104 protein-coding genes (2 of these 104 cut by a window edge) are annotated in these 115343 nt (G+C 50.4%); 58 read left to right on the top strand and 46 right to left on the bottom strand.

The window, feature by feature from the left end:
• The 16 genes from F5I99_RS17485 to F5I99_RS17410 all read left to right on the top strand — a co-directional run.
• Positions 1–901, top strand: the 3' portion of a protein-coding gene (locus tag F5I99_RS17485; RefSeq protein WP_151058264.1) for a FecCD family ABC transporter permease. 140 nt of this gene lie to the left of the window's left edge; 901 of the gene's 1041 nt are visible here — the last part of the coding sequence; its start codon lies off the left edge, out of view; the stop codon is at positions 899–901.
• A gap of 4 nt (positions 902–905) precedes the next feature.
• On the top strand, positions 906–1700 hold the full coding sequence (locus F5I99_RS17480) for an ABC transporter ATP-binding protein (protein WP_151058262.1): 795 nt from the start codon (positions 906–908) through the stop codon (positions 1698–1700).
• A gap of 2 nt (positions 1701–1702) precedes the next feature.
• The gene (locus F5I99_RS17475; RefSeq protein WP_151059323.1) at positions 1703–2152 is read left to right on the top strand and encodes a pseudoazurin; all 450 of its coding nucleotides are present in this window, start codon (positions 1703–1705) and stop codon (positions 2150–2152) included.
• Positions 2152–3012, top strand: a complete 861-nt coding sequence (locus F5I99_RS17470; RefSeq protein WP_151058260.1) for an ATP-grasp domain-containing protein — start codon at positions 2152–2154, stop codon at positions 3010–3012. Before F5I99_RS17475 ends, F5I99_RS17470 begins: the two co-directional genes overlap by 1 nt.
• 261 nt (positions 3013–3273) lie before the next feature.
• Positions 3274–3900, top strand: coding sequence for a histidine phosphatase family protein (locus F5I99_RS17465; RefSeq protein ID WP_191905890.1), 627 nt, complete (start codon positions 3274–3276; stop codon positions 3898–3900).
• A 5-nt stretch (positions 3901–3905) separates the two neighbouring features.
• Positions 3906–6047: a putative bifunctional diguanylate cyclase/phosphodiesterase gene (locus tag F5I99_RS17460; RefSeq protein ID WP_151058256.1), complete on the top strand. Its 2142-nt coding sequence runs from the start codon at positions 3906–3908 to the stop codon at positions 6045–6047.
• A gap of 150 nt (positions 6048–6197) precedes the next feature.
• Positions 6198–8543, top strand: a complete 2346-nt coding sequence (locus F5I99_RS17455) for a diguanylate cyclase (protein ID WP_151058254.1) — start codon at positions 6198–6200, stop codon at positions 8541–8543.
• Positions 8544–8674: 131 nt separating this feature from the next.
• On the top strand, positions 8675–10693 hold the full coding sequence (locus F5I99_RS17450) for a methyl-accepting chemotaxis protein (RefSeq protein ID WP_225307462.1): 2019 nt from the start codon (positions 8675–8677) through the stop codon (positions 10691–10693).
• Between the two features lie 14 nt (positions 10694–10707).
• Complete coding sequence (locus tag F5I99_RS17445) at positions 10708–12657, top strand: methyl-accepting chemotaxis protein (protein WP_151058253.1); 1950 nt, start codon at positions 10708–10710, stop codon at positions 12655–12657.
• An 11-nt stretch (positions 12658–12668) separates the two neighbouring features.
• Positions 12669–13751, top strand: a complete 1083-nt coding sequence (cheB, locus tag F5I99_RS17440; protein WP_151058251.1) for a chemotaxis-specific protein-glutamate methyltransferase CheB — start codon at positions 12669–12671, stop codon at positions 13749–13751.
• Complete coding sequence (locus F5I99_RS17435; RefSeq protein ID WP_151058249.1) at positions 13748–15238, top strand: CheR family methyltransferase; 1491 nt, start codon at positions 13748–13750, stop codon at positions 15236–15238. The genes cheB and F5I99_RS17435 overlap by 4 nt, the downstream gene beginning before the upstream one ends.
• A 3-nt stretch (positions 15239–15241) precedes the next feature.
• Complete coding sequence (locus F5I99_RS17430; RefSeq protein WP_151058247.1) at positions 15242–17413, top strand: hybrid sensor histidine kinase/response regulator; 2172 nt, start codon at positions 15242–15244, stop codon at positions 17411–17413.
• A gap of 25 nt (positions 17414–17438) precedes the next feature.
• Complete coding sequence (locus F5I99_RS17425; protein ID WP_151058245.1) at positions 17439–17795, top strand: response regulator; 357 nt, start codon at positions 17439–17441, stop codon at positions 17793–17795.
• 34 nt (positions 17796–17829) lie between these two features.
• Positions 17830–19530: a diguanylate cyclase gene (locus F5I99_RS17420; RefSeq protein ID WP_151058243.1), complete on the top strand. Its 1701-nt coding sequence runs from the start codon at positions 17830–17832 to the stop codon at positions 19528–19530.
• Complete coding sequence (locus F5I99_RS17415; RefSeq protein ID WP_191905889.1) at positions 19523–20038, top strand: chemotaxis protein CheW; 516 nt, start codon at positions 19523–19525, stop codon at positions 20036–20038. The genes F5I99_RS17420 and F5I99_RS17415 overlap by 8 nt, the downstream gene beginning before the upstream one ends.
• Positions 20035–20436 (top strand): hypothetical protein, encoded by a 402-nt coding sequence (locus tag F5I99_RS17410; protein WP_151058241.1) that lies wholly within the window; start codon positions 20035–20037, stop codon positions 20434–20436. Before F5I99_RS17415 ends, F5I99_RS17410 begins: the two co-directional genes overlap by 4 nt.
• Here F5I99_RS17410 and F5I99_RS17405 read toward each other — a convergent pair.
• From F5I99_RS17405 to prmB, 16 genes are all read right to left on the bottom strand, one after another.
• A complete protein-coding gene (locus F5I99_RS17405) occupies positions 20412–24737 on the bottom strand; it encodes a DUF6701 domain-containing protein (RefSeq protein WP_151058240.1) in 4326 nt (1441 codons plus the stop codon). The two genes, F5I99_RS17410 and F5I99_RS17405, sit on opposite strands and share 25 nt — an antisense overlap.
• Positions 24738–24766: 29 nt before the next feature.
• Complete coding sequence (locus tag F5I99_RS17400) at positions 24767–25189, bottom strand: hypothetical protein (RefSeq protein WP_151058239.1); 423 nt, start codon at positions 25187–25189, stop codon at positions 24767–24769.
• A complete protein-coding gene (locus F5I99_RS17395) occupies positions 25186–26010 on the bottom strand; it encodes a prepilin-type N-terminal cleavage/methylation domain-containing protein (protein WP_151058237.1) in 825 nt (274 codons plus the stop codon). The genes F5I99_RS17400 and F5I99_RS17395 overlap by 4 nt, the downstream gene beginning before the upstream one ends.
• A complete protein-coding gene (locus tag F5I99_RS17390; protein WP_151058234.1) occupies positions 26007–26486 on the bottom strand; it encodes a prepilin-type N-terminal cleavage/methylation domain-containing protein in 480 nt (159 codons plus the stop codon). Before F5I99_RS17390 ends, F5I99_RS17395 begins: the two co-directional genes overlap by 4 nt.
• On the bottom strand, positions 26476–26991 hold the full coding sequence (locus F5I99_RS17385; protein ID WP_151058232.1) for a GspH/FimT family protein: 516 nt from the start codon (positions 26989–26991) through the stop codon (positions 26476–26478). Before F5I99_RS17385 ends, F5I99_RS17390 begins: the two co-directional genes overlap by 11 nt.
• A 55-nt stretch (positions 26992–27046) precedes the next feature.
• Positions 27047–27496, bottom strand: coding sequence for a prepilin-type N-terminal cleavage/methylation domain-containing protein (locus tag F5I99_RS19925; RefSeq protein ID WP_151058230.1), 450 nt, complete (start codon positions 27494–27496; stop codon positions 27047–27049).
• 34 nt (positions 27497–27530) lie between these two features.
• On the bottom strand, positions 27531–27923 hold the full coding sequence (locus F5I99_RS19920; protein ID WP_151058228.1) for a prepilin-type N-terminal cleavage/methylation domain-containing protein: 393 nt from the start codon (positions 27921–27923) through the stop codon (positions 27531–27533).
• Between the two features lie 44 nt (positions 27924–27967).
• Complete coding sequence (locus F5I99_RS19915) at positions 27968–28480, bottom strand: prepilin-type N-terminal cleavage/methylation domain-containing protein (protein WP_151058226.1); 513 nt, start codon at positions 28478–28480, stop codon at positions 27968–27970.
• Positions 28481–28565: 85 nt separating this feature from the next.
• Complete coding sequence (locus F5I99_RS17365) at positions 28566–29036, bottom strand: hypothetical protein (protein ID WP_151058224.1); 471 nt, start codon at positions 29034–29036, stop codon at positions 28566–28568.
• 3 nt (positions 29037–29039) lie between these two features.
• The gene (locus tag F5I99_RS17360) at positions 29040–30269 is read right to left on the bottom strand and encodes a type II secretion system F family protein (RefSeq protein ID WP_151058222.1); all 1230 of its coding nucleotides are present in this window, start codon (positions 30267–30269) and stop codon (positions 29040–29042) included.
• Between the two features lie 3 nt (positions 30270–30272).
• On the bottom strand, positions 30273–32033 hold the full coding sequence (locus tag F5I99_RS17355; RefSeq protein WP_151058220.1) for a GspE/PulE family protein: 1761 nt from the start codon (positions 32031–32033) through the stop codon (positions 30273–30275).
• Positions 32030–32407 (bottom strand): hypothetical protein, encoded by a 378-nt coding sequence (locus F5I99_RS17350; RefSeq protein WP_151058218.1) that lies wholly within the window; start codon positions 32405–32407, stop codon positions 32030–32032. The genes F5I99_RS17355 and F5I99_RS17350 overlap by 4 nt, the downstream gene beginning before the upstream one ends.
• Positions 32400–33104, bottom strand: a complete 705-nt coding sequence (locus F5I99_RS17345) for a type II secretion system protein GspM (protein ID WP_191905888.1) — start codon at positions 33102–33104, stop codon at positions 32400–32402. Before F5I99_RS17345 ends, F5I99_RS17350 begins: the two co-directional genes overlap by 8 nt.
• Positions 33101–33748, bottom strand: a complete 648-nt coding sequence (locus F5I99_RS17340; RefSeq protein ID WP_151058214.1) for a hypothetical protein — start codon at positions 33746–33748, stop codon at positions 33101–33103. The genes F5I99_RS17345 and F5I99_RS17340 overlap by 4 nt, the downstream gene beginning before the upstream one ends.
• Complete coding sequence (pilM, locus tag F5I99_RS17335) at positions 33745–34683, bottom strand: pilus assembly protein PilM (protein WP_191905887.1); 939 nt, start codon at positions 34681–34683, stop codon at positions 33745–33747. The genes F5I99_RS17340 and pilM overlap by 4 nt, the downstream gene beginning before the upstream one ends.
• 210 nt (positions 34684–34893) lie before the next feature.
• A complete protein-coding gene (prmB, locus tag F5I99_RS17330; RefSeq protein WP_151058210.1) occupies positions 34894–35811 on the bottom strand; it encodes a 50S ribosomal protein L3 N(5)-glutamine methyltransferase in 918 nt (305 codons plus the stop codon).
• Between the two features lie 139 nt (positions 35812–35950).
• Between prmB and F5I99_RS17325 the strand changes: the two genes are divergently transcribed.
• On the top strand, positions 35951–37228 hold the full coding sequence (locus F5I99_RS17325; RefSeq protein WP_151058208.1) for a mechanosensitive ion channel family protein: 1278 nt from the start codon (positions 35951–35953) through the stop codon (positions 37226–37228).
• A 70-nt stretch (positions 37229–37298) separates the two neighbouring features.
• The gene (locus F5I99_RS17320) at positions 37299–38531 is read left to right on the top strand and encodes an EAL and HDOD domain-containing protein (protein WP_225307461.1); all 1233 of its coding nucleotides are present in this window, start codon (positions 37299–37301) and stop codon (positions 38529–38531) included.
• 48 nt (positions 38532–38579) lie between these two features.
• Here the strand turns inward: F5I99_RS17320 and ilvD are convergent, their stop codons facing one another.
• The gene (gene ilvD / locus F5I99_RS17315; protein WP_151059317.1) at positions 38580–40415 is read right to left on the bottom strand and encodes a dihydroxy-acid dehydratase; all 1836 of its coding nucleotides are present in this window, start codon (positions 40413–40415) and stop codon (positions 38580–38582) included.
• 155 nt (positions 40416–40570) lie between these two features.
• Here ilvD and F5I99_RS17310 point away from each other — a divergent pair, with 155 nt between their 5' ends.
• The 4 genes from F5I99_RS17310 (at position 40571) to F5I99_RS17295 (ending at position 43269) form a co-directional block, all read left to right on the top strand.
• Positions 40571–40831, top strand: a complete 261-nt coding sequence (locus tag F5I99_RS17310) for a hypothetical protein (RefSeq protein WP_151058206.1) — start codon at positions 40571–40573, stop codon at positions 40829–40831.
• Positions 40832–40939: 108 nt separating this feature from the next.
• The gene (locus tag F5I99_RS17305; RefSeq protein WP_151058204.1) at positions 40940–41209 is read left to right on the top strand and encodes a PepSY domain-containing protein; all 270 of its coding nucleotides are present in this window, start codon (positions 40940–40942) and stop codon (positions 41207–41209) included.
• Positions 41210–41221: 12 nt separating this feature from the next.
• Complete coding sequence (locus F5I99_RS17300; RefSeq protein ID WP_151058202.1) at positions 41222–41905, top strand: response regulator transcription factor; 684 nt, start codon at positions 41222–41224, stop codon at positions 41903–41905.
• Entirely contained in the window at positions 41905–43269 is a 1365-nt protein-coding gene (locus F5I99_RS17295) for an ATP-binding protein (RefSeq protein ID WP_151058200.1), read from the top strand. Before F5I99_RS17300 ends, F5I99_RS17295 begins: the two co-directional genes overlap by 1 nt.
• Before the next feature lies 1 nt (position 43270).
• Here the strand turns inward: F5I99_RS17295 and argA are convergent, their stop codons facing one another.
• The 3 genes from argA to F5I99_RS17280 form a co-directional block, all read right to left on the bottom strand.
• The gene (gene argA, locus F5I99_RS17290; protein ID WP_151058197.1) at positions 43271–44611 is read right to left on the bottom strand and encodes an amino-acid N-acetyltransferase; all 1341 of its coding nucleotides are present in this window, start codon (positions 44609–44611) and stop codon (positions 43271–43273) included.
• 102 nt (positions 44612–44713) lie between these two features.
• The gene (locus F5I99_RS17285) at positions 44714–45979 is read right to left on the bottom strand and encodes an inorganic phosphate transporter (RefSeq protein ID WP_151058195.1); all 1266 of its coding nucleotides are present in this window, start codon (positions 45977–45979) and stop codon (positions 44714–44716) included.
• A 21-nt stretch (positions 45980–46000) separates the two neighbouring features.
• Entirely contained in the window at positions 46001–46681 is a 681-nt protein-coding gene (locus F5I99_RS17280) for a TIGR00153 family protein (RefSeq protein ID WP_151058193.1), read from the bottom strand.
• Between the two features lie 188 nt (positions 46682–46869).
• Between F5I99_RS17280 and glnE the strand changes: the two genes are divergently transcribed.
• Positions 46870–49764, top strand: a complete 2895-nt coding sequence (glnE, locus tag F5I99_RS17275) for a bifunctional [glutamate--ammonia ligase]-adenylyl-L-tyrosine phosphorylase/[glutamate--ammonia-ligase] adenylyltransferase (RefSeq protein WP_151058191.1) — start codon at positions 46870–46872, stop codon at positions 49762–49764.
• A gap of 55 nt (positions 49765–49819) precedes the next feature.
• Here glnE and F5I99_RS17270 read toward each other — a convergent pair whose 3' ends face one another.
• Complete coding sequence (locus F5I99_RS17270) at positions 49820–50818, bottom strand: branched-chain amino acid aminotransferase (protein ID WP_151058189.1); 999 nt, start codon at positions 50816–50818, stop codon at positions 49820–49822.
• A 190-nt stretch (positions 50819–51008) separates the two neighbouring features.
• Between F5I99_RS17270 and F5I99_RS17265 the strand changes: the two genes are divergently transcribed.
• Genes F5I99_RS17265 through F5I99_RS17250 form a run of 4 tightly spaced genes read left to right on the top strand, consistent with a single transcriptional unit; the run spans position 51009 to position 55304 of the window.
• Entirely contained in the window at positions 51009–51917 is a 909-nt protein-coding gene (locus F5I99_RS17265; RefSeq protein ID WP_191905886.1) for a mitochondrial fission ELM1 family protein, read from the top strand.
• A complete protein-coding gene (locus F5I99_RS17260) occupies positions 51914–53014 on the top strand; it encodes a glycosyltransferase family 4 protein (RefSeq protein ID WP_151058185.1) in 1101 nt (366 codons plus the stop codon). The genes F5I99_RS17265 and F5I99_RS17260 overlap by 4 nt, the downstream gene beginning before the upstream one ends.
• Positions 53011–54255 carry an O-antigen ligase family protein gene (locus F5I99_RS17255; protein ID WP_151058183.1) on the top strand — a complete coding sequence of 415 codons (1245 nt, stop codon included), beginning with the start codon at positions 53011–53013 and terminating at the stop codon, positions 54253–54255. Before F5I99_RS17260 ends, F5I99_RS17255 begins: the two co-directional genes overlap by 4 nt.
• Positions 54252–55304, top strand: coding sequence for a glycosyltransferase (locus F5I99_RS17250; protein WP_151058181.1), 1053 nt, complete (start codon positions 54252–54254; stop codon positions 55302–55304). The genes F5I99_RS17255 and F5I99_RS17250 overlap by 4 nt, the downstream gene beginning before the upstream one ends.
• Positions 55305–55334: 30 nt before the next feature.
• On the opposite strand, the gene F5I99_RS17245 is transcribed toward F5I99_RS17250, so the two are convergent.
• Genes F5I99_RS17245 through lpxL form a run of 3 tightly spaced genes read right to left on the bottom strand, consistent with a single transcriptional unit; the run spans position 55335 to position 58067 of the window.
• Positions 55335–56120 carry a glycosyltransferase family 2 protein gene (locus F5I99_RS17245; protein WP_151058179.1) on the bottom strand — a complete coding sequence of 262 codons (786 nt, stop codon included), beginning with the start codon at positions 56118–56120 and terminating at the stop codon, positions 55335–55337.
• Position 56121: 1 nt separating this feature from the next.
• Positions 56122–57144, bottom strand: coding sequence for a glycosyltransferase family 4 protein (locus F5I99_RS17240; protein WP_151058177.1), 1023 nt, complete (start codon positions 57142–57144; stop codon positions 56122–56124).
• On the bottom strand, positions 57141–58067 hold the full coding sequence (lpxL, locus tag F5I99_RS17235; protein WP_225307460.1) for an LpxL/LpxP family Kdo(2)-lipid IV(A) lauroyl/palmitoleoyl acyltransferase: 927 nt from the start codon (positions 58065–58067) through the stop codon (positions 57141–57143). The genes F5I99_RS17240 and lpxL overlap by 4 nt, the downstream gene beginning before the upstream one ends.
• A gap of 105 nt (positions 58068–58172) precedes the next feature.
• Between lpxL and msbA the strand changes: the two genes are divergently transcribed.
• Complete coding sequence (gene msbA, locus F5I99_RS17230) at positions 58173–59927, top strand: lipid A export permease/ATP-binding protein MsbA (RefSeq protein WP_151058175.1); 1755 nt, start codon at positions 58173–58175, stop codon at positions 59925–59927.
• Positions 59928–59942: 15 nt separating this feature from the next.
• A complete protein-coding gene (locus tag F5I99_RS17225) occupies positions 59943–61418 on the top strand; it encodes a glycosyltransferase family 39 protein (protein WP_191905885.1) in 1476 nt (491 codons plus the stop codon).
• Here the strand turns inward: F5I99_RS17225 and waaA are convergent.
• Entirely contained in the window at positions 61412–62698 is a 1287-nt protein-coding gene (gene waaA / locus F5I99_RS17220) for a lipid IV(A) 3-deoxy-D-manno-octulosonic acid transferase (RefSeq protein WP_225307459.1), read from the bottom strand. The genes F5I99_RS17225 and waaA overlap by 7 nt on opposite strands.
• 88 nt (positions 62699–62786) lie before the next feature.
• Here waaA and F5I99_RS17215 point away from each other — a divergent pair, with 88 nt between their 5' ends.
• The 3 genes from F5I99_RS17215 to F5I99_RS17205 are packed head-to-tail and all read left to right on the top strand — an operon-like array spanning position 62787 to position 64974.
• A complete protein-coding gene (locus tag F5I99_RS17215; protein ID WP_225307458.1) occupies positions 62787–63821 on the top strand; it encodes a glycosyltransferase family 2 protein in 1035 nt (344 codons plus the stop codon).
• Positions 63821–64192: a GtrA family protein gene (locus tag F5I99_RS17210; RefSeq protein WP_151058171.1), complete on the top strand. Its 372-nt coding sequence runs from the start codon at positions 63821–63823 to the stop codon at positions 64190–64192. Before F5I99_RS17215 ends, F5I99_RS17210 begins: the two co-directional genes overlap by 1 nt.
• Positions 64189–64974, top strand: coding sequence for a ChbG/HpnK family deacetylase (locus F5I99_RS17205; protein ID WP_151058169.1), 786 nt, complete (start codon positions 64189–64191; stop codon positions 64972–64974). Before F5I99_RS17210 ends, F5I99_RS17205 begins: the two co-directional genes overlap by 4 nt.
• 50 nt (positions 64975–65024) lie before the next feature.
• Here F5I99_RS17205 and F5I99_RS17200 read toward each other — a convergent pair whose 3' ends face one another.
• Entirely contained in the window at positions 65025–66938 is a 1914-nt protein-coding gene (locus F5I99_RS17200; protein WP_191905884.1) for a methyl-accepting chemotaxis protein, read from the bottom strand.
• A gap of 215 nt (positions 66939–67153) precedes the next feature.
• Between F5I99_RS17200 and lptM the strand changes: the two genes are divergently transcribed.
• The 6 genes from lptM to F5I99_RS17170 are packed head-to-tail and all read left to right on the top strand — an operon-like array spanning position 67154 to position 71734.
• On the top strand, positions 67154–67270 hold the full coding sequence (gene lptM, locus F5I99_RS17195) for an LPS translocon maturation chaperone LptM (RefSeq protein ID WP_151058165.1): 117 nt from the start codon (positions 67154–67156) through the stop codon (positions 67268–67270).
• Between the two features lie 8 nt (positions 67271–67278).
• Positions 67279–68535, top strand: coding sequence for a diaminopimelate decarboxylase (gene lysA, locus F5I99_RS17190; protein WP_151058162.1), 1257 nt, complete (start codon positions 67279–67281; stop codon positions 68533–68535).
• A gap of 12 nt (positions 68536–68547) precedes the next feature.
• Positions 68548–69378: a diaminopimelate epimerase gene (gene dapF, locus F5I99_RS17185; RefSeq protein ID WP_151058160.1), complete on the top strand. Its 831-nt coding sequence runs from the start codon at positions 68548–68550 to the stop codon at positions 69376–69378.
• Complete coding sequence (locus tag F5I99_RS17180) at positions 69375–70091, top strand: DUF484 family protein (RefSeq protein ID WP_151058158.1); 717 nt, start codon at positions 69375–69377, stop codon at positions 70089–70091. Before dapF ends, F5I99_RS17180 begins: the two co-directional genes overlap by 4 nt.
• Positions 70057–71007, top strand: coding sequence for a tyrosine recombinase XerC (gene xerC / locus F5I99_RS17175; protein WP_225307457.1), 951 nt, complete (start codon positions 70057–70059; stop codon positions 71005–71007). The genes F5I99_RS17180 and xerC overlap by 35 nt, the downstream gene beginning before the upstream one ends.
• Positions 71000–71734 (top strand): HAD family hydrolase, encoded by a 735-nt coding sequence (locus tag F5I99_RS17170; protein ID WP_151058156.1) that lies wholly within the window; start codon positions 71000–71002, stop codon positions 71732–71734. Before xerC ends, F5I99_RS17170 begins: the two co-directional genes overlap by 8 nt.
• An 8-nt stretch (positions 71735–71742) precedes the next feature.
• Here F5I99_RS17170 and hemW read toward each other — a convergent pair whose 3' ends face one another.
• From hemW to F5I99_RS17130, 8 genes are all read right to left on the bottom strand, one after another.
• Positions 71743–72897, bottom strand: a complete 1155-nt coding sequence (gene hemW / locus F5I99_RS17165; RefSeq protein WP_151058154.1) for a radical SAM family heme chaperone HemW — start codon at positions 72895–72897, stop codon at positions 71743–71745.
• A complete protein-coding gene (rdgB, locus tag F5I99_RS17160) occupies positions 72894–73502 on the bottom strand; it encodes an RdgB/HAM1 family non-canonical purine NTP pyrophosphatase (RefSeq protein ID WP_151058152.1) in 609 nt (202 codons plus the stop codon). The genes hemW and rdgB overlap by 4 nt, the downstream gene beginning before the upstream one ends.
• A 3-nt stretch (positions 73503–73505) precedes the next feature.
• Positions 73506–73955 carry a DUF4426 domain-containing protein gene (locus F5I99_RS17155; protein WP_151058150.1) on the bottom strand — a complete coding sequence of 150 codons (450 nt, stop codon included), beginning with the start codon at positions 73953–73955 and terminating at the stop codon, positions 73506–73508.
• A gap of 26 nt (positions 73956–73981) precedes the next feature.
• Complete coding sequence (metW, locus tag F5I99_RS17150) at positions 73982–74572, bottom strand: methionine biosynthesis protein MetW (RefSeq protein WP_151058148.1); 591 nt, start codon at positions 74570–74572, stop codon at positions 73982–73984.
• Positions 74562–75719, bottom strand: coding sequence for a homoserine O-succinyltransferase MetX (gene metX, locus F5I99_RS17145; RefSeq protein ID WP_151058146.1), 1158 nt, complete (start codon positions 75717–75719; stop codon positions 74562–74564). The genes metW and metX overlap by 11 nt, the downstream gene beginning before the upstream one ends.
• Positions 75720–75775: 56 nt before the next feature.
• Positions 75776–76309 (bottom strand): YggT family protein, encoded by a 534-nt coding sequence (locus F5I99_RS17140; RefSeq protein WP_151058144.1) that lies wholly within the window; start codon positions 76307–76309, stop codon positions 75776–75778.
• Positions 76310–76726: 417 nt separating this feature from the next.
• Entirely contained in the window at positions 76727–77173 is a 447-nt protein-coding gene (locus F5I99_RS17135; RefSeq protein WP_151058142.1) for a hypothetical protein, read from the bottom strand.
• Positions 77174–77535: 362 nt separating this feature from the next.
• A complete protein-coding gene (locus F5I99_RS17130; protein ID WP_151058140.1) occupies positions 77536–78228 on the bottom strand; it encodes a YggS family pyridoxal phosphate-dependent enzyme in 693 nt (230 codons plus the stop codon).
• 90 nt (positions 78229–78318) lie between these two features.
• On the opposite strand from F5I99_RS17130, the gene F5I99_RS17125 reads away from it, so the two are divergent.
• Both F5I99_RS17125 and F5I99_RS17120 read left to right on the top strand, forming a co-directional pair.
• Positions 78319–79353, top strand: coding sequence for a type IV pilus twitching motility protein PilT (locus tag F5I99_RS17125; RefSeq protein ID WP_151058138.1), 1035 nt, complete (start codon positions 78319–78321; stop codon positions 79351–79353).
• 26 nt (positions 79354–79379) lie between these two features.
• The gene (locus F5I99_RS17120; RefSeq protein WP_151058136.1) at positions 79380–80558 is read left to right on the top strand and encodes a PilT/PilU family type 4a pilus ATPase; all 1179 of its coding nucleotides are present in this window, start codon (positions 79380–79382) and stop codon (positions 80556–80558) included.
• Between the two features lie 7 nt (positions 80559–80565).
• Here the strand turns inward: F5I99_RS17120 and F5I99_RS17115 are convergent, their stop codons facing one another.
• From F5I99_RS17115 to metK, 9 genes are read right to left on the bottom strand one after another with little or no spacing between them, the layout of a single operon-like run.
• Positions 80566–81843: a dihydroorotase gene (locus F5I99_RS17115; protein WP_151058134.1), complete on the bottom strand. Its 1278-nt coding sequence runs from the start codon at positions 81841–81843 to the stop codon at positions 80566–80568.
• Positions 81844–81856: 13 nt separating this feature from the next.
• A complete protein-coding gene (locus tag F5I99_RS17110) occupies positions 81857–82855 on the bottom strand; it encodes an aspartate carbamoyltransferase catalytic subunit (RefSeq protein WP_151058132.1) in 999 nt (332 codons plus the stop codon).
• Between the two features lie 24 nt (positions 82856–82879).
• Positions 82880–83392, bottom strand: a complete 513-nt coding sequence (gene pyrR, locus F5I99_RS17105; protein ID WP_151058130.1) for a bifunctional pyr operon transcriptional regulator/uracil phosphoribosyltransferase PyrR — start codon at positions 83390–83392, stop codon at positions 82880–82882.
• Positions 83367–83849: a Holliday junction resolvase RuvX gene (gene ruvX / locus F5I99_RS17100; protein WP_151058128.1), complete on the bottom strand. Its 483-nt coding sequence runs from the start codon at positions 83847–83849 to the stop codon at positions 83367–83369. The genes pyrR and ruvX overlap by 26 nt, the downstream gene beginning before the upstream one ends.
• 11 nt (positions 83850–83860) lie before the next feature.
• A complete protein-coding gene (locus F5I99_RS17095; RefSeq protein ID WP_151058126.1) occupies positions 83861–84427 on the bottom strand; it encodes a YqgE/AlgH family protein in 567 nt (188 codons plus the stop codon).
• A gap of 60 nt (positions 84428–84487) precedes the next feature.
• Entirely contained in the window at positions 84488–85447 is a 960-nt protein-coding gene (locus tag F5I99_RS17090; RefSeq protein ID WP_225307456.1) for an energy transducer TonB, read from the bottom strand.
• Positions 85448–85449: 2 nt separating this feature from the next.
• On the bottom strand, positions 85450–86403 hold the full coding sequence (gene gshB / locus F5I99_RS17085) for a glutathione synthase (protein WP_151058122.1): 954 nt from the start codon (positions 86401–86403) through the stop codon (positions 85450–85452).
• A gap of 38 nt (positions 86404–86441) precedes the next feature.
• A complete protein-coding gene (locus F5I99_RS17080) occupies positions 86442–87173 on the bottom strand; it encodes a 16S rRNA (uracil(1498)-N(3))-methyltransferase (RefSeq protein ID WP_325062999.1) in 732 nt (243 codons plus the stop codon).
• Positions 87174–87185: 12 nt separating this feature from the next.
• A complete protein-coding gene (gene metK / locus F5I99_RS17075; protein ID WP_151058120.1) occupies positions 87186–88406 on the bottom strand; it encodes a methionine adenosyltransferase in 1221 nt (406 codons plus the stop codon).
• Between the two features lie 247 nt (positions 88407–88653).
• On the opposite strand from metK, the gene tkt reads away from it, so the two are divergent.
• The 10 genes from tkt to F5I99_RS17025 all read left to right on the top strand — a co-directional run bounded on the left by tkt (position 88654) and on the right by F5I99_RS17025 (position 103047).
• Positions 88654–90648 carry a transketolase gene (gene tkt / locus F5I99_RS17070; RefSeq protein WP_151058118.1) on the top strand — a complete coding sequence of 665 codons (1995 nt, stop codon included), beginning with the start codon at positions 88654–88656 and terminating at the stop codon, positions 90646–90648.
• A gap of 39 nt (positions 90649–90687) precedes the next feature.
• On the top strand, positions 90688–91719 hold the full coding sequence (locus F5I99_RS17065) for a type I glyceraldehyde-3-phosphate dehydrogenase (RefSeq protein WP_151058116.1): 1032 nt from the start codon (positions 90688–90690) through the stop codon (positions 91717–91719).
• A gap of 22 nt (positions 91720–91741) precedes the next feature.
• On the top strand, positions 91742–92911 hold the full coding sequence (locus F5I99_RS17060; RefSeq protein WP_151058114.1) for a phosphoglycerate kinase: 1170 nt from the start codon (positions 91742–91744) through the stop codon (positions 92909–92911).
• Positions 92912–92935: 24 nt separating this feature from the next.
• Positions 92936–94000 (top strand): class II fructose-bisphosphate aldolase, encoded by a 1065-nt coding sequence (gene fba, locus F5I99_RS17055; RefSeq protein WP_151058112.1) that lies wholly within the window; start codon positions 92936–92938, stop codon positions 93998–94000.
• A gap of 478 nt (positions 94001–94478) precedes the next feature.
• Positions 94479–95492, top strand: a complete 1014-nt coding sequence (locus F5I99_RS17050; RefSeq protein ID WP_151058110.1) for an amino acid ABC transporter substrate-binding protein — start codon at positions 94479–94481, stop codon at positions 95490–95492.
• 112 nt (positions 95493–95604) lie between these two features.
• Positions 95605–96783, top strand: a complete 1179-nt coding sequence (locus F5I99_RS17045; RefSeq protein WP_151058108.1) for an amino acid ABC transporter permease — start codon at positions 95605–95607, stop codon at positions 96781–96783.
• A gap of 1 nt (position 96784) precedes the next feature.
• The gene (locus F5I99_RS17040; protein ID WP_151058106.1) at positions 96785–97879 is read left to right on the top strand and encodes an amino acid ABC transporter permease; all 1095 of its coding nucleotides are present in this window, start codon (positions 96785–96787) and stop codon (positions 97877–97879) included.
• 15 nt (positions 97880–97894) lie between these two features.
• Positions 97895–98644, top strand: coding sequence for an amino acid ABC transporter ATP-binding protein (locus tag F5I99_RS17035; RefSeq protein WP_151058104.1), 750 nt, complete (start codon positions 97895–97897; stop codon positions 98642–98644).
• Positions 98645–98842: 198 nt separating this feature from the next.
• Entirely contained in the window at positions 98843–99898 is a 1056-nt protein-coding gene (locus F5I99_RS17030; RefSeq protein WP_191905883.1) for an efflux RND transporter periplasmic adaptor subunit, read from the top strand.
• A complete protein-coding gene (locus F5I99_RS17025; RefSeq protein ID WP_151058100.1) occupies positions 99898–103047 on the top strand; it encodes an efflux RND transporter permease subunit in 3150 nt (1049 codons plus the stop codon). Before F5I99_RS17030 ends, F5I99_RS17025 begins: the two co-directional genes overlap by 1 nt.
• On the opposite strand, the gene F5I99_RS17020 is transcribed toward F5I99_RS17025, so the two are convergent.
• Positions 103044–103724, bottom strand: a complete 681-nt coding sequence (locus F5I99_RS17020) for a cytochrome b/b6 domain-containing protein (RefSeq protein ID WP_151058098.1) — start codon at positions 103722–103724, stop codon at positions 103044–103046. The genes F5I99_RS17025 and F5I99_RS17020 overlap by 4 nt on opposite strands.
• Positions 103725–103869: 145 nt before the next feature.
• On the opposite strand from F5I99_RS17020, the gene F5I99_RS17015 reads away from it, so the two are divergent.
• The 8 genes from F5I99_RS17015 (at position 103870) to F5I99_RS16980 (ending at position 114040) form a co-directional block, all read left to right on the top strand.
• Positions 103870–105957 (top strand): ATP-binding protein, encoded by a 2088-nt coding sequence (locus F5I99_RS17015; protein ID WP_151058096.1) that lies wholly within the window; start codon positions 103870–103872, stop codon positions 105955–105957.
• Positions 105950–107248: a diguanylate cyclase gene (locus F5I99_RS17010; protein WP_191905882.1), complete on the top strand. Its 1299-nt coding sequence runs from the start codon at positions 105950–105952 to the stop codon at positions 107246–107248. Before F5I99_RS17015 ends, F5I99_RS17010 begins: the two co-directional genes overlap by 8 nt.
• A 236-nt stretch (positions 107249–107484) precedes the next feature.
• Positions 107485–108534 carry an ABC transporter substrate-binding protein gene (locus F5I99_RS17005; RefSeq protein WP_151058092.1) on the top strand — a complete coding sequence of 350 codons (1050 nt, stop codon included), beginning with the start codon at positions 107485–107487 and terminating at the stop codon, positions 108532–108534.
• Positions 108535–108595: 61 nt separating this feature from the next.
• Positions 108596–109375, top strand: a complete 780-nt coding sequence (locus F5I99_RS17000; RefSeq protein WP_151058090.1) for an ABC transporter ATP-binding protein — start codon at positions 108596–108598, stop codon at positions 109373–109375.
• 14 nt (positions 109376–109389) lie between these two features.
• Positions 109390–110172, top strand: coding sequence for an ABC transporter permease (locus F5I99_RS16995; protein ID WP_151058088.1), 783 nt, complete (start codon positions 109390–109392; stop codon positions 110170–110172).
• Between the two features lie 369 nt (positions 110173–110541).
• Positions 110542–111927 carry a uracil-xanthine permease family protein gene (locus F5I99_RS16990; protein WP_151058086.1) on the top strand — a complete coding sequence of 462 codons (1386 nt, stop codon included), beginning with the start codon at positions 110542–110544 and terminating at the stop codon, positions 111925–111927.
• Positions 111924–113288, top strand: a complete 1365-nt coding sequence (locus F5I99_RS16985) for an 8-oxoguanine deaminase (RefSeq protein ID WP_151058084.1) — start codon at positions 111924–111926, stop codon at positions 113286–113288. The genes F5I99_RS16990 and F5I99_RS16985 overlap by 4 nt, the downstream gene beginning before the upstream one ends.
• A 104-nt stretch (positions 113289–113392) precedes the next feature.
• On the top strand, positions 113393–114040 hold the full coding sequence (locus tag F5I99_RS16980) for a TetR/AcrR family transcriptional regulator (RefSeq protein WP_151058082.1): 648 nt from the start codon (positions 113393–113395) through the stop codon (positions 114038–114040).
• Positions 114041–114063: 23 nt separating this feature from the next.
• On the opposite strand, the gene F5I99_RS16975 is transcribed toward F5I99_RS16980, so the two are convergent.
• Together F5I99_RS16975 and guaD are read right to left on the bottom strand one after the other, a co-directional pair.
• Positions 114064–115254 (bottom strand): urate hydroxylase PuuD, encoded by a 1191-nt coding sequence (locus F5I99_RS16975; RefSeq protein WP_151058080.1) that lies wholly within the window; start codon positions 115252–115254, stop codon positions 114064–114066.
• Positions 115255–115257: 3 nt separating this feature from the next.
• On the bottom strand, positions 115258–115343 hold the end of the coding sequence (guaD, locus tag F5I99_RS16970) for a guanine deaminase (protein ID WP_151058078.1). 1216 nt of this gene lie beyond the right edge of the window; only the last 86 of its 1302 coding nucleotides appear in the window; the start codon falls outside the window, past its right edge — the gene reads right to left on this strand; the stop codon is at positions 115258–115260.

Genomic DNA, 115343 nt, shown 5'->3' with positions numbered 1-115343 from the left:
CTCACCTAAAGCGGTGTTTATGGCCTTGATAGGCTCAGACCAGATCGCAACCATGACCAAGGTGATTGTCTATGACATCCGCTTACCAACAGCATTGATGGCACTGGTTGTCGGGGCGGCATTAGGGGTTGGTGGAGCGGAAATCCAGACGCTATTGAACAATCCCATGGCCAGCCCCTACACCCTTGGACTGGCCGCTGCTGCAGGTTTAGGGGCTTCGTTGGTGATTGCCTTTGGCAGCTTTGGCTTGCCGTTGATGTTTGCCGTGCCGATAGGTGCTTTTCTGATGACCATGCTGGCATCTGCTGTGTTGTTTCTGTTTGCCTCCATGTCCAGGGTGTCTTCAGCCATGTTGGTGTTGGCCGGTATCGCCTTGCTGTTTTTGTTCCAGTCCTTGCTGTCGTTGGTTCAGTATCTGTCGGCACCCGAAGTCAGCCAGCAGATACTTTTCTGGCTGTTTGGCAATCTGAGTAAAACAACCTGGACAAATCTGCTGATTACAGCTGTGGTTGCTGGCATCTGTATCACGCTGTTGTTACGCGATGCCTGGAAATTGACGGCTTTGCGACTGGGCGAAACCCGTGCGGCCACTTTGGGTGTGAATACACAGAAACTACGCCTCACGGTGCTGTTTCTAGTGGCGGTGATGACCTCGGTTGCAATAAGTTTTGTTGGAATCATTGGCTTTATCGGGTTGGTGGCTCCACATGTTGCGCGACTGCTAGTCGGTGAAGATCAGCGTTATTTTGTGCCTTTATCGATGGTCACTGGAGCTGCATTTCTGTCAGTTTCTTCGGTGCTTTCCAAAACCATTATCCCAGGGGCGTTGTTTCCGGTCGGTATAGTGACAGCGTTAGTCGGCGTGCCTTTCTTTTTCTGGATTATGCTGAGCAGGAAGTAAACGGATGTGTCTTGAGATAGAGAATGTGACCATTATTCGGGGCGATCAATGCACCGCTAAAGGGATCAGTGCAAGGTTTCATCCTGGCAAGCTGTACGCCATTCTGGGTCCCAATGGAACGGGTAAATCATCACTTCTAAAAGCCTTGTTTGGTGAGGTCCCCATCGCGTCTGGCCGTATTCTTCAAGATGGGCAGCCGTTGATGTCCAGGCGACTGGGGCACTGGCGGCATTCCATAGGCTATATGCCGCAAGGCACAGAACTCGATGCATCCTTGACGGTATTGGAGGTGGTTTTACTCGGACAGATGGATGCTTTGCATATGCATGTCAGTGATGAGCAGATGTATAAAGCCTTGAGGTTGATGCAGCGCGTGGGCATAGCTGACCTTGCACATCGTGACATTCAGAGCCTCAGTGGCGGGCAACGTCAGCTGGCGCTGTTCTGTCAGGTGTTGCTTAGAGATCCGCAGGTGCTTTTATTAGACGAACCCGTCAGTGCCCTGGATATGCACCATCAGTTATCACTTCTGAACCAGGTCTATCGGGAAACTCGCGACAGAAACCTGATTACCATTGCCGTACTGCATGATTTGAGTCTGGCTGCGCAGTTCGCCGATGAGGTGCTGTTGTTGGGTGATGGCGTGATTCAGGCATCGGGGATTCCAAAAGCGGTCTTTGATCCGGAGGTCATAGGACGCTTGTACGATGTTCAGGTTGAATTATTACATGATAAAGCGGGTGCGCCGGTAATCCGTCCGGTGCGTCCGCACTACGTTGATCAAGGAGTATTATTGTGAACATGAGGATCGGTGTTTTATTGATCGCATTGGGGTTCTGCTTACAGGCCAATGCCGAAGAGCATCATGTGAAGATGCTTAATTTTGGAACCGATGGTGGGATGGTGTTTGAGCCAGGGTTTATTCAGATTAATCCGGGTGACAGTATAACGTTTGTGCCTGAAAACACGGGACATCATGTCAAATCTCATAGCGTGCCAACTGGTGCTTCGCCGTGGCAGAGTGAGCTGGATGAACCCTTTACTGTGACGCTCGATCAGGAAGGGGTGTATGTATACTATTGCCCACCTCACCTGATGATGAACATGGTGGGGGTGATTCAGGTAGGTGAGCAGGTCGATGCAGTCAGTCGGGATGAGGTTACTGAGCAGGCTGAGCAATTAGGCCGCCGTGCATTTCAGAACTCAGCACGTCTTGGCAATTTGATGCAGCAAATCACTTGGTCTGAATAGTGATCACCTTTACCACTTGTAAGCACTGGCCTTTGCCAGGGAAGGCGCTACAGCTTGTCTGCCAGGCGCTTGAGGCAAAAGGTCTGGCGGCGGACTGCGTGCCCTGGCAGGAAATGGATCACCAGCATCTTGCGCAGTCTAAGGTAATATTACCCTTGGCGGCCTGGGACTATAGTGAGTCTCCCGAGGCTTTTGCGCAGTGGCTGAATGAGTCGGTAGAGCGGGGTGTGGGTGTGCTTAATGCGCCTGAACTCATGCAATGGAATATGAACAAACGCTATTTGCTGGAGCTTGCTAAGCAGGGTGTTACAACCATTCCAACCCGATTTATTAAGACGGCTGATCCAACTGAACTGAAGGCGGTTTTATCTGACTGTGGCTGGGATGAAGTGGTGCTTAAGCCAGCCTGTGGTCAAAGTGGTAATGGCGTACAGCGTTACTCGGTGACAGCCTTGTCGCTACCTATGTTGCCTGAGCAGAGTTTTAATCAGGGCTGGATAATTCAGCCGTTCATGCCGGAAATACAGCAGGTCGGTGAGGTTTCGCTGTGCTTCTTATGGGGTGAATATTCGCATGCTGTTAGGCGTATGCCAGCCACCGGCGAGTGGCGGGCTAATTCTCAGTATAATGTGGCTGTTAGCCTGTTTACGCCGGATGCCGATACGATCACTACGGCCAGTAATATTTTACAGCAGCTACCCAGCTCAACAGCCTATGCCAGAGTTGATGGTTTGCTAACCAATGAAGGTTTTGTGCTCAGCGAGTTGGAGTTGATTGAACCAGCATTATTTCTGGATATTGTTCCTGAAGCAGTGGAAAAATTCTGTGCCGGCCTGGAATATTTTGTGGCTCAGATTTAAGCATTTCTTGACGGTAATATTTCTCCGAGACTCTCGCCTTTGTTGCTCTGATAATTCCTCATCAGAGCAACAGCTCTGGCAATATGACTCATGCGGCTAGTATCAAGCATTCACCTATATATAGTCTTTATGATTGTGTTGGCTGCAAATGACTAATGGATAATACGCAGATCACTTCTACAGATTTATCATAGATACTTTGATTTTAAAGCAACTTTTGGTCTATTCTGCAATGACCACAAAATGTAGATGGGTTTTGGTATGCATAGACTGCTATTGTTTCTGGTATTTGCCTGTTCAGGTGTGTTTGCTAATGCAGCGGATGAGTTTACCCTGAATCCAGCTACTTCAGAACAGTTGAATAAACTGCGTGAGGGCGGTTATGTGCTGTTTATACGCCATGGACCCACTGACTCAGCCTATCCTGATCATGTACCTGTGGATCTCCAGGATTGTACTACCCAACGTCCACTGACAGATGCCGGGCGTCAGTTAATGCTGCAGGTGGGTGAGTATATGCGCCAGGCGGGAATACCTATTGGAACGGTGTACAGCAGTCCGTTATGCCGAGCTAAAGAAACAGCCGATCTGTTATTTGGTCAGGGGCACTATGTGGTGGATAATGAGTTGATGTATGTAGCCGCGCTGACGGATGCCGAAAAACAGCCCATCATTGCCAGAACCCATTACCTTTTATCTTCTGCTGTGACTCCTGGTCATAATCGTATACTGGTGGCACATGGCCCCAATATGGTGGAGGTGATGGAGTATTTCCCTGTTGAAGGCACTCTGGTCATTATTGAAGCGGATGAAGATCGACAGCAATTTTCCTATATTGCCAGTATCGAGCCGGATCACTGGCCAAGGCTGTTGGCTGAACAGGAGTAGTGGCGATGAGAGCCGGCAAAACGGTACTGCTGATGTTTCTGTTACCGGCTGTTCTAATGCTTGTATTATCGTTACTGATAGGGCTCTTTTCACTTAACAGCTTGAAGTCCCAGTATATCGAAAGCAGTGATGTACAGGCGGATGATCTGCAGACACTACATAAGGAGTCTACCTTCAAGCGGGATATATCCGAATTGCACAGCCGGGTTGTGGCTGTTCTGGATGGTGCGCGTAAACACCAATTCACCGATATTCAGTTGTATCGAGAACATTCTCAAGTAGTAAATGATCTGGCTGCCATTGAGCTCTTGGTTAAGAGTCTGGCTGAATCAAACCTGTTGAGAGAGGTTAATCATAACTCTGTTCAAGGGCTCCAACAGTCCTTTTCGGCCTATCGCAGCCTGGTGATAATGGCCACGGAAATCGCCGCTATTGACCCCGATACAGCTGATAGTTTTTTTCTACAGGCTCAGGCTAGCTTTAATGAGTTTTCGGTTTTTACCGGTCGTATATCGATGCTGTTGACTGATCGGACTATGCTGCGTGAACATCAAGCACGAATACGGCACGAACGCGCATTCTTGCAAATTTTTATTTTCAGTTTGGCTGGCGCTGTTGTGGTGTTGTTGATGGTGTTTGTCATCGCATTTCGAATCAGTGGCCATGTACGTGATATTGCCGATGCGCTCAGTAAGCTGTCATATAACACTCAGACAGAACTGCGTTTGCCTGCTATTGAGCATCTAAAAAATTCTTCACGGGGAGAGTTTGGTCGCATAGCCAGGGTATTACTGGGCTTTAGGGATGATATGGTGCGGCGAATCCAGGCTGAGCAGGAAAACCATCGGCTGATATTTTACGATGCCCTCACCGGGCTCCCTAACCGGCGTTTGTTACAGGAACAACTGCAGTATTCCGCTGGTGCAAGTTCGCGGGTCAGTAACTACCATGCACTGCTGTGGCTGGACATAGATCGCTTCAAAACCATCAATGATATACGAGGTCATCAGGCGGGTGATCAGTTGCTGGTTATGATTGCCGGCAGTATGCGTTTGCTGCTTAAAGAGGGTGACTTACTGGCGCGAGTCGGGGGTGATGAATTTGCTATTTTGCTGGAACTTCCTCAAAGACTGAAATCAGAAGCCGCCATGGAGGCTGAACGGGTTGCACTGGATATTTGTGCGAGTGTAGCAAAAACCTATGAGGTGGAAGGGCATTCCCATTATTTGACTGCCAGCATTGGTATCGTGCTGTTTTCTGATAAAACGCTGAGTAGTGATGACCTGCTGAACCAGGCTGAAGTTGCTAAGTATCAGGCCAAAGATGCAGGACGCAACACAGTCTGTTTCTATGATCCGAACATTCAAGCAGAGATCAACCGGCGTGCTGAGCTGGAAGGTGAATTGCGTACAGCCATCGAACACCAGGAGCTGCGGCTATTTTATCAGTTGCAGTATGATCAAGAAGCCCGGCCAGTCGGAGCAGAGGCTTTGTTGCGCTGGCAGCACCCCCAGAGAGGGCTGGTGTCGCCAGCTGATTTCATTCCATTGGCCGAAGAGACGGGCTTGATTATCACCATGGGTGAGTGGGTTTTAGTCACGGCTTGTGAGCTTCTGGCTCAGTGGCAAGAGGATGAGCAGACACGAGATCTGCAATTGGCGGTCAATGTCAGCGCAAAACAATTTCGGCAGCCGAAATTTGTGGAAATGGTATTGCAGATTTTGCAGCAGACGGGAGCCAGGGCCGACCAGTTAAAACTGGAACTAACTGAATCAGCCGTGCTGGAAGATATAGAACAAGCTATTCAGAAAATGCAACAGCTTCGTGGTCAGGGCGTAACGTTTGCCATGGATGACTTTGGTACAGGCTACTCGTCATTACAATATTTAAAGCGCCTACCGCTGGACCAGATCAAGATTGATCAGTCTTTTGTACGAGATATTGTTGCAGACCCGGATGATGCGGTGATAATCCGAACTATTATTGCCATGGGTCAGGCACTTAGCATTGAAGTTATCGCTGAGGGTGTTGAAACTGCTGAACAGCGTGACCTGTTGCTATCCTACGGTTGTCTTAGGTATCAGGGGTATTTGTTTGCCCGACCCAGGCCTATAAGCGAATGCATGATGTTGCTTAAAACAGAGTGATAAATGACTGATCCAGATCAGCTATCAGTTTTTGTCCATCTGAAGTTTATAGAATAGACTGTATACTTAAGGCAGGAATCAGGTCTGCTTACTCTGTCTGTGTGAATTTCAGAGTAGACATTACGCAGGATTACACTGAGGAATTATACCATGCAGTACTGGCCTAATTTTTGCCCTCGTCGCTTGACGGTGCTGCTGGTTTTTGCGTTGCTTGGCCTGCTTGCTTTTCCTGCGCTTGCAAATGAAACCCTGCCAGTACAGCCATCCAAAAACATACTTCACTTTGGCGTATTTTCTTACCTGGGCAATGAACGAACAGAGGCTAAATATGCGCCGCTGATCGCTTATCTGAATACTGTGCTGGTTACAGATGAGGTGGTTCTACATGTGCTGCCACAGGATGAGCTTAACCGACGTATCCGTGATGGTGAAATCGACCTGGTTACCACTAATCCGACGCATTTTTTGCTGGCACGTACCCATTATCCGCTCACCGGCGTTATCGCTACATTGGTTGAATCAGATGATGGACGGCCGGTTTATCGATTAGGTGGCGCCATCGTTGCGGCAGCAGACCGGCAGGATATCAATACACTGCAAGATATTAAAAATAAAAGGGTTGCAGCTCCCAGCCGAGAAAATCTGGGGGGCTATCGATCGCAGGCCTATGAGCTTTTTTTAGCCGGCATCCGTTTGCCCGATGATATTCAAGAACTGCAAGAACTGGGCACACATCATGAAGCCGTTCGTGCGGTTATGGATGGCCGTGCCGATGTGGCGTTCGTTCGTGACGGTATACTGGAACAGATGCAGCGTAACGGGCAGTTACAGGAGCAGGCTGTCAAATTGATCAACCCACAGTTTAATTCTGACTTCACCCATCAGGTATCTACCCGCCTTTATCCGGAGTGGCCGGTATTTGCACTGCCGCATGTGAATGACCGTACTATTCGTCATGTGGCCGCTGCGCTTTTTTCATTGGATCCGGAGCACCCAGCGGCACAGCAGGCGGGTATTTATGGCTTTACCGTACCTGCAGATTATTTGCCGGTTGAAGCTATGGCGCGTGCATTGCGCCTGCCTCCTTTCGAAAATATCCCTGATTTTACTTTGATGGATGCCTGGGAGCGCTGGAGGGGGTTGTTATTGATCGTTATGCTCGCCACGCTAGTTATCCTGACACTAAGTTTGTCTCTGGCATGGCATTGGGGTAAAGCACATATTGAGCGGGTGCGTTTTAAAACCCTGTTACAAGGACTGGGTGAAGGCGTGTATGGTGTTAATCGCCAAGGGGAGTGTACGTTTATCAACCAGGCGGCGTTAAGAATGCTGCAAGTAACGTCATCGCAAGCTCTGGGTCAGGATCAGCACAGGTTGTTTCATCATCACTATCAGAACGGCAAGGTTTATCCACATGCAGATTGCCCGATTGTTAAGACGCTGGAGGATGGACGGCAGCGCCAGCAGCGCGATTGGTTTATCCGCTATAATGGCGGCAGTTTTCCGGTCGAAATGACTGTAACACCCTTGTTTTCCAAGGATCGAATCAATGGCGCTGTAGTGGCATTTTCTGATATTACCCAACGGGTTCGGGCCGAGCAGGAAAATAAACGTCTGACAGAGTACAACCGTATGTTACTTGAGTCCGCGGGTGATGGTATCTATGGATGTGATATGCACGGCCTGTGCACCTTTATCAATCCGGCGGCCCTGACGATGCTGGGCTTTGAATATCAAGATGTGATAGGTAAGGATCAGCACAGGGTTTTCCATTACTGCTATCCAGATGGTAGCGCCTATCATAACAAGGACTGCCCGGTTCACCAGACCTTGGCTCAGGGTAAGTTGCAAGAGTGTGAAGATCACTTTGTTCGCAGTAGTGGCGATACCTTTCCGGTGCACATGAAAGTAAGCCCGGTGTTTGAAGAGCGTGAACAGGTGGGTGCTGTAGTGGTATTCCAGGATATTACCAAGCAAAAAGCCATGGAGCAGCAGCTTATTGCTTTGACAACAACTGATGATCTGACCGGATTGCATAACCGGCGATATTTTCAGATGCAGCTCAAAAAAGAGTTTTTGCGTTATCAGCGCTCTTTTGCCGACAATGCTGTATTAATGATCGATCTGGATCATTTTAAGCGCATTAACGACAATTTCGGACATGCGGCCGGTGATAAGGTGCTCAGAGAGTTTGGCGCGTTGCTGATGCAGCAGCGTAGCAGCGATCTGTCAGCACGTGTTGGGGGAGAGGAGTTTGCCTTGTTGCTACCAGACACCTCTCTCAAGGATGCGATTACTTTTGCCAACCGCTTCAGAGAGCAAGTGGCAGTCAACGTATTCCAGTATGAACAGCAGAGCATTCCACTGACTGTCAGTATCGGCTGTACTTTGATGTCGCCGGATGACACCCGACCGGATATGTCGCTGGCTAGAGCAGACCGAGCCCTGTACCAGGCCAAGGAAAGTGGTCGTAATCGGGTGGTTGCTTTTAGCTGATCGTAGAGAAAACCTAAATCTCCTTGCATTTTAAATGCATACGTTGTTAATTAAGCTGTATAGAGTGGCTCTTAAGTTGTAGTAGTGTCCATTTGAGCCATACGTTTCGTTTGAGCATCTATGGGTGAGCCATGTACATACTGTGGAACCGGTTATCTTTACGCTTACGCCTTTTTATCGCCTTTGGTGTCTTGTTTTCCTTGGTGATGATTATTTCTTTACTGCTGCAATCCCGGTTTTATAGCCAGAGTCGGGTAGACAGCCTGATTACACAGGAGTTACCGGCGCAGTTGCAAAAGCTTGGCAGTGAAGTGGCCTTGCAGTTAGCGCCCAGCCTCGAGGTTTCCCGCAGTCTGGCAGCCAATTCCTATATTGAACGTTGGATTCGTAAGGGTATGCCGGAGTCCGAATTGTGGATGGTAGAATCTGAAATGGCTCGCGTTAACAGCCAATTGGAAGCCGGAATCGTGTTTATTGCGGCGAATGATGGCCAGAACATTTTTTATCATCACTACCAGGATGGACAGCTGAATCGCCGCCAGATGCAGCGTAATAATGTGGATGACAGTTGGTACTTTAGCTACCTGGGTTCAGGGGCTCCTTATGAACTGAATCTTGATTCCAATGAGTTCAGTGGCGAACAACTACAGATGTTCGTCAATTACAGCAGTAACACCCTGAATAACGTGGGTGAACCGATCAGTGTTGCCGGTGTTGGACTGAATATGCTTCACCTGGCTAAAAAAGTGAGTGCTTACCGACTTGGCGAAGGCGGGCGGGCCTCACTGGCTAACCAAGATGGCATTGTCGAAGTAAAGGCAGATGGGGCCTTGATTCAGGATCTGAATAGCTCTGCTGCATTACAAGGTTTGCAGGGGCATCAGAATGTTGCTGTTGCACAGGTAGTCCAGGATGGCGAGGCGCTGTTTGTAGGTACTATCTGGATTGAGGATCTACAGCGCTATCTGGTGGTTGAAGTACCCAGAGCTGAGTTTATGGATCCGATCAGCCAGCAGCTTTACCGCTCAATGCTGATTAGTTTTGTACTCTTACTGATCAGCTTGGCGCTGCTCTATCCGCTGGCAACTTCTCTTAGTCGACCCTTGGTGCATTTTCAGCAGCAACTGTTGGGTATTTCACAAACACTGGATCTGTCGCGACGGGTTGAGGTTTCTGACCAGGCGGAACTGGGCGACCTGGCTAAACAAACCAATCACTTGTTGGAACGGCTATCCCACATTATTCAGGCGATTTTCCGTAATGCTGACAACCTCAGTGAATCTGCTGGTCGCTTGGCGCATACGGCTGGTTTAGTGAATCAGAACAGTGCATTGCAACAGGAAGTCAGTCAGTCCATGGCGACAGCGGTGGAGCAGATGTCGTCATCCGTTGCGGAAATCACCTCGACTATGGAAGAGTTATCTGCCTCCTCGACGCAGATTGCCGATCACTCCCAGTCTGTTGTGGATGTGGCAAACCTAACCTTGGATAGCAGTAAAAAAGGGGCGAAGGCGATGCAGCAGCTAATGCAACACATGGCTGAGATCCAGCAGGATAATGCCCGAAGTCTGGATGAAATTATGCAGTTGGGTGCTAAATCCAAACAGATCAGCAAGGTAATGGATCTGATCAACACCCTGGCCGATCAAACCAAATTGATTGCATTCAACGCGGCGCTGGAAGCCTCCAGTGCCGGCGATTCAGGTAAGCGTTTTTCAGTCGTAGCGAGTGAGATCCGTCGCTTGGCTGATAGTGTCACCGACTCGACGTTGGAGATTGAAGAGCGCATACAGGAGATACAGGATTCGATCAGTCGTCTGGTGATTACCTCAGAAAAAGGCTCCAGCTCTATTCATAATGGAATGGACGTGAGTGCTGCTACCTCGGATGACCTGAGTGCCCTGGTACTGGCGGCAACCAAAACCAGCAATGCGGCCCAGCAGATTTCTCTGTCCACCAAACAGCAGAAAACAGCCAGCAGCCAGGTAGTGATTGCCCTGCGTGATATTGCCAATGCCAGTACGCATAATGCCCAGTCAGTGCGCAGTATTACTGAAATTAGTGAAGAGATGGTCAATATGTCATCAGAGCTCAACTCATTGGTGCAAGAATTTAAGTTGAATCAATCTTCAGCCCATAGTGAATCGTGAAAGGAGCTCGAAAAATGCAAAACCTGTCATTCCAGAAAAAACTATTATTTTCTATGGCGGGATTATTGCTGGTTGCATTATTTTTGTTGAGTTTGTTGGCTGGTAACTTGATGCAACGAGAGGTCAGCCAAGCGATGACCAGTGAAATGTACAGTAGCCTGGAGCAAACCCGAACAACTGCCAGCCAATGGGTTAGCGCAAAAGTTAATGTAATGCGCGCTCTGGCCACCCAATTACCAGCTTATCCGAATGGCTGGGAAGCCTGGGAAGAGCGCCTGACACTGGGGTTGGATGCGGGTGATTTTGACTTGGCTTATGTTGGCACCCCTCGTGGAGATATGGTGCAGTCTCAGCCTCCCGGTGAATTACCTGCGGGTTATGATCCACGAACCCGTCCCTGGTATCAGGCTGCAAGAGCACAGCAGGACCTGGTTATTACGCCGCCTTATGTCGATGCCGTTACTGGTGATCTGGTGATTACTATGGCACTGCCTCTGGCAGGAGAGCCAGATAGTATTCTGGGTGCTGACCTGTTGATTTCCGGTATTGTTAAGGACCTGCTGGCAACACAGACGCGTTGGACAACACAAACCTGGATGCTGGATCAATCTGGTCAGGTGCTGGCGCATCCTAATCAGGACAGATTGCAACAAAACCTTAGTGACCTGTTGCCCGGTGTGACGCTGCAATCGGGTATTCAGACTGTTGAGTTTGAGGGTAGCAGTTGGCTGCTTTCCAGTATTGAAGTCCCTGAGGCTGGTTGGACCTTCCTGCTGTTGATTGATGCAACTGAAGTCAATGCTGGATTAGTTGGCTTAACATGGCAATTGTTATCCTTGTCGTTGCTGGTGATTCTAGTCAGTTGTCTAGTGCTTTATCAACTGACTCACTCACTGAGCAAACCCTTGGTGAGCTTTCAGTTACAGCTTAAGCAGATTAGTCAGACTCTGGATTTATCACAGCGGATAGATGTGCGTGATCAGGCCGAGTTGGGTGATCTGGCCAAGCAGACCAATCACTTGCTGGAACGCCTTTCTCACATCATTCAGGCGATTTTCCGTAATGCTGACAACCTGAGTGAATCCGCTGGTCGTTTAGCGCATACGGCTGGCTTGGTGAATCAAAATAATAACCTGCAACAGCAAGTCAGCCAGTCCATGGCGGCGGCTGTGGAGCAAATGTCGTCATCCGTGGCAGAAATTACCTCGACCATGGAAGAGTTATCGGCTTCCTCGACGCAGATTGCCGATCATTCACAATCTGTTGTGGATGTGGCGAATCTGACCTTGGATAGCAGTAAAAAAGGGGCACAGGCGATGCAGCAATTGCTGCATCGCATGACCGAAATCCAGCAGGACAATGCCCAAAGTCTGGATGAAATTATGCAGTTGGGTGCCAAGTCGAAGCAGATCAGCAAAGTGATGGATTTGATCAATACTCTGGCAGACCAAACCAAGTTGATTGCATTTAACGCCGCTTTGGAAGCCTCCAGTGCCGGTGATTCAGGTAAGCGCTTTTCAGTTGTGGCGAGCGAGATCCGTCGGTTAGCCGATAGTGTCACCGATTCCACGCTGGAGATTGAAGATCGCATACAAGAGATTCAGGACTCGATCAGTCGTCTGGTGATTACCTCGGAAAAAGGCTCCGGCTCGATTCAGAGCGGCATGGATGTTAGCGCCATCACCGCCGAAGATCTGAATGCACTGGTACAGGCAGCTACTAAAACCAGTAATGCGGCCCAGCAAATATCCCTGTCGACAAAGCAGCAGAAAACAGCCAGCAGCCAGGTAGTAATTGCTCTGCGTGATATTGCCAATGCCAGTACCCACAATGCTCAATCTGTACGCAGCATCACCGAGATCAGTGAGGAGATGGTGAGCATGTCAGCTGAGTTGAATCAATTGGTGCATGAGTTTCGGCTAGCAAACCATGACACCAAGATTTCTGACAGACAGGATCAGTAAGGCTGATGATAATGCACAAGCTCATCCGGGTTTTGATTGCTGATGACAGTAGTCTGGCACGTGGATTGCTGCGCGCCATTCTTGAAGATCAAACCGATATTGAGATAGTCGGAGAGGCGCGTCACGGACGTGAAGCGGTTGAAATGACTCAGTTATTACGCCCGGATATTGTCACTATGGATCTGAATATGCCGGTGATGGATGGCATGCAGGCGATTTCGGAGATTATGCATCATAAAGCGGTTCCGATTCTGGTGGTCAGTAATGAATCAGATGCAGAGAAAGCTTATGAGGCCTTGCAACTGGGTGCGTTGGAAGTGATTCCCAAGCCTGACTATACGCCAGAGCAGGCCGCTGATTTTGTAGACAAAGTGCGTCTCCTGGCGGGTGTGCCAGTCATAACCTATATCCGACGTCGTATGGTGGCAGAGCCTGCCCCAGTGTTTGCAAAACCAGCCAAAACCTTGCCTTCTCCCTTGTTGCGCGGTTACCGCAGGGTGGTGGCCATAGCTTCTTCTACCGGTGGCCCTCAGGCACTGGCGAGTCTGTTACCCAAGCTTCCGTCAGGCTTTCCTGCGCCTGTCCTTATTGCCCAGCATATCAGCGATGGTTTTGCCGAGGGTATGGCTCAATGGCTGAACAGCCTATGTCAGTTGCCGGTAAAAGTGGCTGAGGAGGGTGAGATGTTGCAGCCAGGGCATATTTACGTATCACCGTCTGAAAGCCACCTGACGTTGACCGCTGCGCACAGACTTGCGTTGATACCCCGCAAGGCGGCTGATATTTATCGACCCAGCTGTGATCAGTTACTCAGTTCGGTTGCCAGACACTGTGGTGCTGATGCGATTGGCATGATACTGACAGGGATGGGTCGTGATGGAGCCGCAGGGATGCTGTCCATCCGTAACGTCGGTGGCATTACCCTGGCGCAGGATGAAGCCAGTTCGGTCATATATGGCATGAATCAGGAGGCGGTGCATGCAGGTGGTGTGCTGAAGCTCTTACCGCTCGATCAGCTCGCATCTGAAATAGTGGATATCCTAAGTCTGAATGCGGCTGATTACTGCCACGCAATCAGCCAGGGGGTACGATGAGTCTGGATCTGGCACCATTTAAGGCACTGATTTACAACCACTGTGGATTGGTGCTGGAGGGCATTGCTGAAGATCGTCTTAATAAGGCGCTGAACCAGGCTGTGATTCGATTGGGCTGCCGGGACCTTAACGACTACTTTCGACTGTTGGAAAACACCCCCGAGCAGTTTGAGCAACTGATCAGCGCACTTACCGTCAACGAAACCTATTTTTTCCGTGAACCCGATCAGATAGCTCTATTCACAAATCAGTTGATTCCGCGTTTGTTGGCCCGACAGTCACGACGACCGCTGCGAATTCTGAGTGCTGGATGTTCGTCAGGTGAAGAGCCCTATAGTTTGGCGATGGCATTGGATACGGTATATGGTGAACAGCGGCGGCAGTTATTTAAGATAGATGCGGGTGATGTGGACCGGCAGGTATTGTCTAAGGCGCGCCAAGGCATCTATTCTGCTTTCTCATTTCGCAGCATGGATCCTGTGTTGCAGCAACGCTATTTTCGTCCGATACAGCGCAACTACCAACTGGTAGACGAGATACGCCAGAGTATTAATTTTCTGCCGTTAAACCTTAAAGCGCCTCTGCCGCCGCAAGGACTTGAAGGCTATGATCTGATTTTCTGCCGCAATGTTTCTATCTATTTTGATCCGGAAACACGCCAGATGATTCATCGGCGCTTCCATGATGTCTTAAATGAAAATGGTATTCTGTTACTTGGCAGTTCTGAAACATTGGGAAATGACCTGGGGGTGTTTGAGCTGGTGGAAGAGCATGGGCATTACTATTTTATCAAGGGTGAAGCCTACCGTCCTCCTTCCAGTCAGGCGGTGAGTTGGTCATCTTTGCATTCGGCAAGTACAGCCGTTCAGCTTGGAAAAGAGTCGCTTTGCGATCCTGAGCCATCGGCACGAGTGGCTCCTGATGCGGTAACACCCGCCTTGCTCAATCTGCCACCTCTGGATTCTATACGTCAGCTGGTACAAGAAGGTGAGCGTGAAAAAGCTTCCGAATTGCTGGATAGGCACCTGCGTGTTCAGAATCAACCCGTGGCGATGGGTGTGCTACTGTTAAAAAGTTGGTTATTACTCAACCAGAGAGCATTCCATGATGCGGACGGCTTGCTGGATCAGGTGCTGCATGAAGATCCCTGGTCTGTGGATGGGTTGTTACTTAAAGGTTTGAATGCTAAATGGCAAAATCGGCTTCAGGAAGCCTGTGACTGGTTCAGGAAGGTCACTTATACCTGTCCGGAGTGTTGGCCTGCTCATTATTATCTGGCCGAAACTTACCGTATACAAGGACACGATGCGGCGGCCATCAAAGCCTACCAGGTAATCAGGCGTATTCTGTCAAATGATAAGCACGCGGCTGATGGGATGCTGTGGGTACCGTTACCGTTACCGCGTGGTGATATTCTGTTTCTCAGCGAACGGCATTTATTGAAATTAAAGCAGAACACACAGCTTTCGGATAAGGGAGAAGGCTGATATATGGCACTGGATATTAAAAAATTTCTGCTGCGTTTTATTGAAGAGGGCCAGGATCACCTGAGTCAGATGGCTGAAGGACTGGCAGATCTGGAGCAGGGAGAAACGAGAGCAGAACTGATTAACAGTCTGTTCCGTTCTGCACATACACTGAAGGGCTCTTCACGTATGCTGAAGCTCTTCCCGATTACAGAAACGGCTCACAGTCTGGAAGATTTGCTCAGTGCTCTGCGTGAAGAGCAGGTGAAAGCCGATTCGCACAATCTGGCCTTGCTGTATCAAGGCGTTGATCAGTTATCCGATTATCTCACCATTCTTGCAGATACGCTGGATGCCAGCCGCCTGAGTCCAGCTGATCCGGTGCTTTGTGCCGCTCTGAGCGCAGCCGCTCAAGGAGCAACTGAAACACCCGCTACTGTAACAGAGACTACGAATAGTGAGCTGGCTGCGTCATCTCTACCACCTACACTGGCTGATACGTCAGACACCCAGTCAACGGCGGTGCTGAGAACATCTGAAACCGTACGTATTAGACTGAGCAAGCTGGATGAGCTGATTAAACTTATGGGCGAAGTGGTGTCTAGCCATGCCGGTTTGCGTGAAATGACTCGTATCGCCCAGCAGTTGGAACTGCAAGTACAAAAACAAGGGGTTACGGAGCTGGTCTCCGGATTGCAGCATTTTTCAAGGGCCTTAAAGGACAGAGTTCAGTCGCAGGAGTTGTTAATGCAGGATCTGCATGACATCGGCTTACAGATGCGCATGTTGCCTTTGTCGATTGTCTTTGAGCCTGCCACGCGTCTGGTCAGAGACCTGGCTCGCTCTCTTGGCAAACAGGTTGAGTGTCGGGTGCAAGGCGCGGATATTGAACTGGACCGCCAGATGATCGATCAACTGGCCGACCCGGTGATTCATTTGCTGCGCAATTCCCTTGATCATGGCATAGAAACAACACAAGTTAGGCAGGCAGCCGGTAAACCTGAGCAAGGTGTGTTGCAGCTTAAAGCCTCTCAGGATGGTGGCTGGGTAGTGATTGAGATTATCGATGATGGTGCCGGAATGAATATGGATGCCATTCGCAATAAAGCGCTGAGCAAACAGTTGCTGACAGCTGAAGCGTTAGAAAATCTGACAGAACAGGAAGTGATGGATCTGATTTTCCTGCCGGGCTTTTCTACCAGCGCGATGATTACAGATCTGTCTGGTCGTGGCGTGGGAATGGATGTAGTCAAGCGCACCGTCATCGATAAGCTCCAGGGCGTTATCAGTCTTGAAAGTCGGGCTGGAGAGGGGGCGCGATTTACGCTACGCTTACCTTTATCCTTAGCAATGATGCGTGTTCTTCTGGTTCGGGTTTCCGGTCAGTTATTGGGTTTTACCGCACAGTATGTGGCTGAGCTGGTCAGTATTCCACGCAGCAAAATGGTTGAAGTGGCAGATCGCAATGCAGTGATCGTGCGTAATGAATTCGTCCCGGTGATGAAGTTATCAGAACTGATAAATTTACTTCCCATGCCGGTGACGCCAAAGCATCCTGCTCGCTCTGAACCGGATGTGCTGTTGTTGATCATTCGCCTGCACCACGAAAAACTGGCACTGGAAATTGATGAGTTGGTTGACGAGCGCGATCTGGTGATTAAACAGCTGCCACCGCATTTACGTGGTAATGCACTGATTTCCGGTATGGTCACTACGGGGCATAATCACCTGGTCAGCCTGTTACATGTCCCCTATTTAATGTCTTTGTCCCGGCGTACACGAAGCCCCGTGTCGGATCGAAGTAAACCAGAATCCAGGCAGACGCCTGTACGCCAGCGTATTCTGGTTGTTGATGACTCGTTGAATACCCGTGAAATTGAACGGGATGTACTGGAAGCCTGGGGGTATCAGGTGACGCTGGCTGAGCATGGACAAGATGGTTTGGACAAAGCTCTTGCAGAGGATTTCGATGCGGTATTGACCGATGTTGAAATGCCGGTGATGGATGGCTTTACTCTGACAGCCAAGCTACGTCAGGAAGAACGCTACCAGCATAAGCCGATTATTATCATTACCTCCAGAGAGAAAGAGAGTGATCGGCGCCGGGGTATCCAGGTAGGTGCTGATGCCTATATCGTCAAGGGCAGTTTCGATCAGAGCAGTCTGGTAGATACCCTGAGAGTATTATTGGATTAAAAATAGACTATACAGGATTAATAGCATGCAAATACTGGTAGTGGATGATGATGCCCTGGCAGGTGAAATGACCGCTGCGGTGCTTGAGGACCAAGGGTTTGAGGTGGTGCAGGCGGCTGATGCAGTGGAAGCTGTTGAGCAACTGAATACTCACCCGCAGATCGTTTTGATTGTCAGTGATATGAATATGCCTTTGATCAGTGGTATCGATCTGTATCGCGATTTGAAGGAGCAGGGGCAGACGTTGCCGTTTATCCTGCTGACCGGCGATGACCCCGCCACGCTGAGCGCCAAGGAGCCGGGTCTGGATGGTTGTATACAGAAAGATTTTAATCTGGAACAAAGCTTACCTATCGCCGTGACACAGGCTTTGGCCAGATAAAGTTAAACCGCTTAAGTTGATGGAGTAAATCCTGATGGATGTCAAAAAGCCAACGTTGCAGGAAAAAATTACCCGGTTGAGAATGAGTTTTCTCAGCCAGATGCCTGCGCGTCTGGACAAAGCACAGCAACAGTACCGATTACTGTCATCGGACTGGCAGGCTCACGCAAAGTTGGCAGTCGAGCTGCACCGTTTTTTTCACAGCATCAAGGGTACAGCCAGTTCCTTCGGCTTTACCGGGTTAGCGGACATCGCCGACACCGGTGAAACCTTGCTGCTGACGTTAATCGAACTACCGGAAACCGAGGTTCCCGGCAATAAGCTCTTGCCGCTGGGCGAGCTGTTGAGTGAAATGAAACAACAGCTTCAGCAGTTGCAGCAAAGCCGAGGGGATGTGGCTGATGATACTCAGCATGCCCCATTCTTTGAGATGGAGCAGGATGACTCCAATCGAGCTGAAAGCAACCGCAAGGCCTTGATCTATATTTGTGATGATGAGCCTGAACAGGTTACCCAGTTGGGCTATCAATTACATTGTTTTGGCTACGAAATTGAATATTTTCTGGATACCCAGAGCTTCCACAATGCCGTGCTGAAACGTCGGCCAGACGCCGTGATCATGGACGTTTATTTTCCTAACGGCAGTACAGCCGGCACTGATGAGCTGGCACGCTTGTCAGTTATTATTGGCGAAGCTTTGCCGTCGATTGTTTTGTCAGGTTACGGTGACTTTGAGGCGCGGCTGGGTGCAGTACAGGCAGGCTGTCTTGCCTACTTTACCAAGCCGGCGCAGGCGCTGGATCTGGCCGCTAAGCTGGATGAACTGCTGTTGGGCGAACGCCGTGAAGAGCAACTACGTATCCTGGTTGTTGATGATGAGCCAGAAGTCGCCGCTTATCATAGCCTGATTCTTCAGGAAGCTGGCATGAGTGTGAAGCAGTTGCACGATCCGTCTGGAATTTTGGACGTATTACGACAGTTCAATCCGGATTTGGTGTTGGCCGATATGTACATGCCGCGTTGTACCGGTGTGGAGCTTGCTGCGATTATTCGTCAGTTGCCGGAGTACATCAGTTTACCCATCGTCTACCTGTCTAATGAAACCAACCGTAAAAAACAGTTTTCGGCTATGCAGGTAGGGGTCGAAGGCTTCATCACCAAACCGGTCATTCCGGAAGAGCTTGTCGCGGCAGTTGTGTTGCGGGCGGAACGTATGCGAACTCTGCGCGCATTAATGTCACGTGATAGTCTGACCAGTCTGTACAATCACACTACCACCACTGAAATGCTGCATACCAGTCTGGCACAGGCGATTCGACAGCAGGAAAACCTGATTTTGGTGATGCTCGATCTGGATAACTTCAAAGAGGTTAACGATCTTCATGGTCATATGGCTGGAGATCAGGTGCTGGTTGCCTTGTCACGTATACTGAAACATCGGCTTAGAGGGTCGGATATTATTGGACGTTACGGGGGTGAAGAGTTTGCCTTATTACTGAAAGATGTCACCTTGGTATATGCCGAAAAATTGGTGAATCAGCTGCGCGAAGATTTCTCCAATATAGCCTTTACCGCCGGAAAAGCGCGATTCAATTGTACCTTCAGCGCCGGGCTGAGTTGCTACCCGGATTATACCCATGTTGATGCGCTGCGCATGGCAGCAGACCGGGCGCTGTATCAGGCCAAGCACCAGGGGCGCAATCAGGTTGTCGTGGGCAGGTACCGTCATGACTGAAACGCTGGAGGGCATTTTGGCCGCTCGACAGGCATCGGCTGAGGAAATCGTTGATGTTGATGAGCCGGTCATAAAACTGGTGATATTCAGCCTTGGAGAGCGTGATTTTGCGTTTCCGGGAGAGGCTGTTGGTGAAGTATTGCCTGGTACTGAGCCGGTTTATTTTGTACCCGGTATGCCGCCAGCCGTCGAGGGTGTCATGAATGTACGGGGAGATATCGAATCGGTTATACGTCTGCATAACCTGTTGCAACTTAACGATCCCGGTGACATAACCAGGCATAGTGCTATTTTGCTGGCAAAAGGTAAGAAAATGCACAGTGGTCTGCGTATAGACCGGCTACTGGATGTGGTGGATATTCCGGCAAGCCAGATACAGCCACCACCCGAAAGCCTGCCGGAGCATCTTCATCAATATGTGACGGGTCTATTGCAGTTTAAACAGCACGCGATAGCGGTGCTGGATCTGGATAGTGTATTTTCAGCCTGGCAAGGAGAATCGGGGTGAGTTCGCCACTTCCGGTTGTCGTCTTCAGCCATGAGGGCTCGCTATTTGGATTGGAGGCCATTCGGGTTGCCGGACGGGGCATGATAGATGCCCAGATATCTTCAATTGTGCCTTTCTCCGTGCTCTACTCGGATGTCGCCAATGAAACACTACTGACTGATCCCGTTAGCCAATGGCTAAAATTGCGTGGGAAAACAGCTGATTGGCTGCTGGGTTTAAGTGCCGATGCGGATTTAATCGAACTGCAACCCGCTGATATTCACCCTCTACCCGAAATAATGGCGCAGCGCTCACATTTCAAGCCGTTAAAAGCGCTGGGCTTCTACCAGCAGCGTGTTATTGCCCTGCTGGATGCTGATGCGCTGGAAGGCTATTATCGCCAAACTTCCCGCATATAAATGACATTCGGATTGCCCCGGTACAAGCCCCAGGCGGCACGTCCGGATGGGTTGTCGGTGTATTGACCATTGCCTGTCCAGTCATGACGTAACCAGGGCTGATCATTCAATAGCGGAGTCAGGTTGGTGAAGCCACTATTCCCTTCACCTGGCGCACTTAGCGTTAAGCTGTGCTGTCCTGCATCGAATGCATCATAAGGGTTTGGAAGCAGGCTGGTTGCTCCGGCACCGATCTGAATATTGCTGGATTGATTTTCCTCCTGATCGTTATCCATTCGAAAAGCGCTGACACTGGTGCAACGATCGGCTGAATGCGTGGTCCAGCGGCTGCCATCATACATTTGTGCATCCAGTGTCAGGTTGATCGGGTCAGTTTCAAGGAAGGCATGGCCTGATTCTATCACCATGCGCCCACTGATAAAGCGGCCTGCTGCTGCCGGGTCACTCTCCGAACCACTGACATCATCACTGTCTGTTGCAGCCAGATTCGGATAGATTAACAAGGGGGAATGCGGGCGCTGCTGGGCCAGATAATCTGTGTTGATGCTGAAATCTCCGCGCCCTTGGGTAAACGTCTCCAGGGTTGGGGACCAACTATTGAATATACCCTCAGCGATGCCATCGGGTGCCAGCAGGGCGGTGCCGGTAAGATCGGCGCTGGTGAGTTTGGCAAACGCCTGTCGGTAGTTGTAGGTAGGCTGCTCTTGCCGATTCAGTGCCAGGATGTGACCAGTTATCTGAAATGGCTGCCCTGAGTTTTGAACACTGGCGGCTGACTGGTAACCGCTATAGCTAAAGGCATCGCTGCTACCTGTGCTACAGGCCGCATCTAACTGATAATGCATACTGAAGTGGCTGGGAATAAAGCGTCCGATCGGAGTGGATAACCCTGCAGTGACGGTTCTGCCGAAATAGCTGTTGGCTTGGGGAACCGCCAGTAATTGAAAGACTCCCACTTCGGACAGATTGATGGCTTCTGTTTGCAGGCCATTTTCGGTGATATTGACCTGGCTGAGTGAAAGTTCAGCATTGCGGCCGTCGCTGGGTGCAATCAGCGATGAAGACAGGGTGATGTTACTCTGGCGGTAGTTGGGCGTGGTGGTATTGTCACATAACTGGGGATCATTATCGGCAGTCCAGACGACGCCACGTACCCGCATAGGAAAGTCTTCACCGGCTTGTGTGAATACAGAGCAATTGGCATCTTCGCTGTCACAAGCGGCATTATTTGCCGTGGATTCGATACACAGACCGGCAGGAGCACTGCTGAAACTATCACTTCCTGACAGAGATAACCCTTGCTCATCGCTACCGGCAGTGCCTGTGAATGCCGCTTCCAGCTGTTTTAAGCCAGCATCCGGGTAGCGTATATCGACTTGCGCATTGGCGTGTTCATCAAATGCCAGTAATAACGAAGTCCAACCCGCTGTGTTACTGATGGCCTGGCCATTCAGAGAAACTGATTGGTTGCCACTGTCCGGGTTTATATAACTGCTACGGAAATTAATACTACGTTCGCCTGTGAATGCGGGTGCACAGCTGTCAGGATTGTTTTCGTCAGCACGGCGAGCGCTAAGAGTAAAAGAGTCCGGCTTGTCAGCCAGCAGGTCAGGTAGATCAAAGATAAAACCACTTTCAGCAAAGCTAAGAGTACAGTCGCCCTCAATACCATTGCTGAAGCAACGTGTGACGTTGGATGCGCTGGGGGCGCTGGCCGCTATACCCAGGGTTACATTCCCTGGGGTATTACGACGCAGTTGAAAGGTGGCTTCTCCGTTTTCCAGGTATTGCTGATTTCCATCAATCCAGCGAACCGTACCGGATGAGGCGGGCGATAGGGTAACGGATGCAGTACCGGTAAAACGCGAACTACAATTGTCTGAAGCGCAGGCGATGACCTGTATGGGTTCGGCGGCACAGGTCAGGCCACTGCCGCTGTGAAGTAGGCGGTAATGATGGATGTCCGCTTCAAGCGGTTCCATGCGCAAGCCACAGACTTCCAGATTGTCTATTTCATGATTGTCATTGGAACCCCCGGTCGAACCGGTCAGGGTTAACAACAGATTTTCAGGCACTTGTGCCTGTCCGGCGCTGCTGAGTATATCCACAGGACCAATCAGGTTCTCGTACCCAGCGCCGGTGTCGCGTTCAATCGTCACCCAGGACTCATCGCCAGTACGGCTGTCTACAGTAATACGATAACGATGCCCGGATGTATTTCGCACCGTTGGAGATAGTGTGTCAGTACCCTGTATATAATGGTAACCACTGTTGGCTGCACCCGAACCGCGTAACGCAACGCTGTTCTGCCTACGCCCCGGACCGCCTTGACGACTTTCAGACGGGTTGGAAAAATTGCCGTAGCTGTCCAAGCCAATACCCAGCCACCCCCCGGCAAAGCCGTTGATACCGCCGCTACGCTGTGCATAGCCCAGCGATCCACCATAGCCACCGGGTGCTGGGGTGATGGCGGCATCTGAAAGTACTACGGCGATGCCATCGGCTCCGTTACCACCATAAGCATAGAAATCAAACTCAACAGTGATCAGGTTATTTGCAGAGGGAAACAAGCGTTGCAAGGTAGCCGCTGTGGCGACATTGCCGGATGCATCTGTCATACGTAAGCGTTGCTGCACAATGCGAGGGTTACCAAAACCCCCACTTTGATGAGTGACAGACCAGTCATTACCAAGCACCTCCCGGGCAAATTCATCGGTCATGCAGGTCAGAACCAGATCAGGGCAATCACTCGAGGGGGTGACAACCTCATCCCAATCCAGCCCGAGCGTGAGGCTATCAACAAGCAGCTCATCCGTTGAACTGAGATGGTATGTTCTAAAGCCTATTTCATCGAAGGCTGAAATATTGCTGTTTCTCAGATCAGTTACAACATCCGGCGAACCTGGTGCATCCAGGTTGTCAGGATCCACCCAGAGTTCGAAGCGATCATAGCGATTGCTACTACCCGGCGAAGATTTACTCAGTCGGCCCACCAAAAAGTAGGTCTGACCGGAAACCAGATCTGTGTGATAGGTTTCATTCTGATTCGTTGTGCGCACGAAGAAATCTTCCGGACCACTGCCTGTGCCCCGGTTCATCTTGATACCGATATTTGGGTGGTTTTGATAAGTGGGGTCCTGAAACCAAAGGGCAAAGAACTTGTTAACTGCTTGCGTGCCAGTGAAACGTACCAGCATGCTGACATAGACCACATCATCATCCACCGTTCGGCTGAGATTACGGCTGGCGGCATAATCAGTGGTGCCTCTGAGTTGCAGCGCCCGGCTGGCCCCGGCAATACATTGGCCTCCCTGGTGATACACCAGCGGGTTCTGACTGGTATCAATAACGGACTGACTGTTGCTGTGTGCACGCCAGGCACCGGTCCAGCCTTCACCGGCACTGCCACCTTGCAGGCTTCCAGGTGAATAACTATCAAAATTTTCTGACGCGATCAGAGATGAAATGGCTCCGCAGCGTGGATGACTCGGACTGCATAGGCCATTGACCCAACTGGTCATGTCGATGGCCAGACTGGAACTCCAGCCTCCCGCCGTGACATTACCGTAGACTGTGGTATCAGAAGATATATTGATCTGATTTGCACTTTGCAGATTGATAGGGCTAGCTGTGGAGCCTATCTGGCTGTTTGACAGTGTGATTGGAACGCTGGCGGTGGTAATGGCACCGGATTCCATGGTGGCATTCTCAACGATCACGCCACTACCGCCATTAGTGGAGAGATTGCCATTGATGACGCCGCCATTAATCCTGACGGTACTGCTTGAGCTGCTGACATCGCCTGTTATTTGAGTATTCGTCATGGTGACGGTACAGCAATTGGAATGGGTGTTACCCAGTACAGTGCCACCCGAAATGCTAATGCTGCCGCTGGGCAGGAATATATCGCCTTCAACCTCGGCATTGTTCAGATTAATAGTGCCTGAGTTAGACGTGATAGCACCATAAATAGCGTTGTTATCGCCTTGTACACTAATGCTTCCCCAGGAGGATTGGATGGGCATGGGATTACTGCTGCTACCGAGAATATTGTTACCCGGTAAATCAAACCCGGCATTGGCAACCAGCACCCTGCTTTGATTTGGAATGATGGTATCGCCAAGGCTAAGAGTAATCTTTCCGGAGCAGGTTATAGTGCCACTATTAGAAGACCAGGAACCGGAGCAGTCCGGATAGTTTGCTGAATTGGTATTGCCGTTAAGGCTGTAGTTCTTGGCCCAGCTGTTCAAGGGGGTGAGCAGTAGAGAAACACAGGTCAAAAGCAGCAATATAGTGCGCATTAGTAGACTCTGCAGGTTTAAACACTTCATCAGCTTGACCTCAACCAAACAGAAACACGGGTTTCACGACTGATCATACCAAAAGGTCCGGCCGACTTCTGAGCATGGCTGCCAAGATGGAAAATTTTCAGCGTGTCTGTATCCTCTGTTTCGACGACTTCTTCACAGGTCAATGTCAGATCGAAGCCGGAGATAACAACAGTGCTGACGGCGGGACATTCACCGTTTTCAAGAGTTTGATGCCGCAGCCATTCCAGCCCACTGCGTGCTGCATAGTAAGCCTGCTTTCCTTGTTGCGACAGCAGGTAGCCTGCATGCTGAGTGGCGCCCATCTGTGCCATTACCGCCGCCAGACCACCCAGTACGATCAGAATAAAGAGTACGGCGATCAGTGAAATTCCATGAACCCGGGGGGGATTTAGTCGGTGTTGATAGGCCGTTTGATTCATCATGGCGTATTCATTACCTGCGCCTGGTAGAGCATCTCTACGGTTTCATCGTCTTCGGTGATACTAAGCTGCAGGGTGACAACCCCGTTACGTATATGATCACCGGGAAGGTAGTTGAACTCACATTGCCCAATCCGGCTGGCCATGAGGTGTCCCGAGGTCAGTCCGGTGGGTTGGCTCGTCTGGAAGCCATAGCCGCTATAGCGTTGAAGCTGGCTCTCCAGGCAGGCGTAAGTGACCGGTCCTGTTTGCGGAACAATATCGAAGCGCTGGGCTTCCAATGAGGCAAACGGAAATTCCGCAGGCTGGATCTGTAAGGCATCATTACTGGAGCCAGCAGTCAGTGCGGCGCGGTTGTCACCACGGTAGGCGTTAGCACTGGAGTTCTGATCCGTGCTGGCATTAAAGACCACGACATAATCACCCGGACTGAATTCACCCAGTACACCGCCGAGAACTTCAAAACTGTTATCCATCGTGGTGAAATCCAACACATCGCCGACTGGATTATCAGGATCACTCAGATCAGCAAGTGCCCGGTAGCGTCCCCCGCCGATGGTAGGGATGAATTCCAGGTACTGGTTGCCATTGGATTCGGTGATACGCACACTGTTAGGCAGCGCCATACGAATTTCACGGGTCATGCGTGTGAGCACCTGATCGGCTTCCGCGACCAGGCTGGCACGGCGTGATTGATCCTGAAAAGCCTGAAAAGGCTGCAGGAGGATGCCGATAGTTACCGTGCCAAGCACACCCAACAGGACGATGACAATAATCAGCTCGATCAACGTAAAGCCGGAAATACGCTGCGGGTGCTGGCTCATGGCAAAGCCTCATCCGGCCAGGGAGCCATAAAGTTAGTCAGGCTGACATTAATATCGCTGACGCGTTGGTTGGAGACCAGCACATTGGCACTACAACCATTAATCTGCTGGCCGACGGGGCCAAACGCTGCTGCCGTCACACTAACCCTGACACGGTAATCGCTCAGTTGGTTCAGTGCCGTGCCATCGATCTGGGTGGGGGGCTGCTCAAGGCTGTTAAAGTCATCTGCAAACTGCCAGGCCCCACGTGGCGGGTTGCCACTAGATTGCCTGCCGGGTTGGCAGATTTTTCCTTGTATTTCCTCCATATAGCCTTCTGCAATGGCGAGTGCCTGCTGCTGTAGCAGTGGGTCCGCACTTCGCAATACTGTGTTGGTGTAAACCAGCAGCATGCCCGACAAACCGGCAGAGAGAACGACGATAGTAATAATCAGTTCAATCAGGGTAAAGCCCCGTTGCGCTTGTCTAATGGACATGGCCAGTTTCCGCTTCAAGCTGTAGACTGCGATCCCCTATCTGAATGCTGAGTCCCTGCGAAGGAACGCCTAATCCGTTAAAGGTAAGTGACGTGGCCGGTGACACTGTTACGCCACTAGGTGCCAGGCCGCGTCCAGAGGCGCTGCCATCCCAGGGGCGATTATTGCCTGGATTGTTTAAAAACGGGCCACTGGATGGGCAGGTCGTATCACGACAGATACGATAATGGTTGCTGGTCAACGTCAGCGTGATGGGTGTGTTCGCGGCCACCGCACTTTGCTGGGCAAAACGCAAAGCTGAAGCCAGTTCTTCCATGTAACCGTATTCAGCATAGCCATTGCTGGTAAAGCGAGGCAGCACAACCGCGGATAAAACCCCCAGCAGTACCAGCACCAGAATCAGCTCGACCAGAGTAAAGCCTCGGCAACTGCGTTTTCGCAGAGATGGAAGCAAGCATAAAAAGCCTGTTTCCTTTGCGATTCTGTCATCAAATTGTAACTGCATATGAGGCACTACCTTTAAGGCCAGACTTCAGCGAATTCTGGTTGATCCTGTGTGACTAGTTCTTGCCTGCAATAATGACATTATACTGCGCAACTACACCGTAGGGCGGTTTATGTGGTCGAATGATACTGCACCCGAGTGTCGTCCCATTAGGACGGTTCTGCGGAAAACTCAGCGATGAATCTATGCCAATCATATATCCTTCTGCCAGCTCAAGTGTGTTGCTCAGCACACTATTGGCGGTTACCAGAGTACATGCGTTCTGGTAAGTGTCTGGATCAACTCGAATGCAACGTGACGAGGTTGCATCATGCTGATCCAGAGCACAGGCAGCATAATTGATGGACATGGCCGAGCTGATGCTGGCTGCCGATTCCATGATTGCCGCGTTCTCTGCTTCAGTTGAAAAATCCATAAAACGAGGCAGAGCTACCGCACTGAGTATACCCAGTATGACGATCACAATAATTAACTCTATCAGTGTAAATCCCTGTTGTTTTTCCATAACATAGATTCCATGGGATGGGTCAATTTAAGTTTTACTGCCAGCGTATCACTGTGAACTCAGCAGTTTCCGTAACACCAGTGGCACTGAGTGTACAAATAGCTGAGTCACCGTTTGCCGCGGGTGCTGTTTCTCCGGTTTTAAGGGCGCCAGTATATTTTGTGGTATCCAGGTCTTGCGTCAGTACATTGTTTACTTCAGCAAGAGTACAGTCAGCTACATCTTCACACTCAGTTTTATCTAGAGTACAAGCTGCATAGTTGATTGACATGGCTGAAGAGATCGCCGCTGCATTGGCGGATAAAGCGGCCTCTTCGGCATCGCCGGAGAAATCAATAAACCGTGGTAGCGCGACAGCACTGAGGATGCCGAGGATCACGATGACAATGATCAGTTCAACAAGGGTAAAACCGGATTGTGCTTTCATGGTATAGCTCCTGTAAGGGACGTGCTTGGTAAGTTTGAAGTAAATTAACAATCGTCAGTGTTTTTACTGATATCGGGCCGACCACCGGCCGTATCCGGGGCGCTGTATTCAATCCGGCAGTTGGGTATGCCATCCAACTGAATTTGTACCGTTGCGCCTGGACCTGTGCCGCCTCCACTAAAGGAAAAACGCGGAGAAAAGTCGTCAAATAACGGTGTGATTTCTGAATCCTGTGCACGTGGGTAGCCCCAGCGGGTCAGGATAATATCATCGCCGGTGCACCCGGCTGTTGTATTGGCCGTATCGCCGGACTCCAGGCCCACACATCCGGCTGCAGCGGTATGCGTGCCGCCAGCCGCCGACTTGGCAAAGACGATGTTGGCACCTGAGCGCAGTGCACTGGTCGTGCCGTCAATCACAGCAACGCGTGCTTCGCGCTGTAATGAAATGAATTTGGGAATGGCAAATGCTGACAGTATCCCCAGAATCAGGATTACTATGACCAGCTCGATCAAAGTAAAGCCTGTTTGATTTTTTGTTGCTGGTACTGGGTTCATCCCATGACTCCTTGAGCGATTTTCGATTAGTTTACAGCATCAAATGAATGAATTTGCATGTCGTACATCATATATTTCAAAATTATCAGCACCCCTGTATTTGTTTAACAACTTGTGGTTGTTCTGTAGGTTGATGCGGTGGTCGATAGGCTACGGCACAGTCGGAAAGATTATCCACCCGTGCATTTAGCCACTCTCCATTAGTTGAGAAATGCCAACGCCCTGACAGCTGATCAAACAAGCGCATCAGATTGTCGGTATTTTCAATTGCAGGGTAGCCATAGCTCACCTGGATACTATCTCCCTGACCCAGCCCCTGGCTGACCAATTGATAATCCGGATTCCCTAATTCGCCAACAGCACTCGTCTGCATATAGGTCATTGTTCCGGCCAGTTGCAACGATTGAGCAAAATTTTCTACTAACAATTGACGTGCCTCTGTTTGCATGGCGCTGATTCGGTGGATTCCCAGTGTCGCCAGGATGCCTATCAGAATCACTATAATAACCAGCTCCAGCAAGCGGATGCCGTTGCTATAACGGTTTTCCTGCCGCATGTTTCAGCGTCCGGCCAACTGAGTCAGATCCCACATCGGCAGAAAGATCCCCAGTGCCAGTATCAATACAATAATGCCGACAGCGACTGTAAGAATGGGCTCGATAATGCTGGATAGATTATCAATGTCATACGCCACCTCACGATCATAAAAATCGGCCACTTCCAGCATCATCGCATCGAGTTGTCCGGTTTCTTCACCGACAGCCACCATCTGCAATACGACCGGTGTAAAAATTTGTGCGGATGCCGCTGTGCGTAAAATGGAATCGCCACGCTCAATACCACTTTGCATCGACAGAATTTTTTCGGTGATATAAGTATTGCCGGTGGTGGCAGCGACACCTGCCAGTGCCTGAGTAATCGGCACCCCGGATTGCAAGGCTACACCAAAGGCCCGCACAAAGCGTGCAATGGTGGCGCGCAGGAGAATATTGCCCACTTTAGGAAACTGTAGTTTGGTTCTGTCCCACAGGTAGCGTCCACGCTCTGTGTTACTCCAGTAGCGGAAGGCGACAATACCAAGGCCTATAGCCATCAGGATCTGCAGCCACCATTTTGTGGCAAAGCCTGATACGGCAAGAATGATGATAGTCGGGAGAGGCAAGTCCATTTTGACACTGTCAAATACCTGCGCAAATGCCGGGATAACTACTGTGGTGAGGACGCCGATGGCGATGGCGATGGCGATGATCACAAACATGGGGTAACGGGTAGCAGACTTGATCTTGTTAGCTGTGTCTCTATCGCGCGACAGGTAGTCATGCATAGTCAGGAACACCCGGTCCATCTGACCGGTCATTTCGCCTACCTGTAGCAAACTGATATACAAGGTGCCGAACACTTTGCGGTGTCGTCCAAAACTGCCAGCTACATCGCGACCACCTTCAAGGTCGCGGCTGATTTCACGCAGAATTTCGCCCAGCCGTGGGTTGGACATGGACTCAGACAGGCGACTTAGGCCCTGAATCAATGGCACACCGGCCTTGGTGATGCTATACATCTGGCGGCTGAACAGTATCAGTTCATCCAGTGTGATCTTGCGTGGTGGCATCAGCTTGTTCAACTGATCACTGAGGGATTCGCTTGAGTCTGTTGTTGCCAGGCGTATATCCAGCGGAATCAGGCCACTAGTCAGTAACTGACTGGCAGCGGCTTCAGCCGTATCGGCAGTGAGCCGACCTTCGGTCACCCGGTCCTGGCCACGCCTGGCACGATACTGGAAAACAGCCATGGTTTATTCTCCACCCCCGGGTTCCAGCATGACTGACTCGCCAGCTACACGTATCACTTCTTCCAGCGTACTGACCCCTTCAGCAGCCAAATCCAGAGCACTCTGACCCAGTGTTTTGAAATCTGGACGTGAATGTGCCAGATGGTGAAATTCACTGGTGTCACTGCGGCGCAAGGCGTCGGCCAGTTGTGTGTCAATTTCCAGAAACTCGAAAATACCCACTCGGCCCTTGTAACCAGTATTGTTACACTGCATGCAGCCTTTGCCCTTGATGTAGCCACTGCCTTTGAACTTCAACTGGGGATTACTCTTCAGCCAGGCTTGTTCATTGGCATCGGGCTCATAAGGCTGTGAACAATTGTCGCAGACTTTACGAATCAGTCGCTGTGCCAGTACCGCCTGTAAGGACGTAGCGACCAGATAACCCGCTGCCCCCATATCAATCAGGCGGTTGGCGGTACTGACGGCATCATTGGTGTGCAGGGTCGACAGCACAAGGTGACCGGTCATGGCAGCACGCAACCCGATTTCAGCGGTTTCCTGATCGCGCATCTCCCCGATCAGAATCACATCCGGGTCCTGGCGCAAGGCGGTGCGCAATACCCCGGCAAAGGTCAGACCTATTTTGAAATTAACCTGTACCTGATTGATCCGCTGCATACGGTATTCAACAGGGTCTTCAATGGTAATGATTTTGCGCTCAGCGCGGTTAAGCTCGGCAAGCGCGGCATACAGGGTGGTGGTTTTACCACTACCGGTCGGTCCGGTGACCAGTACCATGCCATGCGGTTTGTGGATAACGCGTTTGAAGCGGGTCACTAACTCGGCAGGCATGCCGGTGTGATCCAGATTGACCACGCCCTGAGACTGATCCAGTAAACGCATCACCACGGATTCGCCGTAAATCGTCGGCATGGTGGACAAGCGCACATCGATGGCGCGGTCTTTGACACGGATATTGAAGCGTCCATCCTGGGGCATGCGTTTTTCCGAGATATTCAGGCCGCCCATCAGCTTCAGACGGGAAACCAGCGCCGGTGCGATACGCTTCTCCTTCATGATCTGCTCTTGAAGCACACCATCGATACGCTGGCGCAGGCGTAGAACGTTTTCATCCGGTTCAATATGGATATCTGACGCTTTGACCTGAATGGCATCTTCAAACAATGACTGTAGCAGACGCACGACGGGCGCATCAGTAATATCGGCCCCGCGCGCCAGTTGTGCCAGGTCAAAATCACTTTCGGCCAGTTCCTCACCCAGTTCTTCAGCAATAGAGCTGATTTCATCGGTGCGTCGATACATGGAGTCGAAGGCGTTCAGTACATCTGTTTCCCGGACAATCGCCGTAGACACCGGGCGTTTCAGCAGTCGACTGATCTCGTCCTGAATGAAAATGTCGGTCGGATCAGACAGACCTACCAGCAGACCATCGGGCTTTTCTTCCAGCACTATGGCGCGAAAACGTCGTGCCAGGGTTTCCGGCAACAGTTTGACCGTAGCGGGACGTAGCTGAAAATGGCGCAGATCGACATAGGGGATTTTTAGCTGTTCTGCCAGAAAATCCATCAATCCCTGTTCATTGATAAAGCCCAAAGTGATCAGCATTCGCCCTAGCCGAGTGCCGGTTTTTTTCTGCTCTGCCAGGGCCTTATCCAGTTGTGCCGGAGTGATGACTTTCTTTTCTACCAGCAGATCACCCAAACGGATTTTCTGGCGGCGTGGTGCAGCGGGTTGTGTGCCGGTATGGGTCTGATCCGTCATGGTTCGCTCCGGCTGGGTTCAATATCGGAGGCAGGGTTAAATGTCAGCGTGTGTGGCTGCATCACCAGCCTTTGACCATTGTCCTTGCCCAGTAGTACGGTACCATCACTAATTTGTAATATGGTGTAACCATCCACTTCATCGCCTGCGGAAACAGGCTGGTTGTTGATGACAGCGTAAGCCCCGCGATTACCGGTCAGGATGGCTTGCAAGTGCAGGCGTGCCTGGGCCTCTTGTTCGGGTGTTAAGGTTTGTGCATGGCTGAATGGCCGCAAAGGGTCAGCAAAATTTAAATCACGGTCCTGTGCAGCCAACGGCGTGCCGAGAAAGACACACAACCCGAATAAATAAGTGGAAAATGCTTGTTTACACACGTAGCCAGCCCTCATCCAGAGTCAGCGTATAAAGCCGCAGGCGAAACAGTGTGTCTGGATAGTTGTCACTGAGAACTTGCACCTGTTCCCAGCTAATGACCCAGGGCAGTTCGCTGAGCATATCTAGGTAGCGCACTAAACCATGGTAGTTGCCGGTCAGTTCCAGTTCCACACCCCGCCGATAAACGCCGGAGGCAACCTCTGCCGGCATACTGGTTTGCTCTGTATCTGTATCGGCTTCTGCAGTACCGTCAGGATCTGTTTCAGGTGCTGAAAAAACGATTTCAGTGGGAAGGCTCCTTAGTGAGAGCAGGCTAACGCCTTCGGTAACGCCAACAAGCGCCCTGAGTGCACTGTTCATTTGGTCGGGTGAAATGAAACGGGCAAACTCCTGGTCAAGGGCTTCACGTGCATGCAGCACTTCCGCCTCCAGGTGTGTAGCTCGCTCACGCAGTGCAATGTTGGGATCAGCCGACAGGCTCTGAAGTAATTCAGCTTCCTGTACCTTTAGTGTAGCCAGTTCGGATTGTTGGCGACTAAGCTGCTGTGCTTGCTGCTGAATTTGGCGGCGGTCCGGGTCGGTAAGCAAGGTATCCGTCAGCAGCAACACGATCAGGATTGCTACAACCAGAATAATACCGCGTTCACGTAGCGAGCGCTTTTCGATCTGTCGGGAAAAACCTGCCCAGATTTTCATGGTGTGGCCTCGGTACTTTCCAGGGAGCAGCTCTGTGCTTTGCATCCCGCTATCAGTGTGAAGGTGAGCGCGTTAGCATCACCCGCGCTGGGGACATCGGTGGGTTGGTTGATCTCCAGGGTGTGAAATACCAGACCGGCAAAAGCCGGTTCCATGCCGAGAAGATCAATATAAACAGGCAGGAGTTCAGCATTCATTACCCGTCCTTGCAACAGGATATCCTGACCCAGCTCTGCCAGGTAAATGCCGGTGATCCAGAGGCCATCGGGTTTCTGTCGGGCCAGTCCGCGCAGGTACTGCTCTGGTTCAATTGCATCCAGTGGTATCAACGCCGTTTCACGTAAAGCGCGCAAGTGGCGTATTTCGTTTTCCAGCCGACGCGTGTGTTGTAACAATTTGGGGTCGGCTTCGGGGCGAGTCATTGATGCCAGTGCGGTCACTGTCTGACGTTGTTGATTCAGTTGTGATGTCAACTGCTGGTTATGCGTCTTCAGGCTGTTAAGAGAGTAGGCTGTCCAGCCGCTGTAAAGCAGCATCGATAGCAGTGCAATACCGACAAGGCTTGCCATCTGACTGGCTGTCAGTTGCTCACGTTTTTCATGCAGCTCACTCTGATACAGGTTGACTTCCTGGCGCGGACTCATCGGTTCAATCTCCCGATGAGTCCGCCCCAGGCCAAGGGTGCTTGGTCAGGCTGAACCAGATTTTGCTGGTTGGTATTCTGAGGCATATCGACTCGCGATGCTTTGATACCCAGCATGTTGGTTACGGCGTCCGGTAGCCAGTTGAGCTGACCGCTGCGATCAACAAAGTGTAATTGCCGCACAGGTGACTGGCCAAAGTGGCTATCGTAGTAGTCCATAGTCCGTTGTACTTCGAGTGAGAACTGATCAACCAGCTGTAACTGCTGCATTTCATCATCAGTTATCAGGCTGTTCAGACCCAGGTTGATCACCCGGGTTATATAAAACTGGCTGTTGCGGCAGATATACAGGCGGCTATCATTGGGGTGAAAGTGAACAATGCCGACTGTGTCGCTGGTTTGTAAGCGCCCCTCAATGAGGTTGCGCATTGCCAACTGAGCAATATCAATATAGGTGGGTTTGAGGCCGGCATCCCTGATGAGTTTGATGCGCTTTTCTAACAGGCTGCGCCGGGCGACAGCAACGAAGAGTTGGTTAGAGTGGCCATGGCGACCTTCGGGAACTTCAAAAATATCACTGATAGCTTCCGTTACCGGATATTCCAGGTATTCCTGAAGCTTCCAATGGGTGGCTGCTTTCAGGTCGGCATCCGGCACATCGGGTTTATCCATCTGGATCAGTTCAAATGCTTCCTGTTCCAGTGTCAGTATGACTCCGGCATGTTGTAAACCCAGTTCACTGACCCAGTTCTTTAAGAGCTCCAGAGCCTGTTCGGGAGAGTTAGTGGCGGCTTGTAGGGAATGCGTCAGACTGAAAGCATCCGTGTGGCTGGCTGGATTGGCCTGCACAAGACTTATAGAGTCATGGCTGATGCACAGGCCAGCACGATCGGGTGTTTGCTTTACATTCCTGAGTGAGTTTAGCCAACTGAGCAAGGTATTGCTCCCAAATAGGGTCCGGTAAGCTGTCCTTGCTGAAATGATACAACCGCACTGATTTCCTGAGAGCGGACCTTTTTACTGGGTAGTCTGTCTGTCTTCGGCCTGAGGCTGATGTTACAACGGGCTGTAGGTTAACGTATGAATCTCGCTTGAAACATGATCTTTGTCAAGTGGATAGCCTATTAGCATGGCGTAATACATGTTTCAAAAATAGTCCTGATAGCGTTGTAGTTCTTCTGCAGTCAGTAAAAAAACGCCGTTGCCTCCCTTTTCAAATTCAGCCCAGGTAAAAGGCACTTCCGGGTAGGATTCAATCAGATGAGCTTCACTGTTGCCAACTTCTACTACTAATAACCCACTTTCAGTCAAATAATGACCGGCTGTTTTCAGAATACAGCGGGTAATTTCCAGACCATCAATACCGGATGTGAGCGCTAGTTGAGGTTCATGTTGATATTCTTTGGGCATATTGCTGAAGTCGGCTTGATCCACATAGGGTGGATTGCTGACAATCAGGTCATAGCGTTTGCCTTCAAGGTTCCTGAACAGGTCGCTTTGAATAGTGGTGACCCGGTGGTTTAGCTCATGGCGGTTGATATTTTTTTCGGCAACCGCCAGCGCATCTGTAGAAATATCGACCAGGTCAACCTGTGCTTCCGGAAACTGATACGCACAAGCTATGCCAATACAGCCACTACCGGTGCAGAGGTCCAGAATCTGTTCTACAGGACCCGGTCTGAGCCAGGGGGAAAACTGTTGTTCTGTCAGTTCGGCAATAGGGGAGCGGGGAATGAGGACGCGCTCATCCACATAAAAAGGCATGCCCATATACCAGGCTTCACCGGTAATATAGGGTAGCGGTATACGTTCTTCTGTACGGCGGCGAATGTAGGTTAAAATGCGTTGCTTTTCTGAGCTGGTCAGGCGCGCATCCAGCACTTCCGGACTGGCATCCCAGGGCAGATGTACAGCATTTAATACCAGTTGAACGGCTTCGTCCCAAGGGTTGTCTGTACCGTGCCCGTAATACAGGCTGGCCTGCTGGAAGCTACTCATGGCCCAGCGAATGTAGTCACGCAGTGTGTGCAGTTCGCTGGCCGGGTTATCTGTTTGAAAAGTCATGCACTGGGGTACTCTGGCTGCTATAGTTTTGCTTGAGCAGTGTACCTTAAACTCAAGTGCAGGTGTGAGCATGATCCTTGCCTGGTCTGATGCAGGCGCAGCATGTAAATCAAAATAGAACAGCGATTGAGGTGGGTTAATGTGGGTGGATTCGGTCACGGACTGGCTGGCTAAATTATCGATTGAGCCAACAGCGCTGACACAATTAGTTGTTGCCTTGAGTCTGATCGTCCTTGTGGCACTGGTGACGCATTTTATTCTGCATCATTTTGTCCGTCGGCTCATGGAACGACTGGCTGGCAGTGCGCAGCATATCTGGAATCGTGCACTGTTCGAAAAGCAACTATTCAAGCGTTTATCGTTTATTATCCAAGCAATTATCGTTCAGCTTCAGGCACAGCAATGGTTGGAGCCTGGGTCAGTATCGCTGTTAATCATCGGTAGCCTGACTCAGCTATGGATTCTGATTTTCAGTGTGCTGGTGCTGTTTGTGATACTGGATGTGTTGCTTGAGTTGTCTCAATACAGCCGTGCAACCCGTGAGCTGCCGTTGCGGGGTATCTTTCAGGGAATTAAGTTATCTACAGTCGTGCTGGCGGCTGTTATCGCCATCTCTATTCTAATCGGCAAGTCGCCACTGATTCTCTTTAGTGGTTTGGGTGCCATGACAGCCGTATTGCTGCTGGTGTTCAAAGATCCGCTGATGGGACTGGTTGCGGGTATTCAGTTGTCTGCCAATAAAATGTTGTCGGTGGGTGACTGGCTGGAAATGAGCCGCTATGGTGCCGATGGTGCTGTAGTAGATATCAATTTGACCACAGTGAAAGTGCAGAACTGGGATAATACCATTACCACCATTCCCACTTATGCACTGATTTCGGATTCGTTTAAGAACTGGCGTGGTATGCAGGAATCTGGTGGTCGGCGGATCATGCGCGGTGTGCGGATCGATGTCAGTAGTGTGCGTTTTTTGACCCCGCAGGATGTAGACGTGTTGCGCAAATCCAATTTGCTTAACAGCTATATAGAGCAACGCCTTGCTGAAGTTGAACGTTATAATACCGAACATGACCTGGATCTTAGCAGCCCATTGAATGGTAGGCGTTTGACCAATATTGGTACGTTTCGCGCTTATCTGGCTGCCTATCTGAAGACCCACCCGCGTATTCATCAGCAGATGATTATGATGGTCAGACAACTGGAAGCCACCAGTGAAGGTGTGCCTATTCAGGTTTATGCCTTTACCAATACCACCGCCTGGGTTGAGTATGAGGGTATTCAGGCAGATCTGTTCGATCATGTGCTGGCGGTGATGCCGGTGTTTGGCTTGCGCTTGCATCAGTCTCCTACCGGGAATGATATACGCCAGATTAAATTATCCATTGATAAGGATGATCAGCCTGGTGTTGACGCATGACTAGGTGACTTTGGTCCTGAATTTTGTATATGCTTAGACTTTTGTAAGCACACCCTTGGAGCTATACCCCGTGAGCAAAATTGCCATAACACACGATGATCAGGGATTGCCCGTGCTGATGGCGCGTCAGGCAATCTATACCAAAAGTCAGGATGTGGCTGCTTACGAGCTGTTGTTCAGAGATGAGCACGGCAATTTTGTCATGGGTTTAAAAGATGACGATGCCACTCTGGCGGTGTTGGTTAACTCCTATGCTTCCTTCAGTAAAGATACTAAAGCGCAGATGCCGTTTTTCCTGAAGGTGACTGATAAGGTGTTGCTGGATGATGAGTTGCCTGATTTTCCACGGCACTTGTTTGTGCTGGAGTTGTTACCGCATACACGGGTTACCCAAGCGTTGATAGACCGTCTTATCGAACTGGCAGGACAGGGTTACCGGTTGGCACTGTCCGGTTTCGATCCAAGTGATACCAAGCTGCACCCTTTACTTAAAGTAGTGCATGTGTTGAAACTGGATATTCAGTTAATTGGTTTATCAAGAATTCCTGCGTTGGTACAAAAGCTGAAGCCCTTTAATCTGGAATTGTTGGCGGACAAGGTTGAAACACAGGATCAGTTTCGTCAGTGTCTGGAAATGGGTTTTGCCCTCTATATGGGGTATTTTCTCAGTAAGCCTGATTTGGTGCGTGGCAAAAAACTGCCTGGAAACAAAATATTGCTGCTGCAGGTTCTGAAAGAGCTACAGAATAAGCATGCAACCGCGGAATCTGTTGAGCAGATTGCCCTGAAAGACCCTGAGTTGACTTATAAAATTTTGCGTGTAGTCAACTCGGCGGCGGTTAATTTGCGCCGTGAGGTGAACTCCCTGTCTCATGCCATTGCGCTGTTGGGTATGGACCAGATACGGCGCTGGGTGATGTTATTTCTGGCCAAAAGTGATAATGGTAAGCCAACAGAGTTGACTCGGAATATGCTCATCCGCGGGCGTATGTGTGAGTTGCTGGCTGAAATGCTGGAGTATCCGGAACCGATGGAGTGCTTCATCGTCGGTTTGTTATCGCAAATGGACGTGATGATGGATATGGAGATGGATGTGCTCTTGAATGAGGTGCCGCTGCAGCACTCTGTTAAAGATGCTCTGACTAAGCGTGAAGGGCAGGCGGGTCTGGTTCTGAGTGAGGTTGAGGTTTACGAGCGCGGAGAGTTTGAGCAGCTTAAAAAGTTGTTACCTTCACAGTTTTATGAGGTTGCTTACCGCCACAGCCTTAAGTGGGCTGAGCAAGTACTCGAAGCCTTGCAGTAAACTGAACCAGAATAGGAGGGGCGTGTCAGTACACGCCCCTCCATCCGATTAATCCAGCTGGCTAAGATCTCTGACGGCTCCTTTGTCAGCGGATGTCACCAACTTAGCATAGGCTTTGAGCGCTGAGGATACCTTTCTGGGGCGCTCCATGGCCGGTTTCCAGCCAATAGCATCCTGTTCAACACGGCGTTTGGCCAGTTCTTCATCAGGCAAAAGTACATTGATGCTGCGGTTGGGAATATCGATACAGATAGGATCGCCCTCCCTGACTAACCCTATGGCACCGCCAGCGGCCGCTTCCGGTGAAACATGGCCGATTGACAGGCCGGAGGTACCTCCGGAGAAGCGTCCGTCTGTCAACAGGGCGCAGTCCTTGCCCATGCCTTTGGATTTCAGGTAAGAGGTCGGGTAGAGCATTTCCTGCATGCCCGGACCGCCTTTGGGGCCTTCGTAACGGACTATGACAATGTCTCCCGGTTTAACCTTGTCCTGCAAAATATGCTCAACGGCCTGATCCTGTGATTCAGTGATATGTGCCGGGCCTTCAAAGCGCAGGATTGAGTCATCCACGCCAGCGGTTTTAACCACACAGCCATCTTCTGCAATATTACCAAACAGAACGGCCAAGCCTCCTTCACGTGAAAACGCATGTTCGAGGTTACGGATGCAGCCGTTTTCACGGTCACCGTCCAGTGTTGGCCAGCGAGTGGATTGACTAAAGGCCGTTTGTGTCGGGATGCCCGCAGGCCCGGCTTTGTAAAACTCCATCACTGCTGCTGAAGGATTACGCATGATATCCCAGGTTTCTAGTGCTTCAGCCATACTGCTGCTATGGACTGTGGGGAGATCGCTGTGCAGATTACCGGCACGGTCCAGCTCGCCGAGAATGGCAAAAATGCCACCGGCACGGTGTACATCTTCAATATGATATTTTGGCGTGTTAGGTGCCACTTTACACAGCTGTGGTACATGCCGGGACAGGCGGTCAATGTCTTTCAGGGTGAAGTCTATTTCACCTTCCAGCGCAATCGCCAGCAGGTGTAAAATGGTATTGGTGGAGCCGCCCATGGCGATATCCAGCGACATGGCGTTTTCAAAGGCTTTGAAATTGGCAATAGAGCGCGGCAGAACGGAATAGTCATCCTGCTCATAATGGCGCTTGGCCAGTTCTACAATCCGGTGGCCCGCTTCTTCAAACAAGCGACGTCTGTCACTGTGCGTGGCCAGAGTCGTGCCATTGCCTGGCAGTGAAAGGCCTAATGCTTCAGTCAGACAGTTCATCGAGTTGGCGGTGAACATGCCGGAGCACGAACCGCAGGTAGGGCAGGCTGAGCGCTCGTATTCAGCAACTTTTTCGTCAGAAGCCGAATCATCCGCGGCAATCACCATGGCATCGACCAGGTCCAGTTTGTGCTCGGAGAGCTTGGTTTTGCCAGCCTCCATCGGACCGCCAGAGACAAAAATAACCGGAATATTAAGGCGCATAGCCGCCATCAGCATCCCAGGAGTGATCTTGTCGCAGTTAGAGATGCAGATCAGCGCATCAGCACAGTGCGCATTGACCATGTATTCAACCGAGTCGGCAATAATATCGCGCGAGGGTAACGAATAGAGCATACCGTCATGCCCCATGGCAATACCGTCATCGACAGCGATAGTGTTAAATTCTTTCGCCACACCCCCGGCTTTTTCCACCTCTCTGGCGACCAGTTGGCCCATATCTTTCAGGTGCACGTGACCGGGTACAAACTGGGTGAATGAGTTGGCAATAGCAACAATCGGCTTGTGGAAATCATCATCTTTCATGCCTGTGGCGCGCCACAGCGCACGGGCACCTGCCATATTACGACCGGCGGTAGACGTTCTGGAACGATACTCTGGCATTGAGGGGTCCTTTGGATCGGCTGGTTGAGTCTGGTTTTGTTGGAGTATATCAGATTCTTTCTGACTGTCAGGATGGTAGCAGGTTGAACCTTGAACAAATTTCATCGGCGTTCTATCCTGCTCTGCCTCAACGTCAAACAGAAGCTCTGAACCCTATGGTAATAAAAGTTGATAAAAAAGTAATTCGTCAGGATCCTTTCCTGCGGATCTGTATGAAAACCGGTATTCCGCTCAGTATTATTGCTGTTATCAGTCTATGGACGGGGCAGTCTATCGGCTCGGCGGTGCTGGGAATGCTGTTTATCGTTTCAGCGTCACTAGCCATCGTGATAGGTCTGGCTTACAACATTCGCTTTGTGATGCTTTCTATTCGCGAGGTTAGGCGTCAGCAAGCTGAAGAGAATAGCAAACGCTGATTTCAGTGGGTGCGGATTTTGTTAATCATCAGTTCATTTCCATTGGCGTAAAGTGGTTAAGTTGCCGAGTTGCGGTATTACCCAACAAGAAAACCCCGGAGGAGCCCTATGTGTAGGGGTCGAAGTGTATTAGTTGAACGCCTGTTTGTGGCGTTGCTGTTGTGTGGTTTATTGCTGTCGGGTCCGCTGGTGGCTGAACCTGTCACCAGTCTGATGCGGGCATCAGAAATTGCTCAGGAAGCCTTTGGTGGGCAGGTGGTTAAGGCTGAAGAGGCTGAAATTGATCAAAAACCGGTATTTTTGATTCGTATCGTCAATGATGGGCGGGTCCGGGATGTGATGATTAACCCTGATGATGGTGAGATACTTAACCCGTGAAAGGACCTTGGTATGAAAGCACTAGTTGTTGAAGATGATCTGGATCTGCGCCGGCAGTTGAGTCATCAGTTGACCGAGAAGGGCTATACCGTTGAGGAGTGTGAAGAAGGGAAAGAAGCCTTGTTCCTCGGGACAGAGTATGAGTTTGATATTGCCGTGGTTGATCTGGGTCTGCCGGGGTTATCAGGCCTGGATGTGATTAAAGGTTGGCGTGAGGCTCATCGGGATTTTCCCGTTTTGATTCTGACCGCGCGTGGTCACTGGCAAGACAAGGTGGAAGGTCTTGAAAGTGGTGCAGATGATTATCTGGTCAAACCGTTTCAACCTGAAGAGTTGATTGCTCGCCTCAATGCGCTGGTTCGTCGGGCCGCCGGTCATGCCAAACCCAGATTGACCTTCGGGCCTTTAATGCTGGATACCGTTAGTCGAGTGGTGCGCTTGCATGATGAGGAAGTCCGTTTAACCAGCTATGAATACCGCACGGTTGAGTATTTGATGATGAATGCCGGTAAAACCATCTCCAAGACGGAGTTGACGGAGCATCTTTATCATCAGGATTTCGATCGTGACAGTAACGTGCTGGAAGTGTTTATCCGCCGACTGAGGCAGAAGCTCGATCCGGATCAGCGGATACAGCCTATTCTTACCGTACGGGGATTGGGCTATCGATTTAATCCGGAATTGAAAGACGCCTGATGCGTCGCTTGTTGCCCCGTTCACTTAAGTCGCGCCTGTTTTTGGCTTCCTTAGTGCTGCTGCCGCTGATTATTGTGGCTGCCGTGGTGATACTGCAGCGTGCTCATTATGACAGTCTGGTTGCTTCTGAGCGTTCTCAGGCACAACTTCAGGTGTATTTATTGCTGGGTTTGGCTGAGCTGGATGCCGGTGAGTTGAAATTACCGGAAATGTTACCTGAGCCCGGTTTTTCTCAAACAGGCTCGGGTATTTATGCGTTTATTAGTGATGAGCGTAAACAGCTGCTATGGCAGTCTGATTCATCGGCCCTGTTGCCAACGGAGCAGGTTTCACAGGTGCTCGACAGCTTTCCCGTTCCGGGCCAGGTGCTGTTTCGCCACCTGGCCGACAGCCATTTCTATTTGTTTCAGTACCCGATAATCTGGGAAGGGCTTGGTGAAGAGCGTTTCTTTATGATTTCGGTACTGCGTAGTGATGAACGCTTGCGTGAGCAGATGCGCGCTTTCAGTGCACGGCTCTGGGGGTCATTAATCGGCGTGCTGGTGTTGGCATTGAGTATGCAATACCTGATTTTGCGTTGGGGGTTGCGTCCTCTCGGTCGTCTGGCAGCTGACTTGCGTCACATAGAGAAGGGTGAATCCGACAGCCTTTCCGGCAACTATCCGCGTGAAGTGCAGCCGGTGACTGAAAACCTCAATCAGCTTATTTTGACTGAGCGTCAGCAACGTGAGCGTTATCGCAACACCCTGGCTGATTTGGCACATAGTCTGAAAACGCCCTTGGCGGTTATTACCGGAGCCAGTTCAGAAAACCTGTCTCCGGAGGCTTACCGTACTCTGGTGGAAGAACAAAGCCAACGCATGAACCAGATCGTGCAATACCAGTTAGCACGTGCGGTTAAATCCAAAGGGGGGTTGGCCGCCAAGCCTGTATTGGTTAAACCGTTGATACAGCGCGTAGCTGAAGTGCTCCACAAAGTCTATGCAGACAAGTCGATACAGATCGATAACGCTGTGGAGGATGGGGCACAGTTTTACGGCGATGAACGTGATCTGATGGAGCTGCTGGGTAATCTGATGGAAAATGCCTGTAAATATGGCACGGCCCATGTACAGATCACCTCGTGCCCTACGCGCAACGGTTTGCTGTTGCTAGTCGAAGATGACGGTCCCGGTGTATTGCCGACCCAGTCCAAGGTAATCCTGGAGCGGGGTCAGCGCATTGACAGTTCCATTTCCGGGCAGGGTATCGGTCTGGCCGTGGTGGTGGATATACTCAGCAGCTACGGCGGCGCTCTCGAAGTGGATAGCTCTCCGGAACTCAAGGGTGCCAGGTTCCGGATGCTGTTGCCTATGCCCACATGACTCAGAGTGGCTTAAAAAACACTTTGGAGTTGCGTTGAAAGTTGTACAGGGCTTTCTTCTCGTTCGGCAGGGCATCCAGTGAGGCTTCACGGAAGCCGCGTTCAATAAACCAGTGAGCGGTACGCGTCGTCAGTACAAATAGCTGTGTGAGCCCCAGCTCGCGTGCATGAGTTTCGAGGGAGGCGAGTAAGCGATCACCTCGCTCACCACCACGATAGTTGTTATCGATTGCCACACAGGCTAGTTCACCTACCTGTTCCTCTTCAAAGGGGTAGAGTGCGGCGCAGCCGATAATGGCACCATCACGCTCTATCACGGTAAAGCGCTCAATTTCAGTTTCCAGCCGTTCTCTGGAACGACGAACCAGTATCCCTTTGACTTCCAGCGGGGCGATCAACTCCAGTATGCCGCCTACATCATCAATACCCGCCGTACGTATCTGTTCATAAGACTCACGCACTACCATGGTGCCGGATCCGTCACGTGTAAGTAGTTCAGCAATCAGGGCGCCATCACGCTGATAGCTGATCAGATGGCAGCGTGGCACTCCTTCTTCGCAGGCATCAGCGGCAGCCTGAAGCAGTCGTGCGGTTTCGGTATGGGCCTGCGAGGGATCATCCAGTCCGGCCAGGTATTGACTGACCCAGCGCTTGGCTGTGGCGGCCAGTAGTTCGCTGCGCAGGTCACCATGGCTATCGGTGATGCCGGCCTCACTGCCGAACAGAATCAGTTTGTCTGCATTCAGTGCCGTAGCGGTACGCGTGGCGACTTCTTCGACTGAAAGATTGAATACTTCTCCCGTGGGCGAAAAACCCAGATTGGAGATAAAGACAATATTATTCAGGTCCAGCTGCTTGCGAATGGCCGCTTGATCAACACGACGCAGCTCACCGGTATGGCCCAAATCAAAACCATCGACAACACCCGCCGGTCGTGCGGTAACAAAATTACCGCTGCAGACCCGGATTCTGGCGCCATGCATCGGCGTATTGGACAGGCCCATGGAGAAAAGTGCTTCAAGGCGCGTGCGCAGTACACCGGCCGCTTCAATCGCGCATTGCAAGGTGGCTGTGTCAGTGATGCGTTGGTGATGGTGCAGACGTGTTGGCAGGCCTAAAGCTTGCAAACGCTCATCTATCTGGGGTCTGGAGCCAAATACCAGTACCAGACGAACCCCGAGACTGCTCAGCAGGGCAATATCATGGACGATATTGGTCAGGTTGGGGTCAGCCAGGGCTTCCCCGCCAATCATTAGCACAAAGGTTTTGCCACGATGGGCATTAATGTAAGGGGATGAATGTCTGAACCAGTCGATATACTGGTCGCTGCTGTCTTTGCTCACGCTGGAACCTGATTGTTATCCGTCATTTATAAACACGAAAGTCTGTCAATATAATGCAGACTTTCGTGGTTCAGGTCTATCACCTTAAACGCAAATACCGCCTCAAAGGAAGATAGCACTGAGAATAAAGAAGATAACAATCGACAGAAACGCACCCGCAGGCAGGGTAACGATCCAGGAAATAAAAATGGTGCCGATAATGCGCAGGTTGAGTGCCGCCATACCTCTGGCAAGCCCCACGCCCAGTACGGCACCAACCAGTGTATGCGTGGTCGAAATTGGCAGGCCGGTTCCCGACGCTACTACAACAGTAGCGGCAGCCGCCAGAGTGGCTGCAAACCCGCGGCTGGGCGTCAGTTCAGTAATGTTCTGACCGACGGTGGCAATGACCTTGTGACCGTACATCACCAGTCCAGCCACTATGCCGATGCCGCCGAGCAGCAGTATCCAGGCTGGCATCATTGAGCGGGCAGCAACTTCTCCCCCTGACTGGATAACTCCAACAACAGCGGCCAGCGGACCTACGGCATTAGCGACATCGTTGGAGCCGTGCGCAAAGGCCATGGCGCAAGCGGTAAACAGCATCAGGATGCCAAAGATTTTCTCAACATTGGTAAAGTGAAAATCTTTATCGTCGGCTGCGGAATATTTGACCTTGCGGATCATCAAAACCCCAACCAACATGGCTACAATTCCAACAACTACCGAGGCCATGCTGCTTTCGAAAAAGCTCAGATTCAGTCCTACATGTTTCAGCCCTTTGGTGAAGGTCACCATAGAAATGATGAACCCGACCAGGAATATATAAAAAGGCACCACACGTTTGGCATTGGAGAAGGGGTCGTCGGTGCTAAGGATCAGATACTGCACGCTGCGGAATAGCCAAAAGGAAATAAATCCGGCGGTCAGGGGGGAAATCACCCAACTGGCAACAATAGTCCAGATTTTATCCCACTGCACGGCGTCTACCGAGATGCCTACTGCAGCGAAACCGACAATTGCGCCGATGATGGAATGCGTAGTTGATACCGGCCAGCCATAATGGGTGGCTATCAGCAGCCAGATCCCTGCAGCCAGCAGTGCTGACATCATTCCGAAAACCAGCAAGTCCGGTGAGTCAGCTAGTAATCCTGCATCGGTAATACCACTGCGGATGGTTGATGTGACGGCACCACCTGCCAGGTAGGCGCCTGCAAATTCGAAAATAATGGCGATAATAATCGCCTGTTTCAGGGTGATGGCCTTGGAGCCGACCGAGGTGCCCATGGCATTGGCAACATCGTTGGCACCGACACCCCAGGCCATAAAAAAGGCAAAGGTGCAGGCCAGAATAATCAGAATTGTGCCGTGTTGTGCTAATACGTCCATAACGTCTCGCGTATATTCAGGTTAGCGGGCCAGCAGCAGTTGCAGTCGGCTACCGACATGTTGTGCGTAGTTGGCAAGATCACCGATGTCATCGATGATGCGGTAGAGGAAAATCACATCAACAGCGTACAGGTCCCGTTCGACGGCAAATAACGATGTACGAAGCTTGCGCTCCTGTTCATCGTTCTCATGCTCAAGGCGGTCCAGTTCATCGATCAGTTTTTCAACTACTTTCACTTCATGTCCGCGAAACCCTGCAGCCAGGAGTTCATCCAGCTCATTCAATGCAATAACAGCCTGCTCTGTCGTTTGAATGGCGGTGTTGAGAAAGTTGACCATCTCGGCCTGAATGGCTTCGGGTATCTGCATTTTGCGTCCCAGCATCATGCCCGCGATATCCTTGGCACGGTTGGCGACTTTATCCTGCATGCGTAACAGGTCAAGCAGATCAGTGCGGGGAACAGGAAGAAACAGATTACTGGGCAGATTCTGACGAATCGCGCGTTTCATATCATCGGCCTCACCTTCAATGACGGCGATGCGATGCTGCACAGCGGCGGCTGTATCCCAGTCATTAATCAGTACAGCTTCAAGAAACGGTTTGAGTGCTGCGGCTGCTTCCTGTGCTTTGGCAATGTGTTCCTGCATTGGCTTGAACGGCGATCGAGCAAACATTTGCAGGATCGGGTTGTTGGTCACCATAGGGGCTCACCTGTGTTTGTGAAAAGACACGGCGATTATAAGGGTCATAGTCACATTTATGTAGTAAAAACGTCATAAATTTGCAATCAATGCTTGGATTGGGCGGCTCCTCTTTCGGGCTGCTGTAAAGTCGGTAGGTCTGATATGCTGTGTACTAATCATGAGCGTTTGATAGCGGGAGTCGCGACGTGTCCGATAAGAATCCACTTTCTCAGTTGCCAGATAGACTTCAATCGGTGGCCGAAAAGCCCTGGAGCCAGTTAGAGTCTCACCCGTCATTGCAGGGCCAATCTGGTGCACAGCTGTCACAAGAGTTGTGCCGGGTGCTGGCTATCAGCGATTTTGTAGCGGATCAATTGACGCGGCGACCTGAGTGGCTGGAAAGTCTGGTGGATGAGGGTGATATAACGACATCTTATCCACCAGGTCGTTATGCTGAAAAACTGGTAGCCCGACTGACGGAAGTTGATGATGAAGCGTTGATGCATCAGCAACTGCGTCGCTTTCGTAATTACGAAATGGTACGCCTGATCTGGCGGGATTTGACACGACGTGCGGATATGCGCGAAACAACCCGTGACCTTTCTCATCTTGCTGATGCCTGCATTGACGAAACCCTAACGTGGCTTTACCAGCGAGCAACAAAGCGCTGGGGTATGCCGCTATCCGGGTCCGATGCTCAGCCGCAACAACTGGTTGTGCTGGGTATGGGCAAGCTGGGAGCGAATGAACTCAACCTGTCTTCGGATATTGATCTGATGTTTTGTTTTCCAGCCAATGGAGAGACAGATCACCCGACTCAATCTCTGGAGAATCAGGACTTTTTTATTCGCCTGGGGCAGAAATTAATTCAGGCATTGGATAATCAAAATGCCGAAGGCTTCGTATTTCGGGTAGATATGCGGCTGCGTCCCTTTGGTACAGCGGGCCCTCTGGCGGTCAGTTTTACCGCCATGGAGCATTATTATCAGGATCAGGGCCGTGACTGGGAGCGCTATGCGATGATCAAGGCGCGGCCAGTCGCTGGCGATATTGCCGCGGGTGAGCAGTTGATGCAGCAGTTACGCCCGTTTGTCTATCGCAAGTATATCGACTTTAGTGCGTTTGAGTCTCTGCGGGATATGAAGCTGATGATCAACCGTGAGGTACGCCGCAAAGGATTGGAACAAAATGTGAAGCTGGGTTCCGGTGGTATTCGTGAAGTGGAGTTTATTGCCCAGGCGTTTCAGTTGATCCGAGGTGGGCGTGATCTGGCACTGCAACAGCGTGAGCTGTTGAATATTCTGCCGTTGCTGCCAGAGCATGTAGGTATGCCGGAAAGTGCAGTGCAAGAGCTGGTTGCGGCCTATGTGTTCCTGCGTAATACCGAACATGCGATTCAGTCCATCGCTGATAAGCAGACTCAGGAGTTACCCGATGATCCTCAAGGGCAGGCACGTATTGCCCTGGCAATGGGGTTTGCGGACTGGGACAGCTTTCAACAGCAACTGGCACAGCATCGCCGGGCGGTATCCCAGCATTTTGCTGATGTAATCGCACCGGCTGAAGCCGAAGGTGAGCAGAATGAAGCGGCGGATGAAAGTGAGTGGAAAGCCTTGATCAATGACGAGATGGATCAGGATCAAGTCTTGAGTTTCCTGTCTCGAAAAGGTTTTGCCGATGCAGACTCTGCGCTTAAGCAACTGCAGTCCTTGCGGCAGTCCCGCGCCATGCAGATGTTGCAGCAGGTGGCTAAGACCCGCTTGCTTCATATTATGCCAGCGCTGCTGGAAACCGTTGGGCAGTGTCGTAATGCCGAAGTAACATTGGAGCGGGTATTGCTGTTAATTCAGGCTGTTTTGCGCCGTTCAGCCTATCTGGTGCTGCTCGCCGAAAACCCAGGTGCAATGCAGCAACTGGTGAGGCTTTGCTCCTCCAGTGCATGGTTTGCCGCACAATTGTCCAAACAGCCGGTGTTGTTGGATGAACTGATCGACCCGCGTACGCTATTTACCCCACCCGACAAAGCCCGTCTGCAGGCTGAGCTGTCTCAGCAACTCTTGCGGGTGCCGGAAGATGATATGGAGCAGTTGATGGAAACGCTGCGCTATTTCCATCATGCCCATGTATTACGCGTGGCGGCCTCAGATATTACTGAGGCGTTACCCCTAATGAAAGTCAGCGACTATCTGACCTGGCTGGCCGAAACTCTGCTGGAAGCGGTGCTGCAAAGTGCCTGGCGGATGCTGACGGAGAAGCACGGCGTACCAATGCGGGAACCCGGAGAGCCTTGTGATCCCGACTTTGTGGTGGTGGGCTACGGTAAAATGGGTGGCATTGAGCTTTCTTATGGTTCAGATCTGGATCTGGTGTTTATTCATGATGCCGATCCGGATCTGAATACCAATGGCGATAAGTCGGTACCTAATCCGGTATTCTTTAATCGTCTGGGGCAGAAAATGATTCATTTCCTCAATACCTTTACGCCATCAGGTCAGTTGTATGACATTGATATGCGCTTGCGGCCATCAGGTAACTCCGGGTTGCTGGTGTCGGGGCTGAAGGCTTTTAAACAATATCAACAAAAAGAAGCCTGGACCTGGGAGCATCAGGCGCTTGTCAGAGCCCGGGTGGTTGCCGGAAGTCCGGCATTGGCGAAGCGTTTTGAACAGGTCAGGTCTGAGTTATTGTCACAGCCACGTGACCGGGCGGTGTTGCTGGAACAGGTATGCAGCATGCGCGAAAAAATGCGCGAGCACTTGGGCAGTCGAACGACGGATGCCAGTGGAAGTTTTGACCTGAAGCAGGATCGGGGCGGTATTGTCGATATAGAATTTATGGTGCAGTTTATGGTGCTCAATCACGCTAACAAATATCCGGACTTACTGACCTATACCGATAATATTCGTATTCTCGACGGGATCGAGGCGAATGGATTAATGACGGCAGAACAGGCCGGGTTGTTACGCGATGCCTATCGGGTGTTACGATCCGTCGGCCATCGTCAGGCTTTGCAGGAGCAGTCCAGCAGCGTGGTAGCCGATGAAGAGTTAAGCCAATACCGGCAGCAGGTGGCCCGCATTTGGGATGAGGTGATGTGCTGAGCAGTTTCAGGCCAGCCTGGGCAGAAGGTCATCTGTCCAGGCTGGCTATTATGTATTAGACCCGTGTCAGCCAGCCGTGAGTATCTTCGGCCTGGCCCCATTGAATAGCATTGAGTGCCTGACGCAATTTGCGCGTTGTCTCTCCAACACCCCCATGGCCTACAGCATATTCCTTGCCCTGAAAAATGAGTGTACCAACAGGAGCCAGTACCGCTGCTGTACCAGAGAGTGCGGCTTCACAACCGGGCTTGGCGGCACGTTGCAGCAGTTCATCGACAGTGATTTCACGTTCACTTACCTGCATGCCCAGGTCTTTGGCCAGGGTCAGGATGGATTCACGCGTGACGCCATGCAAGAAGCTTTCATCCAGGGCTTTGGTAATAATTTCGTTACCATCAATCAGCAGGAAGTTGGCTGCGCCAGTTTCCTGGACATCACCACCCGGGCAGAAGAGCACCTGGTCGGCCTGTACTGAGTTGCGAGCGCGCATGATCGGCTGTAGTGCACTGGCATAGTTGCCACCGCTTTTGATCATGCCCATATGCGGAGCACAGCGCATGCCCTGGTCTTCCAGGAGTAAACGCAGTGCCTTGTCACCACCGGCAAAATAATCACCTACCGGTGAAACCAGTACATAAAAACAAGAAGATACGGAAGGTACCGCCGCTTTACCTATGGCAGGTTCGGTGCCGAAATGGGTCGGACGAATATACAGCGATCCCGGAGGAGCCGGGACCTTATCCGCAAAGCGCGCCACGGTATCCTTGATCATCTGAGCAACCTTGGCTTCATCCAGCGCAGGCAAGCCCAGCAGGAGGGAACTCTGGGACAGGCGAGCAATGTTGCGGTCCATGCGGAAGATGTTGACCGATCCATCGGCATGGCGAAAGGCCTTTAAACCTTCAAAGCAGGTGCTGGAGTAATGCAGTACATGTGCACCTGGGTGCAGGGTAATGCTGTCGCTGCTGACCATTTCCGGCACACTCCAGTCTGATCCATCAAACCAGGTGATCGCCATTTCAGGCATGAAAACGGTACCGAATGCAGCAGCCATGAATAAATCCTCAAGAACGTGTTACTGAATGAGTGCGGAAAAACCGAACAAAGAAGCTATTGATTGTAATCATACCGCCCGCTAAAGGGAATTGTCTGAGGCCCCTTGGGGTAAAATTTACCTCAGAGCTGGGGCTTTTTAAGTCTGGCTGTTATGATTAGGCACCAATAAAACCACTATGGATATGGCTGTGGGCGTAGTTTGGATAATTCGTGACGCAAAGCCGGGGCATTTCAGTCAATGTGAAGGACTGACGAATGCACTACTTGAGATTGTTCCTGGCTTGAGGGTTGAGACGCTCCACCGGCTGCCTCTTGCCCAACTGCTAAAAACTCTGCTGACACGTCACTTGCCGCCAGAAATAGAATCGCTTCGGGATAAGGGCACTCCAGATCTGTTGATTGCCGCAGGTCATGCAACCCATTTCACTCTGTTAGTGCTGGGATGGTTGTTAGGAGCGAAAACCCTGCTGCTGATGAAGCCCAGCTTACCTTGTCAGCTGTTCGATCTTTGCCTGATACCGGCACATGACCAGCCCGCTGAAGCCGATAATATTATTTGTACCCAGGGCGCTTTGAATCCCATGCGGCCCGGCATAAAAAAGTCGGGGCAGGGCGTTATTCTTATTGGTGGACCATCAAAGCATCACCGTTGGGATGACCACCGCCTAATGCAGCAGCTTGAAGGAATTACCCAGTCATCAGCAATACACTGGACCTTGACCACTTCCCGGCGAACGCCTGCATCGACACACAGCCGGATTGGCGCGCTAAAGGCCGTTGAACTCATCCCTTTTGAGTCGACAGCACCCGGTTGGGTGGCAGAGCAACTGGCTGGCGCTGAATATGTCTGGGTGACAGAAGACAGTGTGTCGATGATTTATGAGGCGCTGACCGCAGGTTGTGCGGTAGGTATACTCAATGTGCCTCGTGTAGCTGATAAGCCTAATCGCCTGGTGCGTGGCTTAAGCGCGCTGGTGGAGCAGGGACAGGTAAGGATTTACAGTGACACCGATGACCTGAGCTTGCAACATCCGGCTCAGGTGTTCAATGAAGCACAGCGCTGTGCGCAGATGATTATAGATAGAGGCTGGTTATGAAGGTAGTACAGGTTCTGCCGGCACTGGAGCTTGGTGGGGTAGAGCGTGGCACCCTGGAAATTGCCAAGGGGCTGGTAGACGCTGGCCATGAGTCAGTCGTGGTTTCGGCAGGGGGGCGTTTAGTCACTGAACTTGAGCGTGCCGGAAGCTGGCACGTGAACTGGGATCTGGGTAAAAAATCGCTGCTGACACTATTGCAGGTACGTTCCTTTCGGCGCTGGCTGGAGCAGGAACAGCCGGATATTGTCCATGTGCGCTCTCGCATGCCTGCCTGGATAGTCTGGCTGGCCTGGCGACGTATGGATCCAGCTACCCGGCCTCGCTTCATTACCACCTTGCACGGCATGCACTCCGTGAATAGATACAGTGCTATTATGGGTAAAGGTGAGCAAGTGATTGCAGTTTCTGAAACCGCCAAGCGCTATCTGCTGGATAATTTTCCGGAGGTTGATCCCGCTAAAGTCACCGTTATTCATCGGGGTATCGACCCTGATGAGTTTCCGCGGGGCTATCGTCCATCAGCTCCCTGGCTGGAGCAATTTTATGCCGATAACCCACAGGCACGAGATAAGTTTTTGATCTGCTTCCCAGGACGCATTACCCGCTGGAAAGGACATCTGGATCTGGTTGAGGTGATAGACCAGCTCAAGACGCATCTGCCCAATGTGCATGTTCTGGTAGTGGGTAGCGATCCTAAAGGAGCATTTCTGGCAGAAGTGAAGGCCGCGATAGAAGCGCGATCACTGACTGAATACTTTACCTTTCTTGGTACCCGCTCCGACATGAAAGAGTTTTATGCCCTCAGTGATGTGATGCTGTCGCTGACCAGTACAACAGCCGAAGCCTTTGGCCGAACGGTTGTTGAGTGCCTGTCGATTGGAACGCCGGTAATTGCTTATTCGCATGGAGCTGTTGAAGAAACCTTGTCAGCACTTTACTCCGAGGGTCTGGTGGAGACAGGAAGTATTGTGGGGATCGTAGAAAAAATTGTCACCCTAGCGTCTTTGCAAGAACCAAAAAGGCCAATAGAAAATCATTTTTTACTGAATGATATGATTAGAAAGACATTAGCTGTATATCAGAGGGTTGCTTCATGAAGTCGCAGACTTTACCCATGGATTTCAGAGGGGTTGGTTTTTATTTGATAGTAGCTTCGCTGTCTTTTTCAGTTTTTTTTGCTGTTGATAAAGCTTATAAAATTCTACCGATAGTATATTTTATTGCTGCATTTTTTTACGTAATAAAAGAAAAACCCTTTATAGACTACAAAGCTATTTTATTTTATTTTTGTGCTGTTTTTTTTGTTGTGCTAGGTGATTTACTTAATATTTATTTTGGTAATTCTGATTTTAGTGGGATTGAACAGGTTGCCAGGAATGTTGTGCTTATTCTTCCACTAATTTTTATTTTAGAGTGTGAAAGGCTAACTACAAAAATCATAGTTGGTTCTGTGTTTTTTATGTTATGCGTTACAGCTTTTGCTTCTGTTTTTCAATATTTTGGAATGTATGCACAAGACTCATCGCATCTTTCAGGCGGGCGTGTTGGGTTGTGGTGGAATTCAGTGCCTTTCGCCAATTCAATTGTACTTTTTCTTGGTCTTATTTTAGGTTCTGTTTTGGTAAGTCCAAAAAGCTATTGGATGAATATTATTGTTGTGCTTGCCTGCACTCTAATGCTTGTTGTTGTGTATCTTAGCGGTACGCGTAGTGCTCTTCTTTCGTATTTTTTTGTAATCTTTATATATCTGTTTATGACAGTAAAGAGTGATAAACGCATTTGGTTTAGATCTTTAATAGGTGTTTTTCTTTTGGTTTTGGTAGCCGCTGCGTCCTATCTATTTGGTGATAGAGTTGAGCTCGCAGTAGAACAACTTTATAGCCACTTTCACAAGGGAGCTGAGTTCACCTCTGTGAGTATCAGATTGAGTAGCTGGTATTATTCCTGGCTTATATTTCTTGACAATCCCTTGTTTGGACATGGAACAGAAGGAGCTATTCATGTTGGGAAAGATATAGTTGAAGCTGGACTGGTGCCCGAATATGTAGTGGATTACCATTCACACTCTGATGTTTTTGATGCGCTCAAACGTAACGGTCTGTTGGGTTTTTTGGGTCTGTTATGGGTTTATATTTCACCATTTCTTTTGATGTGGTATTTCAAGCTTTCAGCAAGAGATGTTGCTCCAGTTTTTCTGGTTGTTATAGCTCTTTTTGTAAGTGGATTAACTGAGGTTAATATAAGACATAATATTTCATCTAATTCCTTCTATATGGCTTATATGCTTGCTATAGCTGTTGTATTTAAATACAAGGTTCAAAGAGGCCAGTCGTTATGAGTAGTGTTTCTGAGCTTGATAGTATTGGGTTGGTATTATGTTCGGATAGAAAAGGAGGTCTCGAAAATGCGTTTGTTGATATGGCCTATGCACTGGTCACCCTTGGTTATAAAGTTGTTGCTTTAACTCCAGCTAATGCCCAGTTTAGGTCTATGATGCCTGAATTGGTTGAGTTTTACGATTATAGTCCTAAAGGCTATTGGGATTTTTTTAGTCGTTTTAAAACACGGCGTTATATCAAGAATAACAATATCAAGTTGCTGGTTACCGTCAATTCAAGAGCCACTTATACGATTGCAAAATCTGTTTCCGGTTTGAATATACCTGTTTTGGGCGTTTCTTATAGCTATAAGCATAAAAGGATGCAGGCTGCTGATCACCTTGTAGTCGTTACGCAACATATGAAGGCCCATTTTCTTCAGCATGGCTGGCCTGTAGGTGACGTGGATGTATTGCCCTGTATGCTGAGGAACTTTCCTGTAGAGTCAATAGCTTTAAAGCCAGTTGATGATGTAGTGAAACTTGGTTTTGTAGGTAGACTTTCACCCGAGAAGGGTCTTGAAGATCTAGTGGAAGCCATGTCTTTATTGATAGGAAAAGGGCGCTCTCTTTCACTGACGATTGCTGGCAGTGGTGATGATGAGCAAAAAATACACGCATTGTTAGCGCAAAAAGGGCTGCAGCAGAATGTGTTTTTCAGCGGCTGGATTACGGATATTCGTGAATGGCTAAAAAATATCAACCTGATTATTGTTCCCTCTAAAGAGGAAACTTTCGGTATTGTTGTTCTTGAGAGTATGGCGCATGGTTGCCCGGTAGTATCAACATACGCCCCTGGACCCTCAAGCCAGATAGAAAATGGTGTGACTGGTTGGCTTGCTGAGACGGGCGATGTAGAGTCTTTGGCAAGCGCTATAGAAACCGCATTGGGTCAATCAGGCACTTGGGAGCAGGTTGTTGATAATGCAAGAGCTAGTGCTTGCAAATATTCTTTTGAAAACCAAATTCCAATTATCAAAGATATAATCGAAAAAATTATTGTAAAATAATTTTTGTTTGTTTGTTTGTTTGTAAGTAAGTTAAGTACGATGTTTCCGATTTTTAAGCTCTAGCGCCATACCTATTCTAAGCGCTCTGCCGGCGCTAAGAGCAAAAGACATTACTAAACCTTCAGCCCCTACAAAACAAAGGCGTCTTATGAAGAAATTTTTGATAAAGAAGAAAAAAGGATCGTAGATTAATTGAAAGTAAGTTACATTTCTTCCATCCTCTACCCACTTGTATGCTTGTAGTTCGCTATATGTGCGTATTTTCTCCCACATGTGTGAAAAAGATTTAGTGGAGATGTGAGCGACCGCACCTTTTAACTTAATGGGTTTGCTTCTGTCGAAGTTAATGACCTTGTCGTGCACAGTGCTATTATTAAATCCGGCTTTGTTTTTATTATATAAGCGGGGCGTTATGTTTCTTGGGCTGAAAAAGTTTGGTTTGATGCTTTTGCTCATTAAACTGACGTGTCTAATGTCTAAGGAATAAGAGGCATTTCTTTCACTATTAGGTATATCGAATACCTTGGCAATAGATTTTTTTATCTCATCTAAGAGTATTTCATCTGCATCTAGGTTAAGAATCCAATCATGTTTGCAAAGGCTTTCGGCATAAGTTTTTTGTGCTCCGAATCCTTCCCATTCCTTGAAGAAAATTTTATCAGTGTATTCCTTAATTATTTCTAAGGTTCCATCAGTACTGCCACTATCTACAATGATTATTTCGTCAGCGATGTCTTTAACTGATTCTAATACTAAAGTGATTCTATCTACTTCGTTATAGCAAATTATAAACACTGACAGTGGTAGTTTATTCATTTCAGCGGTTTCCTGCTTCTAATACTTTTAGATATAAATTATAAGTAGCTTTAACCATACTGTCTAATGTCATTAAGGTGTTGCAGTTATCCATAATGTCTTTAAGGTTGTATGGTTGAGACAGAGCTCGGTTCATGAGCTTGGCCAACTCTTCATGATTACCTATCGGATATATAAGTTCTTTTGGTAAGACTTCATTGGCAACAGGTACGTCGGATGCTATGACAGGAGTGTGTGTTAGCATGGCTTCCAAAAAAACATATGAAAAACCTTCTCGCAAAGACGATATAATAAGCTGATCTGCGCATTGAATAATTTCTTGTGCATCATTCCTATGGCCCGTTAGAGTTACTCTTGAGCCTAAGCTAAGTGTCTCAATTAACTCTTGAAGATGGCTGTATTCTGGGCCATCACCAACTATAACCAAGTGACCATTAACCTGTTGCATGGCTTTAATTATTTGATCAAATCCCTTAACTGGAACTAAGCGTCCTACGGCAACCCATAAGAATGATGAGGAAGGAATGTTTAAGCTTGATTTGATCTTTTCTTTATGAGAGCTGGTGATGATTTTTGGCTTTTCTATACCATTGTATATGGTTGTAGATATCCAGCTCTTAGGTAGTCTGTTTTTAATATAGTTGCTGACACCTATGATGTGATGAAAATTTTTCAAATACTCAACATTTTTTTTAATGCCATGTATTGTGGATATGCATTTAGATTTTAGTAGAGGCTTTAATAAAGATATTATCTGTGAGGCTTTGCCTCCATGGCAATGAATAATGTCTGGATTTATTTTGTTTATTAAGCGCAATATGGATATCAAGAGGAAAGGGTTGTAACGTGACCTTTTGAAGTCTATTTCGATAAGCTTAATGCTTTTATTTAAGTATGGAGCAAATGATTTATCTGCAATGACGACTACTTCAGTATTTAGCTGGTTAATTCCATTTGATAGCTCAACTACATGCTTTTCCATACCGCCTTGTTTTGGGCTCGCAACCAGTTGCACTACCTTCATGGTTTTACCTTCTTGTATAGAAAGTTTTTTCCTTGAGGATGACTCTTAAAGCGTCGATGCACCCACATATACTGCTCAGGATCTTTACGGATGGCGCGTTCTATTTCTGCATTGATTCGAGTCGCATCAGCTATTTCATCGCCTGTTGGAAAGGGGGTAATGATAGGGAACAGTTCCAGTTCATACGTGCCATTAGATAAACGATGCTGTGCCAGCATAAGAATGGGGGAGTCATTCAGTTTTGTGAGCCTTGTTGTGGCGGTTAGGGTTGCAGCAGGGACTCCAAAGAAAGGCACAAACACGGACTGCTTCATGCCGAAATCCTGATCCGGTGCGTACCAAATAATTTCATTTTTTTTCAGTTTGCGAATTACACTGCGGAAATCGGATCGGTCGATGTTATGGGTGAAGCGAGCACGTCCATTGTAAATGATTCGATCAAGCAGAGGGTTATTATTGGGGCGGTAAAGCGTGTTGACTGGGTAATAGAATGAGAACAGCAACCCACCCAGATCAAGGGTAGAAAAGTGCGCTCCAAGCATGATGACCCCCTTGCCTTTAGCCAGTGCTGCATCCAGGTGCTCTCGGCCTTTCAGGGTTACTCGCTGCTCGAACCATGATTTTGGTGCCCACCAGGCCATGGCGGTTTCCATCAGACCAATACCGTTATGACGAAACACTTTTTTGAACATTTGTTGATGCTCAGCATCACTCAGGTCAGGAAAGCACAGGCGTAAATTGGTGTGGGTGACATGGCGGCGCTCACGGGCCAGGTGACTCAGCAACCAGCCAAATCCGGCACCGATATGCTGCTGCCAGCGGTAGGGTAGTAAGACGAGCAAGCGCAGCAAGGCGACCCAGGCTAGTATTGGCCATTGCTTCGGTTGTTTAAGTAACTGTAAGGGTTTCTTATGGATTGCCACGTTTTTTCACTGATTCAGAACAACAGGTGTTACATTCTAACCTGATATCTGTGGCGTGTGCAGTTATACTACCGCTTTTGTATGAGCCATCGGTAAGAGAGAAGTATGCAGAAAAATACTAATAATCAGGTTGCATCTGGCTGGGATGTGTACAGACGGTTGCTCGGTTATGTGCGTGGCCATTGGCCGATGTTTATTCTCGCGTTTTGCGGTTTTGCGCTGTATGCCACCTCTCAGACAGCCGCCGCCAAATGGCTGGAGCATTTTATTGATGCGGTTGAAAATGGCAACCTGGATTACCGCTTATGGTTGGCGTTAGCGATCATTGGGATCTTTCTGGTGCGGGGGATCGGAACACTGCTGGGCAATTACGGTTTCTCCTATGTTGCCCGTGCGGTGGTCAGTCGGCTGCGTTGTCAGATGTTTGATCACCTGCTGGTGCTACCCTGTGCTTTTTACCAGCAGCATACCTCGGCAGAACTGTTATCGCGTTTGACCTACAATGTTGAGCAGGTGACAGGAGCGGCTACGGATGCATTGAAAACCGCTGTCCGGGAAGGACTCACGGTAGTTGGCTTGTTTGGCTATATGCTGTATCTCAACTGGAAGTTGACCATGCTGTTTGTAGTGGTGGCGCCATTGGTCGGTGCGGTGGTCGCGCTGGCCTCCAAACGCCTGCGCCGTCTCAGTCATGGCATTCAGGATTCTGTCGGGGATATTTCATCAGCGGCTTCAGAAGCGATCAAAGGTTATCAGGTGGTGCGCATTTTTGGTGGTGCTGAGGCCGAGCGTACCCGTTTCAACCGGGTATCTGAACGTAATCGGCGCCAGTTTATGAAAATGGTGGTGACCCAGTCGATCACCACGCCGGTGGTACAAATGTTGGTAGCGGGAGTCGTGGCGCTGTTGACCTATATTGCCATGTCTCCGGCTTTGGTGGCCTCTATGACGACAGGGCAGTTTATTGCCTTTATTTCAGCCGCTTCGTTGATGGCCAAGCCGATTCGTCAGTTGACGGAAATTAACAGCACGGTGCAAAAAGGGATCGCAGCGGCAGAAAGCTTTTTTGCGCTATTTGATGTGCTTCCGGAGCGCAATGCTGGCTTAGAAACACTTACCGTTGCTCAGGGACGAATTGAGTTTAATAGTGTTTCCTTTACCTATCCTCAGAGTGAAGAACCTGCGTTAAAGCAGGTTAGTTTTTGTATTGAGCCGGGGGAAACGGTTGCTCTGGTAGGGCGTTCAGGTAGCGGTAAAACAACTCTCGCGGGGCTGTTGCCGCGTTTTTATGATGTAGTTGATGGCGAGATTCTTCTGGATGACCGACCATTATCCCACTATACGCTGGACAGCTTGCGCAACCAGATAGCTTTGGTGAATCAGCATGTGGTGTTGTTTGAAGGCAGTATTGCAGAGAATATTGCCTATGGGGCGTTGGCGGGTGCTTCTGATGAGGCGATTCGTGCGGCGGCAGATGCCGCGATGGTGTCTGAATTTGCCGATCGTTTGCCTCAGGGGCTGAATACCCTGGTTGGTGAGAATGGGCTGTTGCTATCGGGTGGCCAGCGTCAGCGTATTGCCATAGCGCGTGCCCTTCTCAAGGATGCGCCTTTGCTGATTCTTGATGAGGCGACGTCCGCTCTGGATACCGAATCGGAGCGTTTTATACAAACAGCGCTTGAGCATGTTGTTAGGGGGCGGACTACGCTGGTGATTGCTCATCGATTATCGACCATTGAGCGTGCTGATCGTATTCTGGTTATGGAGAATGGTGTGATAATCGAGCAGGGCAACCATACCGAGTTGCTGGCGCAAGGGGGAAGTTATGCGCGCCTTTATAATATGCAATTTAACCAGTAGTGAGTGATGGGGTTGATGAAAGGTATTGCTGTGCTGGGTAATACGGCCAGCAAGGTTTGGCTGTTACTGTTGATCAATGCGTTACTCTGGACGCTGTTGCCATGGCTAAGTGCCTACAGTTTACCGCTGGATGTGGTAGAGGGGCTATTCTGGGGGCAGGAGTGGCAGTGGGGGTATTATAAACATCCGCCACTTCCCGCTTGGCTGGTACAGTTGTCGTGGCTGGCATTGGCGGATCTGGGCCCTTTTGCGCTCAGCCAACTGACAATATTAATGACCTTGCTATTTGTTTGGTTGTTGGGATTGCGGTTACTTGATCGTGAAAAAGCCGCATTAGGCACTTTGCTGCTGCTGGGCGTCTATTACTTCACCTGGCCGACGCCGGAATTCAATCATAATATCGCGCAAATGCCTTTTTGGGCTGCCGCCATCTATTTTTATCACTCTGCTATCACCGATGGGCGCTATCGCAACTGGCTGTTACTGGGTCTGTGTGCTGGCTTGGGTTTGTTGACAAAATATGCCATGGTCGTGTTGTTGGCGGCGATGTTCCTGCACTTGCTGACTCAGCGAGAGGCTAGAAAGCAGTTGTTAGGCTGGCCGCTCTGGAGTGGTGTGGGGTTAATGTGCGCAGTTTTTCTACCTCATCTATTATGGTTGATTCAGCACGATTTTTTACCACTGACTTATGCGGGACAACGTTCTGGAGGCGCCGCCGGACTTGAGGCCCACCTGTTGGGCCCGTTGAAATTTTTGCTGGTGCAGTTAGTCGATCACTTGCCTTTACTGTTTTTACTGGCTGCTTCTGGTTTTTTCGCCTGTTCACTTTGGTGTCGTGACCAGGCTGATTCGCAAGCTAAATGGTTCTTGTTCTGCCTGGGGGTGGGGCCTGCACTGTTGACTGCTCTGGGAGCTGGTTTGACCGGGACCGGATTGCGGGATATGTGGGGAACGCCCATGTGGAACTTGTCAGGCCTGTTGCTGGTAGCCTGGCTGATTACTCCCTTGTCAGGGTCTAGGCAGAAAAAACTGCTGCGCAATACTCTGGTGATGGTGCTGTTGCTGGTGATGTTGCGGTTGGTGGATATGAGTTTGCTACCCTATCTGAAGAATAAGCCACCTCGTATTGGCTGGCCGGATAAGGCCATGGCGGTTGAACTGGAGCAGATCTGGTCCAATCATACCGCCTGTCCACTGGATATTGTCGCATCTGAATACTGGCTGGGCGGGTTAATGGCGTTACGGGCATCCACACAGCCTTCAGTTCTGATTGATGGACGACTGGATTACAGTCCGTGGATTGATGAGGAGCGTTTAACGCAATCGGGAGCACTGCTTATTTGGCAGCAAGGAGATGACGTGCCATCACATTTGGCCAGGCTTGGTGCTGTTGATAGCCAGGGAGCGATAACCCTGGATTGGCCAATGGGATCGGCGGACCCTTTGCAGTTGCATTGGGCCATTGTGACGCCTATGCATGAGTGTTATTGATTAGTTGTTGTTTTCAGCAGCGGTTCCAGTTCGGCTTCAAGACGGCTGAGTGCGCCTGCATGGCTGGCAACATAGTCCTGGGCGGCTTGCCCTGCGCATGTGGCACTGTCGGGGTTGCTCAGCCAGAACTGCAATTGTGACATCACGTCCTTGGCATTTTTAACCTGACTCAGCGCGCCTGCCGAAGCCAACCCTTGGGTGATGGCAGCGAAGTTAAAGGTATGCAATCCGGTAATCACGGGTTTACCCAACAGAGCGGGTTCTAGTGGGTTATGGCCACCGCGCTCAATCAGTGAGCCGCCAACAAAGACAATATCAGCAGCACTACAGAAGGACATCAGCTCCCCCATGGTGTCCGCCAGGTAAATCTGCGTGTCCGGGCTGGCGAGAGTATTCTGGCTGCGCCGGGTACAGGTTAATCCGGAAGACTGGCAAAGTTGGGCAACCGTATCAAAACGTTCGGGGTGGCGGGGCACCAGCACAATCAACAGATCAGGATAGGCAGATAATAGTTCTGGCAGGTTTGCCAGGAGCTGGGATTCTTCATCATCATGAGTGCTGGCCGCCAGGAATACCGGGCGTGCTGCACCCCAGTGCTGCCGCAGTTGTCGCGCATCTTTGGCCCATTGCGGGTTGATTTCTACATCAAATTTGATACTGCCGATGACATTGAGACGGGAAGGATCCAGGCCAAGTGCTTTGAAGCGCTCACCATCTGTGTGATCCTGTACAGCGACCCGGCTGAGCCGATTGAGCATATCTCGGGTCAGGCTGGGAAAGCGGGCGTAACCGCGTGCAGAGCGCTCCGATAAACGTGCATTGGCTAATAAAGTTGGAATCTGTTTGCGCTGGCATTGTCTTAAAAAGTTGGGCCAGAGTTCGGTTTCCACTATAACGCAGCCGCGTGGTTGGGTGATGTCAAGGAAGCGACTCATGGCCCAGGGTAGATCGTAGGGGCAGTAGCGGTGCGCTACCTGCTCGCCGAACAGTTGCTTGACCCGATCAGCTCCGGTCGGGGTCATGGTGGTGATCAGTACCGGAATCTCTGGGTGGTGCTGTAAAAAACGGTGGATTAATGTGGCGACTGCTTGTACCTCGCCGACTGAGACAGCATGAACCCATAGTGGTGCAGTAGAGGAAGCAAGTGGTGGGGTGAATCCGAGGCGCTCTGTCCAGCGTTGCCGATAAGCTGGTGCTTGCCGTCCTCTGAGCCATAAACGGATCAGAATAGAGGGCAACAATAGATGCAACACAAGAGTGTAAATATAACGACTTATCATAGGATTTGCTGGCTATCCGGTGCGCAATTCAAAGATATAGTTTACCATTAACTCTCGAAGTCTGTAGGACTTGAAACTGGATAGAATAATGCCCGAAAAAATAACACAACATACATCGGAATCGGATCCATCACTAACACCTCGAAAGATGGAGTTGCCCCCATCCATCACCTGTATTCTGCCGGCATACAATGAAGCAGAAAACTTGCAAGAGATGATCCCGTTGCTTTGTGAATACTTGCCCCGGTTATCTGGCCGTTTTGAAGTGTTGGTAGTGGACGATGGCAGTCGAGATGCTACTTCAGCCGTAGCGATCCAATTGGCTGAGCAGTATCCTGTGTCGTTGATCCGACTATCGCGAAATTTTGGCAAAGAAGCAGCTATGAGTGCTGGTCTTGACCATGCTGATTCGGATCTGGTGATCCTGATGGACTCTGATATGCAACATCCGGTTGATGTGCTGGAAATCTTTTATCAGCACTGGCTGGAAGGTTATGACATGATTTATGGCATACGTGCAGATCGGTCGGATGAGCATCCAATTAAACGCCGGATGACTGGTTTTTTCTATCATATGCTCAGTCAGAGTGCGGATGTCGAAATTCAGGCTGATGCTGGTGATTTTCGTATGATGGACGCCAAAGTTGTGCGAGCTTTGCGGGCCCTGCCAGAGCGCAAACGAATGATGAAAGGGTTGTTTGCGTGGGTCGGGTTTCGTAGCATCGGCGTGCCGTTTCAGGTTGCTCCTCGTTTCAGCGGACAAACATCCTTCGGTATCCGGCGTCTTTCTTCATTGGCCCTGACAGGCATTACCGCTTTCAGCAGTACACCTTTGCGAATCTGGATGTTTATCGGTGCAGGGATTTCCTGTCTGGCCATCGCGTATGCGGTCATCGTAGTACTGAGAACAATGATCTGGGGAGTTGATGTTCCCGGCTGGCCGACCTTGGTTGCTGGTATCGGTTTTCTGGGTGGTGTGCAGTTACTGTCAGTTGGTGTGTTGGGTGAATATGTTGCGAGGATTTTCTCTGAAGTAAAGGCGCGGCCCGTGTATCTTATTTCGGATTATCATCCTGCGTCCGCGCGTAAAAAAACTGAGCACAAAACAGAGTCTGTTGACTGATGCTGGCTCAGGTTTCCCGCTTTATTGGGGTAGGTGTCACGGCACTCATTGTGCACTGGCTGGTAGTTCGACTGCTGGTGCCGCTAGGGTTGGTGCCATTGTTGGCTAATGTGTTTGGTTTTGTTGTTGCTTTCAATGTCAGCTACTTTGGCCATCGTAAATTGACCTTCAAGGCTGAAGAGTTGAGCCACTCTCGTACCTTGCCGCGTTTTGCCACAGTCGCGTTGAGCAGCTTTGCTGTTAATGAGATCCTGTATGCCTTGTTGCTGACCTTCACTCCTTTGCGTTATGACCTGGCGCTATTGATCGTGCTTGGCGTAGTCGCGGTAATGACTTATTTGTTCAGTCGGTTTTGGGCTTTTGCAACATGAAAGCAGTGGTTCTCTGTGCGGATGATTTTGGCTTATCTGCCGAAATCAATGAGGGGATTTTGCAACTATTAGAGTGTCAGCGTTTGTCAGCGGTCAGTTGTATGACTTGTCTGCCATATTGGGACTCATCAGCCACGACATTGCTGACTTTTCGTGGCAGAGCAGCTATCGGATTACATTTTAATCTGACTGAGTCATCGCGAGCTTTGCCTTTAGGGCGACTGATGCAGCAATCTTTGTCAGGCCGTCTTGATCGTCAGTGGGTCAGAGATGAACTGCTGCGGCAATTGGATGACTTTGAAACGATGTCGGGTTGTCAGCCTGACTTTGTCGATGGTCACCAGCATATTCATGTTTTTCCAGGAATTCGTCAGGTCTTGATCGAAGTGCTACAAGCACGTTATACCGATCAGTTACCCTGGGTACGCCGGGTCTCCCCGAGTCTGACAGGCCATGACGCCTTACTCAAAGCGCTGGTTTTACGACTTATGAGCACAGGTTTTGTGACACAGATGTGCCGACAGCAGTTACCCCTTACACAAGCCTTTGCGGGGCTCTATTCACTTAACCCAGAAGCTGATTTTGCCAGTCTGATACACGGCTGGGTTGATCAGTTGCCCACCGGGGGCTTGATCATGTGCCATCCGGGAGCTACCGGCGAGGGCGTATCCGGGTTGGCTCTGTCTCGCCAGCGTGAATTGACTTATCTGTCCAGCGACCGTTTTATGTCACGCTTGCAACAGCAAGCGGTCAGCTTGACTGACTCGCCAGCTTTATATTGATTTCTTGTTCAAAGAGCACCCAGGGTGTGCTCCATGCTCTTTGGCGCAAGCTATACTTTGAAACGCCCCACTCTGGCCTGTAGCTGATTAGCCAGTTGTGCCAGTTCATCACTTGCTGCGGCAATATTACTTGACCCACTGGATAGTTGCTCGACGCCACTGCTAATACGCACTAGCGTCTGACTGACATCATCTGCAACAGCAGACTGCTCTTCTGTAGCACTGGCAATTTGAGTATTCATATCGTTGATGGTGGCGATGACGCCAGTTATATCCTGAAGTTTGTCCGAAGCCTGTCCGGCACACTCAACAGCTACATGCGCTTTGGAATAGCTATTTTGCATGACATCGGCGGCATGTCTTGAGGCGTTTTGCAGCTTTTCAATAATATTACGAATCTCTTCCGTAGAGCTCTGTGTGCGTGTGGCCAGGGTTCTAACCTCATCGGCGACAACCGCAAAGCCACGCCCATACTCTCCAGCTCGGGCGGCCTCAATAGCGGCATTGAGTGCCAGAAGGTTTGTTTGTTCAGCGATGCCGCGGATTACTGCCAGCACGGTGCCAATGGATTCAGTATCTTCTTGCAAGCGTTGCATAACCTCTACGGCTTTTTGGACTTCTTGAGCCAACAGGTCTACTTCATTAGCGCTTTTCTGAACGATGGATTCTCCATCTTTGACAGACTGGTTACACGTATCGGCAGCCTGTGCCGCTTGAGCCGCATTGCCCGCAACCTGAGTGACTGATGCTGCCATCTGTGTCATTGACGTCGCGGCAAGCGTCGTTTCGTGACTTTGTTGTTGAACTTGTTGATTGGTGACCTGGCTGGATACTGCCAGCTCTTCAGCGGCCGCTCCGAGCTGTATAGATGCATCAGAAACCTGTTTGATCACCAGTTGCACACCGCTCACGAACTTGTTGAAGCTTCTGGCCAGGTCACCCAACTCATCCAGTCGTTCTTCACTTAAGCGTTGAGTGAGGTCTCCATCTCCAGCTGCAATCTGGTCTAGTGCAGAGCGTGTTGCGTTGATAGGTTTAACAATCACGCGCGAGACAAGCATAATAATGATAACTAAAACAATCAGTGTAATGGAAAACGCCAGTATTAAGGATGAACGTAAGTTTGTTGCCGCTGCCATCACGTGTTTATAAGGTAGCGCAACAGCGAGCGCCCAGCCTGGGGTGTTCTCTACTGGGTGATAGGCAATAATGGATCGCTGTTGGCCATCAAGCTGTAGTTCTGCTATACCGGTTTCACCTGCAACCATTCGTTTAGACAGCGCTGCGTACTCAGGGAACTGTGAATCCAGAGCGTTGTCTTTCATTCTTCGGTCTGTGTCCGGATGAGCGATGTAAACGCCGCGTGAGTCTATCAGCCAGGCACTGGCCTGATCGGTGGAAACCTCATCAATGAGTTGAGTTAGTGTATCCAGTGTCACAGTGGCAGCGAGCAATCCGATGACTTGGCCAGACGCATTATATACAGCTTGAGCCATCACAACGATGGCATCGCCAGTAGAGCCGGAAATCAGAGGATCGCTGACCAGCGTTGCCTGACTTTTTTGAATGACCAGCTTCTGAAAGTAGTCTCGGTTTGCACGGTCGGCAATGTTGCCATTGTGGTGGTAACCGTTACCTTCGAGATCAATAAATAGCATGACCTGGAAGCTATCATCCATTTTTTTGCCAAAGTCCTGTATAAACGCAAAGATGTCATCGGTATTCCCGCTGGTGAGTGTCGCCGTGCTGGCGAGGGTCTGAAGGACAGCCATGCGTGAGTTAATCCAGGCGCTGACACCATCGGCACTGCTGGATGCAACCATGTTGGCAGAGGCCTCCCCCTGTGATGCTACCGTACGACTGGTGTGCTGAATAACGATATAAGCGGCCAAAAAAAGGCATAAAGCGAGGGGTAAGCTGGTGAACAAAATCAGCCTGGGAGTCATTTTTAGTCGCTTTAGCATATTGTTCTCCATTGATGCCGGCATAGGCTGGATGCAATTCAGCATAGGTAGATCTGTAGAGCCATGATACATATCAGATAATAGTACCCGCGTTATTATTGCGCAATTTTAAAAAGCTTGCCCCTGCTTGTATTGCCTCGCCACTGCCAATAACACGCTACATCAGGTTATAATCACCGGTTTAATCAGATAATCAGCCCTGAGGGTGGTGCCGTATGAAAATTTTCTGGTCAGTGGTGTTTGCAAGCCTGCTGTTTTTGGGTGGTTGCGGACAGAAAGGACCACTGTATCTGCCGGAACAGCCGGATACCACAACCGAACAGGGTGAATGAGATAACCGATGGAAAGTTTTGAATACCGTAATGGTCGATTGTTCTGTGAAGAGATGGCTCTGGATACTCTGGCTGCCACCCACGGGACGCCTGCTTATGTATACTCCCGTGACGCCATAGAACGTGCTTACCTGGCGTATGCCAATGCATTGCAGGGGCGAGGTGCGCTGATTTGTTATGCGGTTAAGGCCAACTCCAATATTGCTTTACTGAATCTGCTGGCTCGCCTGGGTGCGGGTTTTGATATTGTCTCTATCGGTGAACTAGAGCGGGTGTTGCGAGCGGGTGGTGATCCGGCCAAGGTGGTTTTTTCCGGCGTTGGCAAGCAGGCTGATGAAATACGTCGGGCACTGGATGTGGGTATTTTCTGTTTCAACATTGAATCTGATGCTGAGCTGGATCGTGTCAATGCCGTGGCTCTGGAGGCGGGCAAGGTGGCGCGGGTTTCATTCCGTGTCAATCCAGATGTTGATGCGGGAACCCATCCTTATATATCCACAGGACTTAAAGAAAATAAATTTGGTATCGATATTGATCAGGCTATCGTCGTGTATCGACGCGCCGCTGCTTTACCGGGAGTTGACGTAGTAGGCATGGATTGCCATATTGGCAGTCAGTTGACCGAAATCAGCCCATTTCTGGATGCACTGGAACGTTTGTTACAATTGGTCGATCGGTTGCAGACTGAGGGTATTCACATTTCTCATCTGGATCTCGGTGGAGGCCTGGGTGTTTGCTATACCGATGAGACGCCACCGGCTCCGGATGCCTTTATTGCGGCTATGTTGGAACGCTTAGGCGATCGGCCGTTACAGCTGATTTTTGAACCAGGCCGCTCGATTGTTGCGAATGCCGGTGTATTGCTGACCCGGGTTGAGTTTCTCAAGCAGACAGGTGAGAAGAACTTTGCCATTATTGATGCGGCGATGAATGACCTGATCCGTCCCGCCCTCTACAGCGCCTATCAGGAAATTATTCCGCTTAGCCTGCGTGATGAGGGAGAATCCAGACATTGGGATTTAGTTGGCCCTATCTGTGAAACCGGCGACTTTTTGGGTAAAGACCGGGAATTGAATTTGCAAGCTGGTGATCTGCTGGCGGTCTGTTCAGCCGGGGCTTATGGTTTTGTTATGGCGTCCAATTACAACAGTCGTCCGCGTCCGGTTGAATTGATGGTTGATGATAATCAGGTCTTTGTCATTCGTGAACGGGAAAAAATCAGTGATCTGATGCAGGGCGAACAGCTACTGCCCGGCGATTGCTGAGCGGAGAAATACATGCTGGTAAGATTCAGTAAAATGCATGGTCTGGGGAATGACTTTATGGTGATTGATGCCGTGGCACAGCGTGTCCGTCTCAATACCGATACCGTCAAGCGCCTGGCAGACCGGCATACAGGTGTGGGCTTTGACCAGTTGCTATTGGTTGAACCGCCGACACGTCCGGATATGGATTTTCGTTACCGTATCTACAATGCCGACGGTTCAGAGGTGGAACACTGTGGTAATGGTGCTCGCTGTTTTGCCCGTTTTGTGCGTGAACGCCGCTTGAGCGTCAAAAATGAGATACGTGTTGAAACCGCTAAAGGCAGTGCGTTGTTAACGCTGTTGCCAGACCGTCAGGTTGAAGTGAATATGGGTGAGCCAGTTTTGCAGCCGGTCGAGATCCCTTTTGCGGCGGAGCAGGAAGCCGCTATCTATCGATTGGAAATTGAAGGGCAGTGTTATGAGGTTTCGGCGGTCTCTATGGGGAATCCGCACTGTGTGTTGCTGGTTAATGATGTAGCGCAGGCACCGGTGAAGCAACTGGGGCGTTTGATTGAGCGCCATGCGCGTTTCCCGCAACGGGTCAATGTCGGTTTTATGCAGGTAATGTCGCGCTCTCAGATCCAGCTGCGTGTATTTGAACGGGGTGCGGGTGAAACCCAGGCCTGTGGAACCGGTGCCTGCGCGGCTGTCGTAGCTGGACGGCTTCGTGGTTTGCTGGATGAGCAGGTCGATGTGCATCTGACTGGTGGCAAGCTGCAGATCAGTTGGGAAGGAAAGGGCTCCCCGGTTTTGATGACCGGGCCGGCCACAACGGTATATGAAGGGCAGGTTTACTTATGACGCAGCAAGCAACTGATAAACAGATTGTGACGGACGCACCGGCTGATTCGATTAGCACTGCGCAGGTTGCCGACTATCTGGCCAGCCATCCTGATTTTTTTGACCAGCATGCCTGGTTGCTGGAGAAGCTGTATGTACCGCATCAACGTGGTACAACGGTTTCATTGGTCGAGCGGCAGACCTCTTTGCTGCGCGAACGCAATCAACTGTTGCACGGGCATCTGTCGGAATTAATTGAGATCGCCCGTCATAACGATGTACAGTTCGACAAAACCAAGCGCATGGTATTGTCGCTGCTGGAAGCTCAGACGCTTGATGATGTCGCCATCGCCATCGAGGAAAGCCTCTGTCAGGATTTTTATGGTGATGATGCGCGTCTGATTTTATTCAGCGATGTCACTTTTGATGTCAACAGTCTTCGTATTTTGACTAAGTCTGATTGCAGTATTGTGCAGCCGCTGATTGAAACCAGTTTGCCTAGTTGTGGTCAGTTGAGTGAAGCGATGAATCGTTTCCTGTTCCAGGAAAATGCCGCACGTATTCAGTCAGCCGCTGTAGTGCCCTTGGTCAAGGGTGAAACCCTCGGACTGTTGGCTATTGGCAGCTTTGATCCGGACTACTTCCAGAGCAGCCAGGGCACCTTGTTTCTCAGCTATGTCGGCGAAGTGCTGAGCCGAATTGTCACCCATATTCTGCATCAACCGCGTACCTGATATGGCGCCTCAACCTGGCGAACAGCAATGGATTGAGGCGTTTATGCGTTACTTGCAGGGTGAAAGACAATTGTCTTCACACACCTTGCAGCATTACCGGCGTGATCTGCAGCGTTTGTCAGAACAGCTTGAACTATTGCAGTTGGGTAGTTGGTCTGTTTTGACAGAAAAAAAGCTGCGCCAGGCGATTGCCATGTTACATGGTAATGGTCTGTCAGGCCGAAGTCTGCACCGCCTGTTATCAGCAACGCGCACCTTCTACCGTTTCCTGAATCGGGAAGGTTGGATGAGCAGTAATCCGGCACTTGCGGTACAGGCCCCCAAAGCGGGACGCCGGCTGCCCAGCACGCTCGATCCCGAGCAAATGAATCAGCTACTCAGCCCTCCCGATGACCAGCCAATTACCCTGCGTGATTTTGCCATGATGGAGCTGATTTATTCGTCGGGACTGCGTGTTTCGGAACTGGTCGGATTAGAGCTCCAGGCGCTGGATTTATCCGATGCAACACTGCGTGTGACGGGTAAGGGGCGCAAAACACGTGTACTGCCGATTGGCCGACAAGCGATCCTTGCCTTGCAACACTGGTTACCAATACGACAACTGTGGAACCGTCGTGGCACGGCTGCCTTGTTTATCAGTCAGCGCGGTACCGCCCTGACAACCCGAGCAGTAGAATTAAGGTTGGCCCTCTGGGGTGAGTATATGGGAGCTCAGGGGCGGGTGTATCCGCACCGTCTGCGTCACAGCTTTGCCAGTCATATGCTGGAGTCCAGTCAGGACCTTCGCGCCGTCCAGGAATTGCTCGGACACAGTGATATCAGCACTACACAAATATACACGCATCTCGATTTTCAGCATTTGATGCAAGTGTATGAACAAGCCCATCCACGTGCCAGGAGAAAACCCCGTGATTAAAGCGATCACTTTTGATCTGGATGATACCCTCTGGGCGGTAGGTCCGGTGATTCAGCATGCTAACCGAACCTTGTGGGATTGGTTACACACCCATACCCCGCTACTGACGCAGCATTTTGCATTGTCAGACCTGAATGAAGGGTCAGCGTTACGGGCTGGGCTATTGCAGCGTTGTCCTGAGATTGCCCACAGCGTGACTCAAATTCGGCTTAAACTACTCGAAGAGTGTCTGGCGCACTGTGGCTACACAGCGGTGGAAGCAGCTGAGTTGGCACTGAGCGCCTTTGAAGCCTTTATTGAAGCGCGTCATGAGGTGGAGTTTTTCGCTCATGCCCGGAGCATGCTGGAAAACCTGCATCAACAGGGTTACCGATTGGGTGCTTTAAGTAATGGTAATGCGGAGGTCAGTCGTACAGGGCTGGCGGATCTATTTGATTTTCAATTCAATGCTGACCAGGTCGGTCAGGCCAAACCGCATCCATTGATGTTCGAGACTGCACTGGCACACAGTGGGCTGGATGCTCGCCAGGTTATTCATGTCGGCGATCACCCCATTAATGATGTGAAGGCGGCGCAGCAACTGGGTATCTGGACAATCTGGGTGAATCTGGAAGCTGGTGCCTGGCCGGGGGGGCAGCCTGCGGATGCCGAAGTGACCAGCCTTGAACATATTCCCGCCGCTGTTGCCGCCATCCGTACCAAGGCGGTCAGGCAGCCGTGTTTATAAAGTGCTGATCAGAGAAATAAACCCAGCAGGTCGTTCAGGAACAAGCGCCCTTGTCGGGTGGGGCGCAAAACGCGGGTATCGTTCTCCAGCAGACCCCATTCACGTGCTTTGGTAAGCTGAGCTGTGATTGAGGTTAGTGGTAAGCCTGTTCGTGCACTGAAAAGCTCACTGGCTACCCCGTCAGACAGGCGTAGCGCATTGAGCATAAACTCAAAGCTCAGCTCGTCGGTTGGAATGTGTTCGCGTCCTGCGGTTTTGTGCAATGAGGCTAGATAGGCTTTAGGTTGGCGCAGTTTATGATGGCGCTCAAACAGCAAGGCATTGTTGTCAGATGACTGTCGGCTGGTTTTTCCGTGAGCCCCAGCACCTATGCCTAGATAATCACCGAACTGCCAGTAGTTCAGGTTATGTTGGCTGACGCGATTGTCTTTGGCATAGGCCGATATTTCATACTGCCGAAATCCCGCCTGATCCAGTAATTCCTGCCCCTGTTCCTGTATATCCCATAAAGCTTCATCTACCGGCAGGGTAGGTGGTCGGGCATGAAACTCCGTATTTGGCTCCAGGGTTAACTGGTACCAGGACAGATGATCCGGTGACAGGTCTATCGCCTGTTGCAGGTCTGCCAGTGCCTCAACGGTGAGTTGTCCCGGCAAACCATGCATTAGATCCAGATTCAGCTTGTCAAAAATACGGCGAGCACTGCGGGCGGCAGTGAGGGCATTGTCAGCGTTGTGAATACGCCCCAGCGCCTGCAGGTGGGTGTCATTGAAGCTCTGGATGCCAAGTGACAGGCGGTTGATGCCCGCCTGACGAAAGCCCTCGAAGCGCTGCTGCTCAAAGGTGCCGGGATTGGCTTCCAGGGTCACTTCAGTGTCTGTGCCAATCCCCCATTGCCGGTCGACATCAGTCAGTATCTGGCCTATGGCCTCGGCGCTGAATAAGCTGGGGGTGCCTCCGCCGATAAAAATGGAGTGCAGTGGGCGCAGTGATTGCAGGCGCTCGCGTTCAGCACTCAAGTCCTGAGACAGGGCCTGGATATAGTCTTGTTCCGGTAATGCATCCTGCCTGGCATGCGAGTTGAAGTCGCAATAAGGGCACTTACGCACACACCAGGGAATATGGATATACAGCGACAGGGGAGGCAGTACCGCTGGGGTCATACTGGTAACAAGCTGTTCAGACGCTGAAAGAACTCACGCATGGCTTTGCCGCGATGTGAATGCTGTTGCTTTTCGGCCGGATTCAACTGAGCCACTGAGCAGTGCAGCTCGGGAATATAGAAAATCGGGTCGTAGCCAAAGCCGCCCTCACCACGCCGCTCGGTCAATATATGACCTTCCCAGCTGGCCTGACAGATCAGCGGGGTGGGGTCCAGGGCATGGCGCATATACACCAGTACACATTGGTAGCGTGCGCTACGTTCAGCCTCAGGTTTGTCAGCTAAGGCCTGCAGCAGCTTATCGATATTGGCTTCGTCGCCAGCGCCAACACCGGCATAGCGCGCCGAATAAATTCCCGGTGCACCCTTGAGAGCGTCGACTTCCAGTCCTGAATCATCCGAAAGGGCCGCCAGTCCGGTGGCTTCACAGGCATGTCGGGCTTTGAGAATGGCATTTTCCACAAAGGTCAGTCCAGTTTCATCCGCCTCGGTGACATTGAGCGCTGACTGAGGCAATACCTCTATGTGTTTTTCAGCCAGCATCTGGCTGAATTCACGCAGTTTGCCAGCATTACCGCTGGCCAATACAAATTGCTGTTTACTCAAGGATCAGTCCACGTAAAAGGTTTGCTGGAGTTCAATCTGATAAGCCGGGCGTTCAGCATCCGGTTGCACTTCCAACTGAATAGTCAGCAGGTCTTCATTGGTAAACTGAAAACTGCCGATTGAATAAATGGCATCAGTTTCTGTAATTTCACGGAATTCAACGGATTGAGTCTGTTGTATCAGGTTGCGGACTTCCCCGCTGACCTGGGCGCTGACTGGACGGGTGCTACCATCCGGCTGTTTCTCACGCACCGCAATATTTATCAAGCCACGGCTACCACTGCGTGTGAGGTTATAGCTGGCGGCTACTTCGGCAGGAATCAGTGTGGAGTTAAATGCATTGTAATGGATTTCATAATGTTCATCACTGAACATCTGTTCTGCCTGCAGGCTGGCGCTTAAGGTTAGCGACAACAAGGCTGCAAAGAGCAGGGGGCTGTATCGAGTCAACATGGTCGTGTCTTCCTTTTATATAAGGTTCAGCGGGTGATACGGTAAATGGCGATCTCGCCGAGCATGTTGGGCCATAAACGTATCCACCAGCGGTGTTTGTGCTCATGATCTACCACCGTTCGGTCCACTATGTAGATATTACGTTCGACACAGAGTTCCTCAAAATCCTTGAAGGTGAAAAAGTGGATGTTGGGGGTATTGTACCAAGTGTAGGATAGAAACTTGGATACCGGCATTCTTCCTTTCAGCGCCAGATAGCCACGCGCTCGCCAGTGAGCAAAGTTAGGGAAGGTGACTATGCATTCTTTACCGATCCGCAGCATCTCTTCAACTATCTGGTCCGGGCGGTGCATGGTTTGCAGTGCATGACTCATCACCACGGTATCAAAGCTGTTGCTGCGAATACCACTGAGGCCATCATCTATATCTTTTTCAATTACGCTGACACCCTTATCAATGCAGGCAGTGATGTTATCGGGATGAATTTCAATACCATAACCACTGATTTGTTTTTCCTTGATCAGATGCGCCAGTAATTCACCCTCGCCACAACCCAGGTCGATGACACGTGAGCCGGGCCTGATCCATTCACGAATGATCTCCAGATCAGCGCGCATATTGATTCTCCTGTTCAGCAGCAATCCGGTTCATATAGGCGCCGAAGACTTCCATGTAGCGGGGAATAGGAATCAGGAAGGCATCATGGCCATGAGCGGCCTGAATTTCTGTATAGGTGACATGCTTCTTGGCTTCAATCAAGGCATCGACAATCTCACGCGAGCGTTCGGGTGAAAAGCGCCAGTCGGTGGTGAATGAGGCGATAAAGAAATCACAACGCACGTCACTCAGTGCGGCTGCCAGATTGTTGTCATACTCGGCTGCCGGATCAAAATAATCGAGGGCCTTGGTCATCAGCAGGTAAGTGTTGGCATCAAACGCTGATGAGAAGCGCTCACCCTGATATTGCAGATAAGATTCAATTTCAAACTGTGGGTTAAAATCAAAGCTGAGTTTGCCGGAGCGCAATTCACGACCGAACTTGTCGCGCATGCCGTCTTCGGAAAGGTAAGTGATGTGCCCTACCATGCGTGCCAGCATCAGCCCGGTTTTAGGCACCACGCCCTGTTCATAATAGTGGCCATTATAAAATTGCGGGTCCTTGGTAATCGCCTGGCGGGCCACTTCATTGAACGCGATATTTTGAGTGCTGAGCTTGGGTGCCGCCGCAATAACCACGCAGTGACGTAACCGTTCCGGATAGCTGATAGCCCATTGCATCGCTTGCATACCCCCGAGGCTGCCGCCTACAACCGCTGCCCACTGGGTAATACCGAGCCGGTCAGCCAAGTGTGCCTGACTATGTACCCAGTCAAGCACAGTGACAATAGGGAAATCAGGCCCGTAGGGTTTGCCGGTTTCAGGGTTCGGTGTATTAGGGCCTGTGCTGCCGTGACAGCCACCGAGGTTGTTCAGAGCCACCACAAAGAAACGTTCAGTATCGATAACTTTACCCGGGCCTATGGCAGAATCCCACCAGCCGGGTTTGCGTTCATCAACTGAGTGATAGCCTGCGGCATGGTGATGACCAGACAAGGCGTGGCAAATCAATACCGCGTTACTGGCATCGGCATTCAACTGCCCATAGGTTTCAATCACCAGGTCATAGTGAGGCAAAATGCGACCACTGGCTAGTGTCAGTGGGGTGTCGAAATGGAGTGTCTGTGGTGTGACCAGACCGATGCTATCTTCCGGGAACTCGCTCACCTTGTAACCTCTTCGTTGATGTAAGAAATTTAAGCGTCCGTTGGCTGAATTTCAGGTCACATCAAGCGTGGTAATTGCGACTGCACGATCTGTATTACCAAGAAAATGGCGATTGGTGACAGATCAAGCCCTCCAATAGGGGGGAGGAAGCGTCGAACCTGTGCAAACATCGGCTCAACAAGCTGCTGCAGCAATTGAGGTGCCGGATGGGGTGAATCGGGGGCAACCCAACTGATAATCACGGAACCGATGGTAGCCCAAAACAGAATAGTCAGCAGGGTGTCCAATACACCGACAAGCGAAAGTACAGCAATTGTTGCCATACCCAGAGGGCTGCTGGTGATCGATACCAAAATAAACAAAGTGACCAGCTTGATGATAAACGCCAGTACCAGCGGTGATATATCAATCCGGCCTAGCTTGGGCATGATACGCTGCAAAGGCATCAGCGGCACCTGGGTAAATTTCACCACAGCCTGAGAGATGGGGTTGTAATAATCCACATTCATTGCTTGCAGCAGAAAGCGCAGGATGGCAATAAAGGCAAAAATTTCGCCAATCGTTCGGATAATTAATAATAGCGGATCCATGATCTACCCTTAAACTTGATGCAGCCGTTGCCCGGATAAAGCCGGTGCTGAAAACGAAAATTAGAGTATAGAGATTTTCACGCGGCGAATGAACCTTTTCCCAGTGATATTCAGGGGAAACGCAACGACAAAGAATACCGTCAGACCCAATAAAGCTTGCTGGCTCTGTAGCAGTATGCGCTGGTTGGCAAATAAATGACCGGAAAGTGTGCTGGTTCCGGCATACCCCTCGCCGTATCGGAGTCAGGAATGCTTATTTAGAAACCTATCCAGAGATTGCAGTGTAGAAAGTCCAAATCAGAGGCAGGAACGAGAGGACTACCCCAAATATTGCCAAGCCGATCCAGCTCTCTTTGTGAATACGCGCCGCTATTTTACGCGCCAGATCCAACGCCCCAACTGGCGTACAGCTCGACTTCATAAACATCTGAGCGAGCCTGGCACCATTATTTTTTGAGGGCGGCTAATAGCTATGGCAAGCATCGAACTAGAGACAAACTCACTCTCAGTATTTGTCTCGGCCACTGTAATCTGACAGTCCCATACATCAAGGGTTTCGCCTGATGGTGTCTCGAATATGTCAATAGAGCAAGTAGAGTCCAGTTTTGCACTAGTCTCATCGTAATGTCCCATCGCTAGCAATAATGACAGTTGGTCACCGAGAGTGTAGCTTTTTGGATCTTCAGCAGTTATGGGAGGCTGGCACAGTAATTCGTCTTGCAGGGAGTGGTTTGAATTTTTTAACAGCGTCCTAAAAAGCGCTTTTCCTGACAAAGTGCTAGCATTACTTTCCGAATCGATACTTCGATCTGCTGCAGAAATCGTACAAGCAACTATGAAAATCAGATAAACGAAGCGTTTCATATAAATTTTCCATAGTAAAACTCAACGGTGGTGCCGCCCGTAGCATAGATAGATGAAAAGGTGTTTTTAAAGTGCACTGTCTGTCATTCCGTGTACAGCTGTTTCGGCATGCGATGAGAGTCACATGCTGTGTTAGTAATTTTTACGCTAATTATTTTTTAGTTTTTGTCAAGCTTGGAGGGTATTCTACGAAAAACAACCGTGTAGTCTCCCCGCTGGCACAGGACTTTGGGCGGGTGGTGGTATCGCTTTGAGGTGACCGTCTGCCGGCAGTCGAGCGTGCCATGGATGACGAATAGCGTGTCACAGCAAAGCGATATCACCACCCAGCGTGGCACCAAAGTCACCGGACCCAAGTGGTACTAGCCCTTAGCTGCCCGCGGACCAAACAGCGCCGTACCAATTCTAACCAGCGTACTCCCCTCAGCGATGGCCGCCGCAAGATCCCCAGACATCCCCATGGACAGTGTATCCATAGCAAGACCATTGGCACGAATCCTCTCCGCCAGCTCCCGAACCTTGGCAAAGGCCAGTCGTTGCACCGTCTCATCATCACTGGCTGCGGGAATCGCCATGAGCCCACGCAAGCAAATATGTGGCAACGCGGCTATTGCACGGGCCAACTCCAAGGCTTCATCCGGTGAGCAACCAGACTTGCTGCTCTCATCGTCAATGTTAACCTGCAAGCAGACATTCAGATCGGGTAAGTCAGTGGGGCGCTGCTCAGACAGGCGGCGGGCGATTTTCAATCGGTCAACGCTATGCACCCAGTCAAAGGCTTCAGCAATCTGGCGGGTTTTATTCGACTGCACCGGACCAATGAAATGCCATTCCAGCGGTAAATCATCTAGCTCCTGGATTTTATCCAGTGCTTCTTGTAGATAATTCTCTCCAAACCGAGTCAGCCCCTGTTGGTAAGCTTCGCGTACCTCATTGGCACTGCGTGTTTTACTCACCGCAAGCAGGGCGACCTCCGATGGGTGGCGGCCTGTGGCCAGGCAGGCTTGATTGATCTCGCTCACTACCTGCGTGGTTTTCTCTGCTATGATAGACATATAGGATATTCTGGTTGTCGTACATTCATGGATCAGGGTATTCTGCGTTAATAGAACCTCTAATGGGAAGAAGCTGCGAGCATAAATTCTATGGATATTACTGAACTCTTGTCCTTTGCTGTCCAGCAGGGCGCTTCTGATTTACACCTGACTTCCGGTATGCCACCCATGATCCGAGTAGATGGTGATGTTCGCCGCATCAAACTGCCGGCTTTGGATCACAAACAGGTGCATACGCTGGTATATGACATCATGAATGACCGTCAGCGTAAAGAATATGAAGAAAATCTCGAGGTCGACTTCTCTTTCGAGGTTCCTAAACTGTCACGTTTCCGTGTTAATGCGTTTAATCAGCATCGTGGTGCGGCTGCAGTCTTCCGTACGGTTCCCAGCAAAGTCTTCACGCTCGATGACCTTGGCATGGGGAAAGTTTTTCAGGATCTGTCTGAAAAGGCTCGCGGATTGGTGCTGGTTACCGGACCCACTGGTTCAGGTAAAAGTACCACGCTGGCAGCGATGATTGACTATATCAACGATACCCGTTCGGAACATATCCTCACTATCGAGGATCCGATCGAGTTTGTGCATGAAAGTAAGAAATGTCTGGTGAACCAGCGTGAAGTGCATCGTGATACGCATAGTTTTGCTAATGCGTTGCGCTCGGCGTTGCGTGAAGACCCGGATATTATCCTCGTAGGTGAGATGCGTGACCTGGAAACCATCCGTCTGGCGCTTACAGCTGCAGAAACCGGGCATCTGGTGTTTGGCACCTTGCATACCACCTCGGCGGCTAAAACTATCGACCGTATCATTGATGTCTTTCCTGCGGCCGAAAAAGATATGGTGCGCTCCATGCTCTCGGAATCCTTGCAGGGTGTTATCTCCCAGTCCTTGATGAAAAAACTCAAAGGCGGGCGTATTGCCGCCCATGAAATTATGATCGGCACACCGGCGATACGTAACCTGATCCGTGAAGACAAGGTCGCGCAGATGTACTCTGCGATACAGACAGGTGCCTCTTTTGGCATGAAGACACTGGATCAGTCCTTGACTGAACTGGTATCGAAAGGCTTGATCTCCAGAGAAGCGGCGCGCGAGAAATCGAAGAATCCGTCATCCTTCTGATGGCATAACCTAATAAGGACAGGGCTATGGATTTTACACAACTGCTTAAGGTGATGTCGGATCGTGGTGCATCTGACCTTTTTGTTACAGCCGGCGCCGCACCTGCAATTAAGGTGGATGGCACCATCAAGCCGCTGACCAAAGAGGTGCTCAAGCCTGAGCAAGCCAGAAAGCTGGTGTACAGCACCATGAATGATAAGCAATTGGCAGAGTTTGAAGGCACTCATGAATGTAATTTTGCCATTAGTGCCCAAGGCATCGGGCGCTTTCGTGTCAGTGCGTTTGTGCAGCGTAATACACCCGGCATGGTGATGCGTCGAATTAATACCTATATTCCCAGCCTGGAAGAGTTGCATCTGCCGGCTGTTCTTAAAGACTTATCGATGACTAAACGAGGCCTGATCTTGTTTGTGGGGGGGACCTCAACTGGTAAGTCCACTTCACTGGCATCTATGATCGATTACAGAAATCAGCATCATGCCGGCCACATCATTACTATCGAAGACCCGATAGAGTACATTCATAACCATCGAAAAAGTATAGTGACCCAGCGAGAAGTAGGCCTGGATACGGATTCCTATGAAATAGCGCTGAAGAACACCTTGCGTCAGGCACCGGATGTTATTCTGATGGGTGAGATACGTGATGCCGAAACCATGAAGTATGGGCTGAGCTTTGCCGAAACCGGCCACCTCTGTATGGCAACACTGCATGCCAACAATGCTAACCAGGCACTGGACCGTATTATTTCCTTCTTTGGGCCGGATCATCATGCACAGGTGTGGATGGATTTGTCACTCAACCTCAAGGCGATAGTGGCGCAGCAACTCTTGCCGACAGTCGATGGCACGGGACGACGTGCGGCCATTGAAGTGCTGATTAATACACCATTAATACAGGATATGGTGCGTAAGGGTGCGGTGCATGAGATCAAGGATGTGATTAAAAAGTCCACCAACCTTGGCATGCAAACCTTCGATCAGGCTCTGTTTAATCTATATAAACAAGGTGTCATTAGTTACGATGTGGCATTGAGCCATGCTGATTCCACTAATGATCTGCGCCTGATGATCAAGCTGAATGAAGAAACGCATGGCAAGTCAAAAACAGTGTCTGCCAAAGATGATTCCATGCCATCCTTTACCTTGCAGGAAGAGGATGACAACATGAATCTTGGTGGTGTGGCTGACGTTAAGAACATGTAACGCTGGATCAGTGGCGCCGAAACACTACCTTCCCACCGATCAGTGTGGTGGTTACACGGCCTGTGAGTGTCTGACCTGTAAACGGTGAGTTTTTACCGGCTGAGATCAGACTCTCAGGGCTGACTGTCCATTTCTCCTGCGGATGGAAAATGCAGATGTCGGCTTGTCGGCCAGGCATCAAACTGCCACTCTCCAGTCCCAGAATACGGGCAGGTGCCAGAGTGAGTTTCTCGATCAATTGGGGTAGCTCAATCAGCTTGCGTTCCACTAGTGTCAGGCATAAAGGTACTAGTGTTTCCAGTCCGCTAAGCCCGGGTGCGGTTTCTGCAAAAGGTGCTTGTTTTGAAATTAAATCCTGGGGCTGGTGATCAGAGCAGATGGCGGTAATCGTCTGGCTCAGTAATCCTTGCAGTAGCCCGGCTCGATCAAGCGCGCTGCGCAAGGGTGGTTGCAGGTGCAGGGCGGAATCAAATTCATTCACCTGCTCGTCGCTTAGAATTAAATGGTGCACGGCAACATCGGTTGTGACTTTTAGTCCACGTTGTTGCGCTGCACTGATTAGCTGAACTGAGCGTTCACAGGTGATCTGGCCAAAGTGAGCACGAACTCCGGTTTGTTCTACCAACAGAAGGCAACGTGCAACTTCGATGGTTTCTGCCGCTTCAGGAATACCGCTGAGTCCCATGCGTGTAGCGTTGGCACCTTCATGCATGCAGCCACTGGTTGCCAGGCTGTGATCCTGTGCTTGAAAAATCACTAGTAAATCAAAAGTAGCCGCATATTCCAGGCAGCGCAGCAGGCTCAATGAGCTTTTCACCGGGAAGCGGGCATTCGTAAATGCAATGCAGCCAGAGCTGGCCAGGGCGTGCAGCGGTGCCAGTTGTTCGCCCAGCAGTCCTTGGGTCAGTGCCCCCATTGGCAGTACACGGCTAAAGCCAGCATCGGCTGCGCGATCCTGTATCAGTTCAGCAACAGCTGGTGTGTCGACAACCGGTCGTGTTGTCGGCGGTGTAATCAGAGTAGTGATACCACCGGCCGCTGCCGCCGCTGTTTCACTGGCAATGGTGCCTTTGTGGGTTTCGCCTGGTTCGCGTAAATGGGCGCAGAGATCAATCAGGCCGGGGCAGACGATTTGGCCGGTTGCATCAATACGTTCATCGCTGATAAAGCCATCCGGTGCCTCGCCCAGTGCCAGGATTTCTCCATTAGAAATGTACAGGTCGGTAATCTGATCAACAGCACTGGCCGGATCTATGACGCGGCCACCTTCAATTATCATGTTCATCGTCTGGGGATCCTTAAGCCTTGGCACTTAGCTGGTTATCTTTCAATTGACCACTCATGGCCATCGACATAACGGCCATGCGCACGGCAATGCCGTTGGTGACCTGATTCAGAATAACCGAGCGTTCTCCATCAGCTACACTGGATTCGATTTCTACACCCCGGTTAATCGGCCCGGGATGCATTACAATGGCATCGGGGCGGGCGTAGGCCAGCTTGGCTTCGGTAAGGCCATAGAGTTTGTAGAATTCGGACTCACTGGGCAGTAGCGCTGATTGCATGCGCTCTTTTTGTAGCCTTAGCATGATGATGACGTCAACATCACGTAAGCCTCGTGACATTTCGGTGTATACCTTGACGCCCATGGCTTCCAGATGGCGGGGTAACAGCGTCAGTGGAGCAATGACGCGGATTTCAGCCGCACCCAGTGCACGCAGCGCATGAATTTGTGACCGTGCTACACGGGAATGCAAAATATCGCCGACTATGGCAATTTTGAGGCTGGAAAAATCACCCTTGTGTTGACGTATGGTGAGCATGTCCAGCATCGCCTGGGTGGGGTGTGCATGGCGGCCATCACCGGCATTGATCACAGCAACATCGGGGGTGACATGTTCGGCAATAAAATGCGCGGCACCGCTGGCTGAGTGACGTACCACAAACATATCGCAATGCATGGCGCGTAATGTCATCAGCGTGTCCTTCAGGGTTTCCCCTTTGGAGGTCGATGAGGTACTGATGTTGAGGTTGAGTACATCGGCAGACAAGCGCTTAGCGGCTAGCTCAAAGGTAGACAGCGTGCGGGTGCTGGCTTCAAAAAACAGGTTGGCTACGGTCTTTCCGCGCAGCAGCGGTACTTTTTTGACCTGCTGGGCTCCCATGTCGACAAATGAGTCGGCAGTGTCCAGAATTTCCGTGAGCAGCGGGGCTGAAAGCCCCTCTATGGTCAGGAAGTGTTTCAGCTGTCCTTCAGGCGTCAGTTGAATACTATCGTAGTGGTTCTGGCTCAGCATAATAAAATACTCATGTCTTCAGGGTCATGATTGACGTTGACGAATATCCAGCAGCAGCGGATCCGGGCCACAAAGTTTGATCTGCTGATCCGGGCCCAGAATCATGGTGTCACCACAAACATCCGGCTGCACAGGCAGTTCACGGCGCTGCAGGTCGATTAGCGTGATGAGTGAAATCGAAGCGGGTCTGCCGTAATCGAACAACTCATTCATAGCGGCACGAATCGTACGTCCTGACATGATGACATCATCCACCAGCAGAATATGCCGGTCTTCTGTTGAGCAAGGGAGCTCAGACGGCTTTACTTTAGGGTTCAGACCAGAGCGGGTGAAATCATCACGATAAAAGGAGATATCCAGTATGCCCAGTGGGCTGGTAATGCCCAATTGCTGGTGTAGACGTTCTGCCACCCAAACACCGCCGGTTCGGATACCTATCATTATTGGGTCTTCGATATTTCGATAGGTAATCAGGGTTTTGAGGTCCTGGCAGATAGAGTCAAGCAGGCGTTCAACGTTCAGGTTGCCCGATACCATAAAGGGTCTCCAGTGGGGTGTGGCTGGGAATGAGTTGGGTGGTGGAAAACCAGTCTTCCAGAATCAGACGCGCGGCAATGCTGTCGACAGGTTCCTTGCGAAAATTACTACCGCCGCCCGCCGCATAATGGATCTGTTTGGCTTCCCGGGTGGTGAGACGTTCATCCATAAGGAAGCAGGGGTGACCAAAGCGTTCATGTATGCGGTTTGCAAATTTGCGTGCCCTGCGGGCCATCTCACTGATGCTGCCATCCATATTGACAGGTATACCGACGACAAGACAGTCAGGCTGCCAGGTTTCAATGAGGGTCGCCAGAGCCTCCCAGTCGGGTATGCCATCGCGGGCATTGACCGTGTTCAGTGGTTTTGCAGTGGCGGTCACGGTTTGTCCGGCTGCAACGCCGATGCGCCCTGTGCCAAAATCAAAACCCAGTGCCGTTTTAAAAGATGACTGCATGCAGTTTTCGGTCAGGCATGTCCGGCATGAGTCGTCAGAAGTTGAAGGTTGACGCCCAGTGATGCCGCAGCTGCCTGAAGTCGCTCCTCAGCTGGTAACCGAAACATTATATCTGAATTTGCCGGGCAGCTTAACCAGGTGTTTTCATATATCTCATGTTCCAGTTGCCCCGGGCTCCAGCCCGCATAGCCAAGCGCGACCAGGCAGTCTTTCGGACCTTCACCCACGGCCATGGCTTCAAGAATATCCATGGAGGTAGTCAATTGAATTTCATTGGTAACCGAGTGGCTGGATAACCAGCGTCGTCCATCATCGCCATGTAACACAAAGCCCCGATCAGGATGGATGGGCCCGCCCTTGAATACCGGCATAGGGTCGATAGCTACCTGGGTGTAGTCTAACTGGATATGATCGAACAGGTCATGCACCAGAATGCCAGCCGGGCGGTTAATGATAATGCCCATGGCGCCATATTCACTGTGGTCACAGATATACGTCAGCGTGCGGGAGAAATGGCGATCATCCAGATGCGGCATGGAGATGAGAAACTGATCGCGCAATGAAGTTGAATCGGTCATGCGAGTCACCTTGGATAGAAAGTTACCGATGGACTCAAAACAAAAAGCCTTACACTAGGCTTAGTACACACTGGCGCGTTTCTCAAACTTCCAGGTACGAATTATTTCAAGACGATCCGTATTTCGACGCATTTCATTGGTGAAGGGCTGGAAGGGGGAAGCCATTTGCACAATACGTATGGCCGCATTATCTAATACAGCATGGCCTGAAGACTGTAATACTTCAATATCAGTCACACTGCCATCTGGCAGTATCCCTACCAGTAACCGCAAGCTGCCGTTGATATCATTACGGCGGGCTTCTTCCGGATAGTTCATATTGCCAACGGTTTCGATGCGTCGGCGCCAGTTATCCAGATAAATGGCATCATCATGCGCCATTGAAGAGGGCGATGATGTGAGTCGGCGTACTCTGGGTTTTCGCGCTTGCGTTTGTTGCTGAGCGGAGAGTTGTGCCTGAATACTGGCGATTTCCATGCTGCGGGCCATCAATGAGCCTGATTGGCCCGCTGTGGGTTGTGGTTGGCTGGCGGGTTGGCGCTGCTGTTGTGCCGGTGCTTGTTCTGGCGCTGGCGCCTGGGTTACTACCGGGGTTTGCTCAGCTCCAGTTTGTTCGGGAGTCGCTGTTTCCGGCTCCGCGGGCTCAGGCGTAACCGGAGTTGGTTCAGCTACTTCTGGTTGGGGGTCTGGTATAGGGAGTGGCTGCGGCATGGGTGCTTGTTCTGCTACCACTTCATCTTCCAGAATGGATTCTTCGGTGACACTGGGCAGCAGTTTTTCATCGCTCTCACCACTGCCGAGCTGATCAGCCTGGGCAAAAAAATCGGCGTCTTCCGGCGGCGTCTCACTGGCTTGCTGGACCAGAGTGATATCGAGCGTTTGTTGCGGTGGCGGTGTTTCCGGGAGTTTAAAGCTAATGGCCAGAATCAAAAAACCGTGCAGCGCCAGGGCCAGAAACAGGTTAAGGCCAAAGCGATCTGCCGCGGTTTTATACCAGGAGTGGCGTTGATCCGGCGTCACTATCATTGTTCAGCAAGGATTTGCTCTAGCTTGTTCATTAGCTGCATACCGATATCCAGGTCACACTGAGTGTCCAGTTCACGTATGCAGGTCGGGCTGGTGACATTGATCTCTGTGAGATAGTCACCTATGACATCCAGGCCAACAAACAATAGCCCCTGTGCTTTCAGTGTTGGACCAACCTGTCCACAAATCCAGCGATCACGATCACTCAGTGGCCGGGCTTCACCGCGGCCGCCAGCAGCCAGGTTGCCACGCGTTTCCCCGGCTGAAGGTATGCGAGCCAGGGCGTAAGGTAGCGGCTCACCATCGATCATGAGAATGCGTTTGTCACCGGCACTGATCTCTGGTAGATACTTCTGGACCATGCACATTTGAGTGCCGTGTGCGGTTAAGGTTTCAATAATTACCCCCAGGTTCAGGCCATCCTCACGTACCCGGAAGATCGACGCGCCGCCCATGCCATCCAGCGGTTTGAAAATCACATCCTGATGCTCATTATGAAAGGCGCGTAATGCGTCGTCGCGACGTGATACCAATACCGGTGGGCAGCATTGCGGAAAATGGGTGGCGAAGAGCTTCTCATTGTAATCCCGCAGGCCCTGAGTGCGGTTGACGATCAGGGTGCCTTGCTGCTCAGCCAGCGCCAGTAGCTGCGTTGAATAGAGGAATTCACTATCAAAGGGTGGATCCTTGCGCATCAGGATAGCATTGAGCGTGCTGAGTGGTTGCTGTTGATAGTCACCGCGACTGAACCATTGCTCTGGATTCATGGCGACTTGTAGCGGTGCCATGCGTCCCATTGCCTGACCCTGAACCAGGCTGAGATCGGACTGTTCCATGTACCAGATTTCCCAGCCTTTGCATTGTGCGGCCCAGAGCATCGCCAGGCTGGAGTCTTTCTTGTAGCTGATCGCCTCAATGGGATCCATGACGATACCGATTTTAATGCTCATTCATGCGTCCTGTCGTTGGTCTGGTGAGGGTGTCTATCTTAACCTAGATCACCCCAGAGATACTGTAAAACTGCGCAGGCCGCCACCGGGGCTGTTTCCGTGCGCATCACCCGTGGTCCGAATGCCAGGGGCTGGAAGCCTTGTTCCATTGCCTGTGCGACTTCGGCTTCGGTTAACCCCCCTTCGGGGCCAATTAGCAGCGCAACAGATGTCGGTGGCTGCATTGTTGTCAACGCAGTGGCGCTGTGATGGTGTAATACCAGCTTAACCTCTGCTTGACAGGTTTCAAGCCATGTTTGTAGCGACTGAGGTGTGGCGATTTCAGGCAAGCGGTTGCGTAACGATTGCTCACAGGCACTGATGGCAACCTGTTGCCAGTGACGTTGACGTTTGTCTTGCCGCTCCGCTGTGAGTTTGACTTCACAACGCTCAGTAAACAGCGGTGTGAGGGTTTGACAGCCCATTTCAGTTGCTTTTTGTACCGCATAATCCATGCGTTCGCCTCGGGAAAGCGCTTGGCCTATCTCGATGTTAAGTGCTGACTCGGTGTTTGCGCGGCGTGTGGCGGTGATACTGACTTGCATGCTGCGTTTATCGGCAGTGCTTACCAACGCGTCATATTCATAGCCATCACCATTGAACAGGCTGAGCCGGTCTCCTTCACGCAGGCGCAAGGCTTTACCTGCATGCTGAAAGCTGCTGTCACTCAGGGTTAGCTCGGCGAGGCCCGCCAACGGTTGAGCCTCGTAAAAGCGTGGTACTCTCATCATCTGCGCGCCTGATCAGAGACCTGCGGCCTGTCGGAGTACGTCAGCCCGATCAATTTTTTCCCAAGGGAAAGCCGTAAAGGTTTCTGTCTGTTTCTGCCCATCCTGGTCAATCCACTCATAGCTGGCTTCAAAAGGCTCACGGCCAAAGTGTCCATAAGCCGCGGTCATCTGGTACATCGGATGCAGCAGGTCCAGCATGGTGGTGATGGCATAAGGGCGTAGGTCAAACTCGCGAAGAATCAGTTCAATAATCTGTTCATCACTAATCTTGCCGGTGCCAAAGGTGTTGACTGACACAGAGGTGGGTTCGGCAACACCTATGGCATAGGACACCTGGATTTCGCAACGATCAGCAAGGCCAGCTGCCACAATATTCTTGGCAACATAGCGACCGGCATAAGCGGCTGAACGATCGACTTTTGATGGATCTTTACCAGAGAAAGCACCGCCGCCGTGACGCGCCATGCCGCCATAGGTATCGACAATGATTTTGCGCCCGGTCAGTCCACAATCGCCTACCGGACCGCCGATGACAAATTTGCCGGTTGGATTGATATGGTAGCGGGTTGTGTCTGACAGCCATTGTGCCGGGATGACTGCTTCAATGATTTCTCGCTGCACCATGCGGCGCAAATCTTCCTGATTGATCTCCGGATCATGCTGGGTTGAGAGTACGACGGCGTCAACGCCACAGGGTTTGCCCGTATCGTCATAGCGGAAGGTGACCTGGCTCTTCGCATCTGGACGCAGCCAGGGCAGCATGCCGCTTTTGCGCAGTTCGGCCTGGCGTTCCACCAGTCGGTGAGCATAGTGAATGGGAGCTGGCATTAAGGATTCGGTTTCATTGGTGGCATAGCCAAACATCAGCCCCTGATCGCCAGCACCCTGATCTTCGGGTTTGCTGCGATCGACCCCTTGGGCAATATCCATGCTTTGTTTTCCGATCAAATTGATCACACCACAGGTCGCGCCATCATAGCCCACCAATGAGGAGGTATAACCTATGGTATTGATGACATTGCGTACCAGATACTCCAGATCGACCCAGGCTGAGGTAGAGATCTCACCTGCCACTATGGCAACGCCGGTTTTAACCAGTGTTTCACAGGCTACTCGCGCGTGTTTGTCGCGTGCGATAATGGCGTCCAGTACCGCATCTGAGATCTGATCGGCTATTTTGTCCGGGTGACCTTCAGAAACGGATTCAGAGGTGAAGAGGGTGTATTCGCTCATGTCAGGAAAATTCCTATAGCTTGAGAAGTTGTTGCCAGTCAATGGCCCTGTTCCAATCATTTTACCGGTTTGGACGGGGTTTTTCATAACTGAATTTAAGGTTGAAGGTGAAATCCGGGTGTTTTTACATGAAATTTCCACTTTATGTGGAATTGCATTTGATGCGCGTGGCTATCTGCGCGAAAATCAGCGCCTGAAACTTTTACGAACTTAAATCAGAATCGGGCCAGCCCCAGGAGTTGATTGAATGTCCTCTCGCCGTGAACTTGCCAATGCCATTCGGGCGTTGAGTATGGATGCCGTCCAGAAAGCCAAATCCGGGCATCCCGGAGCGCCAATGGGAATGGCAGATATTGCTGAAGTCTTATGGAATGACTTCATGAAGCATAATCCTGCCAATCCTTACTGGTTTGACCGTGACCGCTTTGTGCTGTCCAACGGTCACGGTTCCATGCTGATCTACTCCCTGCTGCATCTGACGGGTTATGACGTCAGCATTGAGGATTTGAAAAACTTCCGCCAGTTACACAGTAAAACTGCTGGCCATCCGGAATACAGCTACTGCCCGGGTGTTGAAACCACCACTGGTCCGCTGGGTCAGGGCATTACCAATGCCGTGGGTATGGCCTTGGCCGAAAAAGTGCTGGCCGCTCAATTCAATCGCGATGACCATGACATCATTGATCACCATACTTATGCTTTTCTGGGTGATGGCTGTCTGATGGAAGGTATCTCGCATGAAGCCTGCTCACTGGCCGGTACACTGGGGCTGGGTAAGCTGATTGCATTCTGGGATGATAACGGTATCTCTATCGATGGCGAAGTTGAGGGTTGGTTCACTGATAACACCCCGGCACGTTTTGAAGCTTACGGCTGGCAGGTTATTGCGGATATCGATGGTCACGATGCCGATCAGATCCGTGAGGCGATTGAACAGGCGCGCGAAAATACCCAGCAGCCTACCTTGATCTGCTGCAAAACCATTATCGGTTTTGGTTCACCGAATAAACAGGGCAAGGAAGATTGCCACGGTGCGCCACTGGGTGATGACGAAATACTGCTGGCACGTGAACAGTTACAGTGGCCTCATCTGCCATTCCAGATTCCTGGTGAGATTTACGATGACTGGAATGCCCTGGAAGCAGGTCAGTATGCAGAAAATGAGTGGAATGATCGACTGGCGGCTTATCAGAGCGCGTATCCAGAGTTAGCTGCTGAACTAGTGCGTCGTCTAGCAGGCGATCTGCCGGATAATTTTGAGCAGCAGGTAGATGCATGGATTGCTGAGGTGGCTGCAAAAGGCGATACCATTGCGTCACGCAAGGCCTCCCAGAATGCGCTGAATGCCCTGGGACCTATACTCCCCGAATTTCTGGGCGGCTCGGCGGATCTGGCAGGCTCGAACCTGACGCTTTGGTCAGGAGCCAAGGGTGTCAACCGTGAAGATGCCAGTGGTAATTATATGTACTACGGCGTGCGTGAGTTCGGCATGAGCGCGATGATGAACGGTATTGCGCTGCATGGTGGGTTCATTCCTTATGGTGCGACCTTCCTGGTGTTTATGGAGTATGCGCGCAATGCCGTGCGGATGGCCTCATTGATGAAGCAGCGGGTGATTTTTGTCTATACACATGACTCTATTGGTCTGGGTGAAGACGGCCCGACGCATCAGCCGGTTGAGCAAATTTCTAACCTACGTCATACCCCGAATATGGAAACCTGGCGTCCTTGTGATGCTGTGGAGTCTGCGGTTAGCTGGAAGTCTGCGGTGATGCGGACGGATGGACCCAGTGCGTTGATCTTTTCGCGTCAGAACCTGCCACATCAACCACGCAGTAATGAGCAGGTCGCTGCTGTTGCTCGCGGCGCTTATGTGCTGACAGATTGCGAAGGCACGCCAGAGATCATACTGATGGCAACTGGATCTGAAGTGGCCTTGACTGTTAGTGCGGCTGAAACCCTGACGGCAGAAGGCCGACGGGTGCGGGTGGTATCTATGCCTTGTACTGAGCGATTTGACAAACAGGATGCGAATTACCGTGAAGCGGTATTGCCTGCGGCTGTAACCGCGCGCGTAGCCGTAGAAGCCGCTCAGGCGGATTTCTGGTTCAAGTATGTCGGTTTGAACGGTGCCATAGTCGGGATGCGCAGCTTCGGTGAGTCTGCGCCAGCCGGTGCCTTGTTTGAATATTTCGGCTTTACCACTGAAAATGTCGTCAATACAGCCCGTGAACTGCTGTAAGCTGGCCCGTTAACCTAAAGAAAGGATGCGCAACACGCTATGAGTTACCGCATTGCCATTAATGGCTATGGCCGCATAGGTCAGAGTGTGTTGCGTGCCCTGTATGAACGGGGTCTGCAGCATCAGTTGCAGGTGGTGGCGTTAAATGAGTTGTCGGATATAGAAACACTCACGTATCTGACTCGCTATGACACCACCCACGGGCGCTTTCCTTTGCCAGTCAGCCATGACGGTCAACATCTATTAATTAACGGCGATAAAATTCGGGTGCTGAGCATTGAGGACCCACAGCAATTGCCCTGGGCTGAATTAGATGTGGATCTGGTCATGGACTGTTCCGGTAGCTTTTCTAATCTTGCCCAGGCACAAAAACACCTTGATAGTGGTGCTCAGCGTCTGCTGTTTTCCAATCCTGCGTCGACTGATATTGATGCGACGGTAATCTTCGGGTTTAACCATCAGCAATTACAGGCGGAGCATCGGGTAGCCTCGGCGGCATCCTGTACCACGAATTGTCTCGTACCTGTATTGGATTTACTTGACCGGCAGTTTGGTATTGTCAATGGCGTGACCACTACGGTGCATTCCGCCATGAATGATCAGCCGGTCATTGACAGTTATCACCGTACTGATCTTCGACTCACACGTAGCGCTCTGCAGTCGATTATTCCGGTTGATACCGGCTTGAGTAAGGGAATCGACCGACTCTTGCCGCATTTAGCCGGTCGCTTTGAGTGCTTGCATCTACGGGTGCCGACGATCAATGTGTCGCTGATGGATTTGTCTATCAATCTGGCCAGTGATGCGTCAGCTCAAGCGGTCAACCGCTTGATGCAAGCCAGCTCTTGCCAAGGGCCGTTGCAGCAGTTGATGGGTTATACCGAAGAAGCTCATGCCTCGGTAGATTTTAACCGGGACCCTCGCTCTGTGATTATCGATGGCACCCAAACGCGGGTTTCGGGGCAGCGGTTGCTGAAGATGATCTGCTGGTTTGATAATGAATGGGGCTATGCCAATCGTATGCTGGATGTCACAGATCACTGGCTAAGGCTTAGGAAAATTTTTGATTGAAAACTAACAAGGAACTATCCCTATGAGCATTCAGAAAATGACAAACCTGAATCTGTCCGGTAAACGGGTGCTGATTCGTGAAGATCTGAACGTACCGGTTAAGGATGGAAAGGTAACCTCGGATGCGCGTATCCGTGCATCATTACCAACGATTGAGCTGGCGCTGAAAGCGGGTGCCAAGGTCATGGTCATGTCTCATCTGGGGCGCCCTACTGAAGGCGAGTATGACGCAAAGTATTCATTGGGTCCGGTTGCCGAACATCTGTCCACTTTACTTAAGCGCCCCGTGCCGCTGATCAGTCATTGGCTGGATACGCCGTTTGACGTTGCCGAGGGTGATCTGGTAATACTGGAAAACGTACGTTTTAATGTCGGCGAGAAAAAAGACGACGAAGTTTTGGCAAAAACCATGGCGTCACTCTGTGACATCTTTGTCATGGATGCTTTCGGCACGGCGCACCGTGCTCAGGCATCGACGCATGGTGTCGCTAAATTTGCACCGGTGGCTTGTGCTGGCCCCTTGCTGGCTAATGAACTGGATGCGCTGGAAAAGGCTTTGGATGCGCCGGTCAGACCGATGATGGCGATTGTTGGAGGCTCTAAGGTATCAACTAAGCTGGAAGTGCTGAATGCCCTGTCGCTAAGTTGTGATCAATTGATCGTGGGTGGCGGCATTGCCAATACCTTTCTGGCGGCGGCTGGTAAGCCAGTTGGCAAGTCTCTATGTGAGCATGACCTGATTCCGGTGGCGAAAGCGCTGATGGATAAGGTGTCTATACCTCTGCCGGTCGATGTTGTGGTGGCTACCGAGTTTGCGGAAGATGCCGTTGCGACCATTAAAGCAGTCGATGACGTCGGCGAAAACGATATGATTCTGGATATCGGTCCGCAGTCAGCTCAGCACCTGGCTGAGATGCTCAAGGGGGCTGGCACGATTATCTGGAACGGTCCTGTTGGAGTGTTTGAATTCGATCAGTTTGGTGAGGGCACCCGGGTGATAGCTATGGCGGTAGCTGCAAGTGAAGGTTTTTCCATTGCCGGAGGAGGTGACACTCTGGCGGCAGTCGACAAATACGGGATTGAAGAACAGGTATCTTATATTTCTACGGGTGGCGGTGCTTTTCTGGAGTTTGTAGAGGGTAAAGTGTTACCGGCTGTTGCGGTACTGGAACAGCGTGCTACCCAGCACTGATAATTAAATTAAAGAGGTTTACTCATGGCACTTATTTCTATGCGACAGTTGCTGGACCATGCTGCTGAGCACGGCTACGGCATACCAGCTTTTAACGTAAATAACCTGGAACAGATGCGCGCCATTATGGAAGCGGCGGCTAAAACTGACTCACCGGTGATCGTGCAGGCTTCCGCGGGTGCGCGTAAATATGCGGGCTCTAACTTTCTGCGTCATATGATTCTGGCCGCTATTGAAGAGTTCCCACAGATTCCTGTATGTATGCATCAGGATCATGGTACCAGTCCGGCTGTTTGTCAGCGCTCTATTGCAATGGGCTTTTCATCGGTAATGATGGATGGATCACTGGGTAGCGATGGAAAAACTCCAACCAGCTACGAGTACAACGTGGATGTGACCCGCCGTACCGTGGAAATGGCGCATGCCTGTGGTGTTTCAGTTGAAGGGGAGCTGGGCTGCCTGGGGTCGCTGGAAACCGGTATGGCCGGTGAAGAAGATGGTATTGGCGCTGAGGGTGTTCTGTCGCATGAACAGATGCTCACTGACCCTGAAGAAGCCGCCGATTTTGTGCGTAAAACTGGCGTGGATGCATTGGCAATTGCCATAGGTACCAGTCATGGCGCCTACAAATTCACTCGTCCACCGACAGGCGATACTCTGGCAATTCAGCGCATCAAAGAGATCCATGCGCGTATTCCGGATACTCATCTGGTGATGCATGGCTCATCGTCTGTGCCACAGGATTGGTTGGCAATTATTAATGAATATGGCGGTGAAATCCCGGAAACCTATGGCGTACCGGTGGACGAAATCGTGCAGGGTATTCGACATGGCGTGCGTAAGGTGAATATTGATACTGACTTGCGTCTGGCATCAACCGGTGCGGTACGTCGTTTCCTGGCGCAGAACCCGGCTGAGTTTGATCCACGCAAATACCTCAAGGAGACGATTACTGCGATGCGCGAGATCTGTATCGCTCGTTATGAAGCCTTTGGTTCCGCCGGTCACGCCAGCAGTATTACACCGATTGCACTGGAGGATATGGCTGAGCGCTACGAGTCCGGTCAGTTGGATGTAAAAATCAACTGAGGATTCCATCGCCCGGAGACCGGGCTCCTACGTTTAAAATAGATTCCTGTAGGAGCTCGCTCCGCGAGCGAACCACCTCATCGCCCGGAGACCGGGCTCCTACATTAAAAATACATTCCTGTAGGAGCTCGCTCCGCGAGCGAACAAAGCCAAAACATACACTCCTGTGGGAGCTCGCTCTGCGAGCGAACAAAACCATCGCCCGGAGGCCGGGCTCCTACAACAAAATAATTCTCTTCTGCACTAAAATTGAACATTTACACAATTTTTGTGTATTTTTAGGGCGTTGTAGGCTAAGTTTTATTTGGGCTCAAGCCTTTAAATAAGTAGAAGCGCGTTAAACGCTCGGTTTTTATCTGTGTTAGCTGGCAAATCTGTTTTGCTGGCTCAGAAATTGCAGTCTCTCCCGTGCGTTGATGCGTAACTACGTTTCTATAGGTTGCGTAAAACAAAAAACAACATTCATGGGAGAAACTACATGAAGAAGATTGCAACATTCGTTGGCGCTGCATTGGCAGTGACGGCAGCGGCTAGCGTTAGTGCCGATACTCTGGAAACAGTTAAAGAACGTGGTGCGGTGCAGTGTGGTGTCAGTGATGGCTTGCCAGGCTTTTCAGCAACAGATAGTGATGGACGCTGGCAGGGCATCGATGCAGATTTCTGCCGTGCCGTTGCCGCGGCTGTGCTGGGTGATGCCGAAAAAGTTAATTTTGTCTCGCTGACCGCAACAGAACGCTTTACCGCACTCCAGTCTGGTGAAATCGATGTACTTTCGCGTAATACAACCTGGACACTGACCCGTGATGCCTCACTGGGCCTGAACTTCGCCGGGGTTACCTACTATGATGGTCAGGGTTTCCTGGTCAAGAAAGATCTGGGTGTCAGCAGTGCGCTTGAGCTGGATGGTGCTTCAGTGTGTATCTCTTCCGGTACCACCACTGAGCTTAACCTGGCGGATTACTTCCGCTTTAAAGGCATGAGCTATGAGCCAGTACTCTATGATACAGCTGATCAGACCGCTCAGGGTTTTGAAGCGGGTCGTTGTGATATTCTGACCTCAGACCAGTCTCAGTTGTATGCGCTGCGTCTGCAGTTGTCTGATCCTGATGGTGCCATGGTACTGCCAGAAGTTATTTCCAAAGAACCCCTCGGACCCGTGGTTCGCCAGGGTGATGATGTCTGGTTCAACATTGTGAAATGGACCTTGTCTGCGCAGCTCAATGCTGAAGAGCTGGGTGTCACCAGCGCCAACGCCGAAGAGATGAAGGCCTCAGATAACCCATCCATTCAGCGTTTACTGGGCACATCCGGCAATATGGGTGAACTGCTTCAGCTAAGCAATGATTGGGCTTACAACATTGTTGAGCAGGTCGGTAACTACGGTGAAGTGTTTGACCGCACTGTAGGTACAGGCTCTCCGCTTAACATTGAACGCGGCCTGAATGCACTCTGGAGTGAAGGTGGTCTGCAATACGCCCCACCAGTTCGTTAAAGTCCACTTCTGAGTGAACAGTCCGGGTTATGGGGTTATCGACTCCATAACCCGTTCAAAGTCTGGTACCTGACAGGCATTTTCAGGCTGTGTACAGAGGCGCATAACTTTCATGAAATCAAATAACCGCAATAGTTTTACCCGTCTTGTTTATAACCCGACTGCTCGCAGTCTGTTTTATCAGGCCGTTATACTCGGGTTGTTGCTCTGGTTTATGATGACCATTGTTGGCAATGTCATGACCAACCTTGAAGTCCGTGGGATATCATCCGGGTTTGGTTTTTTGGAGCAACCAGCGGGATTTGGTATCTCGCAAACACTGATTGAATACAATGAGACCTTCAGCTTTGGGCGTACCTTCTTTGTAGGTTTGCTTAATACTTTGCTGGTATCAGCACTAGGAGTAGTAGCTGCTACTTTCTTGGGGGTTTTTGTCGGTATAAGCCGTATTTCTCCTAACTGGTTGCTACGAAAAATCTCGATGGTATACATCGAAATTCTTCGTAACATCCCGTTGTTGCTACAGATTTTCTTCTGGTACTACGTGGTGCTGCAAACCCTGCCGAATACTCGAAACAGCCTTGCCCTGGGCGAAGCTGTGTTCCTGAATATACGTGGCATTTTCGTCCCCAGGCCCATGGCAGAAACAGGCTTTGCCTTTTATGTGGGTTTGATCGTCGCAGCTATAGTTGGTGTGATTTTCTTATCACGTTGGGCAAAAAAACGCATGATGGATACTGGCCAGCAGTTTCCAGTATTCTGGACTTCTGCAGGTATTTTGCTGGCGACTATTATTCTGGGTTTTTTTATCACCGGCCGTCCTATCGGACTGAATTACCCCGTGTTGCGCGGGTTTAATTTCAGTGGCGGTATGTCATTGCTACCGGAGCTGGTTGCACTCTGGTTTGCGTTAACCATCTATACCAGTACCTATATCGGCGAAATTGTCAGATCAGGTATAGAATCTGTGTCACATGGACAGACCGAAGCCTGCCGGGCGTTGGGTCTGAATGAAAAGCATCGCATGAATCTGGTGGTGTTACCCCAGGCAATGCGTGTGATGATTCCTCCCATGACCAGTCAGTATCTCAACCTGACTAAAAACTCTTCACTGGCAACCGCGATAGGGTATCCAGATCTGGTATCAGTCTTTGCGGGTACAACGCTGAACCAGACGGGGCAAGCGATAGAGATTATCACCATGACCATGCTGGTTTACCTGACCATCAGTTTGCTGGTATCTGCCTTTATGAACTGGTTCAACAAACGCGTTGCTCTGGTGGAGAGATAAGATGGATAAATTTACCCCTATTGTCGATCGTCCGGCACCTATCGTTGAGGTGGGTCTGATTGGCTGGATGCGCAAGAACCTGTTTTCCAGTCTGCCGAACACACTGGTCACCCTGTTTACTGTGTATGTGCTTTGGATGGTGTTGGTGCCCTTTCTGAACTGGGCCTTCATTACATCAGACTGGATTGGAACCACGCGTGATGACTGTGATAGCGGGGGGGCTTGCTGGGTTTTTATAACAGTACGCTTTAACCTGTTTATGTATGGTTTTTACCCGGAAGACAGCTACTGGCGGCCTAATCTGACCTTTATCCTGCTGTTGGCCATTCTGGTGTGGATGTCTGTGCCACGACTGCCATTTAAGAAAGTCATCGGTATTCTCGCGCTTACTGCCTATCCGGTTTTAGCTTATACGCTGCTCTATGGCGGTTTTGGCCTGGAGGTTATTCCCACCCACCGCTGGGGGGGCTTGATGCTGACACTGGTGCTGGCCTTGATCGGTATCGTTGTGGCTATCCCTATCGGGATTCTGTTAGCGCTTGGACGTCGTAGTGAGATGCCGGTCATCAAGATGGTCTGTGTGATCTTTATTGAGTTTTGGCGTGGTGTGCCCTTGATTACCATCCTGTTTATGGCGTCGGTAATGTTGCCGCTGTTCTTTGCCGGTGGTACGGATGCTGACAAACTCATGCGTGCCTTGATCGGTATTGTAATGTTCCAGTCGGCTTATATGGCCGAAGTGGTGCGTGGTGGTTTACAGGCACTGAGTAAAGGGCAGTTTGAAGGTGCAGATGCACTGGGTCTCAGTTACTGGCAGAAAACCAGTCTGGTGGTGCTGCCTCAAGCGCTGAAAATCATGATTCCGGGCATAGTGAATACCCTGATTTCACTGTTCAAAGATACCAGCCTGATTGTCATCATCGGCTTAATGGACGTTTTAGGTATGGTGCAACAAGCCCTGTCTGATCCTGCCTGGTTGGGCTATCCGGCTGAAGGTTACTTGTTTGCGGCTTTCATGTTCTGGATCTTTTGCTTCAGCATGTCGCGGTACAGTAACTATTTGGAAAATCATCTCAATACCGGCCATAGAAATTAACTGGAGTTCTGGTCAATGACGAACGAACAAGACTATATCATTACCCTGAAAGATGTGAATAAATGGTACGGTGAGTTTCATGTGCTGAAGGACATCAACCTGAATGTGAAACAGGGTGAAAAAATTGTCATCTGCGGGCCTTCCGGCTCCGGCAAATCCACCATGATCCGCTGTATCAATCACCTTGAAGAGCACCAGGAAGGCGATATCATCGTCGATGGCGTACTGCTCAATAATGACCTGAAAAATATCAGTCAGGTGCGTAAAGAAGTGGGGATGGTGTTTCAGCATTTTAATCTGTTTCCACATTTGACCGTGTTGCAGAATTGTACGCTGGCGCCTATCTGGGTGCGTAAAATGCCGAAGAAGGAAGCTGAAGAGATAGCCATGAACTATCTTGAACGCGTTAAAATTCCGGATCAGGCACTTAAATACCCAGGGCAGCTTTCCGGTGGACAGCAGCAGCGTGTGGCGATTGCGCGCAGTCTGTGTATGAATCCGCGAGTGATGTTATTCGATGAACCTACCTCTGCACTTGATCCGGAAATGATCAAGGAAGTGCTGGATGTTATGGTGGAGTTGGCTGGTGAAGGTATGACGATGCTCTGTGTGACCCATGAAATGGGTTTTGCCAAGAAAGTCGCTGATCGGGTTATTTTCATGGATGCCGGGCAGATCATAGAGGAAAATGAACCGCAATCCTTCTTCAACAATCCCCAGTCTGACCGTACCAAGTTGTTCCTCAGCCAAGTGCTGGATCACTAAGGTAACCTGCTGGTGCGGTAGTCATTGCCGCGCCAGTATTTTGTCTAAAAACCGCACCAATTACCTGTCTGTCACGTAAACTCCCCTGTAACAGGTTAATATTTGTAAAGGTATGGCCAAATCAAGCCTGAAATCCGGTCCTCGGGTTTATACTGGCAAGTTTGGTGAGTGGATTAAATGATAGGGAGTCGCTATAGCGTGTACCTGACGAGATTCGTTACTTTACTCTTGTGCGGGTTACTGTTGATCGGGTGTGATCAGCAGTCGGTACAGGGCAATCAGGCATCCCGCGTGGAGCGTGCACATCTGGTGGAATTGCACCAGGTGACAGAAGACGTGGTGAAACTGGACAGAATACGTACCGGGACCCTGCGGGCGACAGTTAAGTATCGTTTGTTTGTTCAGGAAGAAGGTCAGATTGCTGAGCTGCCCTGGTATCCCGGTGATCAGGTCAGCCGTGGGGATCTTCTGATTGCGCTGGATGACAGTCTGTTGCGTTCACAGGTTGCCCGCAGTCGAGCGGAGTTGCAGCGAGCCGAACGTGATCTGGAACGGGTGCGTTCACTGTCACAACGTAATCTGATCTCTGTAGAAGAGTTGCAGCGTCGCGAAACCGAATTGGAAATTGCACGGGCTGAGCTGGCTATTCTGACAACCCGTCTGGGTTACACCCGCATGTCGGCTCCCTTTGCCGGGGTCGTGACAGAACGTTTGTCCGAGCCAGGTAACTTCGCGGCCAAAAACACCCATTTACTCACCTTAATCGACCCGACGTCGCTGGTTATTGATGTGCAGTTGTCTGAGCAAGTGATGACTCACTTGCAGTTGGGCGACAGCGTCACTATACAGTTAGATGCCTTGGGACCGCAGGATTTTGCCGGTCAGATTACCCGTATTTATCCCCAGGTTGACCCACTGACACGCCGTGGTCAAGTTGAAATTCAACCGGATCCTATCCCGGCGGGTGCCGTACCCGGGCAACTGGCGCGTGTCAGCCTGTCAGCCAGGTTGCAGGAGCGTATGATGATTCCATTTTCCGCCTTGCGTTATGATCAGGGGGAGTATGTCTACCTGATGAATGCGCAGCAGCGTATCGAAAAGCGAGCGATCACAACGGGCGTACGGGTGGCAGATCGTATTGAAGTCCTGAATGGCCTTGAAGCGGATGATCAGATCGTTATTCGCGGGTTTATGGGGTTAACGGAAAATCAGGTGGTAAAGCCCGTTACGCCCCTGGCTGAGCGGGAATCCTGATGGAACCTGTGCCGGTGGAGACGTCTAAACGCCACGGTTCCGGCTTGGCTGGTTGGTCAATCGAGCACCCAATTGGTGTGACGATGATTGCGCTGGCGGTGATCGTCGTGGGGATTTTCTCGTTGAGTCGCCTCTCTGTAGACCTGTTACCTCGGCTTATCTATCCGGAAATCAGCGTGCGTATCAGTGATCCCGGGGTGCCGGCACTGGTCATGGAAGATCGCATCACTCGCTTTGTGGAAGAGCAGTTGGCCATCACTGAAGATATGATTAATATCCAGTCCAGTACCAGTCAGGGGCGTAGCAGTGTTGATCTGATCTTTCCCTATGGCAAGGATATTGATATTGCCTTGAGAGATGCCAGTACTCGTCTGGATAGAGCCCGGCGTCTACTGCCAGACACGATTGACCAGCCAACCATCTTTAAGCGTGACCCTTCACAGATACCGGTGATGCAATACGCCATCAGTTCTGGCTTGCGAAGTCCGGTAGAGCTGCGCAGTTGGGTCGAGGATGTGTTTTCCAAGTGGTTTATTAACCTGCCAGGGGTAGCGGCAGCGGAAGTCGGTGGTGGGCTGGAACGGGAAATTCAGATTCTCCCTGATCCGGTCAGGTTGGCGGGTTTGGGACTGGACGTGGATGATGTGGTTGAGGCGCTGTTACGTAACCATCGTGAGGACCCCTCCGGGCGTTTGCGAACTGATCGCCAGGAGATCAGTGGTCGGATCAGTGGTCGCTTTGATAGTGTTGAAGCGCTGGCCGGACTATCGATTGAGCTGCCTGCCGGTGGGCAGGTGTCACTGGATGACGTAGCACAGATCCTGGATACCCATAAGGATGAGCGTTTGCGTATCCGTGCCAATGGTACCCCGGCACTGCAGTTATCGATTCAGAGCCAGCCAGATGCCAATACGATTTCAGTTGCCAACCATGTACAGGAACGTATGCATTGGCTTAGTGATCAGGGCTTGTTGCCAACCGATATCGATATCTACCCGATTACCGATCAATCGATTTATGTGCGTCAAGCGTTGAATAACTCAGTATTGGCTGTGGTCAGTGGAGCCTTGCTGGCCATGTCAGTGGTGTATGTGTTTCTGGGTAATCTGCGCCGTACCCTGATTATCGGCAGTGCCATTCCCATTGCGGTGATGGTGACTTTTGTACTGATGGGGCTGGGCAATCTGACACTTAACATCATGACATTGGGAGGTTTGGCACTGGGGGTCGGCATGCTGGTGGATAACACTATCGTGATGTTGGAAAATATATACCGGCACCAGCGTGAAGGTGAATCCAGTCATGACGATGCGGCTAATGCCGCCGCCGAGGTCAATAGCGCGATTCTGGCCTCAACTTCCACCAATTTGGCCGCTATTTTACCCTTCCTGTTTGTCGGCGGTCTGGTGGGACTGCTGTTCAGAGAACTGATCATTACCATATCCGCGGCAGTTGTCGCCTCCATGGTGATTGCACTGACGCTGGTGCCAGCGCTCGCCTCCAGGGTTCTGACACATAAAACCAGTCGCTTTCGTCATCTCATTGATCGCTTCATTAACATACTGCAAACCGGCTATGCCAATTTGATCAGTCAGGTGCTTCAATTTCGTTGGCCTATTCCGCTGGTGTTTATACTGTTGTTGTTGGTCAGTCTGCCTACGTTTATCAGTGGATCGCAAACCTTCCTGCCAACACTGGACGATGGCCAGGTGGATCTTCGCGTGATTGGCGATCCGGATATTACCCTGGATGAAATGGACCGGCGGGTGTTGATTATTGAGCAACTGGCCCGGCAGGATCCTGACGTTGACAGCGTGTTTGTAGTATCTGGCGGATTTGTCTGGGGGCGTGCGTCTCGCGAGGCGGCCAACCAGGCGAGTATGACGGTGCAGTTAACATCACTGTCAGAGCGACAAATCAGCTCGCAACAATGGATTAACCGTATGAACCAGCAGATAGCGGAGCAACAGTTGGCTGGTATTCAGGTACGTATGCGTCAGCGTGGTATTCGTGGGATACGCACCAGTACCAGCGATGACGATATCAGCGTACGCATTCAGGGCCCTGAACTGGACGTTTTAGACAGCCTGGCAGGTGAAACAGTCAATCGACTTGAGGCTCTGCCAGGGATTCAAAATCTGGGCTACTCATCTGAAGAACAGGTGCTGGAGCTGGATTTTAAGGTAGACCGGCAGCGAGCCGCCGCATTAGGTATCGATGTGCAGGATATCAATGAAGCGCTGATCATGGCCCTGGAGGGCCGTGTTGTAACTGATTTTTATGAAGGTGGGCGCGGTTACGATATGCGCGTTAAACTACCTGAACACTTGGCTGAGGATGTACAGGATCTCGAATCCGTGATGCTGTTCCCGGCGTCAGAGGGTCGCCAGACACTGTATCTGGGGGATCTGGCCGAAGTCGATCTGACTAAAGCACCGGGTAACATTCTCCGCGACAGTCAAATGCGCATAGTCGAAATTTCGGCCTCTCTGGTTGATGGTTACCCGTTGGGAGAGGTGTTGGCCGCTATCGAGGTGGCACTGGTTGGTATGCCTTTGCCTGATGGCTATAGCCGTTTTGATGGGGGGGCGGCGCAAACCTTGAAAGAAGGCCAGAAGCTCACCGGAGTGCTATTGTTGCTAGCATTGTTTCTGGTATTTGTGGTGATGGCGGTACAGTATGAATCGCTGCGCAATCCGTTGGTTATTATTCTCAGTGTACCTTTCAGTGCCATAGGTGTTGCTGGCGGTTTAACTCTGCTCGGTATGCCCTTATCTATGCCGGTCTGGTTAGGAATGATTATGCTGGCGGGCATAGTCGTGAATAATGCCATCGTACTGGTGGAATATATTGAACTGCAGCAGGATCGTGGCATGCAACGAGATGACGCTATCATTGCCGCTGCCAGGCTGCGTTTGCGGCCGATACTTATGACCACCATGACCACGGTTGCGGGAATGTTGCCACTGGCTATCGGGATGGGTGAGGGTTCCGAAATGCTGCAGCCGTTGGCCGTAGCGATTGTATTTGGATTAAGCTTTTCAATGCTGGTGGGCCTGTTACTGGTACCCGTTATCTATTCGTATTTTCATCCAGCTATGCGTAAGGCCCAGCGATTCAGTCAGGCTGAACCTTACGTGGCAAGTTAACGATAAAAAAGTATCCCGACACAAGCGGCAGTGATAGCCACGGCGATGCAAAAGCGGATCCAGGGAAAAGTCGTGGGTACGGGAAGTAACTTGTGAAGATCTGGTGCGGAATCATGCAGCGGTTTGCGACCCGTAAACATGGCTTTTACCAGACCTTCGCCTAACAGCTTGTAAAAGACGATGGCCAGCAAATGCACCCCGATCAGAATCAGAATCCAGTCAAAAAATCGCCGATGCCAGCTACTCATCCAGCTTACGGTGTCCTGAGATGCTGTGCTGGCCAGGGGGCCTGAAAAGAGTATGTCATCATCAGTAAATAAGCCAGTCAGTAACTGAAAACTCAGAGCACCCAGTAACACCAAGACCATCAGGCCTCCTAAAGGGTTATGCCCCATATAGGCTAGCGGTTGACGACGAATAATGGACATGGCGTAGCCCCTCCAACTGCGAGGGCCAGTGATAAAACGGCTGAAGCGTGCAGCCGGTGTGCCGATAAACCCCCAGATAATACGATAAATCATCAGCCCTAAAAGAATCTGAGCCAACAGCATATGATGTTCTATGGCATCAAAATTTTCGCTTTGGGTGGCAGAGAACCACAACAGAAACAGTAAAACTGGCAAGCTCCAATGAAAAACGCGTAAACTCCAGTCCCAGACTTTCACGGAAGTTTCCATTCCATCATCCTTAGTTTAAATGCAGATAAATTCATATACACAGACAGCATAACATAGCGGAAAGTTTAATCAGCAGCGTTTGTGGTCATTTCGCTTAACGCGTATTATTAAACCCACATCAAGCCACTCAGAAGTTTCTGTGCGCATGCCCAAAACCCCACAAGTTTTGCCAAAATCGACCGCTGTCAATCTGATGCTGTTGTTATTGGGGGTGTTGATACTCCTGTCGTTATATTTGTTCCATCACTCGGCCTCTGAATCTTATGAGTTACGTCAACTGGATCGGGCCGAGCAGTCGGTGAAAGCGATATCCTTGACGCAACGCGAATTGGTCAATGCCCGTTTGCAGGAAATTGATCGCAGTCTACTGACTTTTCGGCGTCTGCTGCAAAGTAATAATCAGGCTGAAGTAGATCTGCGGACATACATGTTGTCTAAGCAGTTGGAAACACCAGAGCTATTGGATTTTTTTCTGCTTGATAAGCACGGCCAGATGCAAGTCTGGACCTTTGAACAGTCCTCCCTCTCGGTTGCAGATCGTGATTATTTTCGCATTCATCAGCAGCAACAGATCGATCAAGTCTATCTTTCGGCACCCACTATGTCCCGTTTGGAGCCTAGTGCCTTATTTATTGCCTTAAGTCGTCCGGTGTTTAGTCCTCAAGGCGAGTTTGAGGGGGTTATTGTTGCCGCAATTGATGTCTATCAATTAGCTGAAGGGTTAGGGCGTATTACCCAGCAGCCCGGATTGACGACAGCGTTGTTAACTTTGGAGGGTGGGCTGATCTATCGTATGCCCTTGATTGATTTGCAGCCTGGTTTGATGGTTGCACCGGTAATGCAGTGGCAAGGTAACCCTCCTGATAATTACTCCTATAGAGGAGCCGCCCCTATCGATGGTAAATGGCGTCAGACGGCATATCAACGCTTGAACGATTGGTCTTTGCTGGTAGTTGTAACCGAAGATCTGGACCCAACACTGGTTGATATTGCACGTTTTCAACGCAGTGAGACCTATAAGTTTATTGCCACGGCACTACTGGTGCTATTGAGTTTATTATTCTGCGGCTGGATGGTGCAGCGCCAGCGACGTCTTGATCAGTATGTGGTTGAACAGGACAGACTTCACCATCTGCGCTTGGAGGAAGTACAGCAGTTGGCGCATCTTGGGTACTGGGAAGCCGACCTTCAGACCGGTTCACTCTGGTGGTCAGATATTATTTTTGAAATATTTGGGCAGAATCCGCAAATATTTGAACCCAGTGTTGAGTCCTTTAGTGCCGCCGTTCACCCTGAAGATCGCGATGCGGTTATGGCTAGTACAAAGGCGGCAGAAAAATTGGGTGTGCATGATATTCAGCACCGTATCATCAGGCCTGATGGCAGTGTGCGTTGGGTACATGAACGTGCCCGAGTGGAACTCGATGACGCAGGTCAACCAGCACGTCTAATAGGTTCAGTACATGATATTACTGCACAAAAGCAGCATGAAGAAGCGATTCGTCGTCAGGCCGATGCTTTACAAACCTCCAACGAAGAGCTGGAACAATTTGCTTACATTGCCTCGCACGATTTACGTCAACCGCTTCGAATGATTACCAGCTTTTCTCAAATTATTGATAAAAAACTGGGCGTCGATTGCTCGGACGAGATTCGTGAATACCTGGGCTATGTGACAGAAGGAGGTCAGCGTCTAGATGACATGCTGCAGTCATTGCTGGAATATTCTCGTGTTGGGCGAGGAGGGGAGCCTGCCCACTGGTGCGCATTGAGAACTTTACTGGATGAGGCTCTGGTCTATCTGGGGCCCGAAGTACGTAAACACGACGCCTCTATCAGTGTAGAGGGCGATTGGCCGAGTATCTGGATGAGTCGCAATGAAGGAGTCAGGTTGTTTCAGAATCTGATCGCCAATGCGATCAAGTTCCATGCACAAGGGCAGCCGCCTGTTATTGCGATAAAGGGACGCTGTCTAGAGCGTGTTTGGGAAGCGACGATCTGTGATCAGGGGATAGGTATCGAGCCTGAGCAGGTGGGCTGTATCTTTAAGGTGTTTCGGCGTTTGAACCCTCGATCAAGTTTTGTGGGTGAAGGAATTGGCCTATCGGTTTGTCGAAAAATAGTGCAGCGTCATGGTGGTGAAATACATGCGAGCTCGGAAGGTCTTGGAAAAGGTACCTGTATCCGGTTTAGCTTGCCCTGGACACCTGCAGAGGAGTCACACATTGCGTAAAACTGAATCTATACCACGGCCAAGTTCGGGTCATAATGTCCTGATGGTAGAAGATGAGCCTGGCGATGTCGCACTGATACGTCTGTATTTGCAGGAAAAAAATGTTGATGCTTTTTCATTGGATGTTGTTGGTAGTCTCTCCGAGGCAATCGTTTCACTGGAGCAGGGGCAGAACCTTCCAGATGTGATTCTGCTGGATCTAAATCTGCCGGATAGTGAAGGCCTGGTGACACTCATGCGTTTACGTGAGAAAAGCATGGACATCCCTATTGTTGTTCTGACCGGTACGGATGATACTCGTTGGATACAGGCAGCGCTGAGGTCAGGTGCACAAGACTATCTGATTAAAGGCACCGATGGCCAGGCATTGAGAAAAGCACTGCGTTACGCGATTGTCCGCCATGAACGTGACCAGACAGCCAGGTTGTCTGAAGCAGTGTTCAATATTACCGATACTGGCATCATGATGCTCGATCGGCAGTTTTTGATCCGCCAGTATAACCCGGCTTTTCTACGTCTGACCGGTATGCAAGCGTCCATGCCAGTAGGGCAAACACCCCACAGTCTCCCCTGTGAGTTCCAAGCTGTGCGTAGTTGGGATGTGCTGTTGCAAGAGTTGCAAGACGAGGGTGCTTGTGCCGATGAACTCTGTTGTCGTATGTCTGGTTACATAGATCGCATATTGGCCATGCGAGCGCATGCTGTGTATACCTCCGATGGCTATACCACCGGTTATGTCATGGTGTTTGAAGATATTACTGCGCGTAAAAAAGCCCAGGAAGCGTTGGCTTATCAGGCTACCCATGATGGTTTGACCGGCTTACCGAACAGAACGCTCTTCTACGATCGCCTGAATCAGGCGCTAACAGCGGCTGAACGGTATAAAACCCCTTTTGCATTGATGTATATAGATCTGGATGCCTTCAAACCGGTTAATGACACCTTGGGCCATGCCGCAGGCGATCAGGTGCTAGTAGAGGTCGCCAAAAGAATTCAGACCGCGGTACGTCAGTCTGATACAGTCGCACGTTTGTCCGGCGATGAATTTGCGGTGATTGCAGGTTATTGCGATGATGAAGCCAAAGCGGTTGGCATCGCTGAGAAAATCCAACAAGCATTGCAGTTACCGATTAGCCTGCCCCAGGGAACAGTCCATATCAGTGCCAGTATTGGCATCTCTCGTTGCCCTGAAGATGCGCATGAAGCCCATTATCTGGTCAAGGCTGCTGATGAAGCTATGTACCAGGCAAAGCAGCTGGGTAAACAGGGTGTCTGTCTTTACAGTCCGTGAGCCGGGCGCACCTTTTGAGGTAGTCACTATCTGTTATGCTTTATTTCGGTGCAGTAAAATGGTCATTGATAGGTCGTTAGCACCTAAAAAGCTGGCATAAGGATTGCTATATTCTGACTAACTGGTCAGTTTTTAGTATTGCATGTGAGAGCCGCATTGCTGCTGACCACCTGTTAACTACTAAATTGACCTAAGTGACCAGATATCTGGTCACTTCAGATTAAAAGGTGATTCTAATGAGTGCTGGTAAACCTTTCACGCTGAAAAAGTTTGCAACCTTTTGCGCGGTGGCGGCTTGCCTGAGTCTGCAGCCTTTGATGGCGACTAATACACACGCGTCTACACCCATCAACTTTACTCTGGATTGGCGCTTCGAAGGTCCTTCGGCACCTTTTCTGATGGCGCTGGATAAGGGTTATTTCGCTGAAGAAGGTCTCAGTGTCACCATCGATTCAGGTAATGGTTCATCTGGTGCTGTCACGCGCGTGGCTACTGGGGCCTATGATATGGCTCTGGCAGACTTTAATGCCTTGGTAGAATACAGCGCGGATAACCCGGATTCTGGCATTCAAGCGGTGTATATGCTTTATAACCATACACCGGCAGCGGTATTTACCCTGAAAGAATCCGGTATAGATACACCCGCTGATCTGGCCGGTAAAACCCTGGCGGCGCCGGTCTTTGATGCGGGTCGCAAGGCTTGGCCTGCATTTGCTGCACACAATGGCTTGGCTGTTGATGCAGTCTCTTGGCAGAGTGTAGATCCGGCGATACGTGAGACGCTGCTGGCACGTCGACAAGTGGATGGCATAACCGGATTCTATTTTACCAGTTTGTTGAATCTTGAAGCCCGAGGTGTGGCTCTGGATCAGATTACCGTAATGCCCTATTCCGAGTTTGGTGTTTCGCTTTACGGCAACGCGATTATTGCCAGTGAGGCATTGCTGGCTGACAACCCGGAAGCTGTCGCCGGGTTCACCCGAGCCTTCAATAAGGCACTGATTGAAACGATTCAGGATCCGGAGGCGGCGGTAAAGTATGTTTCCAGCCGGGATGGACTGGTCGACGAAGCACTTGAGTTACGCCGTCTGAAGCTGGCCCTTGATGCACAGGTGATTACCGAAGAAACCCTGGCTGAAGGTCTGGGAGCGGTCACTTTTGATCGTCTGGAGCAATCCATTGCCGAAGCTGTGAGCTCGTTTGGACTGGAATCCACGCCAGATGCGGCTGAGTTATTTAATGCTTCGCTACTTCCAGAGCGCAGTAGTCGTTCAATTCCCCGCTGATTAACTAGCTTGCCTGGCCTGAGGTTGGGCAAGTCCTGTCGTGGTTTCTTGAGGATGCTCTATGGAGTTTGTAACCTGTGAAAAGGTTAGTCTGGCCTATGATGAGGGTGGACCGCTGGCCATCCAGGATGTTTCATTATCAGTAAAAAAGAATGAGTTTATTGCGGTTGTTGGGCCTTCGGGTTGCGGTAAATCAACTCTGATGAAACTGGTTTCAGGACTCTCTGAGCCGACGTCCGGATATGTCTATCTGAATGGGCGTCAGGTTGACGGGCCGCAAAAGTGTATTGGTATGGCGTTTCAGGCATCTAATCTTTTGCCTTGGCGGACAACCCTGCAGAACGTTATGTTGCCACTGGAAATTGTGCAGCCCTACCGTTCACAGTTACGCCGCCAACGTAAGACCTTTGAAGAGATGGCGCGCGCACTTTTGGAGCGGGTCGGCTTGAAGGGCTGGGAAGATAAATATCCCTGGGAGCTTTCGGGTGGTATGCAGCAGCGTGCCTCCATCTGCCGTGCGTTGATTCACAAGCCGGAACTGCTGATGCTTGATGAGCCTTTTGGCGCACTGGATGCTTTTACCCGGGAAGAGCTCTGGTGCATGCTGCAGTCGCTTTGGCAAGAGCAGCCCTTTACCGTCGTTCTGGTGACACATGATCTGCGTGAAGCGGTATTTTTAGCGGATACCGTCTATGTCATGAGTAAAGGGCCCGGTCAGATTCTGGCCAGACGTGAAGTTGATCTGCCGCGCCCTCGCTCTTTAGAAGATACCTATACCGAGAACTTTGCTTCTCAGGTACATGTGTTGCGTGATCATATAGGCTCAATACGTAAGACCTGATAATGGAGGCCTGTATGGCATTTAATCGTCGCAAGTTTATGATCAGGAATGCCAGCTGGATGCTGATACTGGTCCTGCTGTTGCTGTGGGAAATTATCTGTGTAGGCTTTAATGTACCTGAGTACCTGTTTCCAGCACCTACGGCTGTATGGGATGCGGGCGTGGCTCGCTGGGAACCGATCATGATGCATGCCTGGCAGACCTTTTTCACGACACTGGTGGGGTTTGCTATTGCCGTTTTGGTCGGGGTGGTTATGGGCGTTGCTGTGGGAACTTATCCGATTGTTTATAAAGCGCTCTATCCACTGTTAGTCGGGTTTAACAGCATTCCAAAAGTGGCCTTTGTGCCTGTATTAGTCGTTTGGTTTGGTATTGGCACGGTCCCGGCTATACTGACAGCCTTTCTGATCTCCTTTTTTCCGATACTGGTGAATGTGGCTACAGGCTTGGCAACACTGGAGCCGGAGCTTGAGGATGTGATGCGTTCTTTGGGAGCATCTAAACTCGATATTCTGCGTAAGGTGGGCCTACCAAGAGCGTTGCCATATTTTTTTGCGTCATTGAAGGTAGCCATTACCCTGGCATTTGTCGGTTCGGTTATCTCTGAAACAGTCGCATCCAATATGGGTATCGGTTATTTGATGATGGCGGCCAGTTCATCCATGGATATGGCGTTGGTGTTTGCCGGACTGATCGTGATCGGTGTCATGGGTGTAGTGATGTACGAAATCTTTGCCTGGATGGAAAAGCGTTTTACCCGTTGGGCTAATCGTGGCAGTAATAGTGCGGCCATATAACTGACTGGGCACTGGGTTAATTCAATCAGCCCGGTGCCTTATTTGCACGCACTTAACGTAAATTATCCCCATTATGGTGCTAAAGGAGGCGTGCTCTTCTGTATAACAGTGTATCTCTTTACTTCTGTGTAATAATCAATGGTATTTAATATATTATATTATTTTTCAATTGGTTATGTTTTTTTTCGCTCACTTTCGCACTTCGAAGATTAAGGTTTTTATTTTATTTGTTGAAACTATTTATAGTTTGGCATGATTTCTGCTTTTAAAACCTGACTGTGCAGTCAGCTTTTTGGTGAGCATACCTGTCACGGATACAGATGCCTGAACACTTAATGCTCAGTGGCACTTTCAACCTATAGGATACTGATGATGAAAAATGATCTACTTTATCCGCTTGACTCAAGGCCTGGGTTTAAAGCGTCAACTTTTGCGGCCATACAGCATGTGCTTGCCAGCTTTGTTGGTATTATCACACCCACATTAATCATAGGCGGGGTGTTGGGTCTGGGTGAGTACCTGCCTTACCTGATCAGCATGGCATTATTTGTCTCGGGCGTTGGTACCTTTATCCAGGCACGGCGTGCCTGGGGGATAGGTGCCGGGATGATTTGTGTTCAGGGCACCAGTTTTGCGTTTTTGAGTGCCATACTAGCCGCTGGGTTTATCGCCAAGGGTAAGGGTGGTGGGCCAGAAGAGATTCTGGCACTGATTACCGGCGTGTGTTTTTTTGGTGCATTTATTGAAATCTTCATTAGTCAGATATTGCACAAGCTCAAACGCATACTGACACCCCTGGTTACCGGTATTGTCATTACCATTATCGGTATCAGTCTGATACGTGTGGGTATGACGGATCTTGCCGGAGGTGTTAACGCTCCGGACTTCGGTAGCGTTGCAAATCTGTCACTGGGTGGTTTTGTTCTCATTACCATTATTCTGCTGAACCGCTCAGCCAATCCCTGGGTGAGATTGTCTTCCATTGTGCTGGGGCTGGTGGCCGGGTATGTGATTGCCGCCGTCATGGGACAGATCAGCTTTGATCACCTGTCCAGTGTAAGTCTGTTGACTATCCCTATACCGTTTCAGTACGGTTTTGCATTTGATTTCAGTGCTTTCTTCCCCGTGGCATTAATCTATCTGGTAACTGCTATTGAGACCAGTGGCGATATTACCGCCAACTGCATTATCTCCAAGCAGCCGATTAAGGGCGATGAATATATAAAACGTATTCGTGGTGGGGTGTTGGCTGATGGCATCAACTCAATGATTGCTTCAGTGTTTCATACTTTTCCCAATACAACCTTCAGTCAGAATAATGGTGTGATCCAGTTGACCGGCGTTGCCAGTCGTTATATTGGTTACTATGTTGCCGTGATTCTGATGATTCTAGGGCTTTTCCCCATCATTGGTGCCGTACTACAGCAGATTCCCAAGCCGGTGTTGGGTGGAGCAACCCTGGTAATGTTTGGTACCGTGGCGGCGGCTGGTGTAAAAATCCTGGCAAACGAAACCCTGGATCGCCGTAATCTATTGATTATGGCAGCCTCATTCGGGATAGGTCTGGGTGTTTCCATGACGCCGGACTTGTTGGCCGAGATGCCTGATCTGGTACGCAACATTTTCGGATCAGCCGTTACTTCGGGTGGTTTGACAGCCATAATTTTGAGTTTGATTTTGCCGGAAGAAACCCCCGCTGCTGAAGAGCAGTTGGAACTGGAGCAGTCATCCTTGCAAGGCAGAGTAGCTGAATGACCAGGCGTATATGGATTAAACAGCCACTGGCAACGCATACCAACACGGCTGCAGACAGTGCTGGTGGGCTGGTGATCAATACGGATCAGGGAGTGATCCGGGAGGTCTTGGCTAAGGGGGCGGTGCCAAGCACTCCCTGTGATGAAGTGTTTGATGCCAGTCAGCACGTGGTGTTACCTGGCTTGATTAACACCCATCACCACTTTTATCAGACACTGACACGTGCACTGCCTGCGGCATTGAATAAACCCTTGTTTCCCTGGTTGCAGACGCTTTATCCGATCTGGGCCGGGCTGGATGAAAACATGCTGTTCAGTGCCACGGAGCTGGCGTTATCTGAACTGCTGTTATCCGGGTGTACCGCCGCGGCTGATCATCACTATGTATTTCCTGACCAATTAACCCAGGCCATCGATATACAGATGGATGCCGCCGAAAGTACTGGTATGCGGGTGACGCTGACGCGTGGCTCCATGAGTCTTGGCGCCGCAGACGGAGGTTTGCCACCACAAAGCGTGGTGCAACAGGAAAGCCAAATTCTGGATGATAGTCTGCGATTGATCAAACGCTTTCATGACCCTGCAGTGGGCTCGAAGAGACAGGTTGCGCTTGCGCCTTGCTCCCCATTTTCGGTAACCAGCGAGTTGATGAGTGAGTCAGCTAAATTGGCTACAGAGTATACTGTTCGCTTACACACGCACCTGGCCGAAACACTGGATGAAGAGGCCTTTTGCCTTAAGCGCTTTGGGATGCGTACGGTGGATTACCTTGAGCATGTCGGATGGCTATCTGCACAGACCTGGTTAGCTCACGGTATCCATTTCAATCAGGACGAGATTCAGCGTTTAGGCGCAGCCGGAACCGGTATTTGTCATTGCCCTTCCTCAAATATGATGCTGGCGTCCGGTATCTGTCCGGTGCTGGATCTGGAGCAAGCCGGGGCACCGGTAGGTCTCGGTGTGGATGGTTCGGCATCGAATGATAGCTCCAATCTGATCACTGAAGCTCGACAGGCAATGTATCTGCAGCGCCTTAAATATGGTGCCGAAGCGGTGTCTCATTTGGATGCTTTGCGCTGGGTTACTCAGGGGTCAGCAAGTTTGCTCGGGCGTCAGGATTTGGGCGTGCTGGAGGTGGGTATGCAGGCTGATCTGGCATTGTTCCGCCTGGATGAGCTGAGATTTTCCGGTAGTCACGATCCGCTAGCAGCCCTGCTGTTGTGTGGTGCTCATCGGGCTGATCGAGTGATGGTGGCAGGCAAATGGCTGGTTGAAGCGGGCCGGTTGGTACATAAGGATGAAGAGCAACTGCGTAGAGCGCATCAGCAGCAGGCCGAACGTTTGGTAAGCAGACAATTGTAAAGCCGCTGTTTTATCCACCCGGAACCGAAGTTCAATATTAGCGACAGGTGTATTATACTGCTGGCCCTATAGAAGACACACGAGTCCTTCCGGAGAGCAGCCTTTTGCTATTCAATATTGAATCCCATCAGCATGATAAACCTGTGGGTAGAATCCGCAAGCAAAATGAAACACTGATTATCCGTGCCGCTGAGGTGGAGTTCGCTGAACGGGGCTTTGCCGGTGCCAGTATGAGCGCCATTGCGCAACGGGCGGGCTTGCCGAAGGCGAATATCCATTACTATTTTAAAAATAAAATGGGTCTTTATATTGCGGTTTTGAGTAATATTATTGATATCTGGGATGCAAGCCTGAGTGATTTTACTGAGGATGACGATCCCTCTGAGGTTTTGCCTGAGTATATTCGTCAAAAAATTGCCTTTGCCCGGGAGTATAGTTTGGCCTCAAGAATATTTGCAGCTGAAATAATCAGTGGCGCAAATAATATGAAAGCCTATTTTAGTGATAATTATCATCTGTGGTTTGCAGGTCGTGTTGCTGTGTTCAGAAAATGGATAGAACAGGGCAAAATAGATGCAATAACACCCGAGCATTTATTGTTTATGATTTGGTCGACTACGCAGCATTACTCCGATTTCTCTGTGCAAATAGCTGCAGCTTTAAATAAAAAAGAACCTGATGAGCAGGATTATGCGGCGGCTGCAGAAACCTTGATTCATGTTATTATGAAAGGCTGTGGCGCTTTAAAATAAAACGCCACAATGCCTATTTGTATTCAGCTTTTTGTACGTTTTATCCAGTCTGCCAATAAGGCTCTTTCTTTCAGTGTCATCTCAGTTTTATTCAAGAAAGGCATATCGTGTGTCAGAATACTTCTGGCTTCTATTCTATCCAATAGACGCATAATGTCAGCTTCACTTTCCAGGTAGACGCCTGCTGGCGCTACGGCGAAGATGTCGTCTGTAGGGCTGCGGCTATGGCAGGTTGCGCAGCGCTCCATCACAATCGCAAAGGCTTGGTTATCTGAGAGCGGCTGTTCACCTGCCTCCAGTTGCTGGATGGGCTGTGGACGTGCGATTAATATCAGCACAATAAAGGCCAGCACAGCGGTGATCAGGATAGAGGGTTTGACGATGCCTTTGTGTCGCAGGTTAAAGAAATGCCGGGCCCAGGCACCGATCACTATCAGGGCTGTCAGAATAGCCCAGCTATGTTCATGACCATAGGTCATTGGCGAGTGATTACTGAGCATAATAAACAGCACCGGGATGGTGGCGTAGTTATTATGGGTGGATCGACGCTTGGCATTTAGGCCGTAAAGAGGGTCTGGTGATTCGCCTTTTTCAATAGCACCCAACAGTGCCTTTTGTGATGGGATGATGGTGGTGAATACATTGGCGGCCATACAGGTGCCAATCAATGCACCGATATGGATATAGGCCGCCCGGTCACCAATAAACTGACCTAAAAACCAAGCGAGGAACGCAATCACACCCAGTAAAATAACACCCAATAGCAGCTCTTTATCCACCAGCGGGGTGCGACACAAAAGTTCATACACCAGAAACCCTATGACGATGCTTCCCAGCCCCAAACCGATGGCCTGCCAGGGAGCCAGATCAGCTTTGGAAGGATCAATCATGTAACTGGAGGCGCCAACATAGTAAATCAGCGTTAGCATTAGCATACCGGTAATCCAGGTGGAATAGGCTTCCCATTTGAACCAGTGCAGGTGCTTGGGCATTTTTTCCGGGCTGAGCTGGTATTTGGCGACTTCGTAAATGCCACCGCCATGGATTGACCATAAGTCCCCTTTAATACCCTTGTCCTTTTTCCATTGTGGTGGTTCTTCCAGTGAGTTATCCAGCCAGATAAAGTAAAAGGACGCGCCTATCCAGGCAATCGCAGTAACGACGTGCAGTAGTCGTACGACTAAATTTAACCAGTCATATAAATAGGGATCCATGAATTAACGCTCCTGAAGGTAAGCAAGATTGCCAAGAATATAGGTGGCATAAATTAATCGGTCATCACCGAGGGTAGTTAAGGCAAACA

Source organism: Nitrincola iocasae (genome assembly GCF_008727795.1).
In the GTDB taxonomy this organism is placed as follows: Bacteria; Pseudomonadota; Gammaproteobacteria; order Pseudomonadales; family Balneatricaceae; genus Nitrincola; species Nitrincola iocasae.
Note: the sequence above shows the minus strand (reverse complement) of the source record. Positions and strands in the feature narration are given on the sequence as shown.

Coding starts and splice junctions, on each gene's coding strand:
- F5I99_RS17480 (WP_151058262.1), top strand. CDS start 906: ATGTGTCTTGAGATAGAGAATGTGACCATTATTCGGGGCGATCAATGC.
- F5I99_RS17475 (WP_151059323.1), top strand. CDS start 1,703: ATGAGGATCGGTGTTTTATTGATCGCATTGGGGTTCTGCTTACAGGCC.
- F5I99_RS17465 (WP_191905890.1), top strand. CDS start 3,274: ATGCATAGACTGCTATTGTTTCTGGTATTTGCCTGTTCAGGTGTGTTT.
- F5I99_RS17460 (WP_151058256.1), top strand. CDS start 3,906: ATGAGAGCCGGCAAAACGGTACTGCTGATGTTTCTGTTACCGGCTGTT.
- F5I99_RS17455 (WP_151058254.1), top strand. CDS start 6,198: ATGCAGTACTGGCCTAATTTTTGCCCTCGTCGCTTGACGGTGCTGCTG.
- F5I99_RS17450 (WP_225307462.1), top strand. CDS start 8,675: ATGTACATACTGTGGAACCGGTTATCTTTACGCTTACGCCTTTTTATC.
- F5I99_RS17445 (WP_151058253.1), top strand. CDS start 10,708: ATGCAAAACCTGTCATTCCAGAAAAAACTATTATTTTCTATGGCGGGA.
- cheB (WP_151058251.1), top strand. CDS start 12,669: ATGCACAAGCTCATCCGGGTTTTGATTGCTGATGACAGTAGTCTGGCA.
- F5I99_RS17435 (WP_151058249.1), top strand. CDS start 13,748: ATGAGTCTGGATCTGGCACCATTTAAGGCACTGATTTACAACCACTGT.
- F5I99_RS17430 (WP_151058247.1), top strand. CDS start 15,242: ATGGCACTGGATATTAAAAAATTTCTGCTGCGTTTTATTGAAGAGGGC.
- F5I99_RS17425 (WP_151058245.1), top strand. CDS start 17,439: ATGCAAATACTGGTAGTGGATGATGATGCCCTGGCAGGTGAAATGACC.
- F5I99_RS17420 (WP_151058243.1), top strand. CDS start 17,830: ATGGATGTCAAAAAGCCAACGTTGCAGGAAAAAATTACCCGGTTGAGA.
- F5I99_RS17415 (WP_191905889.1), top strand. CDS start 19,523: ATGACTGAAACGCTGGAGGGCATTTTGGCCGCTCGACAGGCATCGGCT.
- F5I99_RS17405 (WP_151058240.1), bottom strand. CDS start 24,737: ATGCGCACTATATTGCTGCTTTTGACCTGTGTTTCTCTACTGCTCACC.
- F5I99_RS17400 (WP_151058239.1), bottom strand. CDS start 25,189: ATGATGAATCAAACGGCCTATCAACACCGACTAAATCCCCCCCGGGTT.
- F5I99_RS17395 (WP_151058237.1), bottom strand. CDS start 26,010: ATGAGCCAGCACCCGCAGCGTATTTCCGGCTTTACGTTGATCGAGCTG.
- F5I99_RS17390 (WP_151058234.1), bottom strand. CDS start 26,486: ATGTCCATTAGACAAGCGCAACGGGGCTTTACCCTGATTGAACTGATT.
- F5I99_RS17385 (WP_151058232.1), bottom strand. CDS start 26,991: ATGCAGTTACAATTTGATGACAGAATCGCAAAGGAAACAGGCTTTTTA.
- F5I99_RS19925 (WP_151058230.1), bottom strand. CDS start 27,496: ATGGAAAAACAACAGGGATTTACACTGATAGAGTTAATTATTGTGATC.
- F5I99_RS19920 (WP_151058228.1), bottom strand. CDS start 27,923: ATGAAAGCACAATCCGGTTTTACCCTTGTTGAACTGATCATTGTCATC.
- F5I99_RS19915 (WP_151058226.1), bottom strand. CDS start 28,480: ATGAACCCAGTACCAGCAACAAAAAATCAAACAGGCTTTACTTTGATC.
- F5I99_RS17365 (WP_151058224.1), bottom strand. CDS start 29,036: ATGCGGCAGGAAAACCGTTATAGCAACGGCATCCGCTTGCTGGAGCTG.
- F5I99_RS17360 (WP_151058222.1), bottom strand. CDS start 30,269: ATGGCTGTTTTCCAGTATCGTGCCAGGCGTGGCCAGGACCGGGTGACC.
- F5I99_RS17355 (WP_151058220.1), bottom strand. CDS start 32,033: ATGACGGATCAGACCCATACCGGCACACAACCCGCTGCACCACGCCGC.
- F5I99_RS17345 (WP_191905888.1), bottom strand. CDS start 33,104: ATGAAAATCTGGGCAGGTTTTTCCCGACAGATCGAAAAGCGCTCGCTA.
- F5I99_RS17340 (WP_151058214.1), bottom strand. CDS start 33,748: ATGAGTCCGCGCCAGGAAGTCAACCTGTATCAGAGTGAGCTGCATGAA.
- prmB (WP_151058210.1), bottom strand. CDS start 35,811: ATGACTTTTCAAACAGATAACCCGGCCAGCGAACTGCACACACTGCGT.
- F5I99_RS17325 (WP_151058208.1), top strand. CDS start 35,951: ATGTGGGTGGATTCGGTCACGGACTGGCTGGCTAAATTATCGATTGAG.
- ilvD (WP_151059317.1), bottom strand. CDS start 40,415: ATGCCAGAGTATCGTTCCAGAACGTCTACCGCCGGTCGTAATATGGCA.
- F5I99_RS17310 (WP_151058206.1), top strand. CDS start 40,571: ATGGTAATAAAAGTTGATAAAAAAGTAATTCGTCAGGATCCTTTCCTG.
- F5I99_RS17305 (WP_151058204.1), top strand. CDS start 40,940: ATGTGTAGGGGTCGAAGTGTATTAGTTGAACGCCTGTTTGTGGCGTTG.
- F5I99_RS17300 (WP_151058202.1), top strand. CDS start 41,222: ATGAAAGCACTAGTTGTTGAAGATGATCTGGATCTGCGCCGGCAGTTG.
- F5I99_RS17295 (WP_151058200.1), top strand. CDS start 41,905: ATGCGTCGCTTGTTGCCCCGTTCACTTAAGTCGCGCCTGTTTTTGGCT.
- F5I99_RS17285 (WP_151058195.1), bottom strand. CDS start 45,979: ATGGACGTATTAGCACAACACGGCACAATTCTGATTATTCTGGCCTGC.
- F5I99_RS17280 (WP_151058193.1), bottom strand. CDS start 46,681: ATGGTGACCAACAACCCGATCCTGCAAATGTTTGCTCGATCGCCGTTC.
- F5I99_RS17270 (WP_151058189.1), bottom strand. CDS start 50,818: ATGGCTGCTGCATTCGGTACCGTTTTCATGCCTGAAATGGCGATCACC.
- F5I99_RS17260 (WP_151058185.1), top strand. CDS start 51,914: ATGAAGGTAGTACAGGTTCTGCCGGCACTGGAGCTTGGTGGGGTAGAG.
- F5I99_RS17255 (WP_151058183.1), top strand. CDS start 53,011: ATGAAGTCGCAGACTTTACCCATGGATTTCAGAGGGGTTGGTTTTTAT.
- F5I99_RS17250 (WP_151058181.1), top strand. CDS start 54,252: ATGAGTAGTGTTTCTGAGCTTGATAGTATTGGGTTGGTATTATGTTCG.
- F5I99_RS17245 (WP_151058179.1), bottom strand. CDS start 56,120: ATGAATAAACTACCACTGTCAGTGTTTATAATTTGCTATAACGAAGTA.
- F5I99_RS17240 (WP_151058177.1), bottom strand. CDS start 57,144: ATGAAGGTAGTGCAACTGGTTGCGAGCCCAAAACAAGGCGGTATGGAA.
- msbA (WP_151058175.1), top strand. CDS start 58,173: ATGCAGAAAAATACTAATAATCAGGTTGCATCTGGCTGGGATGTGTAC.
- F5I99_RS17225 (WP_191905885.1), top strand. CDS start 59,943: ATGAAAGGTATTGCTGTGCTGGGTAATACGGCCAGCAAGGTTTGGCTG.
- waaA (WP_225307459.1), bottom strand. CDS start 62,698: ATGATAAGTCGTTATATTTACACTCTTGTGTTGCATCTATTGTTGCCC.
- F5I99_RS17215 (WP_225307458.1), top strand. CDS start 62,787: ATGCCCGAAAAAATAACACAACATACATCGGAATCGGATCCATCACTA.
- F5I99_RS17210 (WP_151058171.1), top strand. CDS start 63,821: ATGCTGGCTCAGGTTTCCCGCTTTATTGGGGTAGGTGTCACGGCACTC.
- F5I99_RS17205 (WP_151058169.1), top strand. CDS start 64,189: ATGAAAGCAGTGGTTCTCTGTGCGGATGATTTTGGCTTATCTGCCGAA.
- F5I99_RS17200 (WP_191905884.1), bottom strand. CDS start 66,938: ATGCTAAAGCGACTAAAAATGACTCCCAGGCTGATTTTGTTCACCAGC.
- lptM (WP_151058165.1), top strand. CDS start 67,154: ATGAAAATTTTCTGGTCAGTGGTGTTTGCAAGCCTGCTGTTTTTGGGT.
- lysA (WP_151058162.1), top strand. CDS start 67,279: ATGGAAAGTTTTGAATACCGTAATGGTCGATTGTTCTGTGAAGAGATG.
- dapF (WP_151058160.1), top strand. CDS start 68,548: ATGCTGGTAAGATTCAGTAAAATGCATGGTCTGGGGAATGACTTTATG.
- F5I99_RS17180 (WP_151058158.1), top strand. CDS start 69,375: ATGACGCAGCAAGCAACTGATAAACAGATTGTGACGGACGCACCGGCT.
- hemW (WP_151058154.1), bottom strand. CDS start 72,897: ATGACCCCAGCGGTACTGCCTCCCCTGTCGCTGTATATCCATATTCCC.
- F5I99_RS17155 (WP_151058150.1), bottom strand. CDS start 73,955: ATGTTGACTCGATACAGCCCCCTGCTCTTTGCAGCCTTGTTGTCGCTA.
- metW (WP_151058148.1), bottom strand. CDS start 74,572: ATGCGCGCTGATCTGGAGATCATTCGTGAATGGATCAGGCCCGGCTCA.
- F5I99_RS17140 (WP_151058144.1), bottom strand. CDS start 76,309: ATGGATCCGCTATTATTAATTATCCGAACGATTGGCGAAATTTTTGCC.
- F5I99_RS17135 (WP_151058142.1), bottom strand. CDS start 77,173: ATGAAACGCTTCGTTTATCTGATTTTCATAGTTGCTTGTACGATTTCT.
- F5I99_RS17130 (WP_151058140.1), bottom strand. CDS start 78,228: ATGTCTATCATAGCAGAGAAAACCACGCAGGTAGTGAGCGAGATCAAT.
- F5I99_RS17125 (WP_151058138.1), top strand. CDS start 78,319: ATGGATATTACTGAACTCTTGTCCTTTGCTGTCCAGCAGGGCGCTTCT.
- F5I99_RS17120 (WP_151058136.1), top strand. CDS start 79,380: ATGGATTTTACACAACTGCTTAAGGTGATGTCGGATCGTGGTGCATCT.
- F5I99_RS17115 (WP_151058134.1), bottom strand. CDS start 81,843: ATGAACATGATAATTGAAGGTGGCCGCGTCATAGATCCGGCCAGTGCT.
- F5I99_RS17110 (WP_151058132.1), bottom strand. CDS start 82,855: ATGCTGAGCCAGAACCACTACGATAGTATTCAACTGACGCCTGAAGGA.
- pyrR (WP_151058130.1), bottom strand. CDS start 83,392: ATGGTATCGGGCAACCTGAACGTTGAACGCCTGCTTGACTCTATCTGC.
- ruvX (WP_151058128.1), bottom strand. CDS start 83,849: ATGCAGTCATCTTTTAAAACGGCACTGGGTTTTGATTTTGGCACAGGG.
- F5I99_RS17095 (WP_151058126.1), bottom strand. CDS start 84,427: ATGACCGATTCAACTTCATTGCGCGATCAGTTTCTCATCTCCATGCCG.
- gshB (WP_151058122.1), bottom strand. CDS start 86,403: ATGAGCATTAAAATCGGTATCGTCATGGATCCCATTGAGGCGATCAGC.
- F5I99_RS17080 (WP_325062999.1), bottom strand. CDS start 87,173: ATGATGAGAGTACCACGCTTTTACGAGGCTCAACCGTTGGCGGGCCTC.
- metK (WP_151058120.1), bottom strand. CDS start 88,406: ATGAGCGAATACACCCTCTTCACCTCTGAATCCGTTTCTGAAGGTCAC.
- tkt (WP_151058118.1), top strand. CDS start 88,654: ATGTCCTCTCGCCGTGAACTTGCCAATGCCATTCGGGCGTTGAGTATG.
- F5I99_RS17065 (WP_151058116.1), top strand. CDS start 90,688: ATGAGTTACCGCATTGCCATTAATGGCTATGGCCGCATAGGTCAGAGT.
- F5I99_RS17060 (WP_151058114.1), top strand. CDS start 91,742: ATGAGCATTCAGAAAATGACAAACCTGAATCTGTCCGGTAAACGGGTG.
- fba (WP_151058112.1), top strand. CDS start 92,936: ATGGCACTTATTTCTATGCGACAGTTGCTGGACCATGCTGCTGAGCAC.
- F5I99_RS17050 (WP_151058110.1), top strand. CDS start 94,479: ATGAAGAAGATTGCAACATTCGTTGGCGCTGCATTGGCAGTGACGGCA.
- F5I99_RS17045 (WP_151058108.1), top strand. CDS start 95,605: ATGAAATCAAATAACCGCAATAGTTTTACCCGTCTTGTTTATAACCCG.
- F5I99_RS17040 (WP_151058106.1), top strand. CDS start 96,785: ATGGATAAATTTACCCCTATTGTCGATCGTCCGGCACCTATCGTTGAG.
- F5I99_RS17035 (WP_151058104.1), top strand. CDS start 97,895: ATGACGAACGAACAAGACTATATCATTACCCTGAAAGATGTGAATAAA.
- F5I99_RS17025 (WP_151058100.1), top strand. CDS start 99,898: ATGGAACCTGTGCCGGTGGAGACGTCTAAACGCCACGGTTCCGGCTTG.
- F5I99_RS17020 (WP_151058098.1), bottom strand. CDS start 103,724: ATGGAAACTTCCGTGAAAGTCTGGGACTGGAGTTTACGCGTTTTTCAT.
- F5I99_RS17015 (WP_151058096.1), top strand. CDS start 103,870: ATGCCCAAAACCCCACAAGTTTTGCCAAAATCGACCGCTGTCAATCTG.
- F5I99_RS17005 (WP_151058092.1), top strand. CDS start 107,485: ATGAGTGCTGGTAAACCTTTCACGCTGAAAAAGTTTGCAACCTTTTGC.
- F5I99_RS17000 (WP_151058090.1), top strand. CDS start 108,596: ATGGAGTTTGTAACCTGTGAAAAGGTTAGTCTGGCCTATGATGAGGGT.
- F5I99_RS16995 (WP_151058088.1), top strand. CDS start 109,390: ATGGCATTTAATCGTCGCAAGTTTATGATCAGGAATGCCAGCTGGATG.
- F5I99_RS16990 (WP_151058086.1), top strand. CDS start 110,542: ATGATGAAAAATGATCTACTTTATCCGCTTGACTCAAGGCCTGGGTTT.
- F5I99_RS16985 (WP_151058084.1), top strand. CDS start 111,924: ATGACCAGGCGTATATGGATTAAACAGCCACTGGCAACGCATACCAAC.
- F5I99_RS16975 (WP_151058080.1), bottom strand. CDS start 115,254: ATGGATCCCTATTTATATGACTGGTTAAATTTAGTCGTACGACTACTG.